This is a genomic window from Desertibaculum subflavum (genome assembly GCA_003576705.1).
Lineage (GTDB): Bacteria > Pseudomonadota > Alphaproteobacteria > Ferrovibrionales > Ferrovibrionaceae > Desertibaculum > Desertibaculum subflavum.
In genome coordinates this window covers 1-95,256 of sequence record QOZS01000019.1, presented here as the reverse complement: position 1 = coordinate 95,256, position 95,256 = coordinate 1, and the positions used below count along the sequence as shown (strand labels likewise).

83 protein-coding genes and 1 tRNA gene are annotated in these 95,256 nt (G+C 68.9%); 39 read left to right on the top strand and 45 right to left on the bottom strand.

Annotated features, from left to right (window positions below; all coding sequences use genetic code 11):
• The 3 genes from DT074_RS12260 to DT074_RS12250 all read left to right on the top strand — a co-directional run.
• Nucleotides 1–430: methylated-DNA--[protein]-cysteine S-methyltransferase (locus tag DT074_RS12260; RefSeq protein WP_162914851.1), on the top strand; the 430-nt coding region annotated here is incomplete at its 5' end.
• A 240-nt stretch (nt 431–670) separates the two neighbouring features.
• Nucleotides 671–2,146, top strand: coding sequence for an ATP-binding cassette domain-containing protein (locus DT074_RS12255; RefSeq protein WP_119420142.1), 1,476 nt, complete (start codon nt 671–673; stop codon nt 2,144–2,146).
• Between the two features lie 70 nt (nt 2,147–2,216).
• Nucleotides 2,217–3,041, top strand: a complete 825-nt coding sequence (locus DT074_RS12250) for an SDR family NAD(P)-dependent oxidoreductase (RefSeq protein WP_119420141.1) — start codon at nt 2,217–2,219, stop codon at nt 3,039–3,041.
• A 98-nt stretch (nt 3,042–3,139) separates the two neighbouring features.
• On the opposite strand, the gene DT074_RS12245 is transcribed toward DT074_RS12250, so the two are convergent.
• On the bottom strand, nt 3,140–4,828 hold the full coding sequence (locus tag DT074_RS12245; protein WP_368744630.1) for a peroxidase family protein: 1,689 nt from the start codon (nt 4,826–4,828) through the stop codon (nt 3,140–3,142).
• Nucleotides 4,829–5,238: 410 nt separating this feature from the next.
• Here DT074_RS12245 and DT074_RS12240 point away from each other — a divergent pair, with 410 nt between their 5' ends.
• The 4 genes from DT074_RS12240 (at nt 5,239) to DT074_RS12225 (ending at nt 12,615) form a co-directional block, all read left to right on the top strand.
• Entirely contained in the window at nt 5,239–6,117 is an 879-nt protein-coding gene (locus DT074_RS12240) for a glycine--tRNA ligase subunit alpha (RefSeq protein WP_119420140.1), read from the top strand.
• 217 nt (nt 6,118–6,334) lie between these two features.
• Nucleotides 6,335–8,407: a glycine--tRNA ligase subunit beta gene (glyS, locus tag DT074_RS12235; protein ID WP_119420139.1), complete on the top strand. Its 2,073-nt coding sequence runs from the start codon at nt 6,335–6,337 to the stop codon at nt 8,405–8,407.
• 6 nt (nt 8,408–8,413) lie between these two features.
• Nucleotides 8,414–11,266, top strand: coding sequence for a pyruvate, phosphate dikinase (gene ppdK, locus DT074_RS12230; protein WP_119420138.1), 2,853 nt, complete (start codon nt 8,414–8,416; stop codon nt 11,264–11,266).
• Between the two features lie 113 nt (nt 11,267–11,379).
• Nucleotides 11,380–12,615, top strand: coding sequence for a hypothetical protein (locus tag DT074_RS12225; protein WP_162914850.1), 1,236 nt, complete (start codon nt 11,380–11,382; stop codon nt 12,613–12,615).
• Nucleotides 12,616–12,768: 153 nt separating this feature from the next.
• Here the strand turns inward: DT074_RS12225 and DT074_RS12220 are convergent, their stop codons facing one another.
• From DT074_RS12220 to apbC, 5 genes are all read right to left on the bottom strand, one after another.
• Complete coding sequence (locus DT074_RS12220; protein WP_119420136.1) at nt 12,769–14,775, bottom strand: TRAP transporter permease; 2,007 nt, start codon at nt 14,773–14,775, stop codon at nt 12,769–12,771.
• A gap of 43 nt (nt 14,776–14,818) precedes the next feature.
• Nucleotides 14,819–15,955: a TAXI family TRAP transporter solute-binding subunit gene (locus DT074_RS12215; RefSeq protein WP_119420135.1), complete on the bottom strand. Its 1,137-nt coding sequence runs from the start codon at nt 15,953–15,955 to the stop codon at nt 14,819–14,821.
• Nucleotides 15,956–16,069: 114 nt separating this feature from the next.
• Nucleotides 16,070–17,203 carry a TAXI family TRAP transporter solute-binding subunit gene (locus DT074_RS12210; RefSeq protein WP_119420134.1) on the bottom strand — a complete coding sequence of 378 codons (1,134 nt, stop codon included), beginning with the start codon at nt 17,201–17,203 and terminating at the stop codon, nt 16,070–16,072.
• Between the two features lie 73 nt (nt 17,204–17,276).
• The gene (locus tag DT074_RS12205; RefSeq protein ID WP_119420133.1) at nt 17,277–18,425 is read right to left on the bottom strand and encodes a TAXI family TRAP transporter solute-binding subunit; all 1,149 of its coding nucleotides are present in this window, start codon (nt 18,423–18,425) and stop codon (nt 17,277–17,279) included.
• A 126-nt stretch (nt 18,426–18,551) separates the two neighbouring features.
• Entirely contained in the window at nt 18,552–19,706 is a 1,155-nt protein-coding gene (gene apbC, locus DT074_RS12200; RefSeq protein WP_119420132.1) for an iron-sulfur cluster carrier protein ApbC, read from the bottom strand.
• Nucleotides 19,707–19,886: 180 nt separating this feature from the next.
• On the opposite strand from apbC, the gene hflK reads away from it, so the two are divergent.
• From hflK to DT074_RS12185, 3 genes are all read left to right on the top strand, one after another.
• Nucleotides 19,887–21,002 (top strand): FtsH protease activity modulator HflK, encoded by a 1,116-nt coding sequence (hflK, locus tag DT074_RS12195; protein ID WP_119420131.1) that lies wholly within the window; start codon nt 19,887–19,889, stop codon nt 21,000–21,002.
• A complete protein-coding gene (hflC, locus tag DT074_RS12190; protein ID WP_119420130.1) occupies nt 20,999–21,886 on the top strand; it encodes a protease modulator HflC in 888 nt (295 codons plus the stop codon). The genes hflK and hflC overlap by 4 nt, the downstream gene beginning before the upstream one ends.
• 125 nt (nt 21,887–22,011) lie before the next feature.
• The gene (locus DT074_RS12185; RefSeq protein ID WP_119420129.1) at nt 22,012–23,481 is read left to right on the top strand and encodes a DegQ family serine endoprotease; all 1,470 of its coding nucleotides are present in this window, start codon (nt 22,012–22,014) and stop codon (nt 23,479–23,481) included.
• A 33-nt stretch (nt 23,482–23,514) separates the two neighbouring features.
• Here the strand turns inward: DT074_RS12185 and DT074_RS12180 are convergent, their stop codons facing one another.
• From DT074_RS12180 to DT074_RS12130, 11 genes are read right to left on the bottom strand one after another with little or no spacing between them, the layout of a single operon-like run.
• Nucleotides 23,515–24,366: a carbon-nitrogen hydrolase family protein gene (locus tag DT074_RS12180; protein ID WP_119420128.1), complete on the bottom strand. Its 852-nt coding sequence runs from the start codon at nt 24,364–24,366 to the stop codon at nt 23,515–23,517.
• 11 nt (nt 24,367–24,377) lie between these two features.
• Nucleotides 24,378–24,635: a glutaredoxin 3 gene (gene grxC, locus DT074_RS12175; protein WP_119420127.1), complete on the bottom strand. Its 258-nt coding sequence runs from the start codon at nt 24,633–24,635 to the stop codon at nt 24,378–24,380.
• A 34-nt stretch (nt 24,636–24,669) separates the two neighbouring features.
• Nucleotides 24,670–25,431, bottom strand: coding sequence for a ComF family protein (locus tag DT074_RS12170; protein ID WP_119420126.1), 762 nt, complete (start codon nt 25,429–25,431; stop codon nt 24,670–24,672).
• 10 nt (nt 25,432–25,441) lie between these two features.
• Nucleotides 25,442–26,524, bottom strand: a complete 1,083-nt coding sequence (locus tag DT074_RS12165) for a 2OG-Fe(II) oxygenase (protein WP_119420125.1) — start codon at nt 26,522–26,524, stop codon at nt 25,442–25,444.
• Between the two features lie 10 nt (nt 26,525–26,534).
• The gene (locus tag DT074_RS12160) at nt 26,535–27,311 is read right to left on the bottom strand and encodes a LamB/YcsF family protein (RefSeq protein ID WP_119420124.1); all 777 of its coding nucleotides are present in this window, start codon (nt 27,309–27,311) and stop codon (nt 26,535–26,537) included.
• A 31-nt stretch (nt 27,312–27,342) separates the two neighbouring features.
• Nucleotides 27,343–28,290 carry a 5-oxoprolinase subunit C family protein gene (locus tag DT074_RS12155; protein WP_119420123.1) on the bottom strand — a complete coding sequence of 316 codons (948 nt, stop codon included), beginning with the start codon at nt 28,288–28,290 and terminating at the stop codon, nt 27,343–27,345.
• The gene (gene pxpB, locus DT074_RS12150) at nt 28,287–29,003 is read right to left on the bottom strand and encodes a 5-oxoprolinase subunit PxpB (protein WP_119420122.1); all 717 of its coding nucleotides are present in this window, start codon (nt 29,001–29,003) and stop codon (nt 28,287–28,289) included. The genes DT074_RS12155 and pxpB overlap by 4 nt, the downstream gene beginning before the upstream one ends.
• Nucleotides 29,000–30,451 carry a putative nucleotidyltransferase substrate binding domain-containing protein gene (locus DT074_RS12145; RefSeq protein ID WP_119420121.1) on the bottom strand — a complete coding sequence of 484 codons (1,452 nt, stop codon included), beginning with the start codon at nt 30,449–30,451 and terminating at the stop codon, nt 29,000–29,002. Before DT074_RS12145 ends, pxpB begins: the two co-directional genes overlap by 4 nt.
• A complete protein-coding gene (locus tag DT074_RS12140; RefSeq protein WP_119420120.1) occupies nt 30,448–31,146 on the bottom strand; it encodes a 3'-5' exonuclease in 699 nt (232 codons plus the stop codon). The genes DT074_RS12145 and DT074_RS12140 overlap by 4 nt, the downstream gene beginning before the upstream one ends.
• Nucleotides 31,147–31,150: 4 nt before the next feature.
• Nucleotides 31,151–31,483, bottom strand: coding sequence for a hypothetical protein (locus DT074_RS12135; protein ID WP_119420119.1), 333 nt, complete (start codon nt 31,481–31,483; stop codon nt 31,151–31,153).
• A gap of 7 nt (nt 31,484–31,490) precedes the next feature.
• The gene (locus DT074_RS12130; RefSeq protein WP_119420118.1) at nt 31,491–31,808 is read right to left on the bottom strand and encodes a YggT family protein; all 318 of its coding nucleotides are present in this window, start codon (nt 31,806–31,808) and stop codon (nt 31,491–31,493) included.
• Between the two features lie 192 nt (nt 31,809–32,000).
• On the opposite strand from DT074_RS12130, the gene DT074_RS12125 reads away from it, so the two are divergent.
• Together DT074_RS12125 and DT074_RS12120 are read left to right on the top strand one after the other, a co-directional pair.
• Nucleotides 32,001–32,639 (top strand): NirD/YgiW/YdeI family stress tolerance protein, encoded by a 639-nt coding sequence (locus DT074_RS12125; RefSeq protein ID WP_162914849.1) that lies wholly within the window; start codon nt 32,001–32,003, stop codon nt 32,637–32,639.
• Nucleotides 32,636–33,175, top strand: coding sequence for a hypothetical protein (locus DT074_RS12120; protein WP_119420116.1), 540 nt, complete (start codon nt 32,636–32,638; stop codon nt 33,173–33,175). Before DT074_RS12125 ends, DT074_RS12120 begins: the two co-directional genes overlap by 4 nt.
• 114 nt (nt 33,176–33,289) lie before the next feature.
• Here the strand turns inward: DT074_RS12120 and DT074_RS12115 are convergent, their stop codons facing one another.
• On the bottom strand, nt 33,290–33,787 hold the full coding sequence (locus DT074_RS12115) for a fasciclin domain-containing protein (protein WP_119420115.1): 498 nt from the start codon (nt 33,785–33,787) through the stop codon (nt 33,290–33,292).
• Nucleotides 33,788–34,044: 257 nt separating this feature from the next.
• Between DT074_RS12115 and DT074_RS12110 the strand changes: the two genes are divergently transcribed.
• Nucleotides 34,045–35,181, top strand: a complete 1,137-nt coding sequence (locus DT074_RS12110; protein ID WP_119420114.1) for a nitronate monooxygenase — start codon at nt 34,045–34,047, stop codon at nt 35,179–35,181.
• 9 nt (nt 35,182–35,190) lie between these two features.
• Here DT074_RS12110 and DT074_RS12105 read toward each other — a convergent pair whose 3' ends face one another.
• Complete coding sequence (locus tag DT074_RS12105; RefSeq protein ID WP_162914848.1) at nt 35,191–36,078, bottom strand: CAP domain-containing protein; 888 nt, start codon at nt 36,076–36,078, stop codon at nt 35,191–35,193.
• A 353-nt stretch (nt 36,079–36,431) separates the two neighbouring features.
• On the opposite strand from DT074_RS12105, the gene DT074_RS12100 reads away from it, so the two are divergent.
• The gene (locus DT074_RS12100; RefSeq protein ID WP_119420112.1) at nt 36,432–39,266 is read left to right on the top strand and encodes a PAS domain S-box protein; all 2,835 of its coding nucleotides are present in this window, start codon (nt 36,432–36,434) and stop codon (nt 39,264–39,266) included.
• A 30-nt stretch (nt 39,267–39,296) separates the two neighbouring features.
• Here the strand turns inward: DT074_RS12100 and DT074_RS12095 are convergent, their stop codons facing one another.
• The 3 genes from DT074_RS12095 to ubiG form a co-directional block, all read right to left on the bottom strand.
• Nucleotides 39,297–39,761 (bottom strand): hypothetical protein, encoded by a 465-nt coding sequence (locus DT074_RS12095; protein ID WP_119420111.1) that lies wholly within the window; start codon nt 39,759–39,761, stop codon nt 39,297–39,299.
• A 181-nt stretch (nt 39,762–39,942) separates the two neighbouring features.
• Nucleotides 39,943–40,017 (bottom strand) — tRNA-Val (locus tag DT074_RS12090).
• A 97-nt stretch (nt 40,018–40,114) separates the two neighbouring features.
• Nucleotides 40,115–40,864 carry a bifunctional 2-polyprenyl-6-hydroxyphenol methylase/3-demethylubiquinol 3-O-methyltransferase UbiG gene (gene ubiG, locus DT074_RS12085; RefSeq protein ID WP_119420110.1) on the bottom strand — a complete coding sequence of 250 codons (750 nt, stop codon included), beginning with the start codon at nt 40,862–40,864 and terminating at the stop codon, nt 40,115–40,117.
• 160 nt (nt 40,865–41,024) lie between these two features.
• Here ubiG and DT074_RS12080 point away from each other — a divergent pair, with 160 nt between their 5' ends.
• The 4 genes from DT074_RS12080 (at nt 41,025) to DT074_RS12065 (ending at nt 46,441) form a co-directional block, all read left to right on the top strand.
• Complete coding sequence (locus DT074_RS12080; RefSeq protein ID WP_119420109.1) at nt 41,025–42,260, top strand: aspartate kinase; 1,236 nt, start codon at nt 41,025–41,027, stop codon at nt 42,258–42,260.
• Nucleotides 42,250–43,329 (top strand): NAD(P)H-dependent flavin oxidoreductase, encoded by a 1,080-nt coding sequence (locus tag DT074_RS12075; RefSeq protein WP_119420108.1) that lies wholly within the window; start codon nt 42,250–42,252, stop codon nt 43,327–43,329. The genes DT074_RS12080 and DT074_RS12075 overlap by 11 nt, the downstream gene beginning before the upstream one ends.
• A 70-nt stretch (nt 43,330–43,399) precedes the next feature.
• Nucleotides 43,400–45,619, top strand: a complete 2,220-nt coding sequence (ptsP, locus tag DT074_RS12070) for a phosphoenolpyruvate--protein phosphotransferase (RefSeq protein ID WP_368744628.1) — start codon at nt 43,400–43,402, stop codon at nt 45,617–45,619.
• A gap of 216 nt (nt 45,620–45,835) precedes the next feature.
• Nucleotides 45,836–46,441, top strand: a complete 606-nt coding sequence (locus DT074_RS12065) for a DinB family protein (RefSeq protein WP_119420106.1) — start codon at nt 45,836–45,838, stop codon at nt 46,439–46,441.
• 10 nt (nt 46,442–46,451) lie between these two features.
• Here the strand turns inward: DT074_RS12065 and DT074_RS12060 are convergent, their stop codons facing one another.
• Entirely contained in the window at nt 46,452–50,228 is a 3,777-nt protein-coding gene (locus tag DT074_RS12060) for a PAS-domain containing protein (RefSeq protein WP_119420105.1), read from the bottom strand.
• 78 nt (nt 50,229–50,306) lie between these two features.
• On the bottom strand, nt 50,307–51,494 hold the full coding sequence (locus tag DT074_RS12055; RefSeq protein WP_162914847.1) for an MFS transporter: 1,188 nt from the start codon (nt 51,492–51,494) through the stop codon (nt 50,307–50,309).
• A gap of 48 nt (nt 51,495–51,542) precedes the next feature.
• Between DT074_RS12055 and DT074_RS12050 the strand changes: the two genes are divergently transcribed.
• From DT074_RS12050 to hydA, 3 genes are all read left to right on the top strand, one after another.
• Nucleotides 51,543–51,899, top strand: coding sequence for a hydroxyisourate hydrolase (locus tag DT074_RS12050; protein WP_119420103.1), 357 nt, complete (start codon nt 51,543–51,545; stop codon nt 51,897–51,899).
• Between the two features lie 73 nt (nt 51,900–51,972).
• Nucleotides 51,973–52,701 carry a maleate cis-trans isomerase family protein gene (locus DT074_RS12045; RefSeq protein ID WP_119420102.1) on the top strand — a complete coding sequence of 243 codons (729 nt, stop codon included), beginning with the start codon at nt 51,973–51,975 and terminating at the stop codon, nt 52,699–52,701.
• A gap of 11 nt (nt 52,702–52,712) precedes the next feature.
• Nucleotides 52,713–54,167 (top strand): dihydropyrimidinase, encoded by a 1,455-nt coding sequence (gene hydA / locus DT074_RS12040; RefSeq protein ID WP_119420101.1) that lies wholly within the window; start codon nt 52,713–52,715, stop codon nt 54,165–54,167.
• A gap of 6 nt (nt 54,168–54,173) precedes the next feature.
• On the opposite strand, the gene selA is transcribed toward hydA, so the two are convergent.
• The 4 genes from selA to DT074_RS12020 all read right to left on the bottom strand — a co-directional run bounded on the left by selA (nt 54,174) and on the right by DT074_RS12020 (nt 57,432).
• Entirely contained in the window at nt 54,174–55,568 is a 1,395-nt protein-coding gene (gene selA, locus DT074_RS12035) for an L-seryl-tRNA(Sec) selenium transferase (protein ID WP_119420100.1), read from the bottom strand.
• Nucleotides 55,569–55,631: 63 nt separating this feature from the next.
• Nucleotides 55,632–56,459, bottom strand: coding sequence for a DUF2145 domain-containing protein (locus tag DT074_RS12030; protein ID WP_119420099.1), 828 nt, complete (start codon nt 56,457–56,459; stop codon nt 55,632–55,634).
• Complete coding sequence (locus tag DT074_RS12025; RefSeq protein ID WP_119420098.1) at nt 56,456–56,815, bottom strand: hypothetical protein; 360 nt, start codon at nt 56,813–56,815, stop codon at nt 56,456–56,458. The genes DT074_RS12030 and DT074_RS12025 overlap by 4 nt, the downstream gene beginning before the upstream one ends.
• A gap of 56 nt (nt 56,816–56,871) precedes the next feature.
• A complete protein-coding gene (locus DT074_RS12020) occupies nt 56,872–57,432 on the bottom strand; it encodes a TetR/AcrR family transcriptional regulator (RefSeq protein ID WP_162914846.1) in 561 nt (186 codons plus the stop codon).
• Between the two features lie 117 nt (nt 57,433–57,549).
• On the opposite strand from DT074_RS12020, the gene DT074_RS12015 reads away from it, so the two are divergent.
• Complete coding sequence (locus tag DT074_RS12015) at nt 57,550–58,950, top strand: hypothetical protein (protein ID WP_119420096.1); 1,401 nt, start codon at nt 57,550–57,552, stop codon at nt 58,948–58,950.
• Here DT074_RS12015 and DT074_RS12010 read toward each other — a convergent pair.
• The 5 genes from DT074_RS12010 to DT074_RS28510 form a co-directional block, all read right to left on the bottom strand.
• Nucleotides 58,947–59,825, bottom strand: a complete 879-nt coding sequence (locus DT074_RS12010) for a transglutaminase family protein (protein WP_368744627.1) — start codon at nt 59,823–59,825, stop codon at nt 58,947–58,949. The genes DT074_RS12015 and DT074_RS12010 overlap by 4 nt on opposite strands.
• Nucleotides 59,825–62,296, bottom strand: coding sequence for a circularly permuted type 2 ATP-grasp protein (locus tag DT074_RS12005; RefSeq protein ID WP_119420094.1), 2,472 nt, complete (start codon nt 62,294–62,296; stop codon nt 59,825–59,827). Before DT074_RS12005 ends, DT074_RS12010 begins: the two co-directional genes overlap by 1 nt.
• 126 nt (nt 62,297–62,422) lie before the next feature.
• A complete protein-coding gene (locus DT074_RS12000) occupies nt 62,423–63,031 on the bottom strand; it encodes a PEP-CTERM sorting domain-containing protein (protein ID WP_162914845.1) in 609 nt (202 codons plus the stop codon).
• Between the two features lie 40 nt (nt 63,032–63,071).
• Nucleotides 63,072–63,782, bottom strand: coding sequence for a PEP-CTERM sorting domain-containing protein (locus tag DT074_RS11995; protein WP_119420092.1), 711 nt, complete (start codon nt 63,780–63,782; stop codon nt 63,072–63,074).
• Between the two features lie 56 nt (nt 63,783–63,838).
• Nucleotides 63,839–64,498, bottom strand: coding sequence for a PEP-CTERM sorting domain-containing protein (locus DT074_RS28510; protein WP_368744626.1), 660 nt, complete (start codon nt 64,496–64,498; stop codon nt 63,839–63,841).
• Nucleotides 64,499–64,649: 151 nt separating this feature from the next.
• On the opposite strand from DT074_RS28510, the gene DT074_RS11985 reads away from it, so the two are divergent.
• The 3 genes from DT074_RS11985 (at nt 64,650) to DT074_RS11975 (ending at nt 66,732) form a co-directional block, all read left to right on the top strand.
• The gene (locus DT074_RS11985; protein WP_162914844.1) at nt 64,650–65,549 is read left to right on the top strand and encodes a LysR family transcriptional regulator; all 900 of its coding nucleotides are present in this window, start codon (nt 64,650–64,652) and stop codon (nt 65,547–65,549) included.
• Nucleotides 65,550–65,617: 68 nt separating this feature from the next.
• On the top strand, nt 65,618–66,199 hold the full coding sequence (locus DT074_RS11980; RefSeq protein ID WP_119420090.1) for a helix-turn-helix domain-containing protein: 582 nt from the start codon (nt 65,618–65,620) through the stop codon (nt 66,197–66,199).
• Nucleotides 66,196–66,732, top strand: coding sequence for a GNAT family N-acetyltransferase (locus tag DT074_RS11975; protein WP_119420089.1), 537 nt, complete (start codon nt 66,196–66,198; stop codon nt 66,730–66,732). The genes DT074_RS11980 and DT074_RS11975 overlap by 4 nt, the downstream gene beginning before the upstream one ends.
• 1 nt (nt 66,733) lies before the next feature.
• Here the strand turns inward: DT074_RS11975 and DT074_RS11970 are convergent, their stop codons facing one another.
• From DT074_RS11970 to DT074_RS11955, 4 genes are all read right to left on the bottom strand, one after another.
• On the bottom strand, nt 66,734–70,039 hold the full coding sequence (locus DT074_RS11970) for a transglutaminase family protein (RefSeq protein WP_119420088.1): 3,306 nt from the start codon (nt 70,037–70,039) through the stop codon (nt 66,734–66,736).
• Between the two features lie 79 nt (nt 70,040–70,118).
• On the bottom strand, nt 70,119–71,702 hold the full coding sequence (locus tag DT074_RS11965; protein WP_119420087.1) for an AMP-binding protein: 1,584 nt from the start codon (nt 71,700–71,702) through the stop codon (nt 70,119–70,121).
• A 29-nt stretch (nt 71,703–71,731) separates the two neighbouring features.
• The gene (locus tag DT074_RS11960; RefSeq protein ID WP_119420086.1) at nt 71,732–72,625 is read right to left on the bottom strand and encodes a DMT family transporter; all 894 of its coding nucleotides are present in this window, start codon (nt 72,623–72,625) and stop codon (nt 71,732–71,734) included.
• Between the two features lie 77 nt (nt 72,626–72,702).
• Entirely contained in the window at nt 72,703–73,296 is a 594-nt protein-coding gene (locus DT074_RS11955) for a cold-shock protein (protein ID WP_368744625.1), read from the bottom strand.
• A gap of 229 nt (nt 73,297–73,525) precedes the next feature.
• On the opposite strand from DT074_RS11955, the gene DT074_RS11950 reads away from it, so the two are divergent.
• Complete coding sequence (locus DT074_RS11950; protein WP_119420084.1) at nt 73,526–74,731, top strand: acyl-CoA dehydrogenase; 1,206 nt, start codon at nt 73,526–73,528, stop codon at nt 74,729–74,731.
• 27 nt (nt 74,732–74,758) lie between these two features.
• Nucleotides 74,759–75,676, top strand: coding sequence for a DMT family transporter (locus DT074_RS11945; RefSeq protein WP_119420083.1), 918 nt, complete (start codon nt 74,759–74,761; stop codon nt 75,674–75,676).
• Here DT074_RS11945 and DT074_RS11940 read toward each other — a convergent pair.
• On the bottom strand, nt 75,633–77,084 hold the full coding sequence (locus DT074_RS11940) for a TrkH family potassium uptake protein (RefSeq protein WP_119420082.1): 1,452 nt from the start codon (nt 77,082–77,084) through the stop codon (nt 75,633–75,635). The genes DT074_RS11945 and DT074_RS11940 overlap by 44 nt on opposite strands.
• 103 nt (nt 77,085–77,187) lie before the next feature.
• Between DT074_RS11940 and DT074_RS11935 the strand changes: the two genes are divergently transcribed.
• Nucleotides 77,188–78,096: a polysaccharide deacetylase family protein gene (locus DT074_RS11935; protein WP_119420081.1), complete on the top strand. Its 909-nt coding sequence runs from the start codon at nt 77,188–77,190 to the stop codon at nt 78,094–78,096.
• Here DT074_RS11935 and DT074_RS11930 read toward each other — a convergent pair.
• Complete coding sequence (locus DT074_RS11930) at nt 78,093–78,560, bottom strand: winged helix-turn-helix transcriptional regulator (protein WP_119420080.1); 468 nt, start codon at nt 78,558–78,560, stop codon at nt 78,093–78,095. The genes DT074_RS11935 and DT074_RS11930 overlap by 4 nt on opposite strands.
• 88 nt (nt 78,561–78,648) lie before the next feature.
• Between DT074_RS11930 and DT074_RS11925 the strand changes: the two genes are divergently transcribed.
• The 6 genes from DT074_RS11925 to DT074_RS11900 all read left to right on the top strand — a co-directional run bounded on the left by DT074_RS11925 (nt 78,649) and on the right by DT074_RS11900 (nt 85,506).
• Nucleotides 78,649–79,374 carry an SDR family oxidoreductase gene (locus DT074_RS11925; RefSeq protein WP_119420079.1) on the top strand — a complete coding sequence of 242 codons (726 nt, stop codon included), beginning with the start codon at nt 78,649–78,651 and terminating at the stop codon, nt 79,372–79,374.
• Between the two features lie 14 nt (nt 79,375–79,388).
• The gene (locus DT074_RS11920) at nt 79,389–80,006 is read left to right on the top strand and encodes a 2-hydroxychromene-2-carboxylate isomerase (RefSeq protein ID WP_119420078.1); all 618 of its coding nucleotides are present in this window, start codon (nt 79,389–79,391) and stop codon (nt 80,004–80,006) included.
• Between the two features lie 82 nt (nt 80,007–80,088).
• The gene (locus DT074_RS11915) at nt 80,089–81,078 is read left to right on the top strand and encodes an NAD(P)H-dependent flavin oxidoreductase (RefSeq protein WP_119420077.1); all 990 of its coding nucleotides are present in this window, start codon (nt 80,089–80,091) and stop codon (nt 81,076–81,078) included.
• A gap of 33 nt (nt 81,079–81,111) precedes the next feature.
• The gene (locus DT074_RS11910) at nt 81,112–81,858 is read left to right on the top strand and encodes an aspartate/glutamate racemase family protein (RefSeq protein WP_119420076.1); all 747 of its coding nucleotides are present in this window, start codon (nt 81,112–81,114) and stop codon (nt 81,856–81,858) included.
• A gap of 83 nt (nt 81,859–81,941) precedes the next feature.
• Nucleotides 81,942–83,129, top strand: a complete 1,188-nt coding sequence (locus DT074_RS11905) for an aminotransferase class I/II-fold pyridoxal phosphate-dependent enzyme (RefSeq protein WP_119420075.1) — start codon at nt 81,942–81,944, stop codon at nt 83,127–83,129.
• A gap of 10 nt (nt 83,130–83,139) precedes the next feature.
• On the top strand, nt 83,140–85,506 hold the full coding sequence (locus DT074_RS11900; RefSeq protein WP_119420074.1) for an FtsK/SpoIIIE family DNA translocase: 2,367 nt from the start codon (nt 83,140–83,142) through the stop codon (nt 85,504–85,506).
• On the opposite strand, the gene DT074_RS11895 is transcribed toward DT074_RS11900, so the two are convergent.
• The 4 genes from DT074_RS11895 to DT074_RS11880 form a co-directional block, all read right to left on the bottom strand.
• Nucleotides 85,503–86,420 carry a metallophosphoesterase gene (locus DT074_RS11895; RefSeq protein ID WP_368744624.1) on the bottom strand — a complete coding sequence of 306 codons (918 nt, stop codon included), beginning with the start codon at nt 86,418–86,420 and terminating at the stop codon, nt 85,503–85,505. The genes DT074_RS11900 and DT074_RS11895 overlap by 4 nt on opposite strands.
• A 70-nt stretch (nt 86,421–86,490) precedes the next feature.
• Nucleotides 86,491–86,706 (bottom strand): hypothetical protein, encoded by a 216-nt coding sequence (locus DT074_RS11890; RefSeq protein WP_119420073.1) that lies wholly within the window; start codon nt 86,704–86,706, stop codon nt 86,491–86,493.
• 85 nt (nt 86,707–86,791) lie between these two features.
• A complete protein-coding gene (locus DT074_RS11885) occupies nt 86,792–87,928 on the bottom strand; it encodes an acyl-CoA dehydrogenase family protein (RefSeq protein WP_119420072.1) in 1,137 nt (378 codons plus the stop codon).
• Between the two features lie 13 nt (nt 87,929–87,941).
• Nucleotides 87,942–89,138, bottom strand: a complete 1,197-nt coding sequence (locus tag DT074_RS11880) for an acyl-CoA dehydrogenase family protein (protein ID WP_119420071.1) — start codon at nt 89,136–89,138, stop codon at nt 87,942–87,944.
• Nucleotides 89,139–89,248: 110 nt separating this feature from the next.
• On the opposite strand from DT074_RS11880, the gene DT074_RS11875 reads away from it, so the two are divergent.
• From DT074_RS11875 to DT074_RS11855, 5 genes are all read left to right on the top strand, one after another.
• The gene (locus DT074_RS11875) at nt 89,249–89,470 is read left to right on the top strand and encodes a DUF433 domain-containing protein (protein WP_119420070.1); all 222 of its coding nucleotides are present in this window, start codon (nt 89,249–89,251) and stop codon (nt 89,468–89,470) included.
• 23 nt (nt 89,471–89,493) lie between these two features.
• Entirely contained in the window at nt 89,494–89,856 is a 363-nt protein-coding gene (locus DT074_RS11870; RefSeq protein WP_162914843.1) for a DUF5615 family PIN-like protein, read from the top strand.
• Nucleotides 89,857–89,923: 67 nt separating this feature from the next.
• Entirely contained in the window at nt 89,924–91,384 is a 1,461-nt protein-coding gene (locus tag DT074_RS11865) for a hydroxymethylglutaryl-CoA synthase family protein (RefSeq protein WP_119420068.1), read from the top strand.
• Nucleotides 91,385–91,400: 16 nt separating this feature from the next.
• Nucleotides 91,401–92,606, top strand: a complete 1,206-nt coding sequence (locus tag DT074_RS11860) for an acetyl-CoA acetyltransferase (RefSeq protein WP_119420067.1) — start codon at nt 91,401–91,403, stop codon at nt 92,604–92,606.
• Between the two features lie 128 nt (nt 92,607–92,734).
• Nucleotides 92,735–94,864, top strand: a complete 2,130-nt coding sequence (locus DT074_RS11855; RefSeq protein WP_119420066.1) for a mechanosensitive ion channel family protein — start codon at nt 92,735–92,737, stop codon at nt 94,862–94,864.
• A gap of 14 nt (nt 94,865–94,878) precedes the next feature.
• Here DT074_RS11855 and DT074_RS11850 read toward each other — a convergent pair whose 3' ends face one another.
• Nucleotides 94,879–95,064, bottom strand: a complete 186-nt coding sequence (locus tag DT074_RS11850) for a DNA gyrase inhibitor YacG (protein ID WP_119420065.1) — start codon at nt 95,062–95,064, stop codon at nt 94,879–94,881.
• Nucleotides 95,061–95,256 (bottom strand): hypothetical protein (locus tag DT074_RS11845; RefSeq protein ID WP_162914842.1); only part of this gene is annotated, 196 nt, incomplete at its 5' end. The genes DT074_RS11845 and DT074_RS11850, both read right to left, overlap by 4 nt.

The window sequence follows — 95,256 nt, the reverse complement described above, 5'->3', positions numbered from 1 at the left end:
CCGTGCCGGCAGCGGCGCCCGCGCCGCCGAGCCGCCGCCCGGCATCGCCGCCGCGCGCGCGGCGCTGCAGCACCATTTCGCCGGCGCGCGCTCGGATTTCCGTGACCTTCCGGTCGATATCGCCGGCGTGGATCCGTTCCACGCCAAGGTCTATGCGGCCTTGCGCGAGGTCGGCTGGGGCGAGACGGTCACCTATGGCGAGCTCGCCGCCCGCGCCGGCGCGCCGGGCGAGGCGCAGGAAGTCGGCATCGCCATGGCGCGCAACCGGCTGCCCGTCGTGGTGCCCTGCCACCGCGTGCTCGGCACCGCGCAGAAGCGCGGCGAGGTCAATGCCGGCGGCTTCTCCGCCTATGGCGGCGTCGCCACCAAGGCGAAGCTGCTCGCCCTCGAAGGCGTCGATATCGGCCCGCGCCAGAAGAGCCTGTTCTGACTTGCCGGTTGCGCCGCGCGCGGTGTATCCAGTTTGCGTCGTCAACACCCGGCCGCGGGAGGGATGCGTGAGCAGCTACAATCAGCATCACCCGCGCGGACCCGTTCCGGCCCCGCAGCATCGCGTTGCGGGGCGGGCCGAAAGCCGGGCCTGACAAGCCTCACCCTGTCTCTGGCTCCGCCTGCCTCATCGGCATGACGCCGCGTCGCTGAAGCGACCGGTAAGGACCAGAGAGACGACATGAGCCTGATCCAACTCAAGAGCCTCGGCATCGCCTCGCCCCGGCTTCTGTTCCAGAATCTCGATCTCACCCTGCATGCGGGCGATCGTCTCGGCCTGATCGCCGGAAACGGCGCCGGCAAGACGACCCTGCTGCGCTGCCTGGCCGGCCAGCTGGAGCCCGGCGCCGGCGAGATCGTCCGCCGCCGCGGCCTCCGCCTCGGCTTCGTCGAGCAGGACGTGCCGGACACCTTGCTCAACCTGCCGCTCGCCGAAACGGTGCGTCGCGCGCTCGCGCTGGCCGAGCGCGAGGCCAATGGCTGGAAGGTCGACCTCGCGCTCGACGCCTTCGAGACGCCGGCCGAGATGCGCGACCGGCCGCTGGCGGAGCTCAGCGGCGGCTGGCAGCGCCTCGCGCTGATCGCCCGCGCCGGGATCGCCGAGCCGGACCTGCTGCTGCTCGACGAGCCGACCAACCATCTCGACGGCGATCGGCTCGAGATGCTGGAGAACTGGCTGCGGCACGGCACCGAGGGTACGGCGATGGTGATCGCGAGCCACGACCGCGCCTTCCTCGATGCCTGCACCACGCGCACGCTGTTCCTCCGGCCCGAGCTTTCGCGGCTCTATCCGCTGCCGTTCAGCCGTGCCCGCGCCGCCCTCGCCGAGGACGAGGCGGCCGAAGCGGCGAAGCTCGCCCGCGACGCCAAGGAGGTCGAGCGGCTCCGCCGCAGCGCCGCCCATCACCGCAATGTCGGCATCAACTCGGGCAGCGATCTCTGGCTCAAGAAGTCGAAGCAGCTCGGCGCCCGCGCCGACGCCATCGAGGAAAGCCTCAAGCCCCAGCACCGCGAACGCGCCGGCGAGCTCCGCCTCGACGCCCGCGACAGCCATGCGAAAGTGCTGGCGCGGCTCGACGACATCACCGTGACGGCGCCGGACGGCCGCGCCCTGTTCCGCACCGGCGCGCTCCGCCTCCACCAGGGCGAGCGCGTGGTGGTCGGCGGCGCCAACGGGATCGGCAAGTCGCAGCTGATCCGCCTCTTGCATCGCGCCGCGCAAGGCGAGGCGGTGCCCGGCGTCACCGTCAGTCCGAGCGCCGTCACCGGCTATGTCGACCAGCAGATGGCGCAGCTCCCGGCGGAGGAGACGCCGCTCGGCTTCATCGCCGGCACCTTCCGCCCGGGCGACCAGCGCGCCTTGTCGCTGCTTGCCGGCGCCGGCTTCGACATCGAAACCCAGCGCCGCCGGATCGCGCAGCTTTCACCGGGCCAGAAGGCCAGGCTCGGCCTGCTCGCGCTCCGCCTCGTCGCGCCCAACTTCTACCTGCTGGACGAGCCGACCAATCATGTCGACATCGCCGGCCGCGAGCGGCTCGAAGCCGAGATCCTGGAGCACCGCGCCACCTGCCTGCTGGTCTCGCATGACCGCTGGTTCGTGCGCGCCGTCGGCACGCGGTTCCTCAGGGTCGAGCGCGGAAGGCTGGTCGAGGCATGATGCTTGCGCGCGGGCCGGGATCGGCTAGCTTCCGGCCCATTCCAAGAACAGATATCCGGGAGAAAGCCCAATGGGTCAGCTCGACAATCGCGTCGCCATCGTCACCGGCTCGGGCCGCGGCATCGGCCGCGAGATCGCGCTCCGCCTGGTGCGCGACGGCGCGAAAGTGGTGATCAACGATATCGACGAGGCGCCGACCAAGGAGACCATCGCCGCCATCGAGCAGATGGGCGGCAAGGCGGTCGCCTGCATCGGCGACGTGTCGAAGCCGGATTTCGGCGACCGCATCGTCAAGACCGCGGTCGACGCCTTCGGCGGCTGCCACGTGGTGGTGAACAATGCGGGCTACACCTGGGACAGCGTGATCCAGAAGATGACCGACGAGCAATGGTACGCCATCCTCGACGTGCACCTGACGGCGCCGTTCCGCATCCTGCGCTCGTTCTTCAACCACTTCCGCGACGAGGTGGAGAAGGAGCGCGGCCGCGGCGAGCGCATCGTCCGCAAGGTGGTGAACATCTCCTCCACTTCCGGCGTCAACGGCAATGCCGGGCAGGCCAACTACTCGGCGGGCAAGGCCGGCATCGTCGGCCTCTCCAAGACGCTCGCCAAGGAATGGGGCCGCTACGACGTGACGGTGAACGCCGTGGCCTTCGGCTACATCCAGACGCGGCTGACCCAGCCGCTCAAGGAAGGCGAGAGCGGCACCATCGAGGTGCAGGGCCGCACGGTGAAGATCGGCGTGCAGGGCGGCCGCATCTCGGCTATGAACCAGATGATCCCGCTCGGCCGCGGCGGCCTCCCCGAAGAGGCGGCCGGCTCCGTCTACCTCTTCTGCAGCCCCGACAGCGATTACGTCTCCGGCCAGTGCCTGGTGGTCAACGGCGGCTTGTGAGAGCGATTCACCGCCAAGACGCGAAGAGCGCGAAGGTGCGCAAAGGAACTGAAGAAAATCATCTTCGCGTTCCTTTGCGCCCTTGGCGTACTTAGCGGTTAAGGCGCCGCGTCACCGAGCGGGTTGAGCAGGTCCTTCTTGCCTTCGAAGGCGAAGAGCAGGAGGTCGGTCATGCGGAACGTGCTGGCATCCGGCCCGAGACTCGGGCGCCAGGTCGGGTCGCGCACGATCGAATAGCGGCTGGCTTCCATGGCGCGGTGGAAGGTCTCGGCCACGATGCGGCTGCCCACATCGCCGAGCCGGCCGTTGTTCAGCTCCGCCTCGCGCAGGATGTAGAACCAGAGCGGCGTGTTGTCGGTCAGCTCCTTCTTCAGCGCCGCGTCCAGGTTGGTGACGTCGGCGCCGCCGGCGCCCTCGATGATCTTGCCGGCGGCGAGCGGCGTCGCATTGAGCAGCTTCGCCATCTGCTGGCCGCTGGCGAGCTCCACCATGTTGCCGCGCACCAGGTTGCGGAAGGCGAGGTTGCGGTCGTTCGGCGGGCTCGACGGGTTGCCGCCGAACGAGCCGATCGGCAGGGTCTTCAGCGGATCGACCAGAAGCGTGTCGATGCGCTTCGCCATGTTGAATTCGGCATCCGGGTTCGGGAAGCCGAGATCCTTGCGGTCGGTCTCGTTCTCGAAATTGTACAGCCGGCGGAAATCGGCGACCCAGTTGGTCGGCAGCCGCTCGAAGGTGCCGGCATCGCGGTCGTCGAGGCCGGCCGGCGGCGGCGGCGACAAGGTGCCGCTGGTGCCGGAGAAGCGGAACAAGAGGTCGAGCGTGCCGACGCCGCCGGGCCCGCCCGCCTTGAACACGCGGTTCCACTGATAGGCGCCGCGGATCATGCTGTGGCCCAGCCGATAGGCCGCGACCGAGAACTCGATCGGCATGGTCGGCGCGTCGCCCGGCAGGATCTGCATATAGCTCGCGGGCGTCGTGCCGGGCTGGCAGGGCACCTCGAAATACTTGCGGCCCTTGGAGAACACCTCGTCGACGATGCCGGGCGAGCAGATCCGGTCCAGGAAATCGTGCCTGAGCATCCACTGGTAATGCTTGGTCGTCTGCTCGCGCGCCCGCTCGAACAGGTCGTGGCTCGGCGTTCCGGCGGCGGCCAGCTTCTCGACCACGCGGTTGTGGAACCGCATCATGGCGAGGTGGGTCTGGCCGACGATCAGGTTCTCGTCGTTGCGCGGATCGGCGATCAGCGCCGCGCGCCTGGCCGAGGGCGTCGCGCCCTGGCCCGAGCGGGGCAGGTCATATCCGTCGATATCGCGATTGGTGCCGCCATCGGGGAAGGGCACCGCGGCGGTCTTGCCCATCTTCAGCCGCACGCCGTCGCTGTAGAGCATCCTGTCCTCGGGATCGCCCGGGCCCCGGCCATAAAGGCAGTCGAGGTCGAGCGCCGGCGAGCGGGCCTGGACCAGCTCCTCCACCGTCACCGGCGAGCCGAAAGCGAGCTCGGTGCGGTCGAAGGTCATGTCGTGATCGACGAACTGGCCGAGATAGGTGAAGCCCGCCGGGATGATCGGGTCCTTGGCGTCCGGCTGGTTGCCGGGCTTGGTCATCGCCTCGCCGAGCGCGAGGCAGAGCGCGTCCGAGGCCGGCTTGCCCTTGGGGCCGAGCCGCGAGAAGCGGAACTCCCGGAGCTCGACATTGGAGGGCGCGCGGTAGCAGACCGGCTTCCCGGCTTCGTCGCGCGAGAGCATGCCCTCGCCGACCACCATGTAGTGTTTGCGAATATGGCGCATGATGCTGTCTCCCCCGCCAATTGGCGGCTTATGCGCCTCACCCGAAGTAATTATATGGATTGCGGACGAAATTAGCTTTCAAAGTTGGCCAATTGTATTGTTGAGGCTCGCAAAAATAAGTATTCGTTAGGCAAGATCTACTGTGAAGAGGAAAGCGTTGCGGGTTCGCCACATCCGGCTTATTCGCTTCATGCAAGTCATTCTATTGTCACAGACTATGCCTCCGCCGCGGCTCCGGTAGTGCCCGAACAGGGGCCTGCCTGGTTCCGGAAGTCCGGTGAAGCCCCGTTCGGCTCCTGCGGCGGGCCGCGGCGGTGCGTTCCTTGACGCTTAACGGGTGCCCTGTAAAAACGGGCGCCGCCAGCGGGAATCCCCCGATTCCACTTCGAAACTTCGGCCAGGTGTTGCGCATGCCGGATTCAGGGCCCGCCAAGGCCCCGTCCTTCCAGGATCTGATTCTCCGTTTGCAGAGCTATTGGGCCGGCCAGGGCTGCGTGGTGCTGCAGCCCTACGACATGGAGGTCGGCGCCGGCACCTTCCATCCCGCCACCACGCTCCGCGCGCTGGGGCCGGATCATTGGAGTGCCGCCTATGTGCAGCCCTCGCGCCGGCCGAAGGACGGCCGCTATGGCGAGAATCCGAACCGGCTGCAGCACTACTACCAGTTCCAGGTGATCCTGAAGCCGTCGCCGGAAGACATCCTCGACAAGTATTTCGGCAGCCTCGCCGCCATCGGCATCGACTGGCGCCTGCACGACCTGCGCCTGGTGGAGGACGACTGGGAAAGCCCGACGCTCGGCGCCTGGGGGCTCGGCTGGGAAATCTGGTGCGACGGCATGGAGGTGACGCAGTTCACCTATTTCCAGCAGGTCGGCGGCTTCGACTGCAATCCGGTCGCGGGCGAGATCACCTATGGGCTCGAGCGCATCGCCATGTACCTGCAGGGCAAGAACTCGATCTACGATCTCGACTGGAACGGCCGCGGCTACACCTACGGCCAAGTCTTCCTGGAGAACGAGAAGCAGTTCTCGGCGCATAATTTCGAGCACGCCAATACCGAGATCCTGTTCCGCCAGTTCGCCGAGGCGGAGGCGGAGTGCCAGTCGCTGCTCGGCAAGGGCCTGCCGCTGCCGGCCTACGACCAGTGCCTCAAGGCCAGCCACCGCTTCAACCTGCTCGACGCCCGCGGCGTCATCAGCGTCGCCGAACGCGCCGCCTATATCGGCCGCGTCCGCGCGCTGGCGAAAGGCTGCTGCGAGGGCTACCTCAAGGCCGGGGGGCATTTGTGATGGTGGGCTCGATGGTCGCTCCCCGCGCTAAGCCCTCTCTGCCCCTCAGGGGCGGAGAGGGTTGGGAGAGGTGGGGCGCGCCGCGCCTCGACGAGAATCGCCGATGCGCAACGCATCAGCGTCTGCGCGCGCATGGCGAACCGCATCCTCCCCACCTCACCCAACCCTCTCCCCCCGCGTTGCGGGCGGAGAGGGCTTTTTGTTGCGGGAGAGGCTGATGCCTGACCTCCTGCTCGAACTGCTCTCGGAAGAGATCCCCGCGCGCATGCAGCGGCGCGCCGGCGAGGATCTGGCGAAGCTGGTCGGCGACCGGCTCGCCGCCGCGGGGCTCGGCACTCCGAAGCCGACCATCTACACCACGCCGCGCCGGCTCGCGCTCGCGCTCGCCGGCCTGCCGGCGCGCCAGCCCGATCTCAGCGAGGAGGTGAAGGGCCCGCGCGAAGGCGCGCCCGAGGCGGCGATCAACGGCTTCCTGAAAAATGCCGGCCTCGCCGATCTCTCCGGCGCCGAGCTGCGCGACACGTCCAAGGGCAAGACCTGGTTCGCGGTGAAGAGCCGTGCCGGCCGTGCGACGGCGGACGTGCTGGCGGAGGTCCTGCCCGGCGCCATCGAGGCGCTGCCCTGGCCGAAATCCATGCGCTGGGGCACGCATACGATGCGCTGGGTGCGGCCGCTGCACCGCATCCTCTGCCTGTTCGACGGCGCGGTGGTGCCGATCAAGGTCGGCCATCTCACCGCCGCCGACACCACCGAGGGCCACCGCTTCATGGGCGGCGCGCCCTTCGCGGTGAACGGCCACGACGATTACGTCGCCAAGCTCTCCATCGCCTGCGTGCGCCTGGCCCACGAAGAGCGGCGCGACGCGATCCTGGCCGATGCCCGCAAGCTCGCCGAGGCCGAGCAGCTGAAGCTGGTGGAGGATCCGGGCCTCGCCGAGGAAGTGGCCGGTCTGGTCGAATGGCCGGTCGTCCTGCTCGGCGGCTTCGAGGAGGAGTTCCTTGCCGTGCCGCGCGAGGCGCTCTCCACCGCGATGCGGTCGCACCAGAAATACTTCTCGCTCGAGCGCCACGACGGCAGCCTCGCGCCGCGCTTCGTCGTGGTCGCCAACATGGTGACCCAGGATGGCGGCGCCACGATCGTGGGCGGCAACGAGCGCGTCATCCGCGCCCGCCTCGCCGATGCCCGCTTCTTCTGGGACCAGGACCGCAGGACCAGGCTCGAAGCGCGAGTGACGCGGCTCGGCGACATCGTGTTCCACGCCAGGCTCGGCACCGTCGCCGACAAGGTGGCGCGGATGCAGAAGCTCGCCCGCGTCATCGCGCCCTATGTGAAGGCCGATCCCGAACTCGCCGCGCGCGCGGCGCTGCTCGCCAAGGCCGATCTGGTCACCGAGATGGTCGGCGAGTTCCCGGAACTCCAGGGCGTCATGGGGCGTTACTACGCCCGCCATGACGGCGAAAAGCCCGAAATCTGCGACGCCGTCGCCGACCATTACGCACCGCTCGGCCCCTCCGACCGCTGCCCGACCGCGCCGGTCTCGGTCGCCGTGGCGCTGGCCGACAAGCTCGACACCCTGATCGGTTTCTTCGGTGTCGGCGAGAGGCCGACCGGCTCCAAGGACCCCTTCGCGTTGCGCCGCGCGGCGCTCGGCGTGATCCGCGTGATCATGGAGAACGGCCTGCGCCTGCCGCTGCGCAAGATCCTGGTCGATGCCTGGCTCGGCTACGCGACATTCGGCGAGGGCGTGAAGGGCAAGGACCCGGCCGACGACCTGCTGGATTTCTTCGCCGACCGGTTGAAGGTGCATCTGCGCGAGCAGGGCGTGCGGCACGACCTGGTTTCTGCCGTGTTCGCGCTCGGCCACGAGGACGATCTGATCCGGCTGCGCGCCCGCGTCGACGCGCTGGCGCAGCTGTTGCAGAGCGAGGACGGCGCCAACCTGCTGACCGCCTATCGCCGTGCCGCCAACATCCTGCGCATCGAGGAGAAGAAGGATGGCCGCGCCTATGATGGCGCGGTGAGCGACGGCGCGCTGGCGCAGTCGGAGGAGACGGCGCTCTGGCAGGCCATCGGCAAGGCGCGGCCGGCCGCCGAGAGCGCGCTGAAAGCGGAAGATTTCGCCGGCGCCTGCCGCGCCCTTGCCCAATTGCGTCATCCTGTCGACGCATTCTTCGACAAGGTGACGGTGAACGCCGACGACCCGGCGTTGCGCGCCAACCGGTTGAACCTGCTCGCCTCGATCCGCGGCGTGCTCGACCGGGTGGCGGATTTCTCCAAGCTGGAAGGCTGAAGCGACATGGCGAAGAAGGCCAAGGCGAAGAAGGCGGCACCCAAGGCGAAGCAGGTCGCGAAGAAGAAGCCAGCGGCGAAGCCGGCCGCGCGCCGGATTGTGGCCGCGCGCAAACCCGCGGCCGCCAAGCGCGCGACGCCGAAATCGCCTCCGCCCAAGGCCAAGGCCGCCGCGCGCAAGCGCAAATGGGTCTATGCCTTCGGCGACGGCAAGGCCGAGGGAGCTGCCGCGATGCGCAACCTGCTCGGCGGCAAGGGCGCCAACCTGGCGGAGATGTCCAATCTCGGCCTGCCGGTGCCGCCCGGCTTCACCATCACCACCGAGGTCTGCACGTACTACTACGACAACAAGCAGACCTATCCGGCCGGCATGGATGCCGAGATCGATGCGGCGCTGGCGCGGGTCGAGAAGATCGTCGGCGCGAAGTTCGGCGATGCGTCGAACCCGCTGCTCGTCTCGGTGCGCTCCGGCGCCCGCGCCTCGATGCCGGGCATGATGGACACCGTGCTCAATCTCGGCCTCAACGACGTGACGGTGCAGGGGCTGGCGAAGCAGTCGGGCGACGAGCGCTTCGCCTATGACAGCTACCGCCGCTTCATCCAGATGTATTCCGACGTGGTGCTGGGCGTCGGCCACGAGAATTTCGAGGAGATCCTCGAACTGCACAAGGAAGACAAGGGCGTCAGCCTGGATACCGATCTCGACGCCGCCGATTGGCGGCAGATCGTCGAGGAATACAAGACCAAGGTGAAGGAGAAGCTCGGCAAGCCGTTCCCGCAGGCGCCGCGCGACCAGCTGAAGGGCGCCATCGCCGCCGTGTTCGGCTCCTGGATGAACGACCGCGCCAAGACCTACCGCGCCATCCACGGCATCCCGGCCGATTGGGGCACCGCGGTGAACGTGCAGGCCATGGTGTTCGGCAATATGGGCGACACCTCGGCGACCGGTGTCGCCTTCACCCGCGATCCCTCCACCGGCGACAACTCGTTCTACGGCGAATACCTGGTCAACGCCCAGGGCGAGGACGTGGTGGCCGGCATCCGCACGCCGCAGCACATCACCATCGCCGAGAAGCAGAAGGTCGGCTCCAGGCTGCCCTCGATGGAGGAGAGCATGGGCGCGACCTACAGGGAGCTGCGCCGCATCTGCGACCGGCTGGAGCGGCACTACCGCGACATGCAGGACATCGAGTTCACCGTGCAGCGCGGCAAGCTCTGGATGCTGCAATGCCGCTCCGGCAAGCGCACCGCCAAGGCGGCGATCAAGATCGCCGTCGACATGGTGAAGCAGAAGCTGATCTCCAAGGCCGAGGCGGTGACGCGGATCGAGCCGGCCTCGCTCGACCAGCTGCTGCACCCGACGCCGGACCCCAAGGCCGAGAAGCAGGTCATCGCCAAGGGCCTCGCCGCCTCGCCCGGCGCGGCCAGCGGCAAGGTGGTGTTCGACGCCCACGACGCCGAGACCTGGGCCGGCCGCGGCGAGCCGGTGATCCTGGTCCGCGTGGAAACGTCACCCGAGGACATCCACGGCATGCACGCCGCCAAGGGCATCCTCACCGCGCGCGGCGGCACCACCAGCCACGCCGCCGTGGTGGCGCGCGGCATGGGGCGCCCCTGCGTCTCCGGCGCCGGCGCGCTCCGCATCGATTATCGCGGCCAGGTGATGACGGTCGGCACCCATACGGTGCGTCAGGGCGACACCATCACCATCGACGGCTCGACCGGCGAGGTGATCCTCGGCACCGTGCCGACGATCGAGCCCGAGCTGTCGGGCGAGTTCGGCACTCTGATGCAATGGGCCGACCAGCTGCGCCGCATGAAGGTGCGCACCAATGCGGAGACGCCGCTCGATGCGGGGACGGCGCGCAAGTTCGGCGCCGAGGGCATCGGGCTCTGCCGCACCGAGCATATGTTCTTCGAGGCGAGCCGCATCGCCGCGGTGCGCGAGATGATCCTCGCCGCCGACAAGGCGGGGCGCGAGCGGGCGCTGGCCAAGATCCTGCCGATGCAGCGGCAGGATTTCGTCGAGCTGTTCCGCATCATGGCGGGGCTGCCCGTCACCATCCGCTTCCTCGACCCGCCGCTGCACGAATTCCTGCCCAAGACGGAGGCGGATTTCGACGCGGTGGCGAAGGCGACCGGGGTCGACATCGCGACCCTCAAGCACCGCGAGCGCCAGCTCGAGGAGGCGAACCCGATGCTCGGCCATCGCGGCTGCCGGCTCGGCATCACCTATCCGGAGATCTACGCCATGCAGGCGCGCGCCGTGTTCGAGGCGGCGGCGGCGGTGGCGAAGGAGCTGAAACGCAGCGTCGTGCCGGAGATCATGATCCCGCTGGTGGCAACGCGGCAGGAGCTCGAGATGATGAAGCGCGTGGTCGACGAGGCCGCCAAGGCCGTGATGGCCGAGACGGGGACGAAGCTCTCCTATCTCGTCGGCACCATGATCGAGCTGCCGCGCGCGGCGCTACGCGCGCGAGAGATCGCCGAGGTGGGCGAGTTCTTCTCCTTCGGCACCAACGACCTGACGCAGACCACGCTCGGCATCAGCCGCGACGACGCCGCGTCCTTCCTCGACGACTACGTGGCGAAGGGCATCCTGCCGGCCGATCCGTTCTCCAGCCTCGACACGGCGGGCGTCGGCGAGCTGATGCAGATCGCGGTCGAGCGCGGCCGCCAGGCGCGCCGCGATCTCAAGCTCGGCATCTGCGGCGAGCATGGCGGCGACCCGGCCTCGATCTATTTCTGCGAGAAGATCGGCCTCGACTACGTGTCCTGCTCGCCCTACCGGGTGCCGATCGCGCGCCTGGCCGCCGCGCAGGCCGCGATCAACAAGGAGAAGCCGGCGAGCGAGGCGTGAGCTGCCCCCGGGGATCTAAGTCCCTCGCCTCAAGGGCAAAGAGGACCCGCGGACCGATGTTGCGGTTCAGGCAATAATATTGTATCATACGGCATTCTCAGATGGATGCCGTCATGTCCGACACTCATATTCCCCGCAAGCGCTCGCTCTTGGAGTGGTCCTGCCTGTATCGCCGGGAGCATGTGCTGCGCGCCATCCGCCATCCGGCGCTGACCCCGGCGGCCAAGCAGGTGCTGGTCGCCTTGAGCCTCGCGGTGGACGACCCGTTCGTCCTGCCAGCCCGGCCGCCGGTGCGGGCGTTGGCCCGGCAGCTTGCGCTGGCGGAGCGCACCGTCCGGCAGGCGATCGCCGAACTGGTCGAGCAGCTCTGCCTCACGCTCCGGCCGAACGGACATTTCTTCCGCCCCGGCGAGGGGCCGCCGGCGGATTCCGGCGAACAGCCCGAGCTTGCCCGCGAATGGACCTTCCTGAGTGCGGCGCGGGCCGATCCGAGCCCGGCCGAGTATCTCGACATGCTGGCCAGCCTGCGCGACCGCGCGGTGGCGGCGAAGCGGATCGCGACCGCCGTCTCGGCCGAGCGCGCCCTCGGCCGCGCGCTCCTGACCGGGGAACAGATGCGCCGCGCGCCGGATGCGACGGCTGAACCTGAAGAGGACGAAACCCCGCTCGGCGCGCCCGAGACGGCGACCCTGGTCCTGGTCGCCAAGGTCAATGCCGACCGGGCGCTCAGTCCCGCCGCGCGCCATGCCCTGATCGAGGTCATGCTCGACCGCGCCAACGACCCGGTCGACTTCCCCGAGGACGACCGTTTCCAGAGCTGGGCCTTCCGTATCGCCCGCCGCCACGGCATCACCGTCCGCGGCGCCCGCAAGGCCCTGGCCGAGCTCGAGGACCAGCGGATCATCGCCCAGGCCAAGGGCGATGTCTGCGTCTACGAGGACCGGCTCGAGGAACGGATGCGCCGCGGCACCGATGCGCCGTCCCGGCTGCCCCTCTGCGAAGGCCTTGATCCGCTCCAGGCGCATAGGCATCGGCTGGAGCGGCTCCGCGACCTCGCGCTGGAGCAGGGCCTCGTCTCCACCGCCCTCGCGGCCCACAAGGCCATCGGCCGCGCGCTCGGCATCTTCGGCCCGAAGAAAAGGAACAAACGCGCCGCGCCCGCGCCGCAGCCCCAGCCCCAGCCCCAGCCTGTGACCGCGCCGCCGCCGCCGCCGCGCATCGACGTGCTCGGCTTCGTCCACCACCTGCTTGACACCGATCCCGCGATGGGCCCGGTCGTCGCCGAGGTCATGACCGAGATCCGCAACCTTCCCCAACCCGAGCCCGCGCTCGCGCAAGCCGCCGAGTGAGAACCCTCCCTCGTGCCGCGCAGCGGCGCGGGGGAGGGCAGGGTGGGGGCTTTTGTGTTTTTCCTCGGCCGTCGCGCCGCGCATGGGCAAAACACAAAAACCCTCACCCCCGCCTGCCCCAACAAGTTGGGGGAGGGGCATTGCCCAGCGTCGTCAGGCGCGGACCATCGTCGGGTGGCTGCGGCCGATCAGCACCCGGGCCGCGATCAGGGTCGGCACCAGAATGGCGAGGCCGATGATCGTGGTCAGGTTGGTGGAATAGCCGGTCAGCCCGCCGCCCGGCATGGCGAGGCCGAAGCCGCCGATGACCAGCAGGCCGCGGAGCAGCCATTCCAGGTTGCCGGTGCGGTTGAGGTTGCCGGCGAAGACCTGGTAGCCCTGCAACCCGCCGCAGATGGCGACGATGCCGAGCCCGGTGGTGACCGTGAGGTAGAGCGACTCCGTCAGCGGCCCTTCCAGGACGTAGGCCGGGTTGAAGACGAAGAAGAACGGGATGAAGTAGATGATGCTGCCGACCCACATCGATTCCCAGCTCGTCTTCATCGCCGGCGCGCCGGCGATCGAGGCGGCGGCGAAGGAGGCGATGGCGACCGGCGGGGTGATCGACGACAGCATGCCCCAGTAGAAGACGAACATGTGCACCGCCATCTTGTTCAGGCCGGCCTTCTCCAGTGCCGGCGCCAGCAGGATGGCGAGGAAGATGTAGCAGGGCGTGGTGGTCAGCCCGAGGCCGAGGATGAAGCTGGTCACCGCGCCGAGCAGCAGCAGCACGAACACGCTGCCGCCCGCGAGCAGCAGGATCTCGTTGGTCAGGGTCGAGGTGAGGCCGGTGATCGAGAAGGCGCCGATCAGCAGGCCGACGCCGGCCAGGATGCCGACCAGCTCGACGAACAGGCGGCCGTTCATCTCGATGAAGGCGACCAGTTCCTTGAGGCCCCAGCGCTTGTCGGAGAACAGCTGGTTCAGCACGAGCAGCAGCGCGGTGGCGTAGAACGGCGCATGGCTCTCGCGCTTCATGATCAGCAGCATGAAGACCAGCAGCGCGATGACGAAGATGAAGTACCAGCCCTTCTTCATCACCTCGAGCAGATTCGGGATCTCGTGCGGCTCCAGCCCCTTCATGTTGCGGCGCGCCGCGTAAGAGTCGACCTGCATGAAAAGGCCGAAATAGTAGAGGAGGGCGGGGATGGCGGCGGCGAGCGCGACCTCGGCATAGCCGACGCCGAGGAACTGCGCCATGACGAAGGCGGTCGCGCCCATCACCGGCGGCGCCAGCACGGCGCCGGTCGAGGCGCAGGCCTCGATCGCGCCGGAGTAGCTGGCCGGGAAGCCCGACTTCTTCATCGCCGGGATGGTCATGGTGCCGGCGGTGAGCACGTTGCCGATGATCGAGCCCGACATCATGCCGAGCAGGCCGGAGGCGAAGATGCAGGTCTTGGCGGCGCCGCCGCGGAAGCGGCCGGTCAGCGCGAAGGCGAGGTCGATGAAGAAGCGTCCGGCGCCGGTGAATTGCAGCGCCGCGCCGAACACCAGGAAGCCGATCACGATCTCGGCGAAGGATTGCAGCGCGATGCCGAGCAGGCTCTCGCTCGACAGCATGTGGAACGAGGCGGTCTCGACGATGTCGGTCTGGTCGCCGGTGAAGGGCCTGGGCATCCAGCCGGCGAAGAGCGGATAGAGCGAGAACGGCAGGATGGAGAGCATCAGCGCCATGCCGCCGGTGCGGCGCAGCGCCTCCATCAGCAGCGCCCACATGGCGTAGCAGGACCAGACCAGCTCGTCCGGCGCGCCCCCGCGCTCCCAGCCCATCGCGGCCGCCTGGCGCACGTAGAGCATCAGGTGGATGCCCACGCCGGTGGTGATCACGAGCAACGCGGTGTCGTACCAGGGTACCCGGTCGAGCGGTGCACGCTGCGATCCGGGGAAGAGGATGAAGACGAGCGGCAGCAGCAGCAGGACGAGGAGGTAGTAGTACTCGGTGTTCAACATCGTGAAGCCGACGAAGAACCGAAGCGTGAACTGCTGATTGATGCAGAGGAAGAGCGTCGCCAACGTCCAGACTATGAGCAACGCCTTCCATCCGCCGGAGAGCCTGCGGATCCGCGTGGTCTCCGATTCAGCGGGTGCCGCTTCCGCCGTGAGCGTATCCTTGTCCGTCATGCTGCTGCTGCCGTCGTCCCTTGAGCGTCTACAGGCGTGTTCGTTATTCGGTCACAGGATCCATGCCGGCCTTCTTCAGCGCATCGGCCCGGGCCTTGAGCCAGCCCGCAGCATAGGCATCCTCGGCCGGCTTGCCGTCGTTATAGGCCTTCCATGCGGTGGCGAGAACTTCCTGCCGCTTGACCAGCTTCTGGTTATGGGCCTCGGCGGCCGGCGTCCAGGCGCCCGCCTCCTTCAGCGCCTGCACGGTGCCCGGATGATAGGGCACCGCCCATTCCAGGTCCTGCCGCTTGACCTCCAGTCCATCGGCGCCCGGCGCCGCGGCCTTGTAGTTGTCGTACTCGACGATCATCGCCTTGGTGATCGCATGGATCAGCTCGTTCGGCTGGCTCGCATAGGCGGTGAAGATCGGATACGGATAGGTCGGCATCTCGACCGGCTTCTCCTTCAGGCCGGCCGCCCCGCAGGTGGCGACATGCGGCTTGAAGAACGGCGCCACCTTCTTCAGGCGGTCCCAGCCGGCCGTGTCGCTCTTCGGCGCCGGCGGCCATACGATGCCGCGCGGCGAGGTCTCCATCTCCTTCGACTGGCCGGAGATCGTCGAGGTGAAGGCAGCGTCCACCTCTCCGTTGATCATCCCCTTCCACATCGCGTTGTTGGAAGAGAACTCCACGATCTTGACGTCCTTCGGAGTCAGGCCGCCGAAGGCGAGGATCGCATAGGCGTTCTGCGTCAGGGCGGGCGAGCCGACCACGGCGGCGACGCGCTTGCCCTTCAGGTCCTTCACTTCCTTGACGCCGACATCGCCGGCGACGCCGAGCGTCAGGCCGTTGCACGAGGTCGAGGCCAGCATGACGCGGACCGGCTGCGGCCCCCATTCCTTGGAGCCGAACTCGAACAGGCCTTCCTGGGCGAAGTAGACGCCGACACCCATGGCGGAGACGACCGAGCGGCCCGAGCGCAGCGGCGCGAGGCGCGCCGTGTCGTTGCCGGCCGGCAGCACGCGCACGTCGGTGCCGTATTTCTTGAACGGCTGGCCGACCGCGACGGCGATGTTGAAGCCGGACGAGCCGGTGTCGTACGCGGTCCAGGAAAGCTGCTTGGGGAGCTTGAGGTCTTGGGCAAACGCGCCCGTCGTCGACGCCAGCAACGCGGCGCCGACTGCAATAACTACGCGCATGGAACGCTTCCTTCCTAGGCTGGGGCGGTGCCAGCCTGAAGGCCGACCACGCCGGGACTCAAAACGGGCTGCAATCTAACCGGGCGTGGCGGGTCGCGCCACGCCCGGTTGCGATTACATCACCGGATCAAGGCCCGCCTTGGTCAGAGCGTCCCGCCGAGCCTTCATCCAGTTGTCGGCAAACTTGTCATCGGCAGGTTTTGAATCGATGAACGCCTTCCAGGCGCCCGCCAGCACGTCCTGCCGCTTGACCAGCGCCTGATTGTGCTTCTCGGCTTCCGCGGTCCAGACCCCGGCCTCCTTCAGCGCCTTCACCGTGCCGGCGTGATAGGGCATCGCGCCGGTCAGGTCCTGCCGCTTGACGTCGAACCCGTCGGCGCCCGGCGCGGCGTCCTTGTAGTTCGGATACTCGACGATCATCGCCTTGGTCAGGTTGTAGACGAAGTCCTCGGTCTGCGACGCATAGGTCATGAAGATCGGGTAGGGATAATTCGGCAGCTCTGCCGGATTCTCCTTCGAGGCGCCGATGCCGCAGGTCGACTTCGTCGGTGCGTAATAGGGCGTCACCTTCTTCACCCGGGCCCAGCCGGCGGTATCGGAGGCCGGCGTCGGCGGGAACACGATGCCGCGCGGCGAGGCCTCCACCTCCTTCACCTGGCCCGAGATGTTGGAGGCGATGGCGGCATCCACCTCGTTGTTGAGCATGCCCTTCCACATGGCGCCGTAGGCCGAGAACTCGACCAGCTTGACGTCCTTGGCCGTCAGGTTGCCGAAGGCCAGCACGCCGAGCGCGTTCTGCGTCAGCGCCGGCGAGCCGACCACGATGCCGACCCGCTTGCCCTTCAGGTCCTTGATCTCCTTGACGCCGGTATCCTTGGCGACGCCGAGCGAGATCGCGTTGCACGAGGACGAGGAAAGGATGACGCGCACGGGCTGCGGACCCCATTCGCGGGTGCCGAACTCGAACACACCTTCCTGCGAGAAATAAGTGCCGATGCCCATGGCCGAGGCGACGGCCCGGCCGGAACGCAGCGGCGCGAGCCGGGCGGTGTCGTTGCCGGCCGCCAGCACGCGGACATCGCTCTTGTGCTTCTTCAGCTGCTGCCCGATGGCGACTGCCATGTTGAAGCCGGACGAGCCGGTGTCATAGGCAGTCCACGACATCTGGGCCGGGAACTTCAGGTCTTGGGCATATGCCGGAATGCCGACGGCGCTCAACAACGCCGCGGCGACGAGTGCACGTCGCATTTCGGACCTCCCTGTCCTCGCTGCTCCCGGTGGATTCCGGGATGCAGCGCGTCAATCTACCCGGTCGACCGGGTTACTCAAACACAACGTCGAGATTCGCCTTCTTCAATGCCGCGTTGCGGGCGGCCATCCAGCCCGGCAGGAACTTGTCGTCCGCAGGCTTGGTATCGTTGTAGGCCTTCCAGGTGGTGGCGAGCAGCTCCTGACGCTTGAGCAGCGCCTGGTTGTGCTTCTCCGCCTTGTCGGTCCACACGCCGGCTTCCTTCAGCGCCTTCACGGCGCCCGGATGATAGGGAATGGCCCATTCCAGCGACTGCTTCTTGACGTCGAACCCGTCCGCGCCCGGCGCGGCATCCTTGTAGTTCGGGTACTCGACGATCATCAGCTTGGTCATCGCATAGACCTGATCTTCGGGAGTGCTCGCATATGCAGAGAAGATCGGGTACGCGAAGGTCGCGCCGTCCAGCGGCTTGTCCTTGCTGAGACCGGCGCCGCAAGTCGCCTGATGCGGCTGGTAATAGGGCGCCATCTTCATGATGCGGTCCCAGCCCGCCTTGTCGGCGGCCGGCGTCGGGGCCCAGACCAGGCCGCGCGGCGAGGTCTCGACTTCCTTGGGCTGCGCCGAAATCGTGGAGGCAAAGCCGGCATCGGCCTCGTTGTTGACGATCCCCTTCCACATTGCGCCGTAGCCGGAGAATTCGACGATCTTCACGTCCTTCGCCGTCAACCCGCCGAAGGCCAGGATCGCCATGGCGTTCTGCGTCAGGGCCGGCGAGCCGACGACGACGGCGACGCGCTTGCCCTTCAGGTCCTTGACCTCCTTGAAACCGGTGTCCTTGGCGATGCCGAGCGTGGCGCCGTTGCAGGAGATCGAGCTCATCATCAGCCGGATCGGCTGGGGACCCCATTCGCGAGTGCCGAATTCGTAGACGCCCTCCTGGGCGTAGAACACGCCGGTGCCCATCGCCGAAGCCGCCGTGCGGCCGGAGCGCAGCGGGGCGAGGCGGGCAGTGTCGTTGCTGGCGGCGAGCACGCGCACATCCGTGCCATGCTTCTTGGCCTGCTGGCCGATCGCCACCGCTATGTTGAAGCCGGAAGAGCCGGTGTCGTATGCCGTCCAGGAAAGCTGCTTCGGCAGCTTGATGTCCTGGGCCGAAGCGGAACCGCAAAACGGAAGCACGGCCAACACGGCGGCCGTAGCCGTAAGCGCAACACGCGACATTCTAATTGCCTCCCTAGGGACGATCCGCGGTCATGCCGCCGCCGAATCGGGGGGCATGCTACCGCCGGTTGCCGGCACATCCAAGCAACGACGTGTTAACGAAGCGTGACTCGGGCACGCTGCAGATTATTGGATGACGATCTTCGGGGCGCGCCGCTGTTGCTCGCCCAGCGCCTCTTCGATCTTTGCCGCCACTTTCTCGGCGATGGCGCGATAGGCGGCGGCATGCGGCGAGCCCGGCTCGCTCGCCACGATCGGCTCGCCGGCATCCGAGGTCTCGCGGATGCGGATATCGAGCGGGATCTCGCCGAGGAAGTCGCAGCCGAGCTCTGCCGCCGTCTTGCGGGCGCCGCCATGGGCGAAGATCTCGGTCCGGTGCCCACAATTCGGGCAGCAGAAATAGCTCATGTTCTCGACAATGCCCATGACGGGCACATCGACCCGGCGGAACATGGCAAGCCCCTTGCGGGCATCGAGCAGCGCTATGTCCTGCGGCGTCGAGACGATCACCGCGCCGGTCAGCGGCACCCGCTGCGCCATGGTCAGCTGCGCGTCGCCGGTGCCGGGCGGCAGGTCGACCACCAGCACATCGAGCGGGCCCCAGGCGACTTCGCGCAGCATCTGCTCCAGCGCGCTCATCACCATCGGGCCGCGCCAGATCATCGGCGTGTCCTCGGCGATCAGGAAGCCGATCGACATGCAGACGATGCCCCAGTTCTGCATCGGGATCAGCTTCTTGCCGTCGGGCGATTGCGGCCGGCCGGAAATGCCGAGCATGCGCGGAATCGAAGGCCCGTAGATATCGGCATCCAGCAGCCCCACCTTGAGGCCGCGGTCGCGCAACGCGATGGCGAGGTTGACCGCGGTGGTCGACTTGCCGACCCCGCCCTTGCCCGAGGCGACGGCGACGATGCTGCGGATGCCCTCGATTGCCGGCTTCTCCGCCGGCCGCGGCTGGCCGCCGGCCGGCCCATGGGCGTGCCCGTGAGCGTGCGCCTGGCCCCGCGGGGCGGCGGCGGCGGCCGGGCTCGCCCGGTGGGCGGTCAGCACCGCCGAGACCGACAATACGCCCGGAATGGCGTCGACCGCCGCCTCGCAGGCCTTGCGCAAGGCCTCCTTGCGCGGCGCCTCGGCGGGATCGACTTCCAGGGCAAAACCGACGTTGCCGCCCTTGATCACCAGGCCGCTGACCATGTTGGCGCGGACGACGTCTTTGCCCGTGTCGGGATCGACGACACCGGACAGCACATTCATTATCTGTTCGCGCGAGATCTCGGCCATGCTTGAAAATCCGCCCCCCGGCCCAATATCGGTGCGACGCCGGATCGTCGAACCGGGCGCCGCCTGCCGGTTTGTCCGGGGCCGTTGGGCGCGATATAACGCCCGCCCGGCTTCACGGCAATGAAGGGCCGCCCCCGGCGGTCCAACACGATCCCAAACAACGAGGTTCCTTCACACACAATGTCCTGGAACAATCAAGGCGGGGGTGGCTGGCAGAGCGGTGGTCGCGGCCCGTGGGGCCAGGGGCCGCGCGGCTCCGGCCCGCAACCACCCGATCTCGAGGAACTGATCCGCAAGGGCCAGGACCGTTTGCGCAACCTGCTGCCGGGCGGCGGCTTCGGCGGGCCGGTCCTGTGGTCCGTCGTCGGCGCCGGCATCCTGGTGCTGCTGGTCTTCCTCTGCGCCTACCGCGTGCAGCCGGACGAGCAGGGCGTGGTCTTGCGCTTCGGCCAGTGGGTCAGGACGACGCAGCCCGGCCTCAACTTCAAATGGCCGGCCCCGATCGAGACCGTGCTGACGCCGAAGGTGACGCGCGTCAACCGCATCGATGTCGGCTTCCGTGGCGGCGACGAGCTGCGCTCCGGCCTGCTGCGCGACGTGCCGGAAGAAAGCCTGATGCTGACCGGCGACGAGAACATCGTCGATATCGACTTCTCGGTGTTCTGGCAGATCAAGGATGCTGGCTTGTTCCTGTTCAACATCCAGAACCCGGAAGCGACGGTGAAGGCGGTGGCCGAAAGCGCCATGCGCGAGGTCATCGGCAAGAACCAGATCCAGCGCATCCTGACCGAAGGCCGGCAGCCGATCGAGATCGGTTCGCAGCAGCTGATCCAGCATGTGCTCGACGAGTACAAGGCCGGCGTCGCCGTCAGCCGCGTCAACCTGCAGAAGGTCGACCCGCCGAACGCCGTGATCGACGCCTTCCGCGACGTGCAGGCGGCCAAGGCCGACCGCGAGCGCGCGCAGAACGAGGCCGAGGCCTATCGCAACGACATCATCCCGCGCGCCCGCGGCGAGGCCGAACGCATTCTGCAAGCGGCCGAAGCCTACAAGCAGGAGGTGGTGGCCACGGCGCAAGGCGAGGCGGCCCGATTCCTCGCCGTCTACAACCAGTACAAGCTGGCCAAGGATGTGACCACGAAGCGGCTCTACCTCGAGACTATGGAGGAGGTCCTGCGCGGATCGAATAAGATCATCCTCGACAACAAGGAGGGTGGGGTGCTGCCGTACCTGCCGCTCAACGAACTGCAGCGCCGTGTCGGCCAGCCTGCCCAGACCCCGGGGACCCAGCGATGAACCGGCAAGGACCTCTCATTGCCATCGGCGTCGCCGTCATCCTGGCGCTTGTGGTCATCTTCGGATCGATGTTCGTGGTCGACCAGCGCCAGCAGGCCCTGGTGGTTCAGCTCGGCGATCCGATCCGCGTCGTGCAGGAGCCGGGCCTCAACTTCAAGGTGCCCCTGATCCAGGACGTCATCTACATCGACAAGCGCATCCTGGCGCTCGAAGGGCAGACAGAGGAAGTGATCGCCGCCGATCAGAAGCGGCTTCTGGTCGACAGTTTCGTCCGCTTCCGCATCGTCGATCCGCTGCGTTTCTTCCAGGCCGTGGGCTCGGAGCAGGTGGCGCGCCAGCGGCTCTCGCCCTTGCTGAATTCCGCGCTGCGCCAGGTGCTCGGCAACCAGGACTTCCAGGCCACGCTGTCGGGCGAGCGGGCCCGGATGATGACCGAGATCCGCGACATCCTGAACCGCGAAGCGAAGCCGCTCGGCCTCGACGTCATCGACGTCCGCATCAAGCGTGCCGACCTGCCGGAGGCGAACAGCCAGGCGGTCTATCGCCGAATGCAGACCGAACGCGAGCGCGAGGCAAAGGAGAATCGCGCCCAGGGTGCGGAAATCGGCGCTCGCATCACGGCCGATGCCGACCGTCAGCGCACCATCATCCTGGCCGAGGCGCAGCGCCAGTCGGAGATCCTGCGCGGCGACGGCGAGGGCCAGCGGGCAAAGATTTTTGCCGAGGCGGCCGGGCAGGATGCGAGTTTCTACGCCTTCTACCGTTCGCTGCAGGCCTATCGTCAGGCATTGCAGGACGGCAATACCGCGATGGTGCTGACGCCGGACTCGGAATTCTTCAAATTCTTCAACAATGCGGGGGGCGGTGCTCCGCCCACAAAATGACCAGATTTGCCGGATGACATAGATGTGCGGGACAGCCGGGGGTGTCCTGCCGCATCATCGTGATCGAGGGCCGGGCCGGCCGTATCCAGGCTGGCCCGGCCCCGGCATTCAGGAGACCTCGAGCCATGTTGACCCAGTTGCAGCGGATGGTGGCAGTGGCGGCGGTCGCGACGATCGCCGCGCTTCAGTTCCCGGTGCCGGCCGAAGCGCGCGGCGCGCCGGATTCCTTCGCCGACATGGTGGAGAAGCTGATGCCGGCGGTGGTCAACATCGCCACGACGCAGAAGCTGCCGGAGCGCCGCCAGGGCACCCCGGAAATGCCGAAACTGCCGCCCGGCTCGCCGTTCGAGGAGTTCTTCAAGGATTTCTTCGATCGCCAGCAGCGCGGCCAGCAGCAGCGCCGCCCGGCCACCTCGCTCGGCTCCGGCTTCGTGATCGATGCTTCCGGCTACATCGTGACCAACAACCACGTGATCGACGGCGCCGACGAGATCAAGGTGATCCTGTCCACGGGCGCGGAGATTCCGGCCAAGCTGATCGGCACCGACGCGCAGACCGATATCGCGCTGCTGCAGGTCGAGACCAAGGAAAAGCTGACCGCCGTGCAATGGGGCGATTCCGACAAGGCGCGGGTCGGCGACTGGGTGCTGGCGATCGGCAATCCGTTCGGCCTCGGCGGCTCGGTGACGGCCGGCATCATTTCGGCCCGCGGCCGCGACATCGGCGCCGGCCGCTATGACGACTTCATGCAGACCGACGCCTCGATCAACAAAGGCAATTCGGGCGGTCCGCTGTTCAACACCGAAGGTCAGGTGATCGGCGTCAACACGGCGATCTATTCGCAGACCGGCGGCTCGGTCGGCATCGGCTTCGCCGTGCCCTCCGTCATCGCCCAGCGCGTCGCCCTGCAGCTCAAGGAATTCGGCAAGACCAAGCGCGGCTGGCTCGGCGTGCGCATCCAGGTGGTGACCGACGAGATCGCCGAGAGCATCGGCCTCGACAAGGCGCGCGGCGCCATGGTGGCCGGGGTCACCGATGGCGGACCGGCGGCCAGGGCCAAGATCGATGCCGGCGACGTCATCCTGAGCTTCGACGGCAAGCCGGTGCCCGACATGCGCCATCTGCCGCGCGTCGTGGCCGACACGCCGATCGGCAAGACCGTGCCGGTCGAGGTCTGGCGCAAGGGCAAGAAGGAGACCCTGCAGGTTCAGGTCGGCGAGCTGAAGGAAGAGGAGGTCGCCGCGGCGGCGGCGGGCTCCAGCCCCAAGGGCGGCGGCGGCGCCGGGCCGACCACCGATGTGGAAGCGCTCGGCCTTACGCTGTCGCGCATCACGCCGGAGCTGCGCCAGCGCTTCGAGCTGAAGCCCGACGCCAAGGGCGTGGTGATCACCGACGTCAAGGCCGACGGCGTGGCCGCTTCGAAGGATCTCCGGGCCGGCGACCTGATCCTGGAAGTCGCGCAGGCCGAGGTGACGACGCCGGAGCAGGTGCGCGACAAGGTCAAGGAAGCCCAGGCACAGAAGCGCAAATCGGTCCTGCTCCTGGTGCAGCGCGGCGCCGACAGCCGCTTCGTCGCACTGCCGTTCAAGAGCTGATTCCCGGTCCCTCTCCCGCCTTGCGGGAGAGGGCTACTCTGCGGCCCGCGCCGTCACCGCCGGCATGGCGAATTCGCGGTCGTGGCCGAGCGAGGGCACTTGCCGGCGCGCCTCGGCCACCTTCGCCATGTCGATCTCGGCCATGACGAAGCCGGGCGCCTCGCCGCCATCGGCCAGCACTTCGCCCCAGGGCGCCACGATCAGCGAGTGACCGTAGGTCTTGCGGTTGCCCGGATGGGTGCCGCACTGGGCGGCCGCGAAGACGAAGGCGCCGCATTCGATGGCGCGGGCGCGCAGCAGCACATGCCAATGCGCCTGGCCGGTCGGCCGGGTGAAGGCCGAGGGCATGGCGAGCAACTCGGCGCCGGCATGCGCCAGCGCGCGGTAGAGATAGGGAAAGCGCATGTCGTAGCAGATCGTCATGCCGAGCCTGCCCCAGGGCAGGTCGATCAGGCAGGCCGCATCGCCGGGACGAAACCGCCGGCTCTCGCGATAGCTCTCGCCGGAGGGCAGGTCCACGTCGAACATGTGGATCTTGTCGTAGGACGCGGCGACCGAGCCGTCGGGCCGCAGCATGAAGCCGCGATTGGCGATCCGCGTCTCGCCCGGCACGTCGCAGCCGATCGAGCCGATATGCAGCCAGGTCTTCAGCTCGGCGGCGAGGGCGCGATAGGCCAGCAGCGCCGGATGCTCGGCCTCGGGCCTCGCGGCGGCGCGCGTCTCCTCGCCCTTGGCCGCCATGATGCCGGTATTCTCCGGCGTGGAGACGAGGTCGGCGCCGGCGGCATGCGCCGCCCGGATCAGCCGCGAGGTCTCGGCGATATTGTGGGCGACGTCGTCGGTCGCGGTGATCTGGATGCAGGCGAGGTTGAAGCGTGCGGTCATGCGATCGGCGCTCAGGCGGCCAGCAGCGGGTCGAGCTTGCCCTCGGCCTCGAGCGCGTAGAGCTCGTCCGAGCCGCCGACATGCCGGCCGCCGATGAAGATCTGCGGCACGGTGCGCACCCCGCCGGATTTCTGCGCCATCTCGGCCCGCTTGGCCGGGTCGAGCGTCACGTCGATCTCGGTATAGGCGACGCCTTTCTGGTCCAACAGCCGCTTGGCCCGGTAGCAGTACGGGCACATATCGGTGGTGTAGACGACGATCTCGGGCATGCTCGGCCTGCCGGTTACGTGCAGTTCCCCATAATTATATAAGGGCGTCCGACGGCCGGACAACCCGGGCCACCGTCAGGGCATCGACCCCCGCCGCGCCGGCCCGCTTCAGCACCCGGGCGCAGGCTTCGAGCGTGGCGCCGGTGGTATGCACGTCGTCGACCAGCAGGATGCGCTTGCCGGCGACCTGCGGCCGCCAGGCGGCGCGGACGGCGAAGGCGCCGGCCACGTTGCGGCGGCGCTCGCGGGCCAACAGGCCGCCCTGGCTCGGCGTGCGCCGCCGGCGGATCAGAAGATCGGGGGCGAGCTTGGTGCGGGTGCCGGGCAGGGCGGCGGCGATCAGCGCCGCCTGGTTGTGCCGGCGCGCCAGCAGGCGGAAGCGGTGCAGTGGCACCGGCGCCACCAGATCGGCCTCGGCGATCAGAGCCGCGCCGGGTCGGGCCAGCCAGCGGGCCAGCGTCGGCGCCATTTCCAGCCGGTCGCCATGCTTCAGGCCCAGGATCAGGTCGCGGCTCGTCTCGCCATAGACCAGGGCCGCGCGGGCGCGGTCGAACCGGGGCGGCCTGGCGGCGCAGGCGCCGCAGACGGCGCCTGGCCCGATCTCGAAGGCGAAGGGCAGGCCGCAGGCGGCGCAGACCGGGCCGGCGATGAAGTCGAGGCCCGACCAGCACTCGACGCAGAGCGCGCCTTGCGCCTCGACGCCGCCGCGGCAGACGAGGCAGCGCGGCGGCAGCACCGCGTCGACCAGCACGCGGCCCGACCAGGCCGCGACCGCGGCCAGCGCGCCGCGGATCATGGCCGGCGCGTCATCGCTGGCCGCGCTCGCGCAGCGCCTGCGCCTCGGCCTCGCCGTAGAAGAACGAGACCAGCGCGAAGCGGCGGCCGCGGCTCACATCGGTCACCTCGTGCAGCAGGTTGCACGAGAACACCACGGCGCCGCCGGTCGGCGGCTTGTAGAGGCTCGCGCCGAATTCCGGGAAGCGCAGATAGCCGCCCTCGAAATCGTCGTTCAGCAGCAGGGTCAGCGCATAGCGGCGATGCGCCGTGTGCGGCGTGCGGTTGTCGCGGTGCAGGCGGAAGAAGCCGGCGCCTTCCGCATAGCAGCCGATGCGGAAGGCCTCGTGCCGCGTCGGCGCCCAGTAATAGGCATCGGCCATGGCCGGGAACAGCCGCGTGAGCAGGCGCTGCTTCAGCCGGTCAAGCAGCGGGCCGGCGGGCAGGATCCAGTCGTCGCGCTTCTTGTAGCCGTAGTTGACGGCGAGCGCGGCCTGCTGGTTCGAGGCCGACACGCCGCCTTCGAAGCGCTCTCCCGTCTCCCAGGCGGCGATCAGCTCGCGGCAGAGCTCGGGTTCCAGCACCTCCGGCACCATCAGCACCGGCGCACCGGCGGTCACGACGGGTGCTGTCGTCGCGGCGGTCAGCCGTTCGAGCTTCCTCAGCGCGAGCGCGGAGAGCTTCGCCTCGCCCAGCGCCTCGACATGGCCGAGCAGGCGCGAGGCGGCGTCGACCAGCGCCACGACGCAGCCGGATTTGGCGCGCGGCAGCGCCGGCCCCGCCAGCGCCGCGGTCACCGCACCGGTCGGATCGGCGAGCAGCGGAAAGGGCAGCACTGTCTGGGCGGTGAAGGCGGCGTTGCCGGCGACGCTGCCGCCGACCGCGGCGATGGCGAACCCCGCCGCCTCGTATTGCGGCGCCGCTTCCGCGAAGCGGCGCAGCTCGCGCGCAACGGGGGGCCGCACCTCGCCGGCGAAGACCGGCACGGCGAGCGGCCGGCCGGCCAGCTTCTGGTCCTTCAGCGAGTACAGCACCCCCTTGGGATCCGGCAGGCCGAGATCGGGGATGCGGTCGCCCGGCTCCAATGCCGGCGGCAGATGCGGCGCCGCGCTCACGGGCTTCGTCTCAGCCGACGATCTCGCGCATCCGGCGCAGCGGCACGCCGGCGCTTTCGAGCCTGGCCTTCACGGCGCGCGCCATGGCCACCGCGGTCGGGCTGTCGCCATGCACGCAGATGGTGTCGATATCGACCTTGAGGCGCTTGCCGCTGGCGCATTCGATGGCGCCGCCCTCGACCATGCGGACGGCGCGTGCCGCAGCTTGCTCCGCGTCATGGATCATGGCGCCCGGCAGCTTGCGTGACACGAGGTTGCCGCTGTCGTCATAGGCGCGATCGGCGAAGACCTCGCGGGCGAGCTTGAGGCCTTCCTTCTCGCCGGCCGTCTCCAGCGCCGTCATGGGCATGACGACGAACAGCAGGTCGCGGTCGACGCCTTTGATCCCGCGGGCGATCGAGCGCGCCAGGCCCTCGTCCACCGCCGCCAAGTTGGAGAGGGCGCCATGCGCCTTCACATGGCTGACCTTGTGGCCGACCAGCGCCGCCACCGCCTGCAGGGCGCCGATCTGGTAGGCGATCATGCGCTCGATCTCGGCCGGGCTGTCGCCCAGGATCTGCCGGCGGCCGAAGCCGGCGATGTCGTTGAAGCCGGGATGGGCGCCGATATCGACGCCGTTCTGCTTCGCCTCCGCCGCCGTCTTGGCCATCACATTGGGATCGCCGGCATGGAAGCCGCAGGCGACATTGGCCGAGGTGACGATCTTCAGCATCGCCTCGTCGTCGCCCATCTTCCAGGCGGCGAAGCTCTCGCCCATGTCGCTGTTCAGGTCGACGCCCCGGTTCATGGCAGACTCCACGCTGGCCCTGCCATCCAGCCTACTCCAGGGGCACGATCCCGGCGAGGCATTCGGCCAATCGGGCCGCCTGGGCTCGCACCGCTTCCTGCGCCTCAGCCGGCGACAGGGCGGCGAAACGCACCGCCTCGCCCGGCCGCTTCTGGGCCAGGCGGGCGACATCCGGGCCGATCAGGCAGGCGATCTTGGGATAGCCGCCGGTGGTCTGGCGGTCGCGCATCAGCGCGATCGGCTGGCCGTTGCCCGGCACCTGGATGCCGCCGAGCGGGATGCCGTCGGAGATGATGTTGTGCCCCTTGGCGTGTTCGATGGCGGGGCCCTCCAGGCGGCAGCCCATGCGGTCGGCATCGCGGGCCACGGCGTAGTCGCTGCCGAGGAAGGTCGCGATGCCGGCCGGCGTGAAATAATCGTCCTGCGGGCCGAGCACGACGCGCAGCCGTTCCGGCGCCGGCGGCAGCCGCGCCGGATCGAAGCCAAGTTCCGGCCGGGTCGCGACGGCATCCTGCGCCAGCGGCAGCGCGTCGCCGGCCTTGAGCCGCCGGCCTTCGATGCCGCCGATCCCGGTGCGCACATGGGTCGCGCGGCTGCCGAGGACGGGCGCGCAGGCGATGCCGCCCTCGACCGCGACGTAGAAGCGGAGCCCGGTCCGGCAGGGGCCGATGCGCAGCTTCTGGCCTCGGGCGAGCCGGTAACTGCGCCAGGGCGCCGCCGCCTCGCCGTCGATCTTCATGGCGACATCGCCGGCGACAGCGAGACGCAGGCTCTCCACCGCGACCTCGTAGGTGTCGCCCAACAGGGTGCATTCGATGGCGGCGGCATCGGGCGCGTTGCCGGCGAGGCGGTTGGCGATGGCGAGCAGGGCCGGATCGGCGGCGCCGGCCGGGCTGATGCCGAAGCGCTGCGAGCCGAAGCGGCCGGCATCCTGCACCGTCGAATAGGGGCCGGCCTGCACCACGCGGAGCGCGCTCATGCCTCGGCCTCCGGCGTCCAGCCCCGTTCGGCCGCGGCGTCGAGGCGGGCATATTCCGCGTCGCCGATGGCGTGGAAGCGCACGCGGTCGCCGGGCTTGAGCAGGAAGGGCTCCGGCCGGGCGAGGTCGAAAGCGCGCACCGGCGTGCGGCCCAGCACGTGGAAGCCGGTCGGCATCTCCACCGGATAGAAGAGCGTCTGCTGGCCGGCCATCAGCACCGCGCCGCGCGGCACCGCCGGCCTCGGATCGTCGCGGCGCGGGATGACGAGCTCGGCCGGCAGGCCGCCGAGATAGGCAAGGCCCGGCGAGAAGCCGATCATGTAGACGCGGTATTCCGGCGCGCTGTGCCGCCGCACCAGCTCGTCCGGCGCGAGGCCGAGCTTGGCCGCCACCGCCTCCAGATCCTCGCCCATCGCCCCGCCATAGCGGACCGGCACGCGGTAGAGCCGGCCCGGCGCCGGCGCCGCGCCTTCGGTCGCGGCGGTGCGGGCCAGCAGCGCCTCCCGCAATGCCGCAGGATCGCAACGGAGCGGATCGAAATAGACCAGCAGCGACCGGTAGGTCGGCACCGTCTCCACCATGCCGGGCAGCGGCGCGGCGGCAAGCGCCCGGTCGAGGGCATGCACGCGGGCATTGAGCGCGGGATCGATGGCGTCGCCGAACTCGATCGAGAAGGCGGCGTCGCCGGCGGCAAGAACTTTGGGCGCGGTCATGCGGCCGCGAGGGCACCACGGACGATGTCGGGAATCAAGCGGATCGCGCCGAGCGCCTCCTTCAGGCGGGTGCGTTCGGTGCGCGACAAGGCCCGCGGATCGATTTTCGAGGACGGCGCCCGGCCGGCGGCGATATCGGCGAGCTGCTGGCGCAGCATCGTCTCGGTCAGGACGGCGCGCGCTTCGAGCAGCCGTTCCAGGTCTTCCCCCGACAGCTTGCCGCGGTCGGCGGCGGCGCGGAGCCGCGCCGCCGTCTCCGTCTCGCCGATGCCGTTCGCCAATGCGAGCACGCGCGCCGCGCCGACCAGCGGCAGCAGGCCGCCGGCCTTCAGATCGACCCGGCCGTCCTGCAGGCGAAACCGGCCGAGCAGGCTGAGCGCGGCGCCGTGGCTGGAGGCCTGCTCGGCCAGCTGGCGCAGGAAGGCCGGCGCGCCCTTGGCGGCCGCCAGGGCGTCGGCGCGCAGGCTCGCCGCCAGGGCCCGCTCGCCGCTGACGGCGCGGAAGTCGAAGAAGATGTCGACATCGAGCAGCGCCTCGCCCTGGGCCCGCCGGAGCCATTCGGCGACGCGGGTCCGCCAGGCCACCGGATCGCCGCGCCAGCCCGGCCGCGCCGCCATCACCCCGCCCTTGCAATAGGGGATGCCGGCCTGGTCCAGCAGGTCGGCCATGCGCTGGCCCACGGCGGCGTACCAGCCATCGTCGCCGGCCGCGTGGATGATGGCATTGTCCTGGTCGGCGGAGAGCAGGCTCTCGCCGCGCCCGCCGGAGCCGAGCACCAGCACGCACCAAGGCGCCGGCGCCGGGCCCCGCTCGCGCTCCGTCTCGGCGGCGGCGAGCTGCGCCGCCCGCGCCGTGATGTCGCAGAGCGTGGCGCTGAGCAGCGCGGCCACCTCCGTCGCCTGCAGGCCTTCGTCGAGCAGGCGCTGCGCGAGCTCGGGCAGTTCGGCGCGTGCGGCGGCCAGTGCCGCGCCGTCGGCCGCGGCATCGATGGCGTCGCCCAGCGTCAGCCCGCCGCCGACCCGCCGGCGCAGGATCAGGCGCGCCGAGACGATGCCGACGATCCGGCCCGCCGCATCGGTCACGCCGAGATGGCGATAGCCGAGGCGGCCCATGCGGCCGAGCGCCCGGTAGACGAAGGATTCGCCGGACATGGTGGCGATGGGCGCGCTCATCACCTCGCGGATCGTGAGCTGCGACGGATCGCCGGGATGCCGGGCGAGCGCCTTCATGGCGTCATGCTCGGTGACGATGCCGAGGACCTGCCCGCCGGGCGCTTCGACCAACAGCGAGCCGGTGCCGCGCTCCAGCATCAGCCGCGCCGCATCGCCGAGCGAAAGCCCGGGCGGTGCGCACAGCGGCGTCACCATCACCTCGGCCAGGCGGTGGCGATAGGGGAAGGCGTCGAGCCGCTGGCCGGCGCGCGCCTCGGTCGCGGTCGCGTCGCTCAAAACCGGCTCCGTCGCTTGAGCGACAGCAGGGCGCGGATTTCGGCGGTTACGCGGCGGGCATCGCCGAAAGTGTGGATGCCGCGGTCCAGCAGATGCGGCAGCAGCCGCACCCAGATCGCCGCGGCCGCAACAGCATCGCCGCGCGCGGTATGCCGCCCTTCGATGGCCACGTCGAAGCGGTGGGCCAACTGGTCCAGGTCGACCGCCGTGTTTTCCGGCAGCACGGCGGCGGCGAGCTCGGCGAGGCAGAGCGAAGCGGTCGCCGGCAGGTGCAGCCGGTGCCGCCGTGCCTCCGCCGCGATCACCGCGAGATCGAATCCGATGGTATGGCCGAGCGCGACGCGGCCATGCAGCCTCTCCACCACGGCCGCATGATGCGCCGGATAGGGCGGGGCGGCGGCCACCGCCGCATCGTCGATGCCGTGGACGGCCGTCGAGGCCGGCGGAATCGGCACCCCGGGCTGCACCAGAAATTCCAGGTCCTCGCCGTCGGGATGCGGCCCGCGCAGCGGCAGTGCGGCGAGCGACAGCATGCGATCGAGCTGCGGATCGAGGCCGGTCGTCTCGATATCGAGCGCGATCAGCGGCAGGTTGGCCAGCGGCGTCGCGTCGGCCGGCGCCAGCGCGACGCGCTGCCCATGGTCGCCGCGCAGCAGGCGGGCAAAGGCGGCAAAGCCACGCGGCCGGCCCGGCATGGCATCATCCTCCAGTTGCCATGCCCAACAGACGGAGCAGCGCCGGCACCGACAGCACGAGGCAGCCTGCCAGCCAGAGCAGGCGGCTGCCGATCGTGTCGGCGAAGACCGGCGCCGCGCGCTCCAGGATCGCCGCCGGCACGCCGCCGACCAGCAGGGTCGTCGTCGCGGTGATCAGGCTCGCCAGGTAGAACACGGTGCCGGGCTCTTCCGGCGCCCAGGTCGGCAGCCAGATCGGCGTCAGCTGCAGCACCAGCACGAGATACGGCGAGAAGATGCCGTTCAGCACCGCGACGGCGAGGACCATGGCCAGGATCTGATGCCGCTCGAATCGCATGGTGCCCTCAACTGCCGCCGAGCTTCGGCACCATGCCGAGGCCGGCGAAGAGGAAGAACAGGGCGATACGCAGATGGAACACCCAGAAGCCGGCGACCAGCGGCATCAGGAACGGCCGCACGGCCAGCGGCGTGATCCAGCGTACCAGCCAGACCGACCATTCGGTCAGCCAGTAGAAGGCGCGCCAGATGTAGTTGCCGGGCTGGATCTGCGGCACGAAGAAGCCGAGCAGGAAACGGCCGAGCAGCGACCAGAACACCACCGCAAGCGCGTAGTTGGCGATCCAGAACGGTAGATACCGTAGGGCGAATTCCGATTCCTGCACGTCGCGCGCGATGCCCCCCTGTTGGGTACCGAATCCGAGATCCAGTATCCGACGGCAGGATGGCAAGCCCCGGCCCCGCCGTCCAGGCGACCAAAGGCGAGATGCCAATCCGCCGGAACCATCGCCGGCCGGCGTCGTTTGCGGGACAAGCGCGCCTGGGGGGCAGCGTGGCTCTCAACTATGGAGGAGGTTATGCAGCAAGCGAAGCCGTTCCTGATCGCCGTGGGTGTCGCCCTTTTGGCAGCATCCCCAGCCACCGCCCAGCCGAGCGACAGGGCCGAAATCGCGACCGCGCTCGATCGCGAGTGGGTCAGTGTCAGTGGGGTGGTCAAGTCCAGCCGGAACGACAATTTCGTCCTGGACTACGGCGCTGGGCAGATCACGGTCGAACTCGACGACTACGACGCGATACGAGAGAACATGGTGGTTGCCGGCGATCGGGTCACCGTCACCGGTCAGACCGACGACGATTTCTACGACAAGCGCACCATTGAGGCGAGCACGGTGTATGTCGACAAGCTCCACACCTATTTCTACGCCAATCCGGCGGACGAAGAAGGTGGCTACTACAACCCGCCCACGAGCAGTCTTGCGACGGACGAAGAATGGGTTGCGATGACCGGAACCGTGGTGAGAAAGCAGGGGGATGAACTGACCCTGGACACCGGAACCCGCAACTTGACCGTCGACATCAGTGAAGTCCCTTACGACGTTTTCGCGGATGCCGGCGACAGGATCACCGTCTATGGCGAAATGGATGATGCCGACTTGTTCGAGGGCCGCGAGCTCCTGGCCACTTCCGTCGTCATCCAGAAGCAGGCAGGCGAATGAGCAAACGCTCGAACTGTGGCTACTCTCATGGCGGCATCACCGGTGCCCCCATTGCCGCCGCCCTTGCGCTTGTCTGTGTCGGCAGCCTCGTGGGCAATACCGGTGCGCAGACGGCGAAGCGAGTGTCGCCGATCGTTCTGGAGGTGACGGCGCCGAAGCCGGGCGAAGTCTTCGCCTGCCGGATTCCCGTGACCGTGAGGGCGCCGGAAGATCTCCGCGCGCTCAAGATCGCCAAGGTCTACGACGGCGATGTCGCCCTGGCCTCCACTGGAATCGCCACCGGAGTTCGACCGCTGATCGCCGAACGTCGAGGTAGGGTGGTCGGATATGAGAGCGTGCCGTTGCAGTTCGACATGACGGAAGGCGTCTGCGAGCGGGTGACGGAGTTGCACCTGGTCTTGGCCCGATGCACGTTCGACGATGGAGAGACCACGGATTGCCTTGACCGCGTGCGCTTCCAGCCCTCTTCGGCGGGGGAGCTTAGCTTCCATGTAGGCGAGCCGAGCGCAGGCGAAGTGCCAGGCGAAGGCGGTTAGTCCAGGCAATGTCCTATAGGCCGGGTCGCGTGGTGCTCGGACGGACGGAGAACGAGGCCGCTTTCGGGTGTGCGGACTTGTCGCCGGCCTGAGCCGCGACAAGTCCGCTTGCCGTCACTTCGGCAGTATCACCGTGTCGATAACGTGGATGACGCCGTTGGTCGCGCCGACATCGGCCGACACCACGCGGGCGTTGTCGACCATGACGCCACCGCGAGTCCCGTCGATCTTGACCGACTGGCCTTGCACGGTCTTGGCCTCAGTCACTTTGCCGGCGAGAGCGGTGCTGGCGACCCTGCCAGGCACGACGTGATAGGTCAGCACCGATACCAGCTGGGCCTTGTTTTCGGGCTTGAGCAGGTTCTCCACCGTGCCCGGCGGCAGCTTGTTGAAGGCGGCGTCGGTCGGTGCAAACACCGTGAAGGGGCCGGGGCCCTTCAAGGTGTCGACCAGGCCGGCCGCCTTCACCGCGGCAGTCAGCGTGTTGAACTGGCCCGCCTTCACCGCCGTGTCGACGATGTCGGCCGATTGCGTGGTCGCGTTGCTGGAGCAGGCAGCGACGAGCGCGAGCGCAGCCGTCGCCGCGAGACCCAGGAAGGTCTTGCGAAGCATGATATTCCCCTAATGTTGACCCAAAAGAGCAGCGTTGATCGCTGTGCCGCCACGGGCGTCGGCTTCGACGTCGCGTGGCACGGTGAGATCTACGGCGCCGAAGCGCGATTGGATCACCTTCCTTGCGACGGGACGCGAAGGGAGTTCCCGCGCTCGATTGTGTTCCTTTGCGCCGCTTCGTTGTGCCAAGCTCGACACTGGAAACGCCCGGGGCGTCGCCTGCCCGCGCGATCACCACAAGAACAACGGAGCGCGTGATGAGATCGGAACTCTGCCGCAAGCTCGGCATCGAATTTCCCCTGTTTGCCTTCAGCCATTGCCGCGACGTGGTGGCGGAGGTGACCAATGCCGGCGGCATGGGCGTGCTCGGCGCGGTCGGCCACACGCCGGAGACGCTCGAAATCGAGATGCGCTGGATCGACGACAAGGTGAAGGGCCGGCCCTATGGCGTCGACCTGCTGGTGCCGAACAAGATGGAGGCGAAGGAGGGCGGCGTCAGCGCGTCCGAGCTCGAGGCGCGCGTGCCGCCGGAACACAAGCGCTATGTCGAGGATCTGCTGAAGCGGCACGGTGTCGACACGGCCGGGCTGTGGGAGGAGCGGTTCACCAATGCCGCCGGCGAGAACATGCGCGAGGAAGGCGCGGCGCGGCTGCTCGACGTCGCCTTCGCGCATCCGATCGGGCTGATCGTGAACGCGCTCGGCGTGCCGCCGCCGGCCATGTTCGAGCGGGCGCGGCGCAAGGGCGTGCCGGTGGGCGCGCTGACCGGCGCGCGCGAGCACGCGATCAAGCACGCCCAGGCGGGAGTCGATATTCTGATCGTCGCCGGCACCGAGGCGGGCGGCCATTGCGGCGAGGTCTCGACCTTGGTCCTGATTCCGGAAGTGCTCGACGCCATGCGCGACTTTCCCGAGGTCAAGGTGCTGGCGGCAGGCGGCATCGCCACCGGCAGGCAGATGGCGGCCTGCATGGCGATGGGCGCCGACGGCGTCTGGACCGGCTCGGTCTGGCTCACCACGGCGGAGGCGGAGACGACGCCGACGGTGAAGCAGAAGATGCTGGCCGCCACCTCGCGCGACACCGTCCGCTCGCGCAGCCGCACCGGCAAGTACACGCGCCAGCTCCGCTCGCCCTGGACCGATGCCTGGGGCATCGAAGGCGCGCCGGATCCGCTGCCGATGCCGCTGCAGGGCCTAGTCTCCAAGCGCGCGCTGGCCCGGGTCGACAAGCTCGCTGAGAGCGGCCATGCCGGCGCCAAGGCGCTGGCCACCTACTATGTCGGGCAGGCGGTCGGGCTGATGAACGCCGAGCAGTCGACGCGCAGCGTCGTCTACGACTTCATGCGCGACTATGCCGAGGCGGTGGAGCGGCTCTCCGGCACGCTCGACGTTTGACGCCGCCGCTCAGCGCCTCGTGCCGATCACGGCGACGCCGAGCTTGCGGCCCTCGCCATTTGCCGCCATGGCGAAGCCGAAATGTGTCGCCCCGGCGGCGAGCAGGGTGACCCGGTATCCCTCGTCGTTGCGCCAGCGCTGCGCGAAGTCGCGGATGTCGGCCGCGGCCGGTGCCTCGCCGCAGCCGCCGCAGGCGGCACCCAGAACGGCGAGCGAGCGCCAGCTGCGCCGCTCGCCTTCAGGAAGCGCGGCATAGAGGTCCCGTCCGGTGAGGCTGAACGCCTCGGATTCCGAGGGCAGCAGGGCCTGCGCCGCAACGACAAGCGTCTGGCTGGATTCGAGCGGCGGGCGCCCGGCTTCGCGGCGCAGGCGATTGACCTGTGCGAGCGCGGTGCGCCATTGCGTTTCCGGATCCAGCGGCGTCGCCGCCTCGCCCGGCTGCAGGTCGTGCGGCTGGCCGGGACCCGCGAAGACCTGCACGGCGTAGAGCCCGCGCTCGGCGCTGGCGGCGATGCCGAAGCCGAAGGCGGTGACGCCGCGCCGCAGGATGTTGTCGCGGTGCAACGGGCTCTGCATCCAGCCCTCATGCAGCGCCTCGACCGAGGCACCGATCGAGGGCGGCTGGCAGGTCGCGCAGCGGGCGATGTTCTCTGCCGCGAGATGCGAGGTGCTGCCGCCGGCCTGTTGGTAGCGATCGATCACGGTCGCGCCGGAAGGCGCGGTATGGGAATAGTAGCCGCGCGCCAGCATGTCGTCGGCATGAGCCTGTGCGGCCGCATTTGCCGCCGGCCGGAGCATGAGAGGGCCGAGGCCTTCGTCGTGGCGCGCCCGGTTGACCAGATCGAGCGCGTGGCGCCGCAGGCTCTCCAGATCAGCGGTGCTGGCGGCCGCCGACATCGCCGCCGGCATCGCCGTGGCGCACAGGGTCAGGAAAACGAGACCCTGGACAAACGCATGCCACCTCTGGCGCAGGGACGTTTCCTCGGTGGGGTTACGCGCGGGACCGTTGGCGGTGCCGCCACGGCACCATGTCAGGCGATCCTGGCGCCCGCAACGGGAGGGTCGGCGATCCGGGCGCCCGCTCACCGGAAAAGAAATGGCGGGCCTACTGACCCGCGACCACATGGCCCGCGGAGAATGCGTGAGATTGCCAAGCATTCGCATATTTGTTGGTTGCATGTATGCAAATTGTACGGCTTGGTATGTGGATAATTATCGTTCAATCAATCGTCGCTGCAGTGGAGTGATCGTTGCGCGCCGAAGTAGCCAACCGCCGAGCAGCGCCGCTGATCGGGGCTGCGGTGGCAGGTCTGGGCATCCTGGTTCTGGGCGCCTGGGCGTTCAACGTTCCCATCTTGCAGAGCCTGAACCCGCAATGGGTGACGATGAAGGCCAACACGGCGCTCAGCTTCGTGCTCGCCGGCTCGGCACTCTGGCTGCTGGGCGAAGTGGATCGATCCGCAAGACAGCGCTTGGCCGGCACCCTCGCGGCGATGGCGATGGGGATGGTCGGACTGCTGACGGTTCTGGCCTACGCGCTTGGGCTGGACCTTGGGTTGGATCAGTGGCTGTTCAGCGATCCGTCCACGCCAATCCCGATGCATCCGGGGCGTCCGGCGCCGGCGACTGCGCTGCTGTTCGTGCTGGTTGCGGTTTCCTTGTTCCTGCTGCGGGCGGCCCGGCCGGCGCTCGTGATACTTGCCGATACCAGCATCGGCCTGGTAGCGGCCTCGGGTTACCTCGCGATCATCGGCTATTTCTATGGGGCACCGGGCCTGTACACCGTTCCCGGCTATTCCTCGATGGCCCTGCATACCGCCGTCGGATTTGTGCTGCTGGGTGTCGGGCTGTTCCTGGCCCGGACGGATCGCGGCATCATGCGGCTCGTCACCGCGCGCCGCGCCGCGGGCGCCACGGCACGCCGCTTGCTGCCGGTTGCCATGCTGGCGCCAGTGCTGCTCGGCTACGCAGAGCTGTATGCGTTCGAACATCTGGGCCTGAGCACGGCTGCCGCCGATCTGCTCCTCATTGTCGCTGTCATCGCGATATTCGCCGGCACGATTCTATGGAGTGTGGCGGCCGTAGATCGTGTGGACGCGCAGCGCCAGCGGCTGGAGCTCGCCGGCCGCCTCGCGGACCAGCAAGCCAAGGACGAATTGCGATGGCGCAACCTGCTGGAATCGGCGCCGGACGCCAGCGTCGTCGCCGATGCCGAAGGGCGAATCCGGTTCGTCAACGCGCGGACCGAGGACTTGTTCGGCTACGCGCGGGAGGAGATGGTCGGCCGCCCGGTCGAGATGCTGTTGCCGGAGGGATTGCGGGCGGCACATGTCGGCCATCGCGCCATCTATCAGCGCGCGCCGCTGAGCCGGCCGATGCAGACAAGTGGCGCGCTGTATGGCCGCCGCAAGAACGGTGACGAGTTTCCGGTCGAAGTCAGCCTGGCGCCCGTAGGCACCGACGAAGGCGAACTGATCGCCGCCGCCATTCGCGACAGCACCGTCCGGTTGCAGCGTGAAACGCAGATACTCGAGGCGAGGGCGGCGGCGGAAGCCGCGACCCGCCGCCTTCAGGCGCTGATCGAGGCGGTGCCGCTTGCTGTCGTCGAGATAGATCGCGACCGACTAGTGCGCTCGTGGAATCCGGCGGCCGAGCGGATATTCGGATGGCGGGCGGAAGAGCTATTGGGCCGGGAGCTATCCACCATTCCCGCAGATCGCAAGGGAGAAATCGACTTTCTAATGGTGGCTACGACCGACTCCCGTCCCCTGCAGGCTTTTGAGACGCGGCGGATCCGCAAGGACGGGACAACGATCGACGTGTCGATTTGGACGGCGCCACGTTTTGATCCCGACGGCTCGAATGCCGGCATGATCTCGATCGTTGCTGACATTACGGAGCAAAAACGACTGGAGGAGCATTTCCGCCAATCGCAGCGGCTGCAGGCGGTCGGACAGCTGACGGGAGGTATCGCCCACGAATTCAACAATATTCTCCAGGTGCTCCTCGGCAACCTCGACTTCCTGCGGGACCCCGTGCGTGGCGATCCGAACGCCACGCGGACAATTGATGCGCTGATGCGCGCGGTGCGACGCGGCGCCGACCTCACGCACCAGCTGCTCGCCTTCTCGCGCAAGCAGCCGCTGCGTCCGCGAGCCCTCAATCCCGAGGAGGAGCTGCGGTCGATGGAGAAGCTGGTGCGGGCGAGCATCGGCGCGCAGTATTCCGTGCAGATCGAGATTGCTGCCGACGTTTCGACAGTGCTGGCGGACAACACCCAGCTCGACAATGCCATCCTGAATCTCGTGATCAATGCCCGCGATGCGATGCCGACCGGCGGCAGCCTGCGCCTTCGCGCGGAAAACGCAGTGGTCGATGAGGCGCGCGCACAGAATCTCGATATCCCGCCGGGGCATTACGTGGCCATAGAGGTCATCGATTCCGGGACCGGCATGACGCCCGAGGTTCTCGCCCGTGCTGTCGAGCCGTTCTTCACCACCAAGGAAGTGGGCAAAGGCACCGGCCTCGGCCTCAGCATGGTGCATGGCTTCGTCAGGCAATCTGGCGGTGCGCTGGAGATCGTCAGCGAACCGGGGCATGGTACGACCGTGCGCCTGCTGCTGCCCGCAACGACAGAGGCGGCGCACGAGGAAGTGACGCTAAGGCCGCGTCTGATCGGGCCGCGCAACATCACTGTGCTCGTCGTCGAGGACGAGCCGGAAGTGCTCCGAACCGCGGCAGTCACGCTGCGCGGCCTCGGCTACACCGTGATCGAGGCGGCCGACGGACCTTCGGCGTTGGCAGCGCTGCGGCAGGCGGGCCATGTCGACGTGCTGTTCACCGACGTCGTGTTGCCGAAAGGGATGTCGGGCCGCGACCTTGCCGAGGTCGTGCGCGCGCACCAGCCGCATGTCGCGATCATCTATACCTCGGGCTACAACGAAAATGTCATCGCCCATGACAACGTTTTGGACAAAGGTATCGTGCTGGTGCGCAAACCATATTCGAAGGAGGATCTGCTCGCAGCAATCTCCGGAGTTACAAAGGCCAAGGTGTCCGCGGTTGGCCGCTGGAGCAGAGCTTGAACAGGCCCCAGTGTCTTGCCCGCAGCCGGGCTAACCGGCGCATTGAAACGTCACCGTCCGCGTGCCGTTCGCATTGGTGATGACGTTGGAGACCACCTGCGAGGCGCCGCGATTGGCGCAATAGGTCTGCGCGGTTCGCGAGGCTTCCAGCAGTTCCTGATCGGTGCGGTAGGTGTAGGTGAGGTTGGAGGCGGGCGACGGTGTCAGCGCCCCGGTCGTGGCGCCGTTCACGCATTCGAACACGGCAATGCGATCGCCGTCCCGGTCGGTGGTCAGACTGAGCGTGCGCGGCGTCGACTGATACTGGCTGCAGAACGACGTTGCGCGCTGATTGGCTTCGACCAGGTCACGGTCGTTGCTGTACTTGTAGGTGACGGTCGGATTGCTGGCCTGGATCTGTCGCGGTGAGGAATCGTGCCCGCACGCGGCCAGAGTCAGGCCGAGCGCCAAGCTGCCCGCCGCGGCGAGCGAAATGCGACCGGTTCCGGATGTCATCGTCGATCCTCCGCAATGGGCCGCTCCTCCGCAGCGCCGGTCGGCGCGTGCCGGCGGCGAAGGAAGGCGACCTTGGCTGTCCCTGTCCGCCTTGTGCAACGTGCGGTGCGCGGCTTCGTTCCCACGCGACGATGGCCGCTTGCGGGGAGCGCAAACCGATAGCCTGGTATTCGGAGGGAGATGGTGGGCGCGACAAGGATCGAACTTGTGACCCCCACGATGTCAACGTGGTGCTCTACCGCTGAGCTACGCGCCCATCTCCGGCCTTAGGCCCGCCTCGGGGTCACGAGGCGGCGACTGCGTAGCAGGGGGCCCCGGACGCGTCAACCGACAGGCCGCGCACTGATCGGCCGTCAACCGGCCGGCTTCGTGGCCGCCAGCATGTAGTTGACGGCGGTGTCGCCGGAAAGCGACCAGCGGTCGGCGAGCGGGCTGTAGGTCACGCCGCGGACCTCGCTCAGCGCCATGCCGCTGCGGCGGAGCTCGCGGGCGAGCTCGCTCGGCCGCACGAATTTGCGCCAGTCATGCGTGCCGCGCGGCAGCCAGCGGAGCACCCATTCGGCGCCGACGATGGCGAGCGCGAAGGCCTTGGGCGTCCGGTTCAGGGTGGCGAGCACGATCAGTCCGCCCGGCTTTACCAGGGCGCAGGCGGCATCCATGAAAGCGCCGAGATCGGCCACATGCTCGACGATCTCCAGCGCCAGCACGATATCGAACTGCCGGCCCTCCGCCGCCAGTGCCTCGGCGCTGGCGGCGCGGTACTGCACCGCGACGCCGGATTCCGCGGCATGGGCGCGGGCGATCGCGATGTTGCGCTCGGCCGCGTCGATGCCGGTCACCTCGGCGCCGAGGCGGGCCAGCGGCTCCGCCACCAAGCCGCCGCCACAACCGATATCCAGCAGCGAAAGGCCGTCCAGCACCCGGCGGGCCTTCGGGTCGAGGCCGAATCTGGCGATGGCCTGTTCGCGGATGTAGCCGAGACGCACCGGGTTGAGCACATGCAGCGGGCGGAACTGCCCAAGCGGGTCCCACCATGCCTCGGCCATGCGGGCGAAACGCTCGACCTCGGCCGGATCGACGGAGGGGGCGGCAGCGGCGCTCATGGGCCCGAGGTATAGGCGGCCCATCGTCCGGCGGAAAGGCGGAAATCCGCCCGAAACCGGCCCAAATCCTTGCGCCGCCCGGCCCGACCCCTTATGAGGTGGCGCGCCGCCTTCCCCCGCGGCAATCCCGCAAGCCCCGGTCTTCCGCAGGTCCCTGTCAATGGCCCGCCTCGTGCTCAAATTCGGCGGTACGTCGGTTGCCGATCCCGACCGCATCAAGAACGTCGCCGCCAAGGTCAAGCGCGAGGTCGAGCAGGGCCATGAGTGCTGCGTGGTGGTGTCGGCCATGGCGGGCGAGACCAACCGACTAGTCGATTTCTGCCGCCGCATCGATCCGATGCACGACCAGCGCGAATACGACGTGGTGGTGGCGACCGGCGAGCAGGTGACCATCGGGCTCGCGGCGATGGCGCTGCAGGCGATCGGCGTGCCGTCGCGCTCCTATTGCGGCTGGCAGGTGCCGATCCTGACCAACGAGGCCTTCGGCAAGGCGCGGATCGAGCGGATCGACGGCCAGAGCCTGCTCGGCGAAATGGCGACCGGGGTGGTTCCCGTGGTGGCCGGCTTCCAGGGGCTCGGCCCCGGCAGTCGGGTCGCCACGCTCGGCCGCGGCGGCTCCGACACTTCGGCGGTGGCGCTCGCGGCCGCGCTCGGCGCGGATCGCTGCGATATCTACACCGATGTGGACGGGGTCTACACGGCCGACCCCCGAATCGTGAAAACCGCGCGCAAGCTTGATAGGATCACCTACGAGGAGATGCTGGAGCTCGCCTCGCTCGGGGCCAAGGTGCTGCAGACGCGGTCGGTCGAGCTCGCGATGAACCATCGCGTGCGCGTTCAGGTGTTGTCGAGTTTCGACCGGGCGCTCGGCTCCGAGCTGCCCGGCACCCTGGTTGTCGACGAGGAAGAGATCGTGGAAAAGCATATCGTGAGCGGGGTCACCTACGCGCCGGACGAGGCGAAGGTGACCTTGCGCCAGGTGGCCGACCGGCCCGGCGTCGCCGCCAGCATCTTCGGCGCGCTCGCCGATGCCGGCATCAATGTCGACATGATCGTGCAGAACGTGTCGACCGACGCCAAGTCGACCGACATGACCTTCACCATCCCGCGCGGCGACCTGCCGCGCGCCATGCCGGTGCTGGAGGGTCTGAAGAAGGAAATCGGCCACACCGCCATCGTGCCGGACCAGAACGTGACCAAGGTCTCGGTGGTCGGCGTCGGCATGCGCAGCCATGCCGGCGTGGCGCGCACCATGTTCAAGGCGCTGGCCGACAAGAACATCAATGTCGAGGTGATCTCGACCTCCGAGATCAAGATCAGCGTGCTGATCGCCGCCGAATACACCGAGCTCGCGGTGCGCGCGCTGCATACCGCGTTCGATCTCGATGCCGCCTGATTCGACGCAACCCGACGCCGCCCGCGCCCGCGGCATGGCGATCCTCGACCGCCTGTGGCGGCGGGGCCGGGATTTCCTCGGCACCCGCTATGCCATCATGGGCGGCGCGATGACCTGGGTGTCGGAACGGCATCTGGTCGCTGCGATCTCCAATGCCGGCGGTTTCGGCGTGATCGCCTGCGGCTCGATGACGCCCGACCTGCTGGCCAGGGAGATTGCGGGCACGCAGGCGCTGACCAAGCTGCCGTTCGGCGTCAACCTGATCACCATGCATCCGGATCTCGAGGCGCTGATCGATGTCTGCCTGCAGGCCAAGATCGGGCATATCGTGCTGGCCGGCGGCGTGCCGCCGACGCCGGCGATCCAGAAGATCAAGGCGAGCGGCACCAAGGTGATGTGCTTCACCCCGGCGCTCTCGCTCGGCAAGAAGCTGGTGCGCTCCGGCGCCGACGCGCTGGTGATCGAGGGCATGGAGGCGGGCGGCCATATCGGCCCGGTCTCGCTCGGCGTGCTGGCGCAGGAGATCCTGCCGCATCTCGGTGCCGAGGTGCCGATCTTCGTTGCCGGCGGCATCGGCCGCGGCGAGATGATGGCGAGCTATCTGCAGATGGGGGCGGCCGGCGCCCAGCTCGGCACCCGCTTCGTCTGCACCACGGAATCGATCGCGCATCCGAACTTCAAGAAGGCCTTCCTGCGGGCGGCGGCGCGCGATGCGCAGCCATCGGTGCAGGTCGACCCCGCCTTCCCGGTCATTCCCGTGCGCGCGCTGATGAACGACGGCACGCGCAAGTTCATGCAGCGCCAGGTCGAGGTGATCGCCAAGGTCCGCGCCGGCGAGCTGGATCAAAAGGCGGCCCAGCTCGAGATCGAGCATTTCTGGGCCGGGGCGCTGCGCCGCGCCGTGATCGACGGCGATGTCGAGAGCGGCTCGCTGATGGCGGGCCAGAGCGTCGGCATGGTCACGCGCGAGCAGTCCACCGCCGAGGTGATCGAGGAGATCGTCGATCAGGCGGCCAGGTGGCTCGCCATCCATCATGCCGGGGCCGAGCCGGCCATGCTCGCTTCCTAGGGGCCCGACGAGCATGGAACGCGTCGGAGCCGCCAGCGACAGGGTGCTTCTCCGACGTCTCCGGGAGGTGATGGCGGGGACCGGGAGCGCGCAGGCGCGGCTGTCCCTGGTCGTCAAGGTGGTGGCCGCCAACATGGTGGCCGAGGTCTGCTCGGTCTATCTGCTGCGCGCCGGCGAGGTGCTCGAGCTGTTCGCCACCGAGGGCCTGAAGCCGGAAGCCGTGCATGTGACGCGGCTGCGCACCGGCGAGGGCCTGGTCGGCGACATCGCCGCCCATGCGCGGCCGCTCAACCTGCCCGACGCGCAGGCGCATCCGCAATACGCCTACCGGCCGGAGACGGGCGAAGAGATCTACCACTCCTTCCTCGGCGTGCCGATCATGCGGGCGAGCCGGGTGATCGGCGTGCTGGTGGTGCAGAACCGCACCCGGCGGCGCTATGCCGACGAGGAGGTCGAGGCGCTCGAGACCGTCGCCATGGTGATCTCCGAGGTGGTGGGATCGGGCCAGCTGATCTCGCGCGAGGAGATCGCCGAGGTCGACGGCATCGCCACCCTGCCGCATCGCCTGACCGGCCGGGTGCTGGCCGAAGGCATCGCGGTCGGCACCGCGGTGCTGCACGAGCCGCATATCGTGGTCGAGAAGACCATCGCCGAGGATATCGGCCTGGAGAAGCGCCGCCTGCAGAAAGGCGTCGGCCAGCTCCGCGCCTCGGTCGACGAGATGATGCAGGCGACCGAGCAGCATATCGGCTCCGACAGCCGCGAGGTGCTCGAAACCTACCGCATGTTCGCCAACGATGCGGGCTGGCTGCGCAAGATGCACGAGGCGGTGGAATCCGGCCTCACCGCCGAGGCGGCGGTGCAGAAGGTGCAGATCGACAACCGCATGCGCATGCAGAGCGTCTCCGATCCGTATCTGAAGGAGCGGCTGTCCGATCTCGACGACCTCGCCAACCGTCTGCTGCTGCACGTCATCGGCCGCACCGGCACCGCGGCCGCCGGCAAGATGCCCGAAGATGCCATCCTGTTCGCGCGCAATATGGGCCCGGCGGAACTGCTCGACTACGAGGCGTCGCGCCCCAAGGCCGTGGTGCTGGAGGAAGGCTCGCCCACCAGCCATGTCGCCATCGTCGCCCGCTCGCTCGGCATCCCCATGCTCGGGCGCTGCGAGGGCGCGATCCGGCGCGTCGATTTCGGCGACCCGGTCATCGTCGATGCCGATCACGGCCAGATCTATATCCGCCCCGCCGAGGACATCGTCGCCGCCTTCCGCAAGAGCCTGGACGACCGGCGCGAGCGCGAGGCCAAGTATCTCGGCCTGCGCGATCTGCCGGCCGTGACGCGCTGCGGCGAGACCATCCGGCTCAAGCTGAACGCCGGCCTGCTGGTCGATGTCGGCCAGGTCAACGCGATGGCGGCGGACGGTATCGGGCTCTATCGGACCGAATTGCTTTTCATGGTGCGCCACACATTCCCGAACCTGGAGGCGCAGGTCGAGATCTATTCCAAGGTGCTGGACGAGGCGGGCGAGCGGCCGGTCTGCTTCCGCACGCTCGATATCGGCGGCGACAAGGTGCTGCCCTACATGCCGCGCGACGGCGCCGAGAAGGAGGAGAATCCCGCCATGGGCTGGCGCGCGATCCGCCTTGCGCTCGACCGCCCGGCGATCCTGAAGACCCAGCTGCGCGCGCTGCTGCGCGCCGCAGCGGGCCGGCGGCTCGACGTGATGTTCCCGATGGTGGCCGAGGCGGCGGAGCTGATCCGCGCCAAGGAGATCTTCGAGCGCGAGCGCCGCCGGCTCGGGCGCCAGGGCCTGAAGGAGCCGGCGGAAATCCGCATCGGCACCATGCTGGAAGTGCCCTCGCTCGCATTCCAGCTCGACGCGGTGCTGCCGCAGGTGGATTTCATCTCGGTCGGCTCCAACGACCTGACGCAGTTCCTGTTCGCCGCCGATCGCGGATCGAGCCGCATCGCCGATCGCTACGACCCGCTGTCGCCGCCGATGCTGGGGTTCCTGCGCCATGTCGCGCGCGCCTGCACGGCCGTCGGCAAGCCGCTTGCCGTCTGCGGCGAGATGGCGGCGCGGCCGGTCGAGGCGATGGCGCTGATCGGCCTCGGGGTGCGCGAGCTTTCGATGCCGGCCTCGGCGCTCGGCCCGGTGAAGGAAATGGTGCGCAGCCTGGCCATCCCGCCGCTGGCCGACTACCTGGAGCAGATCATCTCGCTCCCCGACCACTCGCTGCGCTCGCGCCTGATGTCGTTCGCACAGGATCACGGCGTCGCAATCTGACGGACCGGCGCCTGCGGTTGACTTCGATCGCAGCCGGGGCCTAGCGTCGGCCGATCCAAGGAGGAGACAATGCGCGAACCGCTCAAGGTGTTCTGGCAGCCCGGCTGAACCAGCTGCCTGAAACTCAAGGAGTTTCTGTCGGTCCGTGCGATCGGCTTCATCTCGGTCAACATTCGTGAAGACGCAGCCGGCCTTGCCGAGCTGCAGGCGCTCGGCGTGCAGTCGGTGCCGGTGCTGGCGCGCGGGCGCCAGTTCACCTTCGCGCAGAGCACCAAGCAGATCGTCGATTTCCTCGGCCTCGGGGAAGAGACGGCGCCGGGGCTGCCGCCCGACGAGCTGATCCGGCGCCTCGACAAGTTCATGGCGGCGGCGCTGCAGCTTCTGCCGCTGATGCCGCAGGATCGTCTGGCCACGCATGTGCCGGGCCGGCCGCGCAGCTACCGTTCGCTCGCCTTCCATCTGTTCCGCGTCGTCGATGCCTTCCTGGATGCCAACAGTGGCATCACGCTGGTGCGCGCCATGTTCGCCGAGGAGCCGGCCTCGGATGCCGGCACGAACGTGCTGGCGGAATATGGCGGCTCGATCCGGCAGCGCTTCGACGCATGGCGGAGCGCCGGCGACCTCGCCGCCGACGAGATGCTGCCGACCTATTACGGGCCGCAGACCCGGCACGAGCTGCTGGAGCGCACCACCTGGCATTGCGGCCAGCATGTGCGCCAGTGGATGATGCTGCTCGAGAAAGAGGGCGTGTCGCATCCGCGCCCGCTCGTCGAGGGCGATTTCCAGGGCCTGCCGATGCCGCAGAACGTGTGGGACGGCTAGCTCGGACGTGCTACTCCGCCGCGCTGGCCGGGCGCTTCGGGCTCCGCTGCGCGATCAGCGCGCGCAGCGCCGCCGGCCGCACCGGCTTCAGCAGCACGTCGACATTGCGCTCGCGGGCGCGGGCGCGAACCTCGGGGCCGCGATCGGCGGTCACCACCGCGGCGGGGATGAAGATGCCGCGGTCGCGGCGCAGCAGGTCGATGAGGGCAAGGCCGTCCAGCCCGCCGCCGAGATGCAGATCGGCGATCACCAGATCCGGCAGGCGCGGCGATGCCGCCAGCGCCGCACGTGCCGCCTCGGCATCGGCGGCGACGATCGCCTCGCAGCCCCAGCTCTGCAGCAAGGTTGCCATGGCGTCCCGCACCGGCGCCTCGTCGTCGACGCACAGCACCAGCGTCGCCGCCGCGGGCGAGGCAGGCTCGGCCACCGGAATGGCGATGCGCACGGGCAGTGATTTCGCCAGCGGCACGGTAATGGCGAACACCGAACCGCGCCCCATTTCGGATCGCAGGCTCAGCGGGTGGTCCAGAACGCGGGCAATGCGCTCGACGATCGCGAGGCCGAGGCCGAGGCCGCGGCCCTGGGCCGGGTCGCCGAACGGTCCGGCCAGCCGCGTGAACTCCTCGAACACCGCCTCGCGCTTGTCCTCGGGAATGCCGGGTCCGTTGTCCCACACCTCGATGCGGATCGCCGCCCGGTCCCGGCGGCAGCCGATCAGCACGCGCGGCGCCTCGCCGGGCCGGCCGCCATAGCGCAATGCGTTGGAAATCAGGTTCTGCAGCACGCGGCGCAGCAGCGCCGGATCGGTCATCGCCACCGCCGATGTCGGCACGACCGTCAGACTGGCGCCGCGCCGGGCCGCGACCGGCGCGAAGGTGGCGGCAAGCTGTTCGATCAATTCCGCTGCCGGCACCGGCTGGCGGTCGGGCGCCAGCGCGCCGGAATCGAGGCGCGAGATGTCGAGCAGCGCATCGAGCAACGCCTCGACGCTGCCGAGGCCCTGGTCGATCTTGCCCACCAGCTCGTCGCCCGGATGCCTCTCCGCCAGCGCCGCGGCGAACAGGCGCGCCGCATGCAGCGGCTGCAGCAGGTCGTGGCTCGCCGCCGCAATGAACCGTGTCTTGCCGAGATTGGCCGCCTCCGCCTCGGCGCGGCTCGCCTCCAGCTCGGCCGTGCGCTCCACCACGCGGCGCTCCAGCGTCTCGGCGGCCTGGCGCAGCGCTGCCTCGGCGTGGCGCCGCTCGGTGATGTCCTGATACAGCACGAAGAAGCCGATCACCTCGCCCGCATCGTCGACATGCGGCAGATAGGTGCCGCGGGCCACCTCGATCTTGGCATCGTTGGTCGGGAACTCGATCTCGAAGACCTGAGGCTCTCCGCCCAGCACGCGGTCGATATAGGGCTTGAGCCGGCCATAGCGCTCCGCGCCCAGCACGTCGACCAGGTGCCGGCCGTCGATATCGCGCTCCGGCAGGCCGAGGGCGGCCTGGTAGGGGCCGTTGATGAAGCGGTAGCGCTGGCCCTGATCGATATAGCTGATCAGCACCGGCACGTTGTCGGTATAGACGCGGATGCGCCGCTCGCTGTCGCGGATCGCCTCCGCCGCGCGCACGCGCGCGGTCACGTCGGTCGCCGTGACGACGAAGCCGCCATCGGGCAGCGGGTCGACCCGGATCTCCACCACGGTGCCGTCGGGCCGCCGGCGCTCCCGCAAGGGCGCCGCGCCGCGATCCTTGGCGACATGGGCGAGATCCGGCGCGGCGGCGGCGAGGTCGGCGATGCGCGCGCCGACCTGCATCGCCTCGTCGGGCAGCGCCAGCATGAATTCGAACCGCTCGTTCCACACTTCCAGGCGCCCGTCGCGGTCGAAGGTGGCGATGCCGAGGCCGACGTTGTCCAGTGTCTTGCGCAGCAGCTCGTAGTTGGTGCGGATCGCCTCCGAGGCCTGGCCCAGGATCTGCCGGGTGGAGCGGAAGGAGAAGCGCGTGCCGCCGCCGATCGATGCGACCACGACGCGGGCCGAAGCGGCGCCGATCGCGCCCGCCAGGATGTGCTCGGTATGGGCGAGCGCCGCCGGCCCGGAAAGGCTCTGCCCCGCGAAGGCGGCAGCGGCGCGCTCGGCCCCGACGAAGCGGGCGACCAGCGCGCGCAGCTCGTCGAGACGCGGATCGGCCGCCGGCTCCTCGGCCGGCGCCGGGCCGTCGTCGCCGCCGACGAAAGAACGCGCCTGCGCCGCATCGCGGGCATGGGCGCGGGCAAGCAGCGACACCAGCACCAGCAGCGCGATATTGACGCTGATCGAGGCAAGGAATCCCTGGGCGAAGAAGTCGAGCCCGCCCAGCGCATCCGGCATCCAGTCGGCGAGCGGCGGCTTCCGCCCGCTGCCGACATCGCGGGTGATCGAGGGCAGCAGCAGCGTATGCACCCAGAGGGCGAAGCCGCCGAGCAGCCCGGCCACGACGCCGAGCCGGTGCGCGCCGCGCCAATAGAGACCGAGCAGCAAAGGCGGCGCGAAATTGGCGACGGCGCAGAATGAGATCAGGCCGATCGAGACCAGCGGCAGGTGGCCGGCGACGGCCTGGTGATAGAGATAGGCCAGCGCCAGGATGACGCAGACGGCGATGCGCCGCACCGCCAGCACCAGCGGGCCGAGCGCGCTGCTTTCGCCGGCACGCCGGCGCAGCAGGAGCGGCATCACCAGCTCGTTGCCGATCATGCCGGAGAGCGCCACGCAGGCGACGATGATCATGCTGGTCGCCGCCGAGAGGCCGCCGATGAAGGCGAAGATGGACAGCCACGACTGGCCGGCATTGAGCGGCAGGGTCAGCACGAACATGTCCGGATCGGCGCCGGGGCCGAGCTTGAGCAGGCCGGCGGCGGCGATCGGCACCACGAACAGGTTGATCAGCAGCAGGTAGAGCGGGAACAGCCACCGCGCCGCCTTGAGGCCGCTTGGATGATCGTGCTCCACCACCGCGACGTGGAACTGCCGCGGCAGGCAGAGGAAGGCGAAGCCGGCCAGCGCCGTCATCACGATCCAACCGCTCGCCGGCGTGCCGCCTTCCAGGCTCGCCTGCACGGCGGGCCGCGCCTCGATGGCCTGCCCGAGATCGTTCCAGCCGCCATAGAGGCCATAGACGACGAACACGCCGACGGCGATGAAGGCGACCAGCTTGACGATCGACTCGAAGGCGATCGCCAGCATCATGCCGCGGTGCTGCTCCGAGGCCTGGATGTTGCGCACGCCGAACAGGATGGTGAAAGCCGCCATCACCACCGCCACCACCAGCGCAGTGTCGCGCAGCGGCAGCGGCAGGTCGGCGGTCTGCAGATCGCCCTTCAGGCCCAGCAGCGCGGCGAAGGAGAACGTGACGGCCTGCAGCTGCAGCGCGATATAGGGCAGCACGCCGACGGCGGCGATCAGGGTCGCCACCACCGCGACGGCGCGGCTCTTGCCGTAGCGCGAGCCGAGGAAATCGGCGATCGAGGTGACGTTCTCCCGCTTGGCCGCGGCGATCATCTTGGCCATCGCGGGATAGCCCAGGATCATCACCAGCGTCGGGCCGACATAGATGAGGATGAAGTCGGGACCGGCGGTGGCGGCGCGGCCGACCGAGCCGTAGAAGGTCCACGACGTGCAGTAGATCGCCAGGCTCAGCGCGTAGACGATCGGGCCGAGACGGCTCTCCGACCATCGCTTCGCGTGCCGCTCGCCGAGATGGGCGATGGCGAACAGCAGGCCCAGATAGCCGAGCGACAGTGCGAGCACCGTCGTTCCCTGCGGCATCACGCCTCCCCCGCGCCGCGTCGAATGCCCAAGGATTAGAAGCCTTTCACCGGCGCCTGTCCATCGAGGAGGGTGGTGTTAACCGCGTTTCGGCGGCGCGGCGAGCGGCAGCATGGAAGCGAGGCAGATGCCGGCCGAGACCAGGAAGGCGATCCCGTAGGATCCCGCCACCCACAGCACGCCGCCGAAGATCATCGGCCCGAGGATCAGCCCGACATAGGACGGCGTCAGCATGCCGCCGGTCGCCTCCGCCACCTTGCCCTCCGGCGCCAGGGTCGCGACCTCGGCGAGGAACACGCCGTTCCAGCCGCTGGCCGTCAGGCCGAGCAGGAAAGCCGGCCCGGCGAGCCAGGCGAGGCTGGCCGGCAGGCTGACGATGGCGATGGTGCCGATCGCCGCGCCGAGCCCGATCAGGCCGAGCACGATGCGGGTCGGCAGGTAGCGCCCGGCGATGAAGCCCCAGCCGATGCGGCCGACGAAGCCGCCGACCTGGCAGGCGGAAAGCAGCAGCGCCGCCGTCGCCAGCGGAAAGCCGCGATCGATCACCGCGAAGCTGACCAGGAAGGTGTGCATGCAGGTCTGCGCCAGCGACACGCCGAAGGACGCGGCGGCGAGCCGGCGAAGCGCGCTGGTCTGCAGCACCAGCCGCAACGAGGAGATCAGCACCGCGAAGGACGGCCTGCTGTCGATCACCGGCGGCGGTTCGAGGCGACGGCGCAGCCACAGCAGAAGCGGAATGGCCAGCACCGCGAGCCCGGCGAACATCAGCAGGCCGCCGCGCCAGCCGACCAGCGGCAGCAGCGCCGGCAGGCTGAGCGAGCCCAGCATGCCGCCGACCTGGTTGCCGGTCTGCTTGATGGAGAAGATCAGCGGACGCCGGGGTCCCGTCGCGACGCGGGACAGCACGAGCGAACTCGCCGGTGTCTCCGGCCCGAAGCCGATCCCGAGCAGGACGGCGGCGCAAAGCAGCCAGAAGAGCGAGCCGCCGCCGGCCAGCACCATGGCGCCGGTCACGCAGGCCATGCAGACGGCCAGAAGGCGGAGGGGACCGAACCGCGCCGCGATCGGCCCGCCGACCAGCGAGCTGGCCATCGCCACGGCGAAGACGATCGTCGCATAGAGCCCGACGATACCGGCCTCGACGCCGAGATCGGCGGCGATGGCCGGCGCCAGGGTCGGTACCGCGAAGAAGCTGCCGGCCAGGATCGCCATCGTCCAGTTGAGGGTGCCGACCGTCAGCATCACCTCGCCGCGCGACGGGCTCACGGCCTGCCCCTTGCATGCCGCCGGCAGGGCATTGGCGGAACGGACGACATGGCCGGCGGCATCTCTCTTCACGTGGTGGACGCGACGATCGGACGGCCGGCGCGCGGCATGCGGGTGGAGGTCTTCGCGCTGGCACCGGCGCGCCGGCTGATCGCGGCCGGCACCCTAGGGACCGACGGAACGCTTGACCACCCCGTCACGCGCGGCGCCGGGATCGAGGCGCCTGGGCTGTACGAAGCGGTGTTCCATATCGGCGACTATTTCCGCGCCGTCGGCGTCACGCTGCCGGAGCCGGCCTTCCTGGAGGCGACGCCGTTCCGGTTCGGCGTGGCCGACATCGCCCAGCACTACCATCTGCCGTTGAAGACGACGCCCTGGGGCTTCTCGATGTATCGTGGCGGATAGGCTGCGGCGGCCCAATCATGAGGCAGCTGCTCAACCGATGCCCAGAGACGGGCGATGCCCAGATGAGGACGGGATGACGGGACGAACCTTGCTCGGGATGCTGACGCCGTCCTCCAACACGGTGCTGGAGCCGGTGACCAGCGCCATGCTGGCCGGCACGCCCGACATCACCGCGCATTTCGGCCGGTTCAAGGTGACGGAGATCTCGCTGCGCGACGCGGCGCTCGGCCAGTTCGACAATGCGCCGATCCTGGCGGCGGCGACCCTGCTCGCCGATGCGCGCGTGCAGGCGATCTGCTGGAACGGCACCTCGGCCGGCTGGCTCGGCCTCGATGCTGACCGCGAGCTCTGCGCTGCCATCCAGCGCGAGACCGGCATCCCCGCCACGTCCTCCACCCTGGCGCTCGGCGAGATCCTGAACCGCACCGGCCAGAAGAGCTATGGGCTCGTCACCCCCTATCTCGACGAGATCCAGGAGAAGATCGTGGCCAATTTCGCCCGCGAAGGCTGGACCTGCGTCGCCGAGCGGCATTTGCGCGACAAGGGCAACTTCTCCTTCTCCGAATACGGGCCCGACGTGATCGCGCGCATGGTGCGCGAGGTGGCGGCAGAGAAGCCGCAGGCGATCGCCGTGTTCTGCACCAACCTGCGCGCGGCGCCCCTGGTCGAGGCGCTCGAGCGCGAGATCGGCATTCCGATCTACGACACGGTGGCGACCGCGGTCTGGGGATCGCTCCGCATCGCCGGCGTCGATCCGAAGCGGATCAAGGGCTGGGGCCGGCTGTTCCAGGAAGTCGCCTAGGAGGGCATGCGATGGCGAGGTTCGATCTCGTGGTGAAGGGCGGCGCGGTGGCGACCGCGACCGACACCTTCCGCGCCGATATCGGGGTCAAGGACGGCCGCATCGCGGCCCTCGCCGACAATCTGGAGGATGCCGCCGAGGTGGTCGACGCCTCGGGCCGCCTGGTCCTGCCCGGCGGCATTGACAGCCATTGCCACATGGACCAGCCGCCCGGCCTCGACGGCGCCCGCAACGCCGACGACTTTCTCTCGGCGACGCAATCCGCCGTCACCGGCGGCACCACCACGGTGATCCCGTTCGCGCAGCAGCTGCGCGGGCAGTCGCTGCGGGCGGCGGTGGAGGATTACCACCGCAAGGCCGAAGGCAAGCCGGTGATCGACTATGCCTTCCACCTGATCGTCACCGACCCGACGCCCAGCGTGCTGGGCCAGGAACTGCCGGCGCTGATCGGCGACGGCTACACCTCGTTCAAGCTCTACATGACCTATGACAGCCTGAAGGTGAACGACCGGCAGATCCTGGACATCCTCGCGCTGGCCCGGCGCGAGGGCGCGATGACGATGATCCATGCCGAGAACACCGATTGCATCGAATGGCTGACCGAAAAGCTCGAGCTCGCCGGCCGCGTCCAGCCGCGTTATCACGCGACCTCCCGCCCCAACGTGGTGGAGCGCGAGGCGACGCACCGTGCCATCTCGCTGGCCGAGCTGCTCGACACGCCGATCCTGCTGGTCCATGTCTCCGCCAAGGAGGCGATCGAGCAGATCCACTGGGCGCAGGGCCGCGGCCTGAAGATCTACGGCGAGACCTGCCCGCAATATCTCTTCCTGTCGGAGGAGGATATGGGCGGCTTCGACGACGACGATTGGCACGGCGCGCGCTGCATGTGCTCGCCGCCGCCGCGCGACAAGGCCAACCAGGAATTCGTCTGGCGCGGGCTGGAGCAGGGCATCTTCAGCGTGCTCTCCTCGGACCACTCGCCCTTCACCCTCAACAAGCAGGGCAAGTTCGCGCAAGGGCCGAAGCCGCCGTTCAGCAAGATCGGCAACGGCGTGCCGGGCATCGCGACCCGCCTGCCGCTGCTCTTCTCCGAAGGCGTGCAGACCGGCCGGCTCAGCCTGCAGCAATTCGTGGCCCTCACCGCCACCAACCACGCCAAGCTCTATGGCCTGCATCCGAAAAAGGGCACCATTGCCATCGGCGCCGATGCCGATCTCGCTATCTGGGACAAGGACCGCGAGGTGACGATCACCTGGAAGATGCTGAACGACCGGACCGGCTACACGCCCTATGAGGGCCGCCGCGTGAAGGGCTGGCCGGTGGAAGTGTTCTCGCGCGGCGAGCGGGTGATGCGCGAAGGCGAGGTGACGGCGAAGCCCGGCCGCGGCCAGTTCATGCGCTGCGCGCTGCCCGAGACGGCGGTGCCGCGCGGCCGTCCGGTGGTCGATCCGGCGCTCTTCGCGTGATTTCGGTCAGCTGAGAGAGAATCCGTCGAGGTTGGCGCGGAATCCGGCCTCGTCTTCCAGGCAGCGCAGGTCGAGCTTCAGCGCGCCATCCTCGATTCTGCCGACCACGGGTTTCGGCAGCGCGCGCAAGGCGGCGGCGAGGCGCTCGACGCTGCCGCCGCCCTTCGCCTTGGCGCGGATGGCGAGGCAGGCGCTGGCAAGCCGGTCGACCGGCAGTGAGCCGGAGCCGATCTGGCTCGCGCATTCCGCCACGGTCACGGCAAAGCCAGCGCCCACGGCGTGGGTCATTGCGGGCCGCAAGCGCTCAGCCGCCGCGCGGATCTCGCCTTGCTCGCGGATCAGCAGGCGCAGGGTGGGCAAGCGTTCGGCGAGCCGTTCCGGATCGGCATAGAGCTTCAGCACGGCCTCGAGCGCCGCGAGGCGACCCTTGTCGAGCCGCAGCGCGCGCTTCAGCGGATTGCGGTCGAGCTTCGCCATCAGCGCCGCCTTGCCGACCACGATGCCGCATTGCGGCCCGCCGAGCAGCTTGTCGCCGGAGAAGGTGACGAGATCGGCGCCGGCCGCGATCGCTTCAGCGGGTGTCGGCTCATGCGGCAGGCCGTACTGCGCGAGGTCGACCAGCTGGCCGCTGCCGAGATCGACCGCGTAGGGCAGGCCGTGCTCGTGGGCGAGCCGGGCGAGCTCGGCATCGCCGACCGTCTTGGTGAAGCCGGCGATCGCGTAGTTCGAGGGATGCACCTTCATCAGCATCCCGGTCTTCTTCGAGATCGCGCCGGCATAGTCCTTCAGATGCGTGCGGTTGGTGGTGCCGACCTCGACCAGCCGGCAGCCGGCGCGGGCCATGATCTCCGGCATGCGGAAGGCGCCGCCGATCTCGATCAGCTCGCCGCGGCTGACCGGCACTTCTTTCCTGAGCGCGAAAGTGTTGAGCACCAGCAACACCGCCGCGGCATTGTTGTTCACCACCGTCGCCGCCTCGGCGCCGGTCAGGCGGCAGATCCAGCTCTCGACATGCGCGTCGCGGTCGCCGCGCTTGCCGCTGTCGAGATCGAATTCCAGGTTGGTCGCGCTCTGCATCGCCGCCGCGGCGGCGGCGGCCGCCTCCGGCGGCATCGGCGCGCGGCCGAGATTGGTGTGCAGCACCACGCCGGTGAGATTGAACACCGGCTTCTGCGACGGCGCCGTCAGCTCGGCGAGGCGCGCGGCGGCGTCGGCCGCGACCCCGGCCTCGCTCGCCGCCGCCCGCTCAGTGCGCAGCTCCGCCAGCACCTCGCGCACCGCGTCGAGCGCCAGCGCGCGGCCATGGGCCGCGACCAGCTTCGCGCCGGCTTCGCTCCGCAGCACCCGGTCGACCGAGGGCAGGGCGGCGCGGCTGTCAGTGGAGGCGGCAGTGGTCGCCAATGTGAGCTCCTACCATCAAGACACAAGAGCGGAGTATAGCCGCTCCGCGACAAGGGTAGGCCACTAGCGCCCGGCACCGATCGGCTGGATACGGCCATCTGCCGCGACCTCGAAGCTTCGCTCGGCCAACCCCTGCGACATCATGAAGTCCGCCAGCGCTTCCATGGTGGCGGTGTGGATCCGCTCGTCATGGTCGCTGGTCGCGACATCCGGAACGAACAGCGAGGCGAACAGGCGCCGGCCGCCACCCACCTCCACGATCTGTGGCTGGAAATAGGCCTGCACGTTGGCACGGATCTGGCGACGATCCTCGGTGCGATAGAGCGCCGCCATCACCACGTCGAGCACGAAGGACGTGCAGTTCTGGTAGCGGTCCCGCAGCGGATTGGCGACCACCGAGTAGCGGGGGTTGTGCAGCGCCGCATAGGCCGGCGAGCTGATCAACGCCCCGAGGCGCGCCTGCAGCTCGGGCTTGGGGATCAGCACGGCGACCTTCAGGTCGAAAGCCGGGCTCAGGAAGTCCGCGGGGAAGTCCTGCACCAGCTCGCTGCGATCGGGTTCGCCGTCGCGCTGATAGAGGTTGTGCACCGCATAGCCGTGCAGCAGCTCGCCCTCCCGCGTCCGGATCGTGCTGTGCATCCAGAAAGCGACATGGGTGTAGGTGAGTCCTTTCGGCAGGGTCGCCGGGTCACGCCCGATGCGGCCGACGATGGCGACGCGAGCGCCCGCCGCGGCCAGCGTGCGCTCGATCGTCTTGGCCTGCGCGGCGATCGCCTCCGGCGTGTGGCGCGGCGGCGACCCGGCAGCGGAGCCGCTGGCCGCCGGGGCGGGTTGCGGTGCCGCCAGCGCCAGCGCGAAAGCGGCGAGCAGGAGATGCCGGCGGCCGATCATCGCGCGGCCTCCACCGGCGCGTTCAGCGCCTCGGCCGGCGGCGGGCCGATGGTGACGGTGCGGTCGGTGACGGGCAGCGGCGCCCGCAATGTCTCGGTCGCCGCTTGGCCGATGCGGCGGCCGTCCTGCATGACGGCAAGGCCGCCTTCCTGCAGAACGGTGCCGACCGGTCCGGGCACCACGGTGCCGACGGCATAGCTCGCGGCGCCGGTGATCCCGACGGCGGACGCGGCGGCTGACCCTGATGCGGCGGCCGAGGCGCGCGCCGGGCTCGAATCGGCGCAGGCCGGCTGGGTCAGGAAGCAGGCGAAGGCCAATCCCAGGGCCGCCGCCTTCCAGTCAGTGCTCTTGAACATCTTGGGTCCCCTTGTGGTATGTAAACGATTACTAACGGCTATCCACGCAAGCCATCTCATCCGGCGATCGCGCGCCAGGCCGCTTCGGCCACCTGGTCGGCGATGGCGATCAAGGGTGGCGAGACCTCGCCGTACAGGCTTCCGGTCGCCGGCTGGAGAACCGCGCCGAGAACGATCTGCGTGGCGAGCCGCGCGTCCATCCGCCGGATCGTGCCGGCGCGCTGGCCGGCGCGGACCAGCTTTTCGATCACCCGCACCGGCGTCGCGGCGCCGTCTGCGATGCGCCGCATCGGTCCATGCTGGGCGAGCAGGAGAAAGGCAAACAGATCGCGGTCCCGGTCGAAGGCGGCGTAGACCCGCCGGACCACGGCGCGGAGCTCCGCCTCGGCGCCCTCGGCCGTACCCCGTGCCGCGTCCAGCTCGGCGGCGAAGGGCAGGTAGTGCCGGTGGAAGATTTCCTCGACCAGCGCCTCCTTGCCGACGAAATGGCGGTAGATCGCCCCCTCGGTCACGCCGGCTGCCGCCGCGATCTCCCGCGTCGTCGTGCCGTCGATGCCCTTGGCCGCGAACAGCCGCACCGCCGCCTGCATCAAACTGTCCTTGGTCGATCCCGCCACGTCATGCCTCCGTAGTAAGTGATTACTTACATGCTTCGACCGAGCTGTCAAGCTCGGCTGTCGAGCTGGGCGGAAGGGCGCCGCCAGCCGGTCCACGTACTGTGCTATGCCAGCCTCATGTTCGGAATTTCGCTGAAATGGCCGGCGGAGCCTGCCGCCGCCGGGCCGGAGGCGCGTTCGATCGGCGCGCTGGCTAAGCTCGGGCTCGCCTTCGGGCCGCTGGCCGATCCTATGGCCATATGGGGTCTCCGGCGGTGGTTCTTCCCGCTGTCGCGGCTATGGGCGGCGGCGGATGCGAGCGGCGCCGATATCGACCGCTTCCTCGCCGAAAGCGGCCTGGCCCTGAAGCGCCAGCCGCTCCTCGGCTACGCCGTGAAACGGATCGCCGGCCAGGCCGATGCCAAGGACCTGCTCGATGCCGCGGACGAAGCCTGGGACGGCAGCTTCTTCGGCCGGCCGAACGTTCGCCCGGCCACGCTTGCCTGGCTGGAGCAGGTGCGCAAGCGCGCCGCCCAGCGCTGGATGCTGGCCCGCATCGGCTATCAGCCGCTCGCCGTCGGCCGGCGGCTGCCATCGGTCCGATGGGCCATCCCGACGCCGTCCGAGGTGGAGAAGGCGATCGGTCCCGCGCTGGCCGAGCCCGCCACCGCCTTCGACCTGCGCCTCCGGCCCAAGGTCGAGCTCTCGGCCGGCTACGACAATTCGATCGGCCGGGTCAGCTGGGCCCGCTTCAAGTCGCCCTGGCACCGCCTCGCCGACACGGTGCTCGCCAAGGTGACGACGCCGACAGGCGCCGCCGACCCGCCGACCATCGTGTTCGGCAACGGCGTGTTCGTCGAATGGGACATGATCGCCGATCTCTCCGGCGTCGAGCGCGTGCTGGTCGAGCGCGGCTTTCGCGTCGTCGAGCTGGTCTCGCCCTGGCATGGCCGAAGGCGTCCCCCGGGGCGCTATGGCGGGGAGATGTTCTTCGCCTCGGCGCCGCTCGGCCCGATCGACCTGTTCGTCGGCCAGGCGCTGGAGAGCGCGGTGCTGGTGCGCTTCGCCCGCGACGCCTTCGGCGGCAAGGTCGCCATCGGCGGCATCTCGATGGGCGCGCTCGCGGCGCAGCTCGCGGCCGGCTATGCCGACCGCTGGCCACGCGATTGCCGGCCGGACGCGGCCTTGCTGATCGCCCATAGCGGCCAGCTCCGCTCGGTGACCTTCGAGGGCAGCCTGACGCGGGCGCTCGGCCTGCCGCCGGCGCTGCATGAGGCCGGTTGGACCGACGCGGCGGTGGAAAGGATGCGCCACCTGCTCGATCCGCCGGACCGGCCGGCGATCGATCCCGCCACCATCGTTTCGTTGCTCGGCCATGCCGACCGCGTCATGCCGGTGGCGCACGGCATCGACCTGACCCGCCGCTGGGGCGTGCCGGAGGAGAACGTCTTCACCGTGCGGCAGAGCCATATCAGCCTGCCGCTTGCCCTGCATGGCGACGACCGGCCGGTCCGCCGGCTGAAGCAGATCCTCGGTTAATCGAGCGGCGTCACCGTGACGGCCACTTCCACGCCATGCGTGCCGCCGCCGAGGATGACGCCGCGCAAGGGGCTGACATCGTCGAAATCGCGGCCCCAGGCCAGCGTGATGTGCTCCTGGTCGACGACGAGGTCGTTGGTCGGGTCGAAATCGAGCCAGCCGATCTCCGGCCCGCACCAGGCACCGATCCAGGCGTGGCTGGCATCGGCGCCACGCAGCGCATGCGCATCGGCCGTCGGATAGGTACGCAGATAGCCCGAGACGTAGCGCGCCGGCAGGCCGAGCCGCCGCAATCCGGCGATCATCACATGGGTGAAGTCCTGGCAGACGCCGCGTTTTGCCGCCATCACCTCCGCCACCGGCGTGGTGATGTCGGTGGCGCCCGGCAGATAGGCGAAGTCGCGGCGGATGCGCGCCGTCAGATCGCGCAAGGCCTGCACGATCGGCCGGCCGGCGGGGAAGCAGGCGGCGGCATAGGCGCCGGCAGCTTCGTCGGCCGGCGCCAGCGGCGAGGCGTAGCAGAACTCGGCGACGGCGGGATCGGCCGGAAAGCCGTCGTCGCGCATCGCGTCGCGCACGGCTTCCCAGGACGGGCCGGCCGGCAATGCGCCCGCGCCGCGCCTTGCGACCTCGATGACGGCTTCCAGCGTGGCGCTGAAGGCGCTATGCGGCATCTCCACAACGACATGGCGGGCCGCGTTGCCGAAATGATCGATGAAGCCGCTGTCGCGGCTCGGCTGCGGCGCCAGCGCAAGCGTGGCGCTCAGCACTTTCTGGCGCGCCGTCTCGCGCGGGCTCATGCGCAGCACGTGGTAGCCGAGATCGACCGGCGCCCCATAGGCATAGCGGGTGAGATGGCGGAGCGCGTAGCGCATCAGGCGGTCTCCCGCTCGGATGCGTGCAGGCCGGCGCCTTCGCGCATCGGCGCCACGTGGCTGAAGTAGTTGCGGGTGATCAGCTCCGACAGCGCCATCAGCCGTTTCCGCACATCGGCCAGCAGGTTCAGGGCCGGCGTCGCATCGTTCGGGTCATAGCCGGCGGCGAAATAGAAGCCGGAGACCAGCGCCATCAGGTGCGCCGCCTCGTCGTACTCGGCGAACTCGCCGGAGGGCGGCGCCAGCTCGCGCAGGTGGTCTAGGAAGCGGGAGAGCTGGAACACCAGCGCGCGCGGGTTGGTGGAATCGAGCAGCAGCAGGTCGAGCGCCGGCACCAGACGAGGCTCGGTGCCGTAGCGGGTGCGATAGGTGATGGTCGAATCGCAGAATTCCAGCGCTAGGCCGAGGCCCAGCTCGGTCAGGCCCGGCCGCTGGCCGAGCAGCGCCGCCATCGTGCCGCTCACCGCGATGCCGCGCTCCAGCCGGCGGCCGAGATCGAGGAAGCGCCAGCTGGCGCCGCGGGTCATGTTCTCGGCCGCGAGTCCGCCGAAGGCGGCGGCGGCCCGCACCATTTCGTCCAGCGCCTCGAGCAGCCGGTCGGGATCGTGGATGCCGTCGGCGAGCGAGGTGCGCACCTCGCCGACCAGATGGTTCAGGGTGCGCCACATGTCGAGCGAGAGGCGGTCGCGCACCGACAGGGCGAGCTGGCGCAGCTGGCCGAGGCAACCCCCGATCTGCTTGCCCTGCGCCGCGGCGCGCGTCAGGCCGGCGGCGAACATGCGGCTCGAGGCCGGCGAGCGGGCGACTTCCGCCTCGATCCAGCCGGTGCGATGCAGCGCCTGGCCGATCACGCCGAGCTCGGCCAGCTCGCGCGGCCCCATCTCGCCGCCGACCAGGCGGGCGAGGGCGGCGCGGAATAGCCGCGCCGCGGCGTCGAGGCGCTCGACCTGGCGGCCGAGCCAGAACAGGTCGTCGGCAATGCGGCTCGGCAGCACGCCGGTGGAGCGGCGGATCGCCGGCACTTCGCGTGCCACCGCGGGAACCACCACGTCCCCTTCCTCCGCCGTGAGCACCCAGACGTCCTTGGCGATGCCGCCATGCCGGAGCGTGCCGCGGTAGAGCGAGCCTTCGTCCAGCACGCGGGCCACGCCGCCGGGCAGCGGCACCCAGTCTTCTCTGTGACGAATCAGCACTGTGCGCAGCACGAACGGGCTGGGACCGAGACCCGCGGCGGTCAAGGTGGGCGCCACGCCATGCGCCACGCGCTCGATGGCGACGTAGCTTTCCGGCCGCGCGCCGAGTGCCGCTTCCAGCGCCTGGCGCTTCGCCTTGGGCATTGTCGCCGGCTCGATCGGTGTCGGATCGGCGGCGAAAATCGGGCGCAGGAAGAAGCGGTCGAGATCGGCCCGTACCTCGGCCAGCGCCGTGCGCTGGCCGCACCACCAGGTGGTCACCGCCGGCAGCTGCAGCTCCTCGCCCAAGAGCCGCCGCGCCAGCGCGGGCAGGAAGGGCGCCAGCGCCGGCGTCTCCGCCGCCGCCGAGCCCGGCGCGTTCACCACGGTGACATTGCCGGCGCGCTGCGCCTGCAACAGGCCGGCGACGCCGAGCGTCGAATCGCCGCGGAGCTCCAGCGGGTCGCACCAGGCGCCGTCGAGCCGGCGATAGATCACGTCGACCGGCACCAATCCTTCCAGCGTCTTCAGGAACACGCGGTCGTCGCGCACCGTGAGGTCCGATCCCTGCACCAGGGTCACGCCGAGCTCGCGCGCCAGATAGACGTGTTCGAAATAGGCCTCGTTGTAGGGCCCGGGTGTCAGCAGCACGATGCGCGGGTCGCGCGCGCGCCGCTGGCCGCCGGCCAGGTTCTGCAGGCTCGCCTGCCACAGCTCGACGAAGGGACGCAGCCGGCTGACCGGCAGGGTGCGGAAGCCTTCCGGGAAGAACCGTGCCAGCGCATTGCGGTGGCGCAGCGCAAAGCCGATGCCGGCCGGCGCCTGGGTGCGGTCGGCGAAGACGCGCCAGCCGCCATCCGACATGCGCACCAGGTCGGCGGCGTAGATCTGCAGCCGTGGCGCGCCGCCCTCGATCCGCCGCACCGGCCGCAGGAATTCCGGGTTGGCGAAGGCGAGATAGGGCGGCAAGGCCCGCTCCGCGATCAGCCGCTGCGGGCCATAGATATCGGCCAGCACGAGGTCGAGCAGCCGGGCGCGCTGCGCCAGTCCCGCCGCCAGCACCGCCCACTCCGCCTCGGGAATGACGATCGGCAGCAGGTCGAGCGTCCAGCTGACCCGCCGGTCGTCGCCGCCGAACACGCCCAGGATCTCGTCGGCTTCGGATAGATGCGCCCGGGCGCGCGCGGTGCGCTCGGCGAGCTGGCCCGGCTGCATCGCCCAGACGGCGCCCATTAAATCGCGCCAATGCGGCCTCAGCGCGCCCTTGCCGGCCGCCATCTCGTCGTAGGCGTCGCTCATACGGAATCGGAACCCCTGGACCCGCCTAGCCTCGCGGATCAGGGGGCGGATTTCCAGGGGGTGGAATGTAGTCCCGTCGTGACTGGGCTTGACCCGGGCACCCAGCGCAGAGGGAGCTCGCTTGCGTCAGCGGCGGCGGCGGGCGAGCAGGCCGAGGCCGAGCAGGCCGGGCGCGAGCAGCGCCAGCGCGGCGGGTTCGGGCACCGTACCGTCCGCCGTCAAGCCGCCCGGCGGCCCGTCGACCCGCGTCAGGGTGCCCGGCGGTCCGCCGGCGTGCACCCACGCGCCCCCCTCCTCCTCGAAGTCGGGGATCCAGGTCGATATTTCGGACGCATGCCAGATCGCAGCAGAATTAATGCGGAAGCCATACCCCGTATCGGGAAACAGGCTGTTGGCCGCCCGCAAATTGAAGGACGTCGCGCTGGTCGCCAGGGGGTCGAGCATGACGTCGAAGTTGAAACCGGCTGCCGATGCCAGATCGACATGGACAGTCCCGAAATCGAACGAGAAGCTGACCACGTCGGCCGTGTCCAACACGGCGTTCGGCGCGACCGCGGCGTCGGCAAAGCCGATGGTGCCGGAGACGGCACCGCCCAGCGGCAGCCCGATGAGGTCGCAGTTAAATCCGCACGTGGCGGCGTACTGGAAGATCACGGCCGCCTGTGCCGAGGCCGGCACGAGAGATGTGGCGGCAAGCCCGAGCAGGGCCAGACCAGATCGGCGAAGCTGCGTCATCGCGAGATTCCTTTTGTCATTCGTTGTGGGGTGGCCGCGCTCAGCGGCGCCGCCGACGGAGCTGGAAACCGATGCCGGCAAGGCCCAGGCCGAGCAAGGCGAGCGTCCCCGGCTCGGGCACGTCGCTGTGCGGCGGCTGCGTGCCGGCGCGGCCGATCTCGATGTTATCCAGGGAGAACAGATCGGTGTCTTGGACGTACAGGAACCGGATACCGGTGATCGTCTCTCCGGCAGTCGCCACGAAGCCGAGGAAGCGTTGTTCCAGAATCGGTGCGACGGGCACGTCGAGCGTTGCCAGCAGCGTGGCGCCATCGAGCAGCTGGACCTCGGTCTGCTCCAGTCCGCTCTCCAGTTCGTTGTTGATACTAAAAAAATCGGCGCCGAACGCGATGATCGCGGGGGCGAAGCTGATGTAGGGAATTCCGCCGGGGGCGGAATGGCCGGTGCGGAGCACCGCAAGCGGGCTGCCATCGATGCTGTAGACGCCGCCGGCGAATTGCGGGGCCACATCGATGAAGTTCTCTCCCACCGGTGCGACGCTGCCGATCGTCATGCCGCTCGCCAGCGCGAGCGCGCCGCCGTCGAAGCTGGTATCGGCGACGAACCCGTTGAAATTCTCGCCGCCGGTCGCGCCGCCGATGGCTGCGAGCCAGGCGGCACGGTCGGTGTATTCGACGATCGCGGCCTGGGCGGCGCCCGAGAGAAGGCAGCCCGCAACCAGCGCGCTGAGTAGGACGTTTCGAGCAGTCATGGCGAATTCCGTTGGTCGCTGGCGGGAAGGATGCGTTATCGCCGCGTCTCCGCGCTTCAGATCGCGCGTCGGCGGCGGCGCTGGAAACCGATGCCGGCGAGACCCAGACCGAGAAGGGCAAGCGTCCCTGGCTCCGGCACGGCCGCGGCGTCGTTCGTCAGCTGGAAACCCAATCTCGCGTCATGCTCGATCCAGCCCGGGCCATCCGGAAGAGGGAGATATTGCGAACTCCCCGCATGATCCAACGACCAGTACCAGAATTCGATGTCGCCCGCGGACGTGTCGTGCACGATCGACAGCCAATAGGTCACATTGGCCATGAGATCCACGGGCCCGAAGCTGGCTTCGTAGGCGTAGACGTCGAACCCAAAGGCCTCGAGCCCGGTGCTGACGCGACTGGCTTCACCGACATCGAATTCGGCCAGCGGACCGGCGGCGGGCACCCCGGCGTCGTCCGCGAAGATGCGGATGGTGAAGCTGTCGATTCCGGTGGGCATGTTCGAATAGCCGCCCCACCAGCGGATGCCGCTGACCGTGCTCGCCCCGGGCTGCAGCTGGAAGTCGTCAGCCGCCAGTCCCCCGAAATTGATGTCGCTGGAGACTGCGCTCACGGTGAGGTCGATCGACTGGTCGAAGACGACAGCCGCGGTGGCCACGGGCGACTGCAAAGCCAGAATGCCAACCGCGGCCGCAATGCTCCTCATCGTATAACCCATGGTCGTTCCCTTTTCTCAGGCTGGGTCCGGGGCACCGCCGCGGTCCGGTGCCGGCTTGTCCCAGAAACGGGGCCGGAGCGGCATTCCCCAAAGCCGTTCCGCCTTGTACGGAAATGGTCAGGGCCGCCCTGGATCGGCTAGAACGGGTTGCATGCGGCTCGACACGCTCGACTGGAACGACCTGCGGTATTTCCTTGCGGTGGCGCGGGCCGGCACGCTGGCCGGCGCGGCGCGCCTGCTCGGGGTCAAGCACCCGACCGTTGGCCGCCGGCTGGACGCGCTGGAGCGCGCGGTCGGGGCGGCGCTGGTGATCCGGGCCGAGACCGGCGTCCGGCTGACGCCGCTCGGCGAGAGCCTGGTCGCCCATGCGGAGCAGGTCGAGCGCTCGGTCGAGGCGCTGAAGGGCCGCGCGGCGGCCCAGACCGGCTCGGTCCGCATCGCCGTGCCGACCGGCTTCACGAGTTTCTTCACGCCGCATCTGCCGCTTCTGCTGGCCGAGCTGCGCCGCAAGCACCCGCAGACCTCGCTCGATTTCCTGAGCAGCCTCCAGCCGGTCGATCTCGCCAAGGGGGAGGCCGAGCTGGCGCTGCGCATCGGCCCGATCGCAGATGAGACCCTGGTGGCCCAGAAGGTGGGCGAGATCGGCTGGTCGCTCTATGCCGCGCCTGCCTATCTGGCGCGGCATCCGGCGCCGGCCGACCCGCGCGATCTCGATGGCCACGAAGTGCTCGGCTTCAACTCCACCGTCGCCCGACTGCCCGGCGCCCGGTGGCTGGCCGAGCACGGGGCCGGCGCCAGCCGGGTGCTGCTGCACGGCGAGATCGAGGACATGGTCGCGGCGACGGTGGCGGGCGTCGGCCTTGCCGTCCTGCCCTGCATCCTGGCCGACCGCGAGCTCGGCTTGCGCCGGCTGACGCCCGATATCCTGGACAGCCAGAGCCTCTCGATCGTCTATCGCCGGGACGTCCTGCTGTCGCCGCCGGTCGAGACCGTGCTGCGCTTCCTGGCGGAGGTCGTGCGCACGCATATGCGAGCGATCCGCGGGGCGTAGCGCCCGGGCCGAGCCCTTCGGATCGCTGTCGGGCTTGATTCTACTATATTGGAATATATGATGCAGATATGAGCGCGACGGCGAGCGATATCGACGGGCGGATCGGCGCCCGCATCCATGCCCTGCGGACGGCGCGCGGGCTAACCCTCGATGGGCTGGCCCGTCTTTCGGACGTCAGCCGCGCCATGCTGTCGCGCATCGAGCGGGGCGAATCGAGCCCGACGGCCCAGCTGCTCAACAAGATCTGCGGCGGCCTCGGCGTCATGCTCTCGGCGTTGTTCGCCGAGACCGAGAAGCCGCCGAGCCCGCTCGCGCGCCGCGCGGACCAGCCGGTCTGGCGCGACCCGGCCAGCGGCTATCTGCGCCGCGCCGTGTCGCCGGCGCAGACCGGCTCATTGGTCGACATCGTGGAAGTCGAGTTTCCTGCGGGCGGCAGCGTTGCCTTTGACAACCAGCGGCTTGCCGGCGCCGACCAGCACATCTGGGTACTGGACGGCACGCTCGAGCTTGAACTGGGCGAGGAGCGCCTTCGCCTTGAGGCCGGCGACTGCCTGATGATGCGCTTCGACCGGCCCATCGTCTTCCGCAACCCGGCGCGGCGGGCGATCCGCTACGCCGTCGTGGTCAGCCACGGAGCCGCGCGGCCATGACCGATGCAGTCACCGTGACGATCCGCACCCTCGATGCCGCCGAGGCGGAGGCGCGGCTCGACGAGCTGGCTGCGATCCTGGTCGACGCCGTGGCGAACGGCGCCTCGGTCAACTTCATGGCCGGCTTCACCCAGGCCGAGGGGCGCGCGTTCTGGCGCGGCCAGCTTCCCGGCATCGCCGCGGGGGAGCGCCAGCTCTTCGTCGGCGACGACGGCGCGCGGTTGGTCGGCACCGTGGTGCTGAGCTTCGCGCCCCAGCCGAACGCGCCGCACCGGGCGGAGATCGGCAAGATGCTGGTGCTCTCGTCGCTGCGCCGCCAGGGCCTCGGCCAGCGCCTGCTCGAAGCCGCTGAACAGGCGGCGCGCGCGGCCGGCCGCAACTTGCTGCTGCTCGACACCGAAACCGGCAGCGCCGGCGACCACCTCTACCGCCGCGCCGGCTGGACCGAATACGGCCGCGTCCCCGGCCACGCCTTCCGCCCCGACGGTCGCCTCGCCGAGACGACGATGTTCTACAAGCGGCTCGGCGACTGAATCACCGCGCGTGGCGCAGGTCGAGCGTCACCGGGTGCTCGCCGGCCGGCGCCGCCGGCACCGGTTTTGTGCTGCCTGGCGTGTGGCCGAAGGCGAAGAAGCGGGCGCGGCGGCGGGCCTCGGCCTCGTTGGCGTTGACCGGGAAGCGGTCGTAATTGCGGCCGCCCGGATGGGCGACGTGATAGGTGCAGCCGCCGAGCGAGCGGTCGCTCCAGCTGTCATGCAGGTCGAAGACCAGCGGCGCGTCGGCGGTCAAGGTCGGGTGCAGCGCCCGCACCGGCTGCCAGGCGCGGTACCTGATGCCGGCGACATGCTGGCCCTGGACCCCCGTCGCGCGCAGCGGCACCGCCATGCCGTTGCAGGTCAGCACATGCCGGCCCGGAACCAGCCCGTCGAGCTTGACCTGCACCCGCTCGACCGAGCTGTCGACGAAGCGCACGGCGCCGCCGGGCGCGCCGTCCTCGCCCAGCACATGCCAGGGCTCGAGCGCGCTGCGCAGCTCCATCTCGACGCCGCGATAGGCGACCTTGCCGATCTGGGGGAAGCGGAACTCGTGATGCGCGACGAACCATTCGGGATCGAGCGCGAAGCCGGTGCGGTTCAGGTCCTCCAGCACTTCGTCGAAATCCTGCGCCACGAAATGCGGCAGCATGAACTCGTCATGCAGCCTCGTGCCGTAGCGCGCCAGCGGGCGGTCATAAGGGATGCGCCAGAACCTGGCGACCAGGCTGCGGAGGAGAAGCTGCTGCGCCAGGCTCATCCGCGCATGCGGCGGCATCTCGAAGGCGCGCAGCTCGAGCAGGCCGCGCCGGCCGGCGCTGCTGTCCGGCGCGAACAGCTTGTCGATGCAGAACTCGGTGCGGTGCGTGTTGCCGGTCATGTCGACCAGCACGTCGCGGAAGATGCGGTCGACCAGCCAGGGCGGCGTGGTCTCGCATTTGTCGAGGGCGCGGAACGCCACTTCCAGCTCGTAGGTCGCGTCGTCGCGGCCCTCGTCGATGCGCGGGTGCTGGCTGGTCGGTCCGATGAACAGGCCGGAGAACAGATAGGAGAGCGAGGGATGATTGTGCCAGAAGCCGAGCAGGCTCTTCAGCAGGTCGGGCCGGCGGAGCAGCGGTGAATCGGCCGGCGTGGTGCCGCCCACCACGATGTGGTTGCCGCCGCCGGTGCCGACATGGCGGCCGTCCAGCATGAACTTTTCGGTGACGAGGCGGGTCGCCCGCGCCTCCTCGTAGATCGCCGTGGTCTTTTCGACCAGGCCGTCCCAGTCCTCGGACGGATGGATGTTCACCTCGATCACGCCGGGATCGGGCGTCACCGAGAAGTTGAGCAGCCGCGGGTCGTGCGGCGGCGCATAGCCTTCGATGACCACCTTCTGCCGCCGCGCGGCGGCGACATCCTCCACCGCGGCGACCAGGTCGAGATAATCCTCCGCCTGCTCGGCCGGCGGCATGAAGATATGCATCAGCCCGTCGCGCACCTCGACGCAGAGCGCGGTGCGGATCACGCTCGCATCCGACTTGCCGCGCTCGGGCTTCGGCGGCGCCTGCTCGCGGCGGCTCTGCGGCGTGGCGGCGGCCTTCGCCGGCGAGGCCTGGAATGTCTGGCGCGGCGGCAGCGCCTCGCGCGGCGCCATCGGGTCCTCGGGATAGAGATAGGGATAGTCGCTCTGGTTGGTCCAGGGCAGCGAGTCGAGCGGCAGGCGCAGGCCCATCGGCGAATCGCCCGGGATCAGGAACATGGTCTCGGTGCGCAGGAACCACGGCCCGCTCCGCCAGTGGCGCTGGCCGTTCAGGCCGATGCGGGTCAGCGGCAAGGCATGGCCGACCACGGTGTCGAGGCCCTGCTCGAACACGCGGGCGAGCCGCTCGCGCTCCAGCGGATCGGCCAGCTCGCTCTTCAGCGGATCGACATTGGCGGGTAGCCGGCGCTCCTTCCACAGGTAGTACCAGATGTCCTCATAGCCCGGCACGCACCAGGAAGGATCGACCTGCAGGCGGCGCGCCAGGTCGGCGATGAAGGCGCCGGAATCCACCGAGCCGAGCCGGCGGTCGCTCTCCTCGTCGGCGGCGAGCAGCGACCTGTCGCGCCAGATCGGCTCGCCGTCCTTGCGCCAGTGGCAGGTCAGCGCCCAGCGCGGCAGCTGCTCGCCCGGATACCACTTACCCTGGCCGTAATGCAGCAGGTGGCCGGGCGCGAAGCGGTCGGCGAGCCGGCGCAGCAGCTGGCCGGCGAGGCGGCGCTTGGTCGGGCCCAGCGCGTCGGTGTTCCATTCCGCGCCGTCCGGGTCGTCGGCGGCGACGAAGGTCGGCTCGCCGCCCATGGTCAGCCGCACGTCCATCGCCTTCAGGTCGCGGTCGACCTTCTTGCCGAGCGCCAGCAGCGCGGCCCATTTCTCGTCGCTATAGGGCTTGGTGACGCGCGGGCTCTCGGCGACGCGCGTCACCTTCATCTCGAAGCCGAATTCGACCTGTGCCTTCTCCACCAGGCCGGTGATCGGCGCGGCGCTGCCGGGCTCCGGCGAGCAGGCGAGCGGGATATGGCCCTCGCCGGTCAGCAGGCCCGAGGTCGGGTCGAGCCCGATCCAGCCGGCGCCGGGCAGGTAGACCTCGCACCAGGCATGCAGGTCGGTGAAATCGACATTGGTGCCTTCCGGCCCGTCCAGCGGCTTCTGGTCGGCGACCAGCTGGACTAGGTAGCCGGAGACGAAGCGGGCGGCCAATCCCAGATGACGCAGTGCCTGCACCAGCAGCCAGCCGGTATCGCGGCACGAGCCTTTGGCGAGCTTCAGCGTCTCCTCCGGCGTCTGCACGCCGGGTTCCATGCGGATGACGTAGCCGATCTCCTGCTGCAGGCGGCGGTTCAGGCCGATCAGGAAATCGACGGTCTTCTGCGGCGAACGGTCGATGCTGGCGAGCCAGCGCGCGAGCAGCGGCCCGGCCGGCGCCGCCTTGCGGAATGGCGCCAGTTCCTCGTCCAGCACGTGGTCGTATTCGAACGGGAAGCTCTCCGCCGCCGGCTCCAGGAAAAAGTCGAACGGGTTGATCACCGCCATGTCGGCGACCAGGTCGACCGTCACCGAAAACCGGTCGGTCCTCTCCGGAAAGACCAGCCGGGCGAGGTAGTTGCCCTGCGGATCCTGCTGCCAGTTCAGGAAATGGCTGGCCGGCTCCACCTTGAGCGAATAGGCGAGCACCGGCGTGCGGCTGTGCGGCGCCGGGCGCAGCCGCACCACCTGTGGCCCGAGCGCGATCAGCCGGTCGTAGCGGTACTCGGTCTTGTGATGCAGGGCGACGTGAATGGCCACGGGTCAGCCTCTCCCCCGGTACGGCTGGAGCCTAGCAAACATCGGGCCATAGACGGGGGCCATTCACCGTCCTTGGCGGCTATCGGGCGCGCTGGTCTTCCTCCGTGAGCTGGGCGCGGAGCTGGTTCTTGGCGATCTTCTCCAGGGTCGAGCGCGGGAAGTCCTCGACCAGGCGCACCTCGCGCGGGCGCTTGAAGTCGGCGAGCGCCCTTGCGCAGGCCGCGGCCACATCCTCGGCCAGGCTCTTCGCCGCGCCGGCATCGGGCCGGACGAAGGCGACCGGCACCTCGTCCAGCATCGGGTGCTTGCGGGCGACCACCGCCACCTCGCGCACGCCGGGAACCAGCATGATGACGCGCTCGATCTCCGAGGCCGCCACGTTCTCGCCGCCGACCTTCAGCATGTCCTTCGAGCGGTCGGCGAAGGAGATGAAGCCGTCCTCGTGCAAGGTCACCGTGTCGCCGGTCTTGAACCAGCCCTGTTCGTCGAAGCTGTCGGCGGTGGCCCCGGGGTTGTTCAGGTATTCCAGGAAGAGCGAAAGGCCCGGCACGCCCTTGACCAGCAGGTTGCCGGTCTCGCCCGCCTCGACCAGGCTGCCGTCGTCGCGGGTGATGGCGATGCCGTATTCGTCCGCCGGCTTGCCGATCGCCAGTGGGCGGTTGGGCTGGTGCGCCTCGCCGATGATGCCGTGCGTCATCGTCTCGGTCATGCCCCACCAGCCGATCGTCTTGACGCCGAAATGCGCATCCGTCGGCGGCTCGCAGATGGCGCTGCCCCACAGCCGGAAATGGTGCTGCTTCGGCAGCTCGTAATCCATCAGCGCGCGCACGCAGAAGGGAATCAGCGACAGCCAGGTGCATTTGTACTTCAGCGCGGTGTCCCAGAAACGGCTGGCCGAGAAGCGTGGCTGCACCACGCAGGTGCCGCCCATCCACAAGGTCGACAGCACCGAATAGGCCTGGGCGTTGGTGTGGAACAGCGGCAGGAAGCAGAGATGCGTGTCGGAGGGCTTCAGGTCCTGGTGGATGGCGTTGACCTTGGCGCCCCACAGCGCATTGGCATTGGTCCAGACCACGCCCTTCGGCCGCGACGTGGTGCCGGAGGTGTACTGGATGCCGACCGGGCGCCACGGATCGACCGGCAAGCCGGGCAGGGAGGCCGGATCGCCGTCGAGGCCGGCGAAGCCATCGACCTTCGGCGCATTGGCGGCCGGCGTGCCGTTGTCGTGGCCCGTGACCACCAGGAAGCGCGCGCCCTTATGCGCCGCGTTCACCAGCTCGGCGAATTTCGGCTGGGTGATGGCGCCGACGGCGCCGGAATGCTCGGCGAAATAGGCGAGCTCGTCGGCGGCCGACCGGGCATTGGTGGTGACGGCGACGGCGCCGAGCTCGGCGCAGGCATACCAGGCGAGGATCGTCTCGGGACAGTTGTCGAGATGCACCAGCACCTTGTCGCCCGTCTTCACGCCGCGCTTGTGCAATCCGGCGGCGACCCGGCGCACGCGGTCGCGAAAGCCGGCATAGGTCCAGGTCTCGGGCTCGCCCTCGAACGGCGCCCAGATGACGAAGGGATGATCGGCGCGCGTCCTGGCCCGCATCTCGACCAGGCGCGGCACGTCGAACCCGGCGAACGGATGCACCTCCGGATGGCGGAGACCCTTCATGCTGTTTCCTTCCCTCAAGCGAACTCGCGTCAGCTTAGCGCGCGCCGCGCCAGGTGCAGCAAGTTCGGCAGGAACACGCCGGTCAGGATCACCGCGATGGCCGCGGCGTCGCGCCAGCCGACCGCCTCGCCGATGAACAAAGCCGCGAGCGAGGCGCCGATCGGGCCGACCAGGGGCGGAAACAGGCTGATCCGCGCCACCGCGAGATGCCGCAGCGCGTAGTTGTAGAGGAAGAGCGGCCCGAGGCTGGTCACGGAGCCGAGGACGAGCAACACAATGAAGACCTCGCCCGGCGCTTTGCCGATCCGCAAGGAGGGTCGCTCGATCAGGAACAGCACCGCGCCCATCAGCAGCGCGGCGGTGGTGATCTGCACGGCCGAGGTGGCGAGCGGATCGCCGCCGCGCTGCGCCACGCGGCGGCCGACCAGCTGGTTCGCGGCGCCGCAGAGCACGCCGGCGATGCAGAACATGTCGCCGAGCAGGTCGCCGGCGCCGTGCCGGCTCTGGCCGTCGAGCAGCAGCGCAATGCCGCCGACGGCGATCGCGGCGGCGGCAAGATGCACGGGGCGCAGAGCCTCGCCCAGCACCAGCCGGCCGAGGATCGGCATGACGATCGGCATCAATGCCCAGAAGGATGCGGCGTTCACCGCCGTGGTGCGCGACTGGCCCCACAGGAACAGCACGGTGACCATGCCGGGCTCCAGCAGGCCCATGGCGACCTGGCGCCAGCCGATCTCGCGCAGCCGCGCGAGCCGCCCGGTCAGCGTCACCACCAGCCAGGCGGTAGCCGCGGCGACGGCAAGCCGGGCGAGCCCCGCCTCGGCGATGGCAAGGTGGCCGAGCAGGAACTTGTTGCCGACCAGCGACGACGACCACAGAACGCATGCCGTCAGCATGGCGAGCAGCGGCAGGGTCGCGGCCATCGTCCTCCCCGGACGAGCGGCAAAGAAAAAGGCGAGAGGTGATCCCTCCCGCCGTCAGTCGGCTGAAACTTGCCGGGTCAGCTGAGGCGGATCGATGTCGCCTCGCGCCCCTTCTCAGTGGTGACCACCGTCATGACCACGTGCTGGTCAGGCTCCAGCGAGGCGAGGCCGGCGCGGCGCAGCACGTTCAGATGCACGAACACGTCCTTGCCGCCGTCGGATGCGGTGACGAAGCCGAAGCCCTTCTCGGCCCGATACCACTTCACCGTGCCTTCCATGTCGACCGGGGGACCCAGCGGCGCCGGCTGCGCCCGTTCGCGCGGCGCCCCGAACGGCGCCCGCGGCGGCCGGCTGCCGAACCTGTCGCCGCCGCCGAACCGGTCACCCCCGCCGAACCGATCGCCGCCGCCGCGATCGCCGAAACTCGGACGCTGCGGACGAGCCGAGGGCGGCGTCGCGGTGCTGTCGTCGACCTTCATGATGCGGCTGACCTGGCGGCCCTTCTGGCCCTGCACCACCTCGCAGTGCACGGTCGCGCCTTCGTTCAATGTCGCGGCGCCATAGGCCTGCAGCGCCGAGGCATGCACGAAGATGTCCTCCGATCCGTCGGCTACCGTGACGAATCCGAATCCCTTCGTCGGATTGAACCATTTGACGGTGGCATCAACCACTACCGGCGCGCCGTCTCCGGCACGCGCGAACGGAGGTTTGAACATTGGAACTGCGCCGCCCTCAGCAAATTGTCGTTAACCAGTCTACACTCTTGCGTCGTTCGCCAATAGAGGAAATCGAGGGACAGAACCGGGTTGTCGATTCCGGGCTGGCATACTGCGTTCCAGGTCCTAAGTTGGCCCCTCGATTCAATTCCCAAGGCCACCGCAAGGAAGGAAAGACATCGCCATGAGTGCGGCGCCCGATACCAAGTCGAAATCGGCCAAGCCCGCGTTCCGCTGGGAGGATCCGTTCGATCTGGACAGCCAGCTGACCGATGACGAGCGGATGGTGCGCGACACCGCGCGCCAGTATGCGCAAGGGAAGCTTCTGCCGCGGGTGATCGAGGCTTTCCGCGAGGAGAAGACCGATCCCGCGATCTTCCGCGAGATGGGCGAGCTCGGCCTGCTCGGTCCCACCATCGAGGGCTATGGCTGTCCCGGCGTCTCCTATGTCGCCTATGGCCTGATCGCGCGCGAGGTGGAGGGCGTCGATTCCGGCTATCGCTCGATGATGAGCGTGCAGTCGAGCCTGGTGATGCATCCGATCCACGCCTACGGCACGGAGGCGCAGCGGCAGAAATATCTGCCCAAGCTCGCCACCGGCGAATGGATCGGCTGCTTCGGCCTGACCGAGCCCGATCACGGCTCCGATCCCGGCGGCATGAAGACCCGCGCCCGCAAGGCGCCGGGCGGCTTCCGCCTCACCGGCTCGAAGATGTGGATCTCCAATTCGCCGATCGCCGATGTCTTCGTCGTCTGGGCCAAGACCGATGACGACGTGATCCGCGGCTTCGTGCTGGAAAAGGGCATGAAGGGCCTCTCGGCGCCGAAGATCGCCGGCAAGCTCTCGCTTCGCGCCTCGATCACCGGCGAGATCGTGATGGACGACGTCTTCGTCTCCGAGGATCACCTGCTGCCGAACGTCAAGGGGCTGTCGGGCCCGTTCGGCTGCCTGAACAACGCGCGCTACGGTATCGCCTGGGGCGCGCTCGGCGCGGCCGAAAGCTGCTGGAAGGCGGCGCACCGCTACACCATGGACCGCAAGCAGTTCGGCCGGCCGCTGGCGGCGAACCAGATCATCCAGCTCAAGCTCGCCAACATGCAGACCGAGATCGCCATCGGCCTGCAGTCCTGCCTGCGCGTCGGCCGGCTGAAGGACGAGGGGCAGGCGGCGCCGGAGATGATCTCGCTAATCAAGCGCAATTCCTGCGGCAAGGCGCTCGACATCGCCCGCATGGCGCGCGACATGCACGGCGGCAACGGCATCCACGAGGAATTCCACGTGCTGCGCCACGCCATCAACCTCGAGACGGTGAACACCTACGAAGGCACGCACGATGTGCATGCCTTGATCCTCGGCCGCGCCCAGACCGGCATCCAGGCGTTCTTCTAGGAAGGGCCCCGGAAAAAGGGGGAACAGGTGGAGCGGCCGGCACCCACGCCGGCGCACACCTTGAAGGGCATCGCGTTCATGACCGCGGCGGCGACCGTGTTCCCGGTCATGAACGCGACCGTCAAATACCTGACGCAGTTCTATCCGGTGGTGGAGACGATCTGGGCCCGCAGCCTCGGTCATTTCCTCTTCGTCATCGCGCTGTTCGCGCCGTCGATGGGCTGGCGGCTGTTCCGCACCGGCTTCCCGAAGATCCAGCTCACGCGCTCGTTTCTGCTGCTCGCCTCGACCGCCTGCTTCTTCTTCGCCATCTCGATGATCTCGCTGGCGGACGCGACGTCGATCACCTTCACCGCGCCGTTCATCATCGTGGCGCTGTCCGGCCCGATGCTGGGCGAGCGGGTCGGCTTCGCGCGCTGGGCCTGCGTCGTCGCCGGCTTCGCCGGCATGCTGATCGTGGTGCGGCCGGGCGGCGACGTGGCGCACTGGGCCTCGTTCCTGGTGGTCGGCAGCGCCACCTGCTATGCGCTCTACCAGATCTTCACCCGCAAGGTGGCGGGCGTCGATGCGCCGGAGACCACGGTCACCTACAGCGCGCTTGTCGCCACTTTGCTGATGACCCTGCTGGTGCCGCTCCACTGGCGCACGCCGGAAAGCCTGTGGCACTTCGCGCTCTTCGTCTCGACCGGATTGCTCGGCGGGCTCGGCCATTATTGCGTGGCCCGCGCGCTCTATTGGGGCCAGGCCTCGGTCGTGTCCAACTTCAACTATGTCCAGCTGCTCGGCGCCGCGGCGCTGGGCTATCTGATGTTCGGCCACTTCCCGGATGCCTGGACCTGGATCGGCGCCGCGGTGATCGTCGCCTCCGGCATCGCGATCGCGGTGCTGGAGACGCGCCGCGTCAGGTCCGCCAGAAATCCGGGAACAGCAGCACCAGGACGGTGAGCAGTTCCAGCCGGCCGAGCATCATCGCCAGCGAGAACAGCCATTTCACTTCGTCGGAGAGCGGCTTGTAGTTGCCGGCCGGGCCGATGATCTCGCCCAAGCCAGGGCCGACATTGCCCATGGTCGCGATGGCGCCGCTCGCCGCGGTCACGAAATCGAGGCCGAGTGCCGCACCGGCCAGTGTGACGGCGCCGAAGGTTACCAGGAACAGGAGGATGAAGCTGAACACCGAGAAGATGGTGTCCGGTGCCACGCGCCGCGCATTGTAATAGAGCGGTAGCACGCGGTTCGGCTGAATGTTCTGGATGGCAAGGCGCCTGAGGCCGCCGAAGAACAGTTCCCAGCGGAACACTTTGATTGAACCGGAGGTGGAGCCGCTGCAGCCGCCGACAAAGCCGAGCAGGAAGAACATGACGATCGGAAACGTCCCCCATGTCGCGTAGTCGGCAGTGACGAATCCGGTCGTTGTCGTGATCGACATGACATTGAACGTCGCCAGCGTCAGCGCCTGGAAGGCCGGCGTCGGCGAGGTCGCCCAAAGCCACAAGGCGGTGAGCAGGCTGGCACCGCCGACGATGGTCAAAAAGACCCATACCTGGTTGTCGGCGAACAATGCGCGGCGGCCTTCGCGCAGTACGCGGACATGCCAAGTCAGCGGCATGCCGCCGAGCGCCATGAACACCACGATGATCCAATGGATCCAATAGCTCTGGTAGAAACCGACTGAGGCGTCGCGCGTGGAAAAGCCGCCGGTCGAAATGGTGGCGAGGGAATGCAGCAGTGCGTCGAACGGGCTCATGCCTGCAAGCCACAGGGCGGCGGCGCAGATCAGTAGAAGCGCGAGGTAGACCACGCTGATCGCTGCCACCACCTGGGTAAAGCGCGGGAAGGGCCGCTCCGACTTGTCGGAGCTCTCGGCGCGGAACAGCTGCGCGCCACCGACCTTGAGGAAGGGCAGGATCAGCACGCCCATGACGACGATGCCGAGCCCGCCGATGCCATGCAGCAGGGCACGCCAGACGATGATGCCGTCCGGCGCATTGTCCAACCCGACGATGACAGTGGCCCCCGTCGTGGTCAGGCCCGACATCGCCTCGAAGTACGAATCCGCGAACGACATCTCCAGGCTCGAGAAGGCGAACGGCAGCGCCCCAAACAGCGGCGTCACGACCCACGCCGTGGTGGTCAGCACGAAAGCCTGGCGCGGCTCGATCCGCGAGGCATCGCCCCGGTTGGTGATGGCGAACATCGAGCCGAGGAAGATGGTGATGGCGGCGGAGACGAAGAACACTTCCGCGTCGGGGTCGCCCTTGGCGACATCGACGAGGCCGGGAATCAACATCATGGCGCCGAGGCCGGTAAGGAACAGGCCGACGACATAAAGGACCGGCTTCAGGAACCCGAGCATGCCGCGCTCGATAGAGGAAGTTTGCGTGCACCGCAATGCCGGCGGCGTTGGCCGTGCTTGCCGCCATTCGCTAGGGTCGCGTCGACGCAACGGGGAAAGAGCCATGTCGATCAAGGGGATGCCACGCGACTTCCGGGGCTATGGGGCGGTGCCGCCGCATGCCCGCTGGCCGGGCGGCGCGAGGCTCGCCGTGTCGGTGGTGGTGAATGTGGAGGAGGGGGCCGAGCTCTCCCTCACCGCCGGCGACGAGCGCAACGAGCGCACCTACGAGGTGACCGACGAGGTCACCGGCGTGCCCGATCCGTGCATGGAGACGCATTTCGAATACGGCACCCGCGCCGGTTTCTGGCGCGTGCTGCGCGTGCTGGAGGCGCATGGCGTGCCGTCGACTTTCAACACCTGCGGCCGCGCCGTGGCGCTGTCGCCCTGGCTCGCCGAGGAGGGCGTGAAGCGCGGCCACGAGATCTCGGCGCATGGCTGGCGCTGGGAGAGCCACGCGAAGATGGACGAGGCGGCGGAGCGCGAAGCCATCTCGAAAGCCGTCGACGCGATCGAGCGTGCCTCTGGCGCGAAGCCGGTCGGCTGGCACACCCGTTCGGCCGCCTCGCCCAACACCCGCCGCATCCTGGTCGAGCGGGGCCACTTCCTCTACGACAGCGACGCCTATGGCGACGACCTGCCGCATTACGTCGATGTCGGCGGCCGGCCGCATCTCGTGCTGCCCTACAGCTTCGACACCAACGACATGCATTTCCACCAGGGCATGCAGCGCTTCGTCACCGCGGCCGATTTCGCCGAATACGTCATCGACGCCGCCGACTGGCTATGGACCGAGGGCGCCGATCGGCCGCGCATGCTGTCGATCGGCCTGCACCTGCGCATGATCGGCCGACCGGGGCGCATCGGCGGTCTTGATCGCGTGCTGAAGCATCTGCGGGACAAAGGCGGCGTCTGGTTCGCCCGGCGCGACGAGATCGCGCGCCACTGGCTCGCCACGCATCCGCCCGCTTAAGCGCGCGCCATCCGCGGTGCGCCGGGGCCGGGATGCACGTGCACGCCGCGGGCGTCCACCGGTTCGCCGCATTGCGAGCAGACGGTGACGGGATCGAAATCCTGGCCGCAGGCCTTGTGCCGGTGCAGCAGCGGGCGGCCGCGCCTGCCGGCCATGTGCGTGTCGCCCCAATGCACGATCGCCATCATCAGCGGGTGCAGGTCGAGGCCGCGATCGGTGAGCCGGTATTCGTAGCGCTTCGGCCGATCCTGATAGGCGACCTTCTGCAGCACGCCGGCCTTGACCAGCTTGCGCAGTCGGTCGGCCAGCAAATGGCGGGTGATGCCGAGGCGGGTCTGGAATTCCTCGAACCGGCGCACGCGCAGGAAGCATTCGCGCAGCACCAGCAGGGTCCAGCGGTCGCCGATCACCGAGACGGTGCGGGCCACCGAGCAGGCTTCCTTGTCGAGTTCGTCCCAGCGCATCCGAACGCTCCGCGTGCTTGACAAGTTCTAAATTGGAACGCACCCTGAAGCAAGTTCCAAATTGGAACCCACGACGAGGAGGAAGCGCATGGCCGAGAAAGTCGCGCTGGTGATCGGCGCCGGCGACGCCACCGGCGGCGCCATCGCCCGGCGCTTCGCGCGCGAGGGCTATGTCGCCTGCGTCACCCGCCGGCATGCCGACAAGCTCGCGCCACTGGTCGCCCGCATCGAGCAGGAAGGCGGCCGTGCGCGCGCCTTCGGCACCGATGCGCGCAAGGAAGATGAGACCGTCGCCATGGTGGACCAGATCGAGCGCGAGATCGGCCCGATCGAGGTCGCCGTGTTCAACATCGGCGCCAATGTGCGCTTTCCGATCCGCGAAACTACCGCGCGGGTATTCTCCAAGGTGTGGGAGATGGCCTGCTTCTCGGGCTTCCTGATGGGCCGCGAGGCGGCGCGCGTGATGGTGCCGCGCGGGCAGGGCACCATCCTGTTCACCGGTGCCACCGCCAGCATCCGCGGCCGCGACGGCTACTCGGCCTTCGCCGCCGCCAAGCACGGTCTGCGCGCGGTGGCGCAGAGCATGGCGCGTGAGCTCGGCCCCGCCGGCATCCATGTCGCGCACACCATCATCGACGGCGCCATCGACACCGCCTGGATCCGGAAGAACTTCCCGGAGCGCTACAAGCTCAAGCAGAGCGACGGCATCCTCAATCCGGACCACATCGCCGAAGCCTACTGGCAGATCCACCGCCAGCCGCGCAGCGCCTGGACGCACGAGATGGATCTGCGCCCGTGGATGGAGCCATTCTGAAGGGAGGAGAGACCATGACCCCGAAGGTCGAGTTCCACTTCGATTTCGGCAGCCCGAATTCCTATTTCAGCCACAAGGTGATCCCGGGGATCGAGCAACGCACCGGCGCGAAGTTCGACTACCTGCCCGTCTTGCTCGGCGGCGTATTCAAGCTGACCAACAACCAGCCGCCGATGGTCCAGTTCAAGGGCATCAAGAACAAGCCGGAATATCAGCGCCTGGAGATGGAGCGCTTCATCCGGAAGCACGGGCTCACCCGCTTCAGGATGAACCCGAACTTCCCGGTCAACACGGTGCAGATCATGCGCGGTGCCGTGGCCGCCGAGATGGACGGCAACCTTGCGAAATACGTCGACGCCGTGTTCGCCCATATGTGGGAGGACGGGTTGAAGATGGACGATGCGGAGGTGATCCGCGCCGCGCTCGACAAGGCCGGCCTCGACGGCGCCCAAACGCTCGCTCGCATCCAGGACCAGGCGGTGAAGGACAAGCTGCTCGCCAATACCGAGGCCTCGGTCGCGCGCGGCACCTTCGGCAGCCCGACCTTCTTCGTCGGCACCGAGATCTTCTTCGGCAAGGACAGGCTGCGCGACGTGGAAGAAGAGATCCAGGCGCAGAAGAAGGCAGCCTGATCCGCGCCCTATCGATAATCGCGTCCGCTGACATGCGATTCGATACGTGTAATATCCCGCATCTACAGTCTGGGGAGTGAAAATGAGCCTGCCAGCCATCCTGCGCGACCGGCTTCGCCTGCCGGTGATCGGGTCGCCGCTGTTCATCATCTCGGTGCCCGATCTCGTCATCGCGCAGTGCAAGGCCGGCATCGTCGGCAGCTTCCCGGCGCTGAACGCGCGCCCGGCCGAAGTGCTGGAGCAATGGCTGCAGCGCATCTCCACCGAGCTCGCCGACTACGACCGCCAGCACCCGGACGCGCCCTCGGCGCCTTTCGCCGTGAACCAGATCGTGCACAAGTCGAACGACCGACTGCAGCACGATGTCGATCTCTGCGTGAAGTACAAGGTGCCGATCGTCATCACCTCGCTCGGCGCGCGCGAGGATCTCAACCAGGCGATCCATTCCTATGGCGGCATCGTGCTGCACGACATCATCAACAACACCTTCGCCCGGAAGGCGATCGACAAGGGCGCCGACGGGCTGATCGCCGTCGCGGCCGGCGCCGGCGGCCATGCCGGCACCATCTCGCCGATCGCGCTGATCCACGACATCCGGGAATGGTTCGACGGGCCGCTGGTGCTGTCTGGCGCCATCGCCACCGGCCGCGGCGTGCTGGCGGCGCAGGCGATGGGCGCCGATCTCGCCTATATCGGCTCCGCCTTCATCGCCACCACCGAGGCGAACGCGGATCAGGGCTACAAGCAGATGATCGTCGAGAGCGCCGCCGCCGACATCGTCTACACCAACCTGTTCACCGGCGTGCACGGCAACTATCTGCGCACCTCGATCGTCCGCGCCGGGCTCGACCCCGAGAACCTGCCGCAATCCGATCCCTCGAAGATGAATTTCGGCTCCGGCGGGTCGAGCAAGGCCAAGGCCTGGCGCGACATCTGGGGCGCCGGCCAGGGTGTCGGCGCGGTCAAGCGGGTGATCGGCGCGGCCGAGCTGGTGGCACGGCTCGCGCAGGAATACGACGCCGCGCTCGCCGAGCTGGCGGCCCAGCGGCGCTTCGCCGCGGCGGCGGAGTAGGAGCGGCGCGACCGCCGCGATATAAGGGCGGCCATGCGCATCCTGCTGATCAACGGCAATACGACCGCGGCGATTACCGAGCGTTGCGCCGCGGCCGCGCGCGCCGTGGCGGCGCCGGGCACCGAGATCGTGCCGCTGACCGCGAAGTCCGGCCCGCGCATCATTGGCACCCGGACCGAGAACGCCATCGCCGCCCGCGGCATGCTGGAGCTGCTCGGCGAACACATGGCCGGCGCCGACGCCGCGATCAACGCCGTCTCCTTCGACACCGCACTCGACGCCATGCGCGAGGCGGCGCCCTTCCCGGTGGTCGGCATGACCGAGGCCGCGCTGTACGTCGCCGCCATGCAGGGCAGCCGGATCGGCTTCCTGTCGCCCGGCGCCCGCTCGGTCGGCATCTACCGCGAGACGGTGGCACGGACCGGGCTGGCGGAGCGCGTGATCGCCTACCCCGTGCTCGACATGACGCCGCAGGACTATCTCGACCCCGACCCGCTGATCGACCGCGTGGTCGCACTGCTCGGCGCGGCGATCGAACGCGAGAGCTTGGAGACGGTCATCCTCGCCGGCGCTGCCCTGGCCGGCCTCGTCCCGCGCATCCAGGCCCGCCTGCCAGTGCCGCTGGTCGACGGCATCGCCGCCGCCGCCGTGCTGGCGGAAGGGCTGGTGCGTCTCGGCCTGCCCAAGCCCGCGGCGGGTTCCTTCGCCGCGCCGCCGCCGCGGGATCTGGTCGGCCTGCCCGCGACATTTTCCAGGCTGTTCCCGCCAGCGCCCCGGTAATCCTCCCCGCTTGAACCGCGATTCGCGCGCGCCTAAGGTCGATTCGCACATAGATTCATCAGACTTAGGCGGACCACCCAGGCATGCTGAACGATCGGCTGGAGGCCCTGAAGGACTATCCCTTCCAGCGCCTCCGCGAACTCCTCGCCGGGGTTGCCCCGCCCGCCGGGCTCGCGCCGATCACCATGTCGATCGGCGAGCCGAACCATCCCTTCCCGGGTTTCGTGGGCGAGATCCTGGCCAAGCACCTGCCGGAATACGGCAAATACCCGCCGATCCTGGGTACGCCGGAATACCGCCAGGCGGCCGTGAACTGGCTCGGTCGGCGCTACAAGCTGCCGGCGGGCCTGCTCGATGCCGAGAAGCATGTGGTGGCGCTGTCCGGCACCAAGGAGGGGCTGTTCATGATGGCCCAGGCCGTGGTGCCGACCCGGAAGGGCGGCGGCACCCCGATCGTCGCCATGCCTGACCCGTTCTACCAGGTCTATGCCGGCGCCGGCGTGCTGGCGGGGGCGGAGCTGCTGCTGCTGCCGGCCCGGCGCGAGAACAACTTCATGCCCGACTATACTGGGCTGACGCCGTCGCAGCTCGACCGCATGGCGGCCTTCTATCTCTGCACGCCGTCCAACCCGCAAGGCACCGTCGCCGATCTCGACTATCTGACCGGCCTGCTGGCGCTCGCCCGCAAGCACGACTTCGTGCTGATCCTCGACGAATGCTATGCCGAGATCTATTCCGACAAGCCGCCCTCCGGCGGGCTCGAAGCCGCGATGCAGCTCGACGGCCGGCTCGACAACCTGGTCTGCTTCCACTCGCTGTCGAAGCGGTCCAGCGTGCCGGGCCTGCGCATCGGCTTCGTCGCCGGCGACCCGAAGGTGATCGCCGCCTTCGGCCGCGTGCGCAACTATGGCGGGCCGACCATCCCGTTCCCGATCCTGCATGCCGGCACGGCGCTGTGGAACGAAGACAGCCATGCCGAGGCCAACCGCGATCTCTACCGGCGCAAGTTCGCCATGGCGGAGCGGCTGCTCGGCAACCGGCTCGGCTTCTACAAGCCGGCCGGCGGCTTCTTCCTCTGGCTCGATGCCGGCGACAGCGAGAAGGCGGCGCGCAAGCTCTATGCCGAGGCGGCGGTGACCGTGCTGCCCGGCGCCTATCTCGCCAAGGCCGATGACGGGACCATCGGCAAGCCCTATCTCCGCGTCGCCCTGGTCAACGACCTGGCGACGACGGAACAGGCGCTGACCCGCATCCGCGACACTTTGGGATAGAGGGCAAGGCATGGCGCAACGCTCCACCGCGACACGTCGGCTGGTCTTCCTGCCCGACAACCTCAAGGTGTTCCTGCGCCGCCGGCTGGTGGAGCTCGGCGGCATCGGCGTGTTCCTGCTTGCCGGCCTGCTGGCGCTGCTGCTGGCGACCTATTCTCCCGACGATCCCTCGCTCAACAACGCCACCTCGGCGGCGGCCGGCAACGCGCTCGGCCGGCCCGGGGCCTTCATCGCGGATATCGCGCTGCAGACGCTCGGCATCGGCGCGGCGGCGGTGGTTCTGGTGCTGGCCGGCTGGGCCTGGCGCGTCGTCTCGCATCGCGGCGTGCGCTGGTACCAGGTGGCGCTGCTCCCGCTCGCCGTCCTGCTGCTCGCGGCCACGGCGGCGGGCTTTTCCAGTGTCGATCCGAACCGTCTGCCGGCGGGGTTCGGCGGTGTCGCCGGCGCATTGGTGACGCGCAGCGCCCTGCTGCCGCTGTTGCACAATATCGGCCTCGCGGTCGGCCCGGCGCTGATCGGCCTGTTCCTGCTGCCGCTGGCGATCGTTGCCGCGGGCGCCGCGATCGGCGTGCGGCCGGCCGAGCTTGGCGCAGGCCTCGCCGCGGGCTGGCGCTGGATCGGGAACAGGCTTGCCCGCCATCGCGCCGATGACGATGAGGAGGCCTTCGAGGCGCCGAAAGCCGCGCGCCGGGCCGAGCCCCGCCTCAAGCCGAAGAAACCGGTCGTCGAGGACGACGAGGAAGACGAGGACGACGTGCTGGAGTCGCTGCCGGCCGTGGTCCGGCGGCTCGCCAAGCCCAGGGTCGAGAAGCAGCAGCGGCAGCCGCGCGCCTCGCAGGGCAAGCTCGACCTGGCGGTCGCCGGCAGCTACCAGCTGCCGCCGATGACCTTGCTCGCCGCCGTGCCGGCGCAGCGCAGCGAGCAGGTGAACGAGGAGGCGCTGGAGCAGAACGCGCGCCTGCTCGAATCGACGCTCGAGGATTTCGGCGTCAACGGCGAGATCACCAAGGTGCGTCCGGGCCCGGTGGTGACGCTCTACGAGCTCGAGCCGGCGCCCGGCACCAAGTCGTCCCGCGTCATCGGCCTCTCCGACGACATCGCGCGCTCGATGAGCTCGGTCTCGGCCCGCATCGCCGTGGTGCCGGGCCGCAACGCCATCGGCATCGAGCTGCCCAACGCCCGGCGCGAGACGGTCTATCTGCGCGAGCTGCTCACCGCCGAGGCCTACGAGAAGGCGCCGGTCGCGCTGCCGCTCGCCCTTGGCAAGGATATCGGCGGCGGGCCGGTGGTGGCCGACCTGTCGCGCATGCCGCATCTCCTGGTCGCGGGCACCACCGGCTCCGGCAAGTCGGTCGCCATCAACACGATGATCCTGTCGCTGCTCTACCGGCTGTCGCCGGAGGAATGCCGCCTGATCATGATCGATCCGAAGATGCTGGAACTGTCGGTCTATGACGGCATCCCGCATCTGCTGGCGCCGGTGGTGACGGAGCCAGGCAAGGCCATCGTCGCGCTGAAATGGGCGGTGCGCGAGATGGAGGATCGCTATCGCAAGATGTCCGAACTCGGCGTGCGCAATATCGGCAGCTACAACCAGCGCCTGGCCGAGGCGCGGGCGAAGAACGAGCAGCTCTCGCGCACGGTGCAGACCGGATTCGACCTCGAGACCGGCAAGCCGGTCTTCGAGGACAAGCCGCTCTCGCTCGATCCGCTGCCGTTCATCGTGGTGATCGTCGACGAGCTGGCCGACCTCATGCTGGTGGCCGGCAAGGATATCGAGGCCTCGGTGCAGCGGCTCGCCCAGATGGCGCGCGCCGCCGGCCTGCACCTGATCATGGCGACCCAGCGCCCGTCGGTCGACGTCATCACCGGCACCATCAAGGCGAACTTCCCGACCCGGATCAGCTTTCAGGTCACCTCCAAGATCGACAGCCGCACCATCCTGGGCGAGCAGGGGGCCGAGCAGCTGCTCGGCATGGGCGACATGCTCTACATGCCGGGCGCCGGCCGCCTGCAGCGCGTGCACGGCCCGTTCGTCTCGGACACCGAGGTCGAGCAGGTGGTCGCCTATCTCAAGGCGCAGGGCGAGCCGGAATACCTCGAGGCGGTCACCGCCGATATCGACGGCGGCGACGGTCCGGGCGCGATCGGCGGCGCCGAGGGCGGCGAGGTGGACGAACTGTACGACCGCGCCGTCGCGCTGGTCACGCGCGAGCGCAAGTGCTCCACCAGCTTCATCCAGCGCTATCTGCAGATCGGCTACAACCGCGCCGCCCGCATCGTCGAGCGCATGGAGGCCGAAGGCGTGGTCGGCCGCGCCAACCATGTCGGCAAGCGCGAAGTCCTCGCCCGCGACATCGACGACCGCGAGAATTAAGCCGCGGTCCGCTCCAGCTGGTGCAGGGTCACTTCGGGCGGGCAGTTGAAGCGGATATCGACCAGCGAGTTGCCGGTGCCGCGCGAGGTGTAGCCGATCAGCTGGTCATAGCGCCAGCTGCCGCGCGCGAAGCGGCGCGGGCTCGGCGCATGGGTCAGCACCGGCACGCCGCCGGGCAGGCAGATCTGGCCGCCATGCGTGTGGCCGCACAGCATCAGGTCGAAATCCGCCGCCGCGGCGTCGCGGTAGGTCTCGGGCGTGTGCGACAGCAATATCGAGGTCGCGTCCGGCGGGATCGCGCCGGCGGCGCGGCGGAAATCGGCGAGATCGTAGAAATAGGCGTCGTCAATCCCGGCAAGATGGACGGCGTCGTCCCCACGGCGGATCGGCACGTGCTCGTTCAGCAGCAGCCGATACCCCATGGCCTCCATCGCCGGCACCATGCGGATGCTGTCGTGGTTGCCGAGCACCGCATAGGCCGGCGTCTTCAGCGCCGCGCGCAGCCGCTCAAGCTCCGCCAGCGTCGCGTCGCTCGGTCCGTAGGTGCGGAAGCGGTAATCGCCGGTCAGGACGCACAGGTCGTAGTCGAGCGGCCGCACCGCCTCGACCATCGCCTCGATCCCGGCCGCGCCCGAGGCGAGATGCAGGTCGCTCAGATGCAGCAGCGTGAATCCGTGGAAGGACGCGGGCAGGTGCTTCAGCGGCACGGCATGGCGCGTGACCTGGACGTTCAGCGCATTGCGGCGGCCGCGGCCGTGCAGCCCGGTGACACGCAGCCCGCTGTTGATGAGCAGCCGCACCAGCCGCCAGTTCTCCACATGGTGCAGGCCCCTCCGCTGGCCGACGCGCGCCTCATGCGCCTGTTCGAGGCGCAACCGGTCGCGCAGGTGCGACGGCCCGATGCGACGCTCCAAGTCCGCGAGCTGGTCCGGATCGTCGGCTATGTCGCTGGCTCCAGGTATGGCCCCGCCGGCACCGCCTCGATCAATGCCGGGTCGCGGTCGACGGCGGCTCGATCCCGCCGTCGGATTCGTTGGCCATGGTCAGTTCCAGCCCCTCCGTCGTGTGATCGACCACAAGTCGGGTGCCGTCGGTGAACAGGATCAGCAGCTCGGTGGTGCGGTGGCGCCGGACGGCCTTCACCGTCTTGCCGGCCAGCACGCGGGTGACCTTCTTGGCGTCGGTTGCGAGCTTGTTCATGGGGCACCTCTCCAGGCCGGCGAAGCGTTGACGACAGATTCCCCCAGGGGCGCGCCCCATTCTCGCATGCAATCAGGCGGCGCGGTCAATACCCCGCCAGCCTGGCATAGCGGTCGCGGTGGTAGGACGAGCCGCCGAAAGCCGCCTCCGCCGCCCGCGCCCGCTTGAGGTAGAGGCCGGCATCGTGCGCGTCGGTCATGCCGATGCCGCCATGCATCTGCACGAACTCGTTGGACAGGAGGTGCAGCGCATCGCCCGCCTTGGCCTTGGCGAGCGAGGCGAGGGCGGGCACATCGTTCGCCCGGGAGTCGATGGCGGCCAATGCCGCCTCGACGCAGGAACGCGCCAGTTCGATCTCGGTGAACATCTTGGCGGCGCGGTGCTGCAGCGCCTGGAACGCGCCGATCAGCTGGCCGAACTGGGTGCGCGTCTTCAGGTATTCCAAGGTGATCTCGAAAGCCTGCGTCGCGGTGCCGAGCATCTCGGCGGCGAGTCCGGCGCGGGCGCGATCCAGCGTCGCTTCCAGGATATCGAAACCGCCATCGACCGGGCCGAGGACGGCATCCTTGCCGACGGTGATGTCGGCGAATTCGAGATCGGCGACGCCACGGCTGTCGACGGTCGCGAGCTTGTGCCGTGTCAGGCCCGTGGCATTGCCGGGCACGAGGAAGAGGGTGACGCCGTTCCGCTCGCCGGGCCTGCCCGATGTGCGCGCCGCGACGATGACGAGATCGGCGCTGCCGCCATCCAGCACGAACAGCTTCCTGCCGGTCAGCGCCCAGCCATCCCCCTTCCGCGCCGCGGCAAGGGCGATGCGCTCGGGCGCATGATGCGCCGTCTCGTCCACGGCCAAGGTCGCGATCGCCTCGCCGCTCGCGATCTTCGGCAGCCAGGCCTGCTGTTGCGCCGCGCTGCCGCCCTGCAGCAGCGCGGAAGCGGCGGCGAGCGCGCTGGCGACGAGCGGCGAGGCGGTGAGCGTCCGTCCGGTCTCTTCCAGCACCAGGCCAAGGCTCGCATAGCCGAGATCGGAGCCGCCGAGCGCTTCCGGAATCAGAATGCCGGCCCAGCCCATCTCGCAGATCTCACGCCAGGCCGCCTTGTCGAAGCCGTCGGCATTGCCGCTGTCGCGCAATTTGCGCAGCGCCGCCACGGGAGACTTGGCGCGCAGCCAGGCCTTGGCGGCGTCGCGCAGCAGGGTCTGTTCTTCGGTCAGCACGGCCACGGTTTGCTCTTTCCTACTGATGGTCCTGCAGGCCCAGCACGCGCTTGGCCACGACGTTCAGGTTGATCTCGGACGTGCCGCCCTCGATCGAATTGCCCTTGGAGCGGAGCCACGCCCGGGTTGCCTGCAGCTCGCCCTTGGAGAAACCCTCGCCCTCCCAGCCGAGCGCGCGGTTGCCCATCGCCTCGACCATCAGCTCGCAGCGCTCCTGGTTGATCTTGGCCGCCATGTATTTGAGGATCGACGCGGCCGGCCCGACACCGCCGCCGGCCTTGGCCTCCTGCTCCACCCGCCGCACGGTGAGGGCAAAGGCCTTGGCCTCCATCCGGTGCGCGGCGATGCGGCTTCGCAGATCCGCGTCGGCGATCCTGCCGTTCTCCTCGCCGACATACTTCCTGGCGATGTCCTCGAGCTCGAGCCCGGCGCCGCCGCCCAGGCTGCCGAAGCCGGACGAAGAAATGTTCTGCCGCTCGTATTGCAGCAGCCGCTTGGCGATGTCCCAGCCGCCGTTCAGCTTGCCGACCAGGTTCGCCTTCGGCACCTGCACGTCGGTGAAGAAGGTTTCGCAGAACGGCGACGAGCCGGAGATCAGCTTGATCGGCCGCGCCTCGACGCCGGGCCATTTCATGTCGAACAGCACGAAGGAGATGCCTTCGTGCTTCTTCGTGGTGTCGGTGCGCACCAGGCAGAAGATCCAGTCGGCCTGGTCGGCATAGGAGGTCCAGACCTTCTGGCCGTTGATCAGGAAATGGTCGCCCTTGTCCTCGGCGCGGGTCCTGAGGCTCGCCAGGTCCGAGCCAGCGCCGGGCTCGGAGTAGCCCTGGCACCAGCGGATCTCGCCGCGCACGATCTTCGGCAGGTGCTCGGCCTTCTGCTGATCGTTGGCGTATTCCAGCAGCACCGGCCCCAGCATCCAGAGCCCGAAGGAATAGAGCGCAGGCCGGGCCTTGATCCGGCGCAGCTCCTCCTCCAGCACCTTGGCCTCGGGCCGCGTGAGCCCGCCGCCGCCATATTGTTTCGGCCAGGTCGGCGCGGTCCAGCCCCGCGCCGCCATCCGGTCGAGCCAGAGCTTGCTGTCCGGGTTCTTGAACTTTGCGTTCCGCCCGCCCCAGGCGATCTCGTCCTCGGGCATCGGCGTCCGCATGGAAGGCGGGCAGTTGGCGTCCAGCCAGGCCCGGGTCTCGGCCCGGAAGGCATCCAGTTCGGCCATGCTGCATTTCCTCCGATGCGGCCCGTTCTGGCCAGAGCGTATGTCAGAAATCCGCCAGCGGTGGAAGGCGGGCGTTTCCGGGGCGGGTCCGGCGCGGTATATTGTCGCTCATGGCTGCATTTGATCGCATCACCTTCGACCGAGATGTGATGGGCGGGCGCGCCTGCGTTCGCGGCATGCGCTTGCCCGTGAGCACGATCGTCGACCTCGTGGCCGATGGCCTGACGGCTGCGGAGATCATCAAGGAATACCCAGTCCTCGATGCCGAAGACATCCGCCAGGCGCTCGGCTACGCCGCTTACCTTGCGCGTGAAGAAGTCCACACGGCTTGAGCTCATCCCCTCCGCTACGGTTCTTGGTCGATATGGGACTTCCGGCGGGCGTTGCCGCTTGGTTGCGGCAAGCCGGCTACGACGCCGTACATCCACTGGAGCTCGGCCTGGAACGTGCTCGAGATACTGAGCTTTTTGACCTCGCCAGTCGCGAAAGCAGAGTTGTCGTTACCACCGATTTCGACTTCGGCGAGATTGTCGCGCTACGCGGCGGCAGTCAGGTGTCCGTCATCATTTGCCACTTTCCAAAGCAGGTCACTGACCGAACCGTCCACCGCCTGGAGCCAGTTCTCCGCGATGAGGCTGACGCGTTGCGGGCCGGTTGCGTGATCATCATTGAACCGCATCGTTACCGGCTCCGGCGGCTGCCGATAGGGCCGGTTTGACGGCCCCCCGGTCGGGGATGTATTTCCGACCGATAAATTCCAGCAACGCTCTCCGGGAGGAGCACCCTTGGTCGGTATCGTCGCTTACGGCGGCTACGTGCCCCGTCTTCGCCTGGCCCGCAAGGCCATCGTCGAAGCCAATGCCTGGTCCAATGCCGCCCTGAAAGGCGGCGGCAAGGATGAACGGGCGATCTGCAACTGGGACGAGGACGCGCTCACCATGGCCGTCGAGGCCGCGCGCGACTGCCTGCAGCCGGCCGAGCGCGGCCAGCTCAAGGCGGTCTACCTCGCCTCGACCACCCTGCCGTTCCAGGACCGCCTGAATTCCGGCGTCGCCGCCGAGGCGCTCAACCTCGGCGACAACCTGGAGACGCTCGACATCACCTCGTCGCAGCGCGCCGGCACTTCCGGCCTGATCGCGGCGGCGCGCACCGCGGCGGCGGGCGGCGGGCCGCTCCTCTTCCTCACCGCCGAGAAGCGGCGCACCCGGGCGGCGAGCCCGCAGGAACTGTCCTACGGCGACGGCGGCGCGGCGCTGCTGCTCGACAAGGGTCCGGGCATCGCCGAACTGGTCGCGCATGAGAGCAAGGCGGTCGATTTCGTCGACCATTACCGCGGCGACGGCCGGCCCTACGACTACACCTGGGAAGAGCGCTGGATCCGCGACGAGGGCTACAACAAGATCGTGCCGCCCGTCGTCAAGGCGCTGCTCGACAAGGCCAAGGTGAAGGGCGCCGACGTCACCCATTTCATCCTGCCCTGCACCATCGCCCGCGTCGCCGCCGGCATCGCCAAGAAGCTCGGCATGCCGGACAGCGCGGTGCGCGACAACTTGGCCTCGGCCATGGGCGAGGCCGGCACGGCGCATCCGCTGGTCATGCTGGTGCACACGCTGCAGGACGCCAAGCCCGGCGACAAGATCGTGGTGGCGAGCTTCGGCCAGGGCTGCGACGCCCTGCTGTTCGAGGTGAAGCCGGAGATCGCCAAGCTCGCGCCCCGGCTCGGCATCAAGGGCTTCCTGGCCCGCCGCAAGCCGGAGACCAACTACAACAAGTTCATCGCCTGGAACCAGGTGGTGGACCAGGAAAAGGGCATGCGGGCCGAGCTCGACAAGCAGACCGCGCTCACCACCCTCTACCGGAAGAGCGGCATGCTGACCGGCCTGCTCGGCGGCAAGTGCACCAAGTGCGGGACCTTGCAGTATCCGAAGTCGAAGATCTGCGTTAACCCGAACTGCAATGCCATGCACAGCCAGGAAGACCAGCCCTTCGCCGACATGCCAGCCCGCATCCTTTCGTATACCGCTGACCTGTTGACCTATAGCCCCGATCCGCCGCAGCATTACGGCATGGTCCAGTTTGAGGATGGCGGCCGCCTGATGGCCGACTTCACCGATGTGGACGTCGGCAAGGTCGATGCGGGCATGCCGATGCGGATGGTGTTCCGGGTGAAGGAATACGACCCGGCGCGCGGGTTCACCAAGTATTTCTGGAAGGCAACCCCGGCCGCCGGCGCATCGGCGGGCTGACGAGGAGGAAAACCAAATGGCCAAAGGCATCAGAGATAAAGTTGCCATCCTCGGGATGGGCTGCTCGAAATTCGGCGAGCGGTGGGATTGCGAAGCCGAAGACCTGATGGTCGAGGCGTTCGAGGAAGGCCTCGCCGACGCTGGCGTCGACAAGAACCAGATCAACGCCGCCTGGCTCTCGACCGCGATCGAGGATGTGCATGTCGGCAAGTCGGGCGTGCCGCTCGCGGTCGCACTCCGCCTGCCCTACATCCCGGTGACCCGGGTCGAGAACTACTGCGCCTCCGGCTCGGAAGCCTTCCGCGGCGCGGTCTATGCCGTCGCCTCCGGCGCAGCTGACATCGCGCTCGCGCTCGGCGTCGAGAAGCTGAAGGACACCGGCTATGGCGGCCTGCCGCAGCGCGGCCGCGGCGTGCTCAACTCGATGGTCAACGCCAATGGCTCGGCGCCGGGCAACTTCGCCCAGCTCGCCGCCGCCTATCGTGCCAAGCACGGCGTCAGCCGCGAGGACATGAAGCGCGCCATGGCGCATATCTCGGTCAAGAGCCACGACAACGGCTCGCGCAACCCGAAGGCGCATCTGCAGTCGAAGATCACCGAGGAGCAGGTGCTCAACGCGCCGATGGTGGCGGAGCCGCTCGGCCTGTTCGATTGCTGCGGCGTGTCGGATGGCGCCGCCTGCGCCATCGTCACCACGCCCGAGATCGCCAAGTCGATGGGCAAGAAGAACATCGTCACCGTGAAGGCACTGCAGCTCTCGGTGTCGAACGGCATCGAGGCGCAGCACAATTCCTGGGACGGCAGCTATTTCATGACCGCCCGCGTCGCCGCCAAGCGCGCCTACGAGGAAGCGGGGATCAAGAACCCGCGCGAGCAGATCTCGCTGATGGAAGTGCATGACTGCTTCTCGGTGACCGAGCTGGTCACCATGGAAGACCTCTACATCTCGCCGGAAGGCGGCGCGATCAAGGACGTGCTCGACGGCTTCTACGATCACGACGGCAAGCTGCCGTGCCAGATCGACGGCGGGCTGAAGTGCTTCGGCCATCCGATCGGCTCGTCGGGTCTGCGCATGCTCTACGAGATGTACCTGCAGATGCAGGGCCGCGCCGGCGCCCGCCAGCGCAAGGAGCAGCCGGTCTTCGGCATGACCCACAACCTGGGCGGGGCGCCGAACATGAACGTCTGCTCGGTCGCCATCGTCGGCCTTGAAGGCGCCTGATCGGCCCCTTCGGTCGTCAAGTGACAGGCGCCCGCCGGGCAACCGGCGGGCGCTTTTCTTTTGGCCCCTCTCTTCCTGTATCGGCGGCTCTGGTAGAATCGCGCCGATTGCCTGGACGGGTGGGGAGCATGGCGTACCTGACTCGCGCGCTCGGTTGCGTGGTGGCGCTGTTCGTCCTGGCCGCCGGCGCGGCGGCGCAGGAGGCGAAGCCGCCGGCGCTTCCCTCGGGCCTGACGCCGGCCGGCGTGGAAGGCTTCGTCGCGCCGCTGACCGATGCCCAGGCGCGCGATCTCCTGATCGACCGCCTGAAGCAGGACGCCGCATCGCGTCCCGCCCAGGCCGGCGACGGCATGGCGACCTCCATGCTGCGCCGGCTGCGCGATGCCTCGCAGGCGCTGCGCGACCGCAAGGACGAGATCATCGCCGCCCTCGCGGACGCGCCGCAAACGCTCGGCGATGCCTTCGACAATCTGACCGACCTGCAGGGCTGGCCGGCCTTCGGGCGCGGCGTGCTGGTGCTGGTCGCGACGCTCCTTGTCGGCGCCGGCGCCGAGTATGGCGTGGCTCGCCTGCTGGCGCGGGGCGCGCGGCCCGCCGCGGGGGAGGGGCGTTATGGCGCGCGACTTTCCGCCGCCGGCCTCCATCTCGCCGGCGGCACGCTGCGGCTGCTGACCTTTGCCATCGTCGCCTATGCGGCGTCGCTGGTCTTCCTGGACCGGTTCGATCCGCTGCGCGAGATGGTGGTCGCCTTCGCGCTGATCGTGGTGGCGTGGCGGGCCGTGGCGCTGCTCGCCGATGCGGCGCTGGCGCCGGCCGCGCCGGCCCGGCGCCTTGCCTTCGCCGACGACCGGGCCGCCGCCGAGCTCAGGCAGCACCTCGTCGCCTTCGGTGGCGGCGCCGCCGTGATCGTCGTCATGCAGGGCTTCCTCGCCCTGATCGGCGTGCCGGATGTCCTGATCCAGCTGTTCATCGTGGTGGCCGGCGCCATGGTGATGGTGGCGCTGGTTGCCGCCTTCATCGGCGACTTCCTGGTCGAGGAAAGCACTTCGCGCGCCCATGTCGCGCCGGTGCTGCTGGCCGGCCTGCTGGTGGTCGGCTTCCTCGCCTGGGCGGTCGACGTGCTGATCGGCTGGAGCCACGCCGCCCGCGACATGGCGCTGGCGGCCGCCATCCTCATTGTATTGCCGACGGTGGAGCGGTTGCTGCGCGGCGTCGTGGCCGGGCTCGATCCGCAGGCATCGGCGGCGATCCCGGCCGCGCGCAGCTCCGACCGCTGGATGGTGATCTCGCTGCGCCTGGTGGCGGCGCTGACCGTGCTGTCGCTCGTCGTCGACGGCCTCGGTGCCAATGCCAGCGCGGTGTTCGGCCAGCGCCTGGTGGATGTCGGCCTCTCGGTCGGCACCACGCTTCTGGTGGCGACGGTGATCTGGCAGGCGATCACCATCGCCATCGACCGCAAGATCGGCATCCGCGCGGTCCAGGATTCGACGCGCGACGCCGAGGAAGCCGGCGGCGTGGTGGCGACCCGCGCCGAGACCCTGCTGCCGCTGGTGCGCACTTTCCTATGGTTCGCGCTGGTCGCCATCGTCGGCATGACGGCGCTTTCCAATCTCGGCGTGGATATCGGACCGCTGCTCGCCGGTGCCGGCGTGGTCGGCCTCGCCATCGGCTTCGGCGCCCAGACCCTGGTGCGCGACATCGTCGCCGGCATCTTTTTCCTGATCGACGACGCGATCCGCGTCGGCGAGTACATCGAGTTCGGCAATATCCGCGGCGAGGTGGAGAAGATCTCGATCCGCTCGCTGATCCTGCGCCATCATCGCGGCGCCATCCATGTGGTGCCGTTCGGCGAGCTGAAGTCGATCACCAACTACAACCGCGACTGGGCCATCTTCAAGATGGAGTTCGGCGTGCCCTACGACACCGATATCGACAAGGTGCGCAAGCTGGTCAAGAACACCGGCCTCGATCTCCTGAAGGATCCGGAGCACGGGAGGAAGTTCCTCGAGCCGTTGAAGAGCCAGGGCGTCGTCGCCTTCGGCAATTCCGCGCTGAACGTGCGCGTCAAGTTCAAGTGCAAGCCGCGCGAGCAGTTCGTGCTGCGCCGCATCGTGCACCAGCGCATCAAGCAGGCATTCGACGACAACGGCATCGCCTTCGCCTATCCGCGCGTGGTTGTGGAGGGGCCAGGCGGCGCCCTGGCGGCCGCGGCGGCCACCGCCGCCAACAACGGCGCCGAGGCGAAGCCCGCGGCATAGCTGCCGCCGGTGCTTCAGCCCCGCTCGCTCTCGTCCGGCTCCGGCGGCTCGTCCGTCTCGATCTTGTACCGGTCGGTGAGCCAGCGGTGCAGGTCGATATCCGAGCAGCGCTTGGAGCAGAACGGTCGGTAGGCGGGGTCGGCCGGCTTGCGGCAGACCGGGCAGGGCCGGGGCGGGCGGATCGGCGTCGCGGCGCTCATGTCGAGGCGATGTCGTAGGAAGCGCGCCGCCGCCCGGGCTCGACGATCACCTGTACCGGCAGCTCGAATCGGCCCGCCAGCGCGGCCGGCTCCAGCAGCGCCGCGACGTCCGGCGCCGCCGCGATCGACCAGCGCCCGGCCGGAGCGCGCGCGATCGCGCGGGCGAGGTGGCGGCCGGCCTCGGCGGCCACG

Coding starts and splice junctions, on each gene's coding strand:
- DT074_RS12045 (WP_119420102.1), top strand. CDS start 51,973: ATGACGGGACGAACCTTGCTCGGGATGCTGACGCCGTCCTCCAACACG.
- DT074_RS11965 (WP_119420087.1), bottom strand. CDS start 71,702: ATGAAGGGTCTCCGCCATCCGGAGGTGCATCCGTTCGCCGGGTTCGAC.
- DT074_RS12075 (WP_119420108.1), top strand. CDS start 42,250: ATGCCGCCTGATTCGACGCAACCCGACGCCGCCCGCGCCCGCGGCATG.
- DT074_RS11910 (WP_119420076.1), top strand. CDS start 81,112: ATGCGCATCCTGCTGATCAACGGCAATACGACCGCGGCGATTACCGAG.
- DT074_RS12080 (WP_119420109.1), top strand. CDS start 41,025: ATGGCCCGCCTCGTGCTCAAATTCGGCGGTACGTCGGTTGCCGATCCC.
- DT074_RS11935 (WP_119420081.1), top strand. CDS start 77,188: ATGTCGATCAAGGGGATGCCACGCGACTTCCGGGGCTATGGGGCGGTG.
- DT074_RS11920 (WP_119420078.1), top strand. CDS start 79,389: ATGACCCCGAAGGTCGAGTTCCACTTCGATTTCGGCAGCCCGAATTCC.
- DT074_RS12015 (WP_119420096.1), top strand. CDS start 57,550: ATGTTCGGAATTTCGCTGAAATGGCCGGCGGAGCCTGCCGCCGCCGGG.
- DT074_RS12155 (WP_119420123.1), bottom strand. CDS start 28,290: ATGAGCGCGCTCCGCGTGGTGCAGGCCGGCCCCTATTCGACGGTGCAG.
- DT074_RS12215 (WP_119420135.1), bottom strand. CDS start 15,955: ATGCGCGTAGTTATTGCAGTCGGCGCCGCGTTGCTGGCGTCGACGACG.
- hflK (WP_119420131.1), top strand. CDS start 19,887: ATGTCCTGGAACAATCAAGGCGGGGGTGGCTGGCAGAGCGGTGGTCGC.
- DT074_RS11940 (WP_119420082.1), bottom strand. CDS start 77,084: ATGCTCGGGTTCCTGAAGCCGGTCCTTTATGTCGTCGGCCTGTTCCTT.
- DT074_RS11930 (WP_119420080.1), bottom strand. CDS start 78,560: ATGCGCTGGGACGAACTCGACAAGGAAGCCTGCTCGGTGGCCCGCACC.
- DT074_RS12240 (WP_119420140.1), top strand. CDS start 5,239: ATGCCGGATTCAGGGCCCGCCAAGGCCCCGTCCTTCCAGGATCTGATT.
- DT074_RS12030 (WP_119420099.1), bottom strand. CDS start 56,459: ATGATCGGCCGCCGGCATCTCCTGCTCGCCGCTTTCGCGCTGGCGCTG.
- DT074_RS12180 (WP_119420128.1), bottom strand. CDS start 24,366: ATGACCGCACGCTTCAACCTCGCCTGCATCCAGATCACCGCGACCGAC.
- DT074_RS12105 (WP_162914848.1), bottom strand. CDS start 36,078: ATGTCGGCGGCCGCCAGCACCGCTGATCTGGAGAGCCTGCGGCGCCAC.
- DT074_RS12140 (WP_119420120.1), bottom strand. CDS start 31,146: ATGCCGGGCCGGCCGCGTGGCTTTGCCGCCTTTGCCCGCCTGCTGCGC.
- DT074_RS12170 (WP_119420126.1), bottom strand. CDS start 25,431: ATGATCCGCGGCGCGCTGGCCGCGGTCGCGGCCTGGTCGGGCCGCGTG.
- ppdK (WP_119420138.1), top strand. CDS start 8,414: ATGGCGAAGAAGGCCAAGGCGAAGAAGGCGGCACCCAAGGCGAAGCAG.
- DT074_RS11925 (WP_119420079.1), top strand. CDS start 78,649: ATGGCCGAGAAAGTCGCGCTGGTGATCGGCGCCGGCGACGCCACCGGC.
- DT074_RS12125 (WP_162914849.1), top strand. CDS start 32,001: ATGCAGCAAGCGAAGCCGTTCCTGATCGCCGTGGGTGTCGCCCTTTTG.
- DT074_RS11985 (WP_162914844.1), top strand. CDS start 64,650: ATGCGGCTCGACACGCTCGACTGGAACGACCTGCGGTATTTCCTTGCG.
- DT074_RS12225 (WP_162914850.1), top strand. CDS start 11,380: ATGTCCGACACTCATATTCCCCGCAAGCGCTCGCTCTTGGAGTGGTCC.
- ptsP (WP_368744628.1), top strand. CDS start 43,400: ATGGCGGGGACCGGGAGCGCGCAGGCGCGGCTGTCCCTGGTCGTCAAG.
- DT074_RS12185 (WP_119420129.1), top strand. CDS start 22,012: ATGTTGACCCAGTTGCAGCGGATGGTGGCAGTGGCGGCGGTCGCGACG.
- DT074_RS12210 (WP_119420134.1), bottom strand. CDS start 17,203: ATGCGACGTGCACTCGTCGCCGCGGCGTTGTTGAGCGCCGTCGGCATT.
- DT074_RS12025 (WP_119420098.1), bottom strand. CDS start 56,815: ATGTTCAAGAGCACTGACTGGAAGGCGGCGGCCCTGGGATTGGCCTTC.
- DT074_RS12135 (WP_119420119.1), bottom strand. CDS start 31,483: ATGCGATTCGAGCGGCATCAGATCCTGGCCATGGTCCTCGCCGTCGCG.
- DT074_RS12160 (WP_119420124.1), bottom strand. CDS start 27,311: ATGAACCGGGGCGTCGACCTGAACAGCGACATGGGCGAGAGCTTCGCC.
- pxpB (WP_119420122.1), bottom strand. CDS start 29,003: ATGACCGCGCCCAAAGTTCTTGCCGCCGGCGACGCCGCCTTCTCGATC.
- DT074_RS12050 (WP_119420103.1), top strand. CDS start 51,543: ATGGCCGGCGGCATCTCTCTTCACGTGGTGGACGCGACGATCGGACGG.
- DT074_RS11980 (WP_119420090.1), top strand. CDS start 65,618: ATGAGCGCGACGGCGAGCGATATCGACGGGCGGATCGGCGCCCGCATC.
- DT074_RS11875 (WP_119420070.1), top strand. CDS start 89,249: ATGGCTGCATTTGATCGCATCACCTTCGACCGAGATGTGATGGGCGGG.
- DT074_RS12005 (WP_119420094.1), bottom strand. CDS start 62,296: ATGAGCGACGCCTACGACGAGATGGCGGCCGGCAAGGGCGCGCTGAGG.
- DT074_RS28510 (WP_368744626.1), bottom strand. CDS start 64,498: ATGGGTTATACGATGAGGAGCATTGCGGCCGCGGTTGGCATTCTGGCT.
- DT074_RS11905 (WP_119420075.1), top strand. CDS start 81,942: ATGCTGAACGATCGGCTGGAGGCCCTGAAGGACTATCCCTTCCAGCGC.
- DT074_RS12000 (WP_162914845.1), bottom strand. CDS start 63,031: ATGACGCAGCTTCGCCGATCTGGTCTGGCCCTGCTCGGGCTTGCCGCC.
- DT074_RS12115 (WP_119420115.1), bottom strand. CDS start 33,787: ATGCTTCGCAAGACCTTCCTGGGTCTCGCGGCGACGGCTGCGCTCGCG.
- DT074_RS11860 (WP_119420067.1), top strand. CDS start 91,401: ATGGCCAAAGGCATCAGAGATAAAGTTGCCATCCTCGGGATGGGCTGC.
- DT074_RS12245 (WP_368744630.1), bottom strand. CDS start 4,828: ATGCGCCATATTCGCAAACACTACATGGTGGTCGGCGAGGGCATGCTC.
- DT074_RS12095 (WP_119420111.1), bottom strand. CDS start 39,761: ATGACATCCGGAACCGGTCGCATTTCGCTCGCCGCGGCGGGCAGCTTG.
- grxC (WP_119420127.1), bottom strand. CDS start 24,635: ATGCCCGAGATCGTCGTCTACACCACCGATATGTGCCCGTACTGCTAC.
- DT074_RS11880 (WP_119420071.1), bottom strand. CDS start 89,138: ATGGCCGAACTGGATGCCTTCCGGGCCGAGACCCGGGCCTGGCTGGAC.
- DT074_RS12060 (WP_119420105.1), bottom strand. CDS start 50,228: ATGCCGCAGGGAACGACGGTGCTCGCACTGTCGCTCGGCTATCTGGGC.
- DT074_RS12010 (WP_368744627.1), bottom strand. CDS start 59,825: ATGCGCTACGCGCTCCGCCATCTCACCCGCTATGCCTATGGGGCGCCG.
- DT074_RS11855 (WP_119420066.1), top strand. CDS start 92,735: ATGGCGTACCTGACTCGCGCGCTCGGTTGCGTGGTGGCGCTGTTCGTC.
- DT074_RS11900 (WP_119420074.1), top strand. CDS start 83,140: ATGGCGCAACGCTCCACCGCGACACGTCGGCTGGTCTTCCTGCCCGAC.
- DT074_RS11915 (WP_119420077.1), top strand. CDS start 80,089: ATGAGCCTGCCAGCCATCCTGCGCGACCGGCTTCGCCTGCCGGTGATC.
- DT074_RS12205 (WP_119420133.1), bottom strand. CDS start 18,425: ATGTCGCGTGTTGCGCTTACGGCTACGGCCGCCGTGTTGGCCGTGCTT.
- hflC (WP_119420130.1), top strand. CDS start 20,999: ATGAACCGGCAAGGACCTCTCATTGCCATCGGCGTCGCCGTCATCCTG.
- DT074_RS12220 (WP_119420136.1), bottom strand. CDS start 14,775: ATGACGGACAAGGATACGCTCACGGCGGAAGCGGCACCCGCTGAATCG.
- ubiG (WP_119420110.1), bottom strand. CDS start 40,864: ATGAGCGCCGCTGCCGCCCCCTCCGTCGATCCGGCCGAGGTCGAGCGT.
- DT074_RS12255 (WP_119420142.1), top strand. CDS start 671: ATGAGCCTGATCCAACTCAAGAGCCTCGGCATCGCCTCGCCCCGGCTT.
- hydA (WP_119420101.1), top strand. CDS start 52,713: ATGGCGAGGTTCGATCTCGTGGTGAAGGGCGGCGCGGTGGCGACCGCG.
- glyS (WP_119420139.1), top strand. CDS start 6,335: ATGCCTGACCTCCTGCTCGAACTGCTCTCGGAAGAGATCCCCGCGCGC.
- DT074_RS11890 (WP_119420073.1), bottom strand. CDS start 86,706: ATGAACAAGCTCGCAACCGACGCCAAGAAGGTCACCCGCGTGCTGGCC.
- DT074_RS11960 (WP_119420086.1), bottom strand. CDS start 72,625: ATGGCCGCGACCCTGCCGCTGCTCGCCATGCTGACGGCATGCGTTCTG.
- DT074_RS12250 (WP_119420141.1), top strand. CDS start 2,217: ATGGGTCAGCTCGACAATCGCGTCGCCATCGTCACCGGCTCGGGCCGC.
- apbC (WP_119420132.1), bottom strand. CDS start 19,706: ATGGCCGAGATCTCGCGCGAACAGATAATGAATGTGCTGTCCGGTGTC.
- DT074_RS11995 (WP_119420092.1), bottom strand. CDS start 63,782: ATGACTGCTCGAAACGTCCTACTCAGCGCGCTGGTTGCGGGCTGCCTT.
- DT074_RS11950 (WP_119420084.1), top strand. CDS start 73,526: ATGAGTGCGGCGCCCGATACCAAGTCGAAATCGGCCAAGCCCGCGTTC.
- DT074_RS11975 (WP_119420089.1), top strand. CDS start 66,196: ATGACCGATGCAGTCACCGTGACGATCCGCACCCTCGATGCCGCCGAG.
- DT074_RS12120 (WP_119420116.1), top strand. CDS start 32,636: ATGAGCAAACGCTCGAACTGTGGCTACTCTCATGGCGGCATCACCGGT.
- DT074_RS11850 (WP_119420065.1), bottom strand. CDS start 95,064: ATGAGCGCCGCGACGCCGATCCGCCCGCCCCGGCCCTGCCCGGTCTGC.
- DT074_RS12110 (WP_119420114.1), top strand. CDS start 34,045: ATGAGATCGGAACTCTGCCGCAAGCTCGGCATCGAATTTCCCCTGTTT.